This window comes from Pseudovibrio sp. W74 (assembly GCF_001623085.1).
Lineage (GTDB): Bacteria > Pseudomonadota > Alphaproteobacteria > Rhizobiales > Stappiaceae > Pseudovibrio.
The window spans coordinates 1-115,343 of the sequence record NZ_LMCJ01000001.1; the positions used below are offsets into that span (position 1 = coordinate 1).

The window sequence follows — 115,343 nt, forward strand, 5'->3', positions numbered from 1 at the left end:
TTCGGATAAAGATACGCAAAAACAAAGACTAAAGCAGTTCAGGTGTTTCAGCTTAAATGCGAACTGCTTTAGGGAATTAGATGAGTTGATGGACAGCCTGATTGGCGTTGTCCTGAAAACTGTGATTGTTGAGAGCAGAAAAGAGAGTGGCCTGATCAGTCAGCTTGCCGATAGCACCTTCGCCAGCACTGGCGTAGAAAACGCCGCTCTTGAACTTCGGGTCCAGAATACCGTCCACATAGCGCTTCGCACCAACTTCAACGCCATGCATCATGCCCAGCAAAGGCATCAGAACGCCGCCCACATGCTTGAAGAAAAGCCTCTTAACGAAGGGCATATCATCAAACCCGTTGGTGCCAGTGGTACCGCCCGGGCTCATGGTCACAAAGCGAATATGCGGGTGCTGACGAGCCATGGAAGACATCCACAGAGCGCCAATAAGCTTCACGCTCGCATAAGCATCCATTGGATCACTCTTTTTAGTAAACGTGCGCCCATCCGCCATAGCGCGGAACTCGTCCACGGACGCTTCTTTCAGCACTGGGCGGGCAACACCCATCTTAGGAATGCCACGCGCAGCTTCAGAACCAGCGTAAAGCACGGTAGAGGTGATCAACTGACGCTCAAGCATCTCGTCCACCAACACCACATGACCCAGCAGGTTCACGGCATAAATGTTGGTCACGCCATGTGCAGTCATGCCATTGGGCGACCGGCCACCCACGCCGCCTGCATTGAGAATGAGAGCATCCACCGGTGCCGCCATCTGGCTGATGGCCTGACGCACAGACTCCGGATCCATCGCGTCCATCAGGATAATTTTAAAAATTGCGCGTTTGGCCTCAGCTTCAAGAGCAGCTTTTGCTGCCAAAGCTTTGGCTTCATTGCGACAAGCGAGGTAAATCCTCTCAATACTGCTGGTCTTCGCAAGTTGTCGTGCCGCCTCACGGCCTAACCCTGCATTCGCACCGGTAATCAAAACAGATCTGATCGGAGACATTGCTGCGTTTCCTGTTGAAGTATGTTCGATGAAGGAAACGTACGCTGGTTGAATTTTGAAGTGTAGATAGGTAAAAATGGACGTTATGTTCCAAATTTGAACCACTGGGTATAGGCCTGATCATGCAAGAAAACTACGCTCTGAACTGGGATGATCTAAAGTACTTTCTGGCCGTGGCCCGCAGCGGAACACTGAGAGGCGGCGCAAACCTGATCCGGGTCAACCACACAACTCTTGCCCGACGACTGGAAGTTCTGGAAGAACGTGTTGGCAGCCGCTTGTTTGACCGCTCCAAGACAGGACTTGTTTTAACAGAACTGGGCGAAGCGCTCCTTCCCTACGCAGAGCGAGTGGAAGACGAGATGACAGCGGCCTCGCGCATCATTGTTGGACGAGATGCAGAGCCGCAAGGCACCATATACGTAACCATGCCCCACGGTCTGGCCATGACGTCAATCATGGATGATCTGGTCTTGTTTGCTGATAAGTATCCGGAAATCGAACTGAATCTGAACTTCACAAACAATGTCGCAGATCTGACCAGACGAGAAGCAGACGTTGGCTTTCGAATTGCCGATGAAGTGACACAAGACGTTGTGGGCCGAAAGCTTGTGCAGATGTCACAAGCAGCGTATTGCACGCGGGAATACGCTGAAAAGATCAAAGATAACAGGGGCGAAGGCCTGAGCTTCATCGGCTGGCACGAGGCGGAAGGCGAAACAACCGCTCCGTGGATTGAAAGTGGCTGCTACCCAAAAGCGCTCTTAAAGCACAGGGTTTCAGAACTGGTGCCGCTTATTTCTCTGGCCGCCGCAGGTTTGGGCATGGCCTATATTGCATGCAATTTAGGCGACAGGCATCCCTTGCTCATGCGTGCACCCTTCCAAAAGCCCATGCCATACCGCAGCATCTGGCTCCTCCTCCACCGCGACCTCCGCAACACCGCCCGCGTCCGCCTCTTCGTTGACTTCATAGCCCAACGCATCACCACCCGCCGCAACGAATTCTGAGTCGCTGGAACGACATCTGACAGCTAGAGCGCGTTCCGTTTGATTGGATTCAATCAAACGAGAAGAATTCGCTCCACCAAAGATGTCAGAGCACGATGCGTGAATGCTAATGAACGCGACGTGCTCTAATGTTTGGAAAGGTAAGAGTGCTTGCCAAAGCAAGAAACTCACTCTTGCCTACTATTCACAATCACTTTCCGTAAGTTCCCTTCTCCGGAAAGTGCTTCACACCGTCGGCTGCCAGTTGGAAGCCGGTCATGTAAGGGTCGCGATCGTCAAGGAAGAGGGTGTTGTAGCCGGTTTTGCGGGCCCAGCCTTCAATGGTTGGGATGATGCCGTCATGGCCGCCCACTTTGGCCGCTTCCTTCACACCACCCACAAACACAGACCCAATGATGGATTCATGGCGCATGGTGTCGCCAACCTTTAGCTCGCCCTTGGCGTAAAGGTGCGCAAGGCGGGCAGATGTACCGGTCCCACACGGGCTACGGTCCAGTGCTTTGTCGCCATAAAACACGGCATTGCGCCGATCAGCAGCATCAGAGGTTGGCTTGCCAGTCCATTGAATGTGACTGATACCGTGAATGCGCTCATCTTCGGCATGCGTCACGCAGTACTTCTCATTCAAAGCAGCCCGCAACCGTGGGCTCCAGTCGAGCAGCTGTGAGACACCTACATTCTCAAGACCCGGAAAGTTTTCCTGCTCTTCAACAATGGCGTAGAAGTTGCCGCCATACGCCACATCAACGCTGATCTCACCCACACCCGGCAGGTCAACGCTCAAACCAGTCTCTGCCAGATAGCTTGGCACATTGGTCAGGCGAACACTCTCAACATATCCGTCTTTTTCAAAATACTCGGCAACCACAAGACCAGCAGGCGTATCCAAATACACCTTGCCCGGCTCACGAGGCTCAATGAGCCCCTCTTCCAGCGCCATAGTGATCGTACCGATGGTGCCGTGCCCACACATGGGCAAACAGCCGGATGTCTCAATAAACAGCACCGCCACATCACAGTCAGGCCGTGTTGGAGGAAACAGCATGGAGCCGGACATCATGTCGTGCCCGCGCGGCTCAAACATCAGTCCGGTTCTGATCCAGTCATAGCGCTTGAGAAAATCCGCCCGCCGCTCCAGCATATCATTGCCGCGCAAGGCTGGCGTGCCGCCCGCAACCAGTCGCACGGGGTTACCGCAGGTATGCCCATCAACACAGAAAAAACTCTTGGAGACCAAGCTCCCCTCCCCTTATTCCATGGCATCAATGCAGGATGCCGGCGGTCAACCGATGGAGCCCTCTCTCTCCTCCGGCAGAACCGCGCTTAAAATCGTTGAGCACTGTAAAGTGCGCAATCTAATTTTGGTGTTTCACCGCAAATCAGGTCACTAACCAGCTCAGCCGTAATGGCTGCCTGTGTGAGCCCATGATGACCATGCCCAAACGCATAAGTCACGCGGTCGCTTTGTTTAGAATGCCCGATCACCGGCAAGGTATCCGGCATAGAAGGCCGATGTCCCATCCAGCGAATGCCGTTTTCACGGTTCAGGCCGGGTAACAAACGAGACGCCTTCTCGGCCATCGCGTCAGCCCGTTTCCAGTTGGCTTCCATCTCCAGCCCGCCAAACTCAACAGCACCGCCAACCCGCAATCCATGAGAAAGCTGCGTCACAGCAAAGCCAAGTCCTGGCACCATAACAGCATGCTTCAAAGCAACATTCGGCTCGGAAAACGTGGTGTTGTATCCGCGCTCCGTTTCCAGCGGCACCTTGTCTCCCAACTGAGCCGCCAGCGTCTTGGACCACGCACCACAAGCAATCACCGCATGATCGCTGAGGATTTGCTCTTCAGCTTCCAGATGCAGAACAATGTGATCGCCCTGCGGCTGAACATGGGAAACCGATTTCTTGAGGATCTTGCCACCGTTGCGCTCAAAAGCCTCTGCAAGGCTCAGGCACAGGGCATGCGGATCATCAACACTCATCCATCCCGGCACCAGTGCTCCGCCAACAACATTCTCAGAAAAATCAGGTTCTAACTCACGGATCTGGTTGCCATTGAGCTCTTCAACCTCGATGCCATGCTCACGTTGCTCCTGCCAGCCCTTGCGAACACCCTCAATCTGACTGTGCTCGGTATAAACCTCAAGACAGCCCTTCATAAACACATGATGCCGCGTGCCTGAGGATTGCCACAGCCGTTCCCATGCAGGCAGCGAAGCCTTGTTGATCGCAGCTTTGCCAAGAACACTGTGTTTCAGTTTGTCAGGAAGCGATGCCCGCGAGAACCGCAGCATCCATGGCAGGATCTTGAGTGCATAAGCAGGGCGCACAGAAAGTGGCCCCAGCGGGTCTAACAGCCAACCGGGTATTTTCCGCCAAATGCCCTTGGATGCCAAAGGCGCAACGTCGGTCCATGCAATGCCAGCCGCGTTCCCACGGCTGGCCATTTCACCCGGACCATTGCGGTCAATCAGAGCAACCTTATGGCCTTCTTGCTGAAGGCGCAGGGCTGTTGCCAATCCAACAACCCCGGCTCCGATTACATGGATGTGTCGCATAGCTCTTTAAGCTCCGGCAGTTCCGGGCGGCATGCAACTGCATCTTCCACCACCTTGATGACACGCGCACGCTCCGCACCGGACAAAGCCAGACGTGGCGCACGAACACGGTCATTAGAGCCGATAGCGACCATCTCTGCCAACTTGATATTTTGGACTAGATTGGTGGAGACATCCAGATCCAGCAGCGGACGGAACCAGCGGTAAATCTCAAGCGCTTCCTGATAGCGGCCAGCTTTTGCCAGTTTGTAGATTGCCACAGTTTCGCGTGGGAAAGCTACAACAAGGCCAGCAACCCAACCATCAACGCCCATCATCAGGCTCTCAAGCGCAAGGTTGTCAACGCCGGTCAGCACCTTGAAACGATCGCCAAAGCGGTTGATCACTTCTGTTGCGCGGCGAATGTCATCGGTGGACTCTTTCATCGCAACAATAAGCGGCTCGTCTGCCAGCTCAGCGAACATATCCAACGTCACATCAACGCCGTAAGCAACCGGGTTGTTGTAGACCATCACCGGAACACCTCCAGCTTTGGTAACAGCCTTGATGTGCGCCACAGTCTCATGCGGTGCAGAGCGGTAGGGAACGCCCGGCAGAACCATCAGACCATTTGCACCAGCTGCCGCTGCATCTGCCGCTGCTTTCATCGCGCGGCGTGTGGAGCTTTCGCACACAGTCATGATAACGTGTTTGGACCCACAAACCTTTTTGGCAAGCTTGAGAATTTCGATTTTCTCTTCTGGCTCCAGCGCCATCGCTTCACCAAGAGAACCGCAAACAATGATGCCATCGCAGCCAACGTCCATCTGCAGCTGGAAGCAACGCTCCATCTCTGCAAAATCAAGCTCATCGTTCTCTGTAAACTTTGTTGTGACAGCCGGGTAAACACCAGTCCACATTTTGATTATCCTCACCTGTGATATATTACAGGCAATATGACCTTCAATCCTCCAAAGGTCAATACTGTGATATATCTGAAAACAAATAAATCCAGGACCACAGTGGAAAAGCAATAAATTCAGCAAGTTAATAACGCTGCGGAAAGTGTGTAACCGGCAATCCGACACCTCCCGCAGCTTAATACTATATAGCTCAGGAGGCCTGAGAACGGGTCCGGGAAACCGCGTCATGCCAACCAGAGAGTCGCTTCTCACGCTCGGTCGCGTCCATGTTCGGCTCAAAACGACGGTCCAGATGCCAGCGCTTGGAGAATTCTTCCATGCTCGGCCACACACCCGCCTTCATACCAGCAAGCCACGCAACACCAAGCGCCGTGGTTTCCTGAACAACAGGGCGATCCACCGGACGGCCAAGAATGTCCGCAAGAAACTGCATGGTCCAGTCAGAAGCAACCATACCGCCATCAACGCGCAGCACGGTATCGCCGTTGAGTGGAGAGCCCATATCGGACGATTTGGAGTTGATCAGATCAACAGTCTGGTAGCCGACACTTTCCAGTGCCGCCCGCGCAATCTCATCCTGACCAGTGGAACGGGTCATACCAAAAATCGCAGCCCGTGCTTCTGGGTCCCAGTAAGGAGCACCCAAACCAACAAACGCCGGAACCAGATAGACATGGCTTTCCGGATCCGCATTTTCCGCCATCAACTGCGTCTGTGCAGCAGTTTCGATAATCTTCAGCCCATCACGCAGCCACTGCACAGCAGCACCCGCAATAAAGATGGAGCCTTCCAGCGCATAGGTCGTTTTACCGTTGAGGCGATACGCAATGGTAGAGAGCAAACGGTTCTTGGAATAAACCAGCTCTTCACCTGTGTTCAGCAATGCAAAGCAGCCGGTGCCATAAGTGGACTTCACCATGCCCTGCTTAAAGCAAGCCTGCCCAACCGTTGCCGCCTGCTGGTCGCCAGCCACACCATAAATCGGCAACTCGGCACCAAACAGATCAGCTGTGATTGTGCCGAAGTCATCCGCACAGTCTTTCACGTCCGGCAGCAGGCTCTTCGGGATGTTCAGCAGAGTCAGCAGCTCGTCATCCCAGCGGTTCTCGCCAATGTTATAAAGAAGAGTACGCGAAGCGTTTGTCGCATCTGTCACGTGAGAGGTGCCACTAGTCAAACGCCAGATCAGCCAGGTATCCACTGTGCCAAACGCCAGTTCTCCAGCTTCCGCCCGCTCACGCACGCCCTCAACATTGTCTAAAATCCAGGCAACCTTAGTGCCGGAGAAATAAGGATCGAGCAGCAAACCTGTCTTGCTGGTGAACAGCTCCTCATGACCAGCCGCTTTCAGCGTGCTGCAGAAGGCGGAGGTTCGGCGGTCCTGCCAGACAATCGCATTGTAAACCGGCTCACCGGTCTTGCGGTCCCAGATCAGCGTTGTCTCACGCTGGTTGGTAATGCCCACGCCGATAATCTGCCCGGCAGCAAGGTCAGCGCCGGACAAAGCCTCACGGCATGTCTCAACAGTCGTCGACCAGAGGTCTTCAGGATCGTGCTCTACCCAGCCTTCATGCGGAAAGTGCTGCGGAAACTCCCGTTGCCCGACACCCACACTTTCAAAACTGTCATTGAAAACGATCGCACGCGTTGACGTCGTCCCCTGATCAATGGAGAGCACCCACCCTGTCATTTATTCCTCCCGGAAGAGGGTTTCCCTCTTCGAAAATCCAAATTGGCACCAGCTATTTTTCTGAGGCGCCGAAACAATCTACAGCGCGTTCCGCTTGATTACTCACAATCAAGCGATAAGAATTCGCTTAAGCAAACAAATTAGAGCACGGCACGTAAGTGAGAATGCACGTGATGTGCTCTAATGATGAACGTAGAATGTCACGTACCAAAATACAAAGGTCAACCTTTGTGTATACCATCCCATACAAGGCGCCATGACATAAAACAGGCTCTGCCTTTCACCAGGAAAAACAGAGCCTGAAACTTAACCAGCCATGCGGCTCGCTTCAAAGTAGCTGGCAAGGTAATGCTCAAGCACACCTGCAGCTTCCTTCGGCAGATGCAATCCCAGCTTGGAACGCCGCCACAAAATATCATCAGCCGTGACCGCCCATTCCTGCTCAACCAGCCAGTTCACTTCGCAGGCATAAAGATCACCGCCAATATGCGCGCCCATCTCAGCACTGGTTTTCGCATACCCGAGGATCTTCATGGCATCAGAACCATAAGAGCGCACCAGACGATAAGCATGGTCATGCTCAAGGAACGGATAAGCTGATTTCAAAGAAGCAACCTTCGCACCAAAATCACCCGGCTCAAAGTCACCACCCGGCAAAACGCTATCTTTGGTCCAGCTGTTCTTCTTGGCAGCTTGAGGCAGATAATCCGCCAGCTTCTCCAACGCATGCTCCGCCAGACGGCGGTATGTGGTGATCTTGCCACCAAACACGCTCAATAATGGAGCCTTGCTCTCACCCTCATCCATCTCAAGAACATAATCACGCGTCGCCGCACGCGCTTCGCTCGCACCATCATCATAAAGAGGACGCACACCGGAATAGGTTCGCACAACCATGTCCGGGGTCACTTCTTTAGAGAAGTACTCACTCACCGCGCTGCAAAGATAGGCAACCTCATCCTCAGAACAGGAAACCCCTGCCGGATCATCCTGATAATCAACATCTGTGGTGCCGATCAGCGTGAAATCATCCTCATAAGGGATCGCGAAGACAATACGGCCATCCGCATTCTGGAAAATGAAGCTGCGATCATGGCCAAACATCTTCGGTACAATGATATGGCTGCCCTTCACCAGACGCACATTCGCCTGACTGTTGAGCCCAATGGCGCCTTTCAGAACGTTAGACACCCAGGGCCCAGCCGCATTCACCAGCGCTTTGGCCTGCACCAGCTCGCTCTTGCCGCTCACGCTATCGCGGATTTCAATCTCCCAACCACCAGCGGTGCGGGAGGCGCGGACAACTTCAGTGTTACGGCGAATTTCAGCACCACGTGCAGCAGCATCACGCGCGTTCAGCACAACCAGACGTGCATCATTCACCCAGCAATCGGAGTATTCAAAACCGCGCGTGAAAAGAGACTTCAAGCCATCATTGAACGGAGCGCTGTCCAGCGGCACAGTCTTTGTTGCCGGCAACAGTTTACGACCACCCAGATGGTCATACATGAACAGACCAAGACGCAGGAACCACGCCGGACGCAAGCCTTTATGGTGCGGAAGAATAAAGCGAAGCGGCCAGATGATATGCGGCGCCATGTTCAAAAGAACTTCGCGTTCCTTCAAAGCTTCACGAACAAGACGGAACTCATAATATTCCAGATACCGCAATCCGCCATGGATCAGCTTGGTCGAGGCCGAAGAAGTCGCGCTTGCAAAATCAGTCTTTTCCGCCAAAAAAACTGAAAGTCCGCGACCAGAGGCATCACGAGCAATGCCGCAGCCGTTGATCCCGCCCCCTATGACAAATAGATCATAGCTCTTACTCATGGTCTTGCTCATGACTGGCCCCTCAATGTCACGGTTCTCGCCAGTGAATCCGTGATAGCACGCATATTCATTACGTCGAACCTATTCGAATATTTTCGAAAGTCAACGAAACCTATTATCATATATATGTATTAAAACGAAACTCCCATAAGCAAGCAAAAAAATCGTCTGTTTGGCTTATTTCTCTCGTCAATTTGTTTAACACTGGGCAACAACAAAAAGGCGCGTTCGTGATCAAAACGAACGCGCCTTTTTCATATGAAACCGAAACTGCGTGGTTTCGGTATCTGATTCAATTCAGATTACATCAGTTCTGACCATCCTCTTCCGAGGTATTGTCACCTTCACTGCCCGCAGCCTTGGACCCACGCCCTTTCGCTAGCGCAGCTTTCTGCTCAACCTGAGGAACCTCCTCTGGCTTGCTGTCGCCTGCCACATGGTAGGTCACTTGCGGGAATGGAATATCGATGCCGCGCTCGTCAAACACGACCTTCAGATACTCATTATAAGCCCGCCCGATTGCCCACTGGCTGCCCGGCAAGGTTTTGATGCGGGCCCGGATGTTGATGGCAGAGTCACCAAACGCCGTAACACCATGCATTTCCAACTCACCAAGGATCGCAACATTGTGCGGTGTCTCTTCCAATCGGCGGAAGGCTTCCTGCATGGCCTCTTTGGCCACCTCAATATCCGTGTCATATCCAACACCCATAACCGAAACCGCATAAGCAAAGTCACGGGTAGAGTTAGAAACACTCGTCACGGAAGAGAACGGAATGATGTGTGACGTACCATTGAGATCACGCAGTCTGACACTGCGAATGCTTAAGCGCTCAACGGTGCCACTAATACCGCCAACCTCAACAAAGTCCCCTTCATTCATTGCATTCTCAAGCTGAATGAAGGCCCCTGTAATCACATCTTGCACCAGCTTTTGCGAGCCAAATGAGACCGCCAGACCAACAACACCAGCACCTGCAATCAGTGGCGCGATCTGAATGCCAAGCTCTGACAGTGCCAGAAGCGTGAACATCACGATCATCAGGATTGAGAGTGCATTGCTGAACAGCTGGAACAGCGTCTTGGTGCGGCTGGACACTGTCTTGCCTTCCCGCTCCAGAATGCGAAGGTCGATCCAGGACATGATCGTCAACCACAGAGCAAAGCCGATCAGAATAACAATAACCGCAGACATCAGGGAATTCGCAAAGGAGATCCCGTCACCCGCCCAGATCCACTGCCAGAAATTGCCAACACCCCAGACTTCCAGAACACCAATGATCACACAAAGACCCACGATAACTCGCAGCACCATGCAAACAGTCGGCAGGAAGGAGTTCAGGCGTTTTTCAAACGTCGGCAACACATGGTCCAGCGCATCGTGAAGGTCGACACCCTTACGAATAACGCGTGTCAGCAACATCATAATGCCCAGCCCGATGAAGATCACAAGCAAGGACATTGCGCTGGTTCTGGCAATATAGTTGATGGCATCAAGCGGCGTACGCAGCCACGCGACCATGATCGCAAACACATACAGCAGAGCCAACAGATGCCAGACAAAGCCCAGCCCCTTGAAGAGCTGAACAGAGAAGTTGGCTCCGGTAAAGCTCTCAGCATACTTGCGAATGGCATGGCGCACCCGCAACCGTGACCGGAGAATAATCGCAACAAGATAGATAAGACAGACCAGCACAACGGTGACACGCACACTGCCTGCCAACTGCGAAGAAAAGTTCACCCCAACCATAGGCACGGCCAGACGAACACCAAACCCAAGGATGCCGACAATCAGGATCAGATGTCGGGCCCAAAAAACAGCCTCCGGATCTGAGAATGGCAGCAGACGGAAGGAAGGCCTGTGCGGTGCAAACACAAACCGGATCACAACACGCGACATTTCAATCAGGAAGAAGGCATTGATGGCAAACAGCTCAACATTGTTGATGCTCTGCACCGTCGGATCTGTCGAGAAAATATAGGCCGATAAATAACCGACACCAGACGCAATACCGACAAAGGCAGCATCAAAGACAGACGTCACCGCCAGCAACCCAACACGGAAGAAAAGGGAATGAGCCTCTGGCCCTTTCTCATGCCGCCGCATGTAGGCTGTTGATGCCTTATGTAAGATAATCAAGATGAGGTAAGCAGGTAGCAGCACGCGAATAATGCTGAAAATACCATCCCACAATCGCGAATGGTCCACCTTTGACTGGCCGTCCAGCAAGTCCTCATAACCGGATAATCCGGAGATGATGAGTGTGCCAAAGTCATAAAAACTCGAAACACCATCCTGCACATAAGTCCCGATCTGCGCCGCAATCGTTGCTTTGGCAGCCGGGTTTGCTGTGGCCGTGGATGCCCCGGAACCAGACGAGCCATTGGCCTGCTGCTCCTGCAAAATTTTGACAAGTGCCTCACGCCCTTTCGGGTCTTCAAGCACCTTGATCAGGGCTTGCTTGGCTTGCTGCACATCAGCCCCGCCCTCAGCAGAAGTGGACGAGTTTTGAGCCTGCGCAGAACTGGCAAAACTGAGAAAGACCGCAGCAAACGCTGCGATTAGAAACCGGAAAAGCATGGATCACCCAGAATGGTAACGAGCAAAAATCAAGCGAACACTATCGCTTTACACCATAAACGAGAAGATCCAGTGAAGACAAACCGACAAAATAACCCTGCGCAATCAGAGTTTTTGACAGATGAAAGCATGCATGGGTTATCTGGCAACCCGTCCAACCATGAATGCAGCAGTCGCCGTTGAAAGGGTCGCAGCAGCATAAAACCACAATCCCGGCAAAACCTGAGCACTGGCAAGCCCGCTTGTCTTGGCTGCAAAAATCACCAAGGCCACCAGCATCACATCCATCATAGACCACTTCCCAAGATAGCTGAGCGCCCGAAGCCACTTGCTGGATGACCGATGCAATGCGGAAATACCGAGTACGAGAATCTTCAGAGCAGGTAGAAAGACAGAAAACACAAAGACAAGCCCGGCAATTGAAACCTCACCTTCGTCATAGAGCCCACCAATCACCTGCAACAGGCTTGGCGTATCCTCCAAAAAATAAAGGCGCTCCATACTCAAGAGTGGCAATGTCAGCCCCAGACCGAACGAAAACGCGGCAAGTGGAATTAAAAACCCAAGTAAAACAGGCATAAAGGCTCCTGAAGCGTATTCCCGAAAAGTGGACACTGCTCAGTTCTCAGCGCGAGACCTGGACGCAACAACCTATAAATAAACATTGGTGAAATGAAAGCAACCACGCGGTATCGCACCGCGAACAGGCGCAGTGCGATCAATAAAGGATTATGAAGAGGTTAAGACCAGTTCGGGTTATCAGAGTATCAGGTCATTCCGACTAAGAACGAGAGACACCCTCAACCTCGGGAAGAATTAGCGACGCGCCATCCGCCCCGCAATGTCGTCCATTCCGTCTTGTTCAATCGCATCCATGGCAGCACGTTGACGCATTTGGTCACGCTCATCCATCAACTCGATCTTTTTCAACTCGGAAACAGCGTCAGTCAGCTCGTCCTGCGCTTTCTCAAGCTGAGACTTCAATTCCTCAGTCGAGTGCTTTAGGTTATCTCGGCGCTGTGCAGCCGCGCGAGCGAAAGTCGGATACGCAAAATGGCTGATATCATCAATACCAACACGCTTTTGCTCCTGAACAATCTGGTTCTCCAGATCTTCAGCCATTCGATCAAAATCACTCAACATCGTTTCAATCTGAGTCACCTGACGGCGCTTCTCATCAACATTGAACTTCTTAAGCTTCAAAAGGCCTTCACGATTCTTCATACGCAATACTCCCTTTACCGGAGAGTGAGCTTACGCCTGAGTCATTTCCAAAAGATGAGCAAGCTGGAAATATCCCTCTTCAATTGTAGTTTTTTCCCCCTTCATTTGCCCCAAATACGCTTCAAGGGCGTCATTTTTGGCAATTGCCTCATCAACAAGGGGGTCTGCACCTTCTTTATAGGCACCCAGACGGATCAGTTCTTCCATGTCCGCATAAGCAGACATCAGCTGCTTGGCACGCCGAAGAATCGGTAGGGCTTCTTCAGGCACACAACGTGGCATGGTTCGACTGACGGATTTTAGCACGTTAATAGCCGGGTAGCGACCACGCTCTGCAATCCCACGCTCCATAACAATATGCCCATCCAGAATACCGCGAACAGCATCGGCCACAGGCTCATTATGGTTGTCGCCTTCCACCAGCACAGTAAAGAGAGCTGTCACTGCGCCTTTGCCAACAGCACCTGGTCCAGCACGCTCCAGCAATTTCGGCAATTCAGTAAAGACGGTCGGCGTATACCCTTTAGAGGTCGGCGGCTCACCAACAGAAAGACCAATCTCACGCTGCGCCATGGCAAAGCGCGTAACAGAGTCCATCATACAAAGAACATTCTTGCCTTCATCACGGAAATATTCAGAGAGAGTAAGAGTAAGATAAGCCGCTTCCCGACGCATCAAAACGCTTTCGTCAGACGTTGCGACAACAACAACAGATTTCGCCAGCCCCTCTTCACCCAGATCATCCTCGATGAACTCCTGAACCTCACGTCCACGTTCACCAATAAGACCAATGACAGACACTTCTGTTTCCGCGTTACGTGCAAGCATGGACATAAGGACCGATTTACCCACGCCAGACCCGGCAAAAATACCGAGGCGCTGCCCCTGACAACACGTTACAAAACTATTAAGGGATCTCACACCCAGGTCGATCGGGCTCCCAACGCGGGCTCGTTCTGCAGCCGGAGGTGGTGAATCACGTAATTTTCTCGGGATCGAACCGAATGGAAGAGGTCCTTTTCCATCGATCGGCTCGCCTAAAGCGTTAACAACACGCCCTAGCCAGGCACTCGATGGATGGACAATACTCTCGCGTGAAATCAGCTTCGCCTTACTACCATGACGCACACCATCCAGCTCGCCAAATGGCATACAAAGCGCTCTTCCGTCTCGAAACCCGACGACTTCAGCTTGAATTGACGCTGCGTTCTCCCCTATTTCTATTAGTAGACGCGCGCCGACGCTCATGGCGTAAACAGGCCCTGCAACTTCAATCAGAAGTCCCTTAACTGCTTCTACTCTCCCGTAAATTTCGGTTGGGAGGCATGATTCGATTTCTGCAAAAAGCGAGTCCAAAACAGATTCCCTATTAATCATTTTCGTCGTTGGTAACCGATCGTTTACGCTTCTGCTTAATGTTATTGGGGAGACTTTGAATGGCGTATAGCCCTTTCAAGGAAACGAAGCGTCTAAACATGGCTTTCAGTAGCACTTGATTCGATTGAAAGCCAACCGGTCTCAAATTGGTGAACAGGAAAGGTTACACCCTTGAATTCTAGGTTGTACCCAGAGAACTGTTCTACGTGAGAGTAAAACGCTTGCGGTAGCGATTCGAGTTCTGTTAACCATAAACTCATTCAATTGAGTCGGGTTTATAGTATTCCTTCGCAACGGTTTGTGTTTTTGGGCCGGCGCGACTGCCCAGGAAAGGCAACACGAGGGGATTAACATGCGTGTATTGTTGATCGAGGACGATAGTGCTACTGCACAAAGCATTGAACTGATGCTCAAATCCGAGAACTTTAATGTCTACACGACAGATCTCGGCGAAGAAGGCATCGACCTCGGCAAACTGTATGATTATGATATTATCATGCTGGATCTGAACCTGCCGGACATGTCCGGTTATGAGGTACTGCGCACACTGCGAGTATCCAAGGTGAAGACACCTATTCTTATTCTGTCCGGTTTGGCTGGCATTGAAGACAAGGTCCGTGGCCTTGGGTTCGGCGCTGACGATTATATGACAAAGCCATTCCACAAGGACGAGCTGATTGCACGTATTCATGCAATTGTGCGTCGTTCTAAAGGTCATGCCCAGTCTGTTATTGTTACCGGCGACCTCACTGTAAACCTCGACACCAAAACTGTCGAAGTTGCAGGTCAGCGCGTACATCTGACTGGTAAAGAATATCAGATGCTAGAGCTTCTTTCCCTTCGTAAGGGCACAACCCTCACTAAGGAAATGTTCCTCAACCACCTCTACGGTGGCATGGACGAACCAGAGCTCAAAATTATCGATGTGTTTATTTGTAAGCTGCGCAAGAAGCTCGCTTCCGCAACAGCTGGCAAAAACTACATCGAAACAGTATGGGGCCGCGGATACGTTCTGCGCGAACCAGAAGAGAAAGCAGCTTAATAGCTTTATCAGCTGACTTTCAAAGAGTTTCAGTAGAAGCCCTGCTTGGTAATCACCATGCAGGGCTTTTCTGATTCCCTATCTAACTTATTGTCTATAAAAGCACTTCCTCCTCAAATCGGCCAAAGCTTGCACTTTCATGAAAGTAAGCGGAGGGTAGGTTCATCAAGCTTGATGACTTCCGAAACACATATGAGGATACGAAGATGCAATCTCTTGCAGACCTGAGATCTATCGGGATCATCACAGCAACCAACGGGCAGTCCCAACTCAACATCCACCCAGAGTATACGCGCGCCCTCCTGCACCTGTCAGACTTTAGCCACGCACTCATCCTGTGGTGGGCAGATCAGGCAGCAACAGCACATGACCGGAGCACTCTGCAGTTCCCGGCTCCATATGCCAAAGCAAGTCATGAGATCGGCACGTTTGCCTCAAGGTCCCCTGCCCGTCCGAACCCAATCGGCCTCTCTTTGGTTTCGCTTCTAAACGTGGATGAGCAAAATGGTCTCATCACCGTCCCTTACATTGATGCAGAACCCGGCACACCGCTGCTGGACATAAAGCCCTACTTCCCTGCCTCAGACAGAGTAGAAACCAGTCATGGACCAAACTGGTGCAAACACTGGCCGCAATCCTATGAGGCATCAGCCGATTTCGACTGGGCAGCTAAGTTCACATAACAACGCCAACTGTTAGCCTCTGCAGTCTTCGTGGAGGCTAACAGGTAAAACACCTTCAATAACGCCTAAGTGTATTGCCCATCATGGGTCTTTGTTGCCATGGTGCGGCCATGAGGCTTTTTATTCTTACATCTATTGTCATGGTCGCATTTGCCGCCAACTCAGTTCTGAATCGTCTGGCATTGGCAGACGGAGAGATTGGTCCATCTGCATTTGCCAGTATTCGCATTGTCGCTGGCGCACTCATGCTTCTGGCACTCATCTTCTTTCGAGGCGGCAACAAGCTGTCATTCTCAAAGCCCAACGTCACAGCAGTCCTTGCGCTGTGTGCCTACATTCTTGGCTTCTCGCATGCTTACATCTCACTTGATGCTGGCTTCGGTGCGCTTTTGCTCTTCGGCGCTGTACAAATCACCATGTTCATCGGTGCATTCATTCAGCGCGAAAACCTGACACTCCAGAAGTGGATCGGCGCAGCACTCGCATTCTCTGGCCTCATTTACCTTCTCTCCCCTTCAAACGCAGGCATAGATCCGCTTGGAGCAGGATTGATGACAATTGCCGCCATAGGCTGGGGAATTTACTCCATCATCGGCAGAGGCGCAGCAAACCCGCTCAAAGAAACAGGAATGAACTTTCTCTACGGTGTGCCAATCATCTCATTGGCACTGTTTCTGTTTCCGGACACAACCACCATCACAGCTTCAGGCGTTCTCCTCGCCATCATCTCCGGTGCCATAACCTCCGGCCTTGGCTACGCTCTCTGGTACGCAATCATTCCGCAATTACAGACAAGCACGGCAGCAGTTGCTCAGCTCACCGTACCGATCATCGCAACAGCCGGTGGAATTGTTTTCCTTGCAGAAGCCATCGACAGCCGCTTTATCATCGCCACCACATTGGTGCTCTGCGGTGTTGGGATTTCCGCCTACCGGAGAAAACCCAACACACCCTGACAATTACTCAGGCCTGTTCTGCTCATCCTCAAGGCCAAGCTGCAGCTGATATGTTGCGGGAACAAATCGGAAGCCCTCTCCCTCGGCTTCAACAAAGCCCATGGCAGGGAACGGCATGTGGTAGCCAATAAACGGAATGCGTTCTTCCGCAATCATCCCAAAGATACGACGACGCGTTTCCGCCGCACGCGCTTTATCGATGTCAAACACGACACGCCAATCAGGATAGGCCAGTGACCATACAAAGTGGTTGGCTGTATCAGCGGTGAGCATCAGCTTGCGTCCATTGGCTTCAACCAAATACGCCATATGCCCGGGTGTATGGCCATACGCCTCAACGGCAGTGATACCGGGAACGACTTCTCTGCCCGGATCAATAAAATCGAATTTATCTTTGAGAGGCAGCACATTTTCAGCAAAAACGCGAGCGCTTCCATTGGCGGCTGGACCGAGCTTTTCCCAGTAGTTGAACTCAATCGGACTCGTGACATACTTCGCATTCGCAAAAGTCGGGACACCGTTTTGCATCAACCCACCCGTATGGTCCGCATGCATATGCGTCAGCACAACCACATCAATATCAGCTGGCCGGATGCCTGCTGTCGCAAGCGCCTTCAGTAAATTCCCACTTTGCGGCTGAGAAAGAACGCCTCGTCCAGTATCAAACAAAACGAGTTTATCGCCTGTATTCACCAGAACCGGTGTGAAGAAGCCTCGAAACTTGTTGGAGGAGATGAAGTGATCCTGACTCGCTTTTTCAAACACCTCACTCGTCTGCTCCATACCAAACGTATCCTGCGGGTGCTCAGCAATAAAGGTACCATCGAGCAAAGCGTAGACCTTGAACTCACCAAGCTGAAATTCAGTTGCGGGCGCACGCTGATTGGAGCTTTCAATCGGAGTTTCTGCAGCTGCCTCCAAACTCCGCATCCCTGTGGCAAGCAATCCACCGGCACCCAGAGCAAGGGCACCTCGTCGGCTTAATTTCAAGAAATCACGAGAACTCATCACTCACACTCCATTAGCCCGGCACACCACAAACAAAGGTGGTCAACAGTCACAAACTATCGGGAAACTCTAAGTATCGTTTGGAGAAATTTACTCGCATTGAACTTGAATTGCGACTGACGACAACCAGCCAAATAGTAAATCTTCGTTCAATAAAATGAGAGAGTCAGCTCGTACTTCCAAAAAACGGCTCCGGTTTTCGGATTAGAATACGCATAAAATAAAAAGTGAGAGTTTGGGGTTTGAATGTATATGAACGCAACAAAGCCTAAAGAAAAGGCCAGCAAATCTGCTGGCCTGTTTCATTTTGTATCCCTAAAACCGGGAACCACTTGCTAAGGCCTGAATGGTAGGCCGCGTTTTGGAAGATGTGGTCGAAGGCTTTGCTGCAGAGCGTGAGAAGCTGGAGGAACCAGCCGGACGGCTTGCAGCCTGCTTTTTGCGGTATACACCACGCAGATTTGGATAGGGCTCAAAGCCATCCGTCAAACCAACCACAGTTTCCGCAGCACCAAGCACGAGGAAACCATCATCCGGCAACTGCCGATAGATGCGGTTGAGCACATCAATCTTCGTTTGCTGATCGAAGTAGATCAGCACGTTACGGCAGAAGACAACGTCAAACTCACCAAGGTGGCTGAAGTTTTCCAGCAAGTTCAGCTTACGCCACTGCACCATAGCCCGGATTTCCGGAGCCATCTGCCACAGTTCGCCCTGCTGCGAGAAGTACTTCAACAGCATCTGAATAGGCAGACCACGCTGAACCTCGAACTGGCTGTAGATACCGGTACGAGCTTTTTCCAGCACTTCAGTGGAAATGTCAGTTCCCAGAATCTCGAAACGGAATGTACCGATCTTGGCCTTGTCTTCTTTCAGATACATGCTGAGAGAATAAGGTTCCTGACCTGTAGACGCCGCCGCACACCAGATGCGCGCACTCCGGCGTGTTTTGCGTGCCTCAAGCAAATGAGGAAGCATCACATTCCGGAAGTTCTCGAAAGGGCTCTTGTCACGGAAGAAGAATGACTCATTGGTTGTCATAGCTTCAACCACATCATTCTGCATAGACATGGAGCCCGGCTTGCTGATCGCAAGAATAAGCTCACTCAGTCCATTCAGGTTGTGACGTCGAGCAACTGGCATCAGTCGGCTTTCGACCAGATACTGCTTTTCATCGGAAAGAACGAGGCCGCTACGGGATTTCAGAAATTTCTTCAAGAAATCATATTCAGAAGTCATCATCGCGCGGCTCCTTTTAAGATACGCTTGACATGTGCACCAATCTGATCGAGAGGCACGATACCGCTGCAGTTCCCTGTACGGGCAGCAGCACCTGGCATTCCCCAGACAACACTGGAGGCCTCATCCTGCGCGATGACGCTACCGCCTTTACCAGCAATGACATTGACGCCACTTGCGCCATCACTGCCCATGCCGGTTAAAACGAGTGCCAAACACGCGGTACCGAAAACTTCGGCTGCACTTTCAAAAAGTGGATCCACAGATGGCTTACAGAAGTTGACGGGAGCTCCGTCTTCGAGCAACGAAACCGCCTGCCCGTTCTGCTTGCCGATTTTCAAATGAATTCCGCCTGGAGCGATATAAACGTGCCCAGGTTTCAATACATCCATGTGCTCAGCTTCTTTTGAAGGAAGCTGAAGTTGTTTATGTAAATGCTCTGCCAGAATTGTCGTGAACGTCCGCGGCATATGCTGCGTAATCACAACAGGTACCCTCAGCAAACCATCGCGCGCATCAGTCAACACACGTTGGAGTGCTTGTGGCCCACCGGTAGAGCTGCCAATCACAAGAGCTCGCGGCACGACCGAAGAATAAGGCCTGAGTGTGATCTCTTGCTTTCCAGCAGTGTGTAACCCTGTTCCGCGAGGACGTCGCAACGCTGCACGCGCCTCAGTCCGCTCAGCGAGGGCATCAGTCCGTTTTTTGTGTGGATCGTTGACGATCTCAGCACGCATTCTGCGAACAGGCTCTGCTGTTATTCTGGTCCGCTTAATGCGTTTCCCACCACGCCCGAGCAACCGCAGTTTTTCCAGCAATTCTCTCTGAAATTCAGTCGCACCAGCTGTTTGGCCAGTCGTTTCAGGCTTGGCGACATAATCGGTGGCACCAAGGGAAAGAGCCTTCAAACTCACTTCAGCATTCCGCCGCGTCAGCGTAGAAGCCATCACTATGATAAGATCGCGTTTTTTCTCAAGAAGTTTAGGAAGAGCTGTCAGGCCATCCATCACAGGCATCTCAACATCCAGCACGACCACATCAGGATTGCTGCGCTCAATGTCTTTTACGGCCAGTTCACCATTACGATGGGTTGCAGCAACTTCAAGCTCTGGATCTGCTTCAATCCATCTGCTGAACAGCCCACGAATAACAACGGAATCGTCCACGACCATGACCCGGATAGGTGCCATCTGACCAGATCTCTCTGACTTCGGCTCCTCAACTTTTGCATACATGCCCAGCCGGCCCATATCCATTACTTAGACCAATCCAACTTCCTGAAATTTTGCTGAGAGTATCTCCCGATCAAAAGGTTTCATGATGTATTCGTTCGCGCCGGCCCGGATAGCCTTGGTGATGTGAGCAACATCATTCTCAGTGGTACAGAAAACAACAATCGGCTCTTCTCCGCCATCCTCTTCACGGAGTTTGGCTAAAAACTCCAGTCCGTCCATGACAGGCATATTCCAGTCCAACAGAACCGCATCCGGCATTGACGCTTTACAAGCATCAAGTGCCTTCTGTCCGTCCTCAGCCTCGGTGATTTCAAATCCAATGTCCTCCAGAATGCGGCGGGCCACTTTGCGGATTACGCTGGAATCGTCAACAACCAGACACTTTTTCATTAATTCAGCTCTCTCGCTTTAAAGGTATGCTTTACGCAGCTTTAGGTTCAATCAGGGAGCTGAGCAGACGGTCCACGTCAAGAACCACCATCAATCGCCCGTCCAGACGATGAACTCCGCCGGAAATTTCGGCCCAACGGAAATCAAGGTTGGAGGGATTCGCTTCCATCTCACTTCTTGGCAAGTTGAGTACCTCTCCTACGGCATCAATGACAAGACCATAGGACTCCCCTTTATACTCAATACCAACAGCCATCATGCCTTGGTCGGCATCATTTGGCTTGAGATGAAGCTTACGACGCATATTAATCGCAGTCACAATGCGTCCGCGCAGGTTCAACACGCCTTCCACTTCAGGTAACGCCAAAGGAACTTGTGTCACTTTTTCAGGGACAAAAACATCATGAACCTGCGAAATTGGCAAACCAAACAGCTGACTGCCAATCACAACAGTTACATACTGGATGTGGTCAGCACTGCCTTGACGATTGTCTTCACTGTCGATTGAGGTGAGCTTGTGGGTGGTCATGCTGCAACTCCGAATTCATTGGTCAAGACATCTTTGAGCGCGGCCAACAGACCCGGACGATCAAACTTGGCCACATAGTCATCAAACCCGGCCTGACGACCTTTCTCGATAGAAGCCGGTGTCACAACAGCAGAAAGCGCAATGATAGGCATATGACGGAAGCGGGTATCGCGGCGCAGGCTCTCACAGAACTCATAACCACTGATGTCCGGCATCTCGATATCGGTCACAATCGCAGCAAAATCAGTCCCTTTTTCCATCAACTCGTAGCCACTTTGAGCACTGGAGCAAACGGTGACATCGTAACCAGCAGCTTTCAGCACCGGTGTCAGCATATTGCGGAAGAATGCACTGTCATCCAGGAAGAGAAGTTTTCTCACCTTCGTTGCCATGTCAATTTCCTTGCGCATGAACCAGTCATCAAAGGCCAATGGCAGGTAGTGGCCAAGGTCAATAACTTCAGTTGCACGCTCGCGAATGATTGCAGAACCAAGCACGCCCTGACGCTCAGAAACCACTTCAATTGTCATCCGATCTTCGACAATGTCAACGATCTGATCAACAACCAGCCCCATCGAACGGCCATTGTCGGAGAAGACCAGCATCGGCTGAGTACCCTCAGACTTATGCCGATCCCCCTCATTCACGTAGACCAGAGGCATCAGTGAGCCACGGTATTGCACCAGGTCACGACCATTGGAGCGTTCGATCTTGTTGACATCAAACTCTTCAAGGCGTGTGACCAGCGACAGCGGAACGGCTTTCGGTTCTTCAGAACCAGCACGGAACAGCAGCAATGAAATTGGCGCGTCAGCGTCGATCACATGAGCTTCCGCGTTCTCGTACTCATCTTCAGCTGTATCGGTCAGAGTACCAGAAGCATGGCTTGCCATTGCACTTGCAACACCGTTCGGATCAATGATCATGATCACAGAACCATCACCGAGAATGGTGTTACCGGAGAACATGTTGATGTTGCGGAGCATGGAAGACATAGGCTTCACAACGATCTCTTCGGTGTGGAACACACCATCAACAACAACACCGAAGGACTGGCTACCAACCTGCATCACAACGATAAAGCCGTTGTCTTCATCAAGGTCAGCCTCTTCAGTCTGACCAAGCAGTTCCGACATATGCACCAGTGGCAACAGCTTACTGCGCAAGCGCAGGACAGGCCGATCTTTAAGCCGCTCGATGCGATGTTCAGAGTTGGACTGAACACGAACCAGTTCAACAACGGACAGCTGTGGGATCGCATAACGGTCACCACCAGCTTCCACGATCAACGTGGAGACAATGGCAAGTGTCAGCGGGATCTTGATGATGAAGCTGGAACCGCGACCTGGTGTCGAGCGCAGATCAATAGAGCCACCAATCAGCTCAACGTTGTTGCGCACAACATCCATACCAACGCCACGACCAGACACACTGGTCACGTTAGTCGCGGTAGAAAAGCCAGCAGCAAAGATGAACTTGTAGATCTGATGATCTACCATCTTTTCAAGTTCAGCTTCGGTGGTCACACCATTCTTAAGCGCTTTTTCCTTGATCTTCTCAAGGTTTAGACCACGACCATCATCCTTCACTTCGATGATGATATGTCCGCCTTCATGATAAGCAGAAAGGGTGATGTTACCCTTCTCAGGCTTACCAGCAGCCACACGATCTGCAGGATCTTCCAGACCGTGGTCGGCAGAGTTACGGATCATATGTGTCAGCGGATCTTTGATGAGTTCCAGAACCTGACGATCAAGCTCTGTTTCCGCACCAATCATCTCAAGACCGATAGGCTTATCAAGTTCCTGAGAGAGATCGCGGACAATACGCGGAAGCTTCTGCCATGCATTCCCAATTGGCTGCATGCGGGTCTTCATGACCCCTTCCTGCAACTCACCGGTAACGTTGGACAGACGCTGAAGTGGAACTTTGAATTCGCTGTCTTCATGACGACGAACAATTTCCAGAAGCTGGTTGCGTGTCAGCACCAGTTCAGAAACCATCGTCATCAGGTGTTCCAAAGTCTCAACATTCACACGAATGGACTGGTTGGAAACACCCTGACTGGATGCCTTACCCTTAGCGCTTGGATTCTTCGGCTTGGCAACTTCTTTCTGAGAAGTCTTCGCTTCCGAAAAATTAGGAGCAGCAGCGCCAACTGGCTCGCCATCTTCCTCAGTTTCTTCTTCAACTGCAGGCAGCTCAATCTCAACTTCAGCTTCCTGGAAAGCACGTTCAAGATCATCAAGAGAAACTTCACCAGGACGCAGAGGCCGCTCCAGCACCTGATAGATGTCGGTACCGACTTCTTCCTCAGCAGCTTTTTCTTCCGCCATTGCTGCCGCCATTTCGTCAGTCATGTCGTCATTGTCAGCGCTTAAGGAAAGGCGTTCCAGCTCATCAATCAAATCACGGTCCGTGCCATCAGGCTCAGCACCGTTAGCAGCCTCAAGATCCGCAAGAATATCTTTAATGCGATCAATAGAAGCGAGGACAAGTGTTACCGCTTCGTGTGTCACAGGAACACCGTCGCGGAACTTGCCCATCAGGGTTTCAGCAGCATGAGCAATCGCTTCCAGACGCGGCAGGCCCAAGAACCCACAGGTGCCTTTGATTGTATGCACTAACCTGAAAATGTTATTTAGAATGGTGGCGTTATTCGGCTCTTGCTCGAACTTCACCAACTCAACATCTACAACATCCAGGCTTTCATTGGTCTCAGTGAGAAACTCTCTGAGAAGATCGTCCATGGCCCGCACCCACTCAATGCTTAGGGGAGCCTCAAAAACCGAGACTCCTAAATTTCACTAAGGTTGAGTGTTAAGCGAAACGGTTAACATAGGTTGAAAGATTGTAAGATTCATCCAACCTACAATAACTGGTTGTTTTTGACAGAGGATCAGACAGACTCTGAAACTTGAGTATTTGCCTTGCATATGACGGCGTCACCGTCTTTCAGGAGCTCGATATTTAAACCCGCTTCACCTGCCAACAAAACCGCATAGATCGGTTGAACAGTGTGGGCATCAATGCGTTCTGGCTCCTGACCGGAAAGAATCTCACTTACAACCTGAGGGATTCGCGCATTCGTTCCTTCAGCTTTAAGGAGAAAGTTCGGAGCGCCCTCATCCCCTTCCATACTGATGGTAATGGTACCACCCCGTGGAACACACTGATTCATGAGCAGCAGCAGGTTCAAAATCAGTTTGACCTGATTCTTAGGCAGAAGCAGGCGTGGCATGGTCCACTCCAGATTCGCCTTTTCATTGCTCATGTATCCAGTCGCTACTTCTTGCGCATCGCCCAGATCGATTGAAGCACCGGCAGATCCGGCAGCACCAAAAGCAAGACGGGCAAACTGAAGTTTTGCAGAAGCCTGACGCGCTGACTTGCGGATGAGATCCATCGCAAAGTCTGCCATGTCCTCATTGCCTTCTTCATCCAGCACTTCCAGACCGTTCGTGATCGCCCCGACTGGTGAAATGATGTCGTGGCACACACGGCTTGCGACGAGTGCGGCAAGATCAAGAGATGACAAATCTTTAAATACTGACATAACCGCTCCAGAACTTTGGCCAATAGGCCCTATGATTGATTCGAGATGTGGCGAAAAAGGTACAATCCTGCTGGTTTAATTCCAAGCTGGACATCATTGATATGGACCGCATTTTACATCGCGTGCACGACTTTGTGCCTTCGCGAGCAAACTCTCTGGTGCTGTCAGAAACAAAGCCCGGTGTTCACGGCTCTGAAACAGCAATAATCGCTGGTTATAAACAAGGTAGATTTTCGCCAATCCCTCAGCTCGGTAGCCTTGCGCAAGTGAGAGAGCATCGCATCCCTGAAATAATGGGGCATAGACCTCCGGAGCATGCCGAAAAGCGTCTCGGTTGCCCTCATTGGAAAATGCCCAAACCCGTCCACCCCAGGACAGCGTCAGGTCTTCACGCCCCTTTTCAGGAGTTTCCGAGACCTGATAGGTCACGGGATCACACATGGAGAGCGTGTAGGTGAACCGCTCTTGCGCACCTGCAAAAACTGAGGTGGCACACAAAAAAACGATAGAACTCCATAGAATTTTGCCCGTTTGCGCAAATTTTCTGTAGAAAACCTCAGAAATCATGGGAATGTCCATCCAGAGTCCGAATCACCTGCATTAACTAAACGAGCAAGTTCGACAACTGATACAAAATTCATGACTGCAGGCCAACGGGATGTGCATCATTTACCCAGCTATACCATGATTAACCACTAGGTAGATGTAAGACACTATAACTTGTTGTACCTAAAAGTTGCACTATGCCCTTAACATTTGAATTGCTCTGAACAATCCAAATTCTCGGGTTTCTTAGAAGGAGACGTTGGCATGATGACGAGCCTGTTCGCCAATCTGCGCAACAAAGCTGCAATCGTCCTTTGCGCCAGTTTCGCACTGCTGGCGCTCAACACACATTCATTTGCGCAATCATCCGTTGATCAGTCGCGATACCACCAAAAAGATATCATCACGGCAGGTGGCGAATTTTTCGGTTCCATCTCCACCGGCCTCGCAAAGGTTGTTGAGCGCGCAGTTCAGCAGTACGGCGAACCAAACGGTTATATCCTGGGGCAGGAAGGCTCAGCAGCGTTCTTCGCAGGCGCTGCTTATGGCGAAGGTACACTGTACACCCGCAACGCTGGCAACCATCAGATCTTCTGGCAAGGTCCATCCCTGGGCTTTGATGTTGGCGGTGACGGCGCCCGCGTTATGATGCTGGTCTACGATCTGCCAAGTGTCGATGCCATCTATCGCCGCTATGTTGGCGCTAAGGGCTCAGCCTACCTCGTTGGAGGCTTCGGCATGCAGGTTCTGTCCAACAACGATATCTTCGTTGTGCCTGTTCGCGCAGGCGTTGGTGCTCGCCTTGGCCTCAACATGGGCTATTTGAAATTTACTAGGAAGCCAACATGGAATCCTTTCTGATATAACTAACCCTGCGTTAGTTATATTTTGGCAAGTTAGTGTGTGAGAGAATGCGCTTAAGTCTGCAGCAGTCCCTCACACCGTTCAACAGATCAGGCATAGTTTGTGATTGAAATTGCACTATACATTGCACTGGGTTTCTTCCTCGCGAGCATTCTAGCGCTCGTCGCCCTCCCCTTTATCTGGGGCCGTGCTGTACGCCTCACGCGGAAAGCGATTGAGACGTCTAACCCCATAAGCTATGCCCGTGCCACAATGGCAAAAGACGCGTTACGCGCTCAACATGCCATTGCGATCCGTCAGATGGAGGTGCGCCTCGAAGGGATGACGGAAAAACTCGCTGAGAACGCATCTGCCCGTTCAGCAGCTGAAGCCCAACTTGCCGAGCTCAAAGAAGAGCTCAGCGTTGTTCAGCTCAAATCAGCCCGCGAGCGGAAGAACATGGCTCAGAAAGCAACACGCTTCCTCCGCCGTAGAAACCCATCCGAGCCGATCCCGTTTTCTGCAGATGATCGCATCACGACAGAACCGGAAGCAGAAGTTCAGGATGAAGCTGCCGCACAAACTGCAGATCAGGCCACGTCCGCTGAGATCATCCAACTCAGCAAACAGGCTGCTGCGGATAAAACACGTGAGCTGGATGCAGAGCTGAAAGAAGAAGAAGTTGCAACCAAACCGATAGGTCCAATCGATACCTCGGACCTACAGGACATGGACAACCCTCTGGCAGAACTGGCAACGCAGATCTCCCAGCAAGTTTCGGAAATGACTGCTGAGTCTGAAACCAAACATCAGCCAACATCTCCAGCAGAAGCCGCCGAACTGGCCTCGCGGTCTTTCACAAAATTGAAGAGCCGTTATGGTTCGCTGGAACGAGAGCGCGATAACCTAAAGCACGCGCTTCAACTCGAAAAAGCGGCAAATGAAAAAACTGCCAAGCGCAGCACCAGGAATCCGAACATTAAAACGCCCGAGCCTATGAAAAGCCTAGAAAACGATCTGGACGAAGCAAAGAAAACCATCGAGCAGCTGACAAAGCAGCTTGAGGAAAGAGCAAACAGTTCCTCAAAGATCGAAGAAGCCGTCGATCTGCGCAATGAACTGAAAGATCTGGCGGCTCAGATTACAGCGAAGGCAATCTCGGAGAACCCACCACTCTCTGAAAAGTACGACGAAGTCCTGAACGATCTCAGCACGATCGCCGCAGGTACTCCAAAGGCAGACGCACCAAAGCCGAAACCGACACGCGCCAAGCGCGCACCGGCAAAGCCGCGCACCCGTAAGCCAGCTGCTGCAAGTAAAACAGCCGCGTCAAAAAGCACTCCGGCTGCAAAGGCGGATGATGCAGCACCCGCGCCTCAGTCCGATAAAAATCTGGCGGAGCGTATCGCAGACGCTAGAAAAACCGGAAGCTCAAGCGGTTAAACCCAAACAACTTGATCCAAAGACAAAGGCGCCTTTTGTTGTTTTCTTTCAGATCAATCCCGTTTTACGGATAAGAATACGAGGACAATATAGAGTTGGAGCTTGATGTGTGAATGCGCATGAACTCGACGTGCTCTATACAGCTCCAAGCAGAGGCTTAAGCCTCCGTTGTACTTCGTGAGCCATTGCCCGGCTCACTCTGAACCTTACCAGCCACTTCTACCAATCGCACCTCATTTTCAGCCAACAGCTGCCGATAGTCCTGCGAAACCAAAGTGTCTGTCACAAACGTATCCACCTGAGCAATATGGCCGATGCGGACAGGCGCCGAACGCTCGAACTTTGTCTGATCAGCCACCAGAATAACGTGCCGCGCGTTCTCAATGATCGCCTGTGCCACACGCACCTCACGATAATCATAATCCAGAAGCGCTCCGTCACGATCCAGAGCAGATACACCGATCACAGCATAATCAACCTTAAACTGGCGAATAAAATCTGCTGCAGCCTCACCAACAATACCGCCGTCAGTCGCACGCACCAGTCCACCAGAAATGATGACCTCATTTTCTGAGAACGGGCGCAGCGTACTCGCTACATTAAGGTTATTGGTAATGATCATCAGGCCACTGCGCTGGATAAGTGCCCGCGCAACCGCCTCTGTGGTCGTTCCGATATTCACAAACAAAGAAGCTCGATCCGGGATCAGGTCCGCTGCCGCCTGCCCGATAATCTCTTTTTCTTTGCCTGCCAGATCTTTACGAGCAGAGTAGCCAAGGTTTTCAACGCCAAATGCCAAAAGTGCGCCACCATGCACACGGGTCAGCAATCCTTGGTCACTCAACTCTTTCAGGTCTTTACGTATTGTCTGAGGAGACACAGAAAACCGTGTGGCAAGTTCATCAACTTCCACCTTCCCGGTCTCTCGGGCAATATCAAGAATAGAGTTGTGGCGCGAAACCAGCATCATGAATCAAGTCCGATAATTTTTTTGTACATTGCCATCAGTCTATAATCTGCGATGTTTCACAGTACTATAGCCAAAAGCACAGAAGCATCCAGACGACTATTAGATGAGTTCAAAACAAAAGTCCTCTTGCCTCTGCTCCCCTACTCTTAGTACTAATACGTCACAAAAAGGGGACAAGCTGCAACTTTTTCCATCTTTGTCATGATACCGCCCAAAGAAGCCCGTTAAAGCTCACGCGGATCAATACACTGTCTTATCAAAGTTCAGCTAAAAAAGCGAAGAGGGACAAACTGTGACTCGCGTAATGGAACGGCCACACAGTGCCAATAGGTTTGCTGGCAAGAAACCGGCTGCACTGAAAAGCAAACTCCAGACTGCTGAGGCTCGCATCGAAGTTCTTGATGACATCGATGCCCTGAAAGAAATGAATGCTCAACTCAGCGAAAGTCTGGCAAAAACCGTTAGCAATGAATCTCAGACAGACGAAAAACTCTGGGCTGAGGTCGACGGGGATAAAGAAGACCATCACCTGGGTGCAGGACTAAACGGCCGCTGGTTCTAAATCACGTCCCAGGACTGCTTGCTGCAAAACACCAATTCGCAATATCTCGAAGTACTGCATCCCCCCATCCAGGGGAACCAAGCCCACATCTTCTTCTTTGCAAAATCGCGGATCATATAGCTCAGACACAACGCATACGTCGTGAGAAAAACTCTGCACGCAGATTTATCAAAGATGTATTGGGGAGATAAGAAGTGGTACGCCCAAGGGGAATCGAACCCCTGTTTCCGCCGTGAAAGGGCGGCGTCCTAACCGCTAGACGATGGGCGCTCACAAAGTGAGAGAACTCTTTCAAGCTCTGTCTTCGAGCAGATAACCACTCGGTATTGAGAAGACAACTATGGTACGCCCAAGGGGAATCGAACCCCTGTTTCCGCCGTGAAAGGGCGGCGTCCTAACCGCTAGACGATGGGCGCCTAGGCTTCGCTTTCGCGATGGACGGGGGTATATTGGCTAATCCCCCGCTTGGCAAGCCCCCTCCTTGAAAGAAAAGGGGGTTTATCCACCTATCTCGCAACAAAATCCGTACGTGCGATTTTTCGTCCGGTGACAGGATCAACATAGACAAGAGCCTGCGTCGGACCTTCTTTGATCAGCATCACCAGATTTCCGTCCATCTGAGTAACAGATATAACCTGTGCTTCAGGGCCAATCGCAATTGTTGCAGCAATACTATCTGCGCTAACATTGGAATTGCCGACGTTAATCTTATAGAAGATAGCCGCAAAGACAGCTAATAAGCCAAGCACCATGACAAGGCTTGATCCCATCAGGAGGCGACGTAACTTCCCTTGAAGCCTCAAAGCTGCTGGATCAAGTTCGTTCTGTACAGTCTCATCGCTGTCAGTATTAGGATCACGCATGAACGATAAATCTCCTGAGGGCACCCAGCCACTCACAAACTCTGTAATTGCCGACGAGCAGCAACCAACAGTCATCACCCCGGAGCCGGAAGATACCGGTCGCCGCTTGGATGCTGTGCTTGCTGCGCATATAGATGACTTCAGTCGCAACCGACTTCAAGCCTTGATCCGGGCTGGTCAGGTTCAAATTGGCCAGCGCACGGTGTTGGAGCCTAAATATAGAGTCTGTGCCGGAGATACAATCACTCTTATTGTTCCAGAGCCGGAAGACGCAGAACCGCAGCCAGAGGACATCCCGCTCAATATCGTTTTTGAGGATGACGACCTGATCGTCATCGACAAACCCGCCGGCCTTGTTGTGCATCCAGGTGCCGGAAACCCAACGGGCACACTGGTCAACGCCTTGATTCACCACTGCGGTTCATCTTTGTCTGGTATTGGCGGTGTCAAGCGCCCTGGCATCGTTCACCGCATCGATAAAGACACAACAGGTCTGCTCGTTGTTGCTAAAAACGACATGGCCCATCAGGGCCTCGCAGCTCAGTTTGCCGACCATGGCAAAACCGGCCCACTGGAACGCGCCTATAAAGCTCTTGTCTGGGGTGCCCCAACAGCACCAAAGGGCACAGTAGACGCCAACCTTGCCCGCTCAACTGCAAACCGGCAAAAAATCTCGGTGCTGAAAACCGGCGGTCGCCACGCCATCACTCACTGGCAGGTGCAAGAACGGTTTGGTCCTCAAGACGCAGCACCCGTTGCAAGCTTGATCGAGTGCCGTCTGGAAACAGGCAGAACCCACCAGATCCGCGTACACATGTCCCACATCGGAAATCCGCTAATAGGTGATATGGATTACGGTTCCGGGTTCAGAACCAAATACAATAAATTCCAAGAACCACTGAAAACCCAGTTGGCGGATTTCAAACGACAGGCCCTGCATGCAGGACTTTTGGCGTTTGCGCACCCAAGAACGCAGGAATTCATGAAGTTTGAATCGGAGTTACCTGCTGATTTTGCTGGTATTCTTCAATCATTACGAAAAATTTAGGCCAAAAAGATTGCCGATCTGGTAGCGTTTTGGCCACAATGTTCCCATATAGACACTTCAGGTGCGCTTCATCTGAAGGCACCAATGTGTGTTTGCCGAAAAGCCTGATCCTTCGATCAGGCGGGAACACCAAGCAAGGAGGGTGCTTTATGGCCCGTAACCTACCAGCCCTCACGGGCGGCGAAGGCGGCTTAAGCCGCTATTTAGATGAAATCAGAAAATTCCCGATGCTTCAGCCGCAGGAAGAGTACATGCTCGCCAAGCGCTTCCGGGAACATGACGAACCTAAAGCTGCCGAAAGACTTGTAAATTCTCACCTGCGCCTCGTTGCAAAAATTGCAATGGGCTACCGTGGCTATGGCTTACCTCTGGGCGAAGTTATCTCAGAAGGCAATGTCGGCCTGATGCAGGCGGTAAAACGCTTTGAGCCGGACAAAGGCTTCCGCCTGGCAACCTACGCTATGTGGTGGATCAAAGCCTCCATTCAGGAATACATCCTGCGTACATGGTCACTCGTTAAAATGGGCACCACGGCAAACCAGAAGCGCCTGTTCTTCAACCTGCGTCGCGTCAAAGGCAAAATTCAGGCGTTTGAAGATGGCGATCTGCGTCCGGATCAGGTCCAGCACATTGCGACAACTCTCGGTGTAACCGAGAAAGAAGTTGTTTCCATGAACCGCCGTCTTGGTGGTGACTCTTCCCTGAACGCGCCACTGCGCTCCAGCGAAGGTGAATCCAGCGAGTGGCAGGATTGGCTCGTGGATGATGCCGAAAGTCAGGAAGCTGTACTGGCTGAGCAGGAAGAATACGATGTACGCCGCGATATGCTGAAAAACGCAATGGGCGTGCTGAACGAACGCGAGACCCGCATTTTTGAAGCTCGTCGACTTTCTGAAAGCCCGATCACTCTGGAAGAACTCTCGACCGAGTTTGGCGTAAGCCGCGAGCGTGTACGCCAGATTGAAGTGCGTGCTTTTGAGAAGGTTCAAAAGGCCGTTCAGGAAAGCGCCATGGCAATGGCAGGTCATGAGGCAGGTGCATAAAGTGTGCTCCCCTCACGGGGCAACCGATTTCTCAGGTAAGGCTAAAACTTAAAGCAGCTCGCGCAGTCAACATGGCTGCAAAGTGCTTTAAGATGCCCAGCTGCATAAAAGTTGAGTTGAATTAACTTAAAATACAAATCAACTGTAGGAACACCCTTTTAAATAAACAGCTAAGCTTGTCGTCCCCTCAGAGCTTTCCTAAGGTTAATGATGAGGGGAATTTATGTGAGTTAGGTCACTTCCCCTTTTGGGGGGAATTACATGTTCGGCTCAAGCTGGCTGTCACAAACCAACCGTGCACTTGCGGCGGTTGTATCCTGTCTATTCATTGCAATAGCAATACTGGTCCGCACCCTATACCCGCAGGTACTGGATAACGTCGGATATCTCAGCCAAAACGCGCTGCAGTTGGCATGGCCAAACACAACTTCTACGCCGCCAGTTTACACGATCCATCTTACGCCAGAATCAATCCAGCAAACGCAGGAGCCGATATATCAGCGTCTGGAGCTTGCACAAATCCTTCAAAAACTGGGGGAGTATAATCCCAAGCTTCTGATTATAGATGCAGACTTCAGAAAAGCCGATCCGACCTCCCCCACCTTAAGAAGCCGAATCTACGACGATCTGCAGCCCTCCTTGCGGGCGACTTATCCAAATCACGACCTGCTCTTACAAACCATCATCTCTCATTACCCAGTCCTGCTCAGCAGACCGTTGAGCGAAGCCGTAGCTGAAAAACCTCCTCTTTCCAACTACATAAGGTTCTCGCAGGCCACAGGATATCAAAGCGACACCCAATACGCACACGGTTCAAATGCGCTGTTCTATCCACTTCAACTCCAAAGCGACACAGCGCAGTTGCCATCCCTCGCAGTAGCGGCATGGAGCATGTCCAATCAGACAAACACCCTCCCGTTCCAAGTCACGCAATCAGAAAATGGCTATCAGCTGAAAAGCACTGATCTGCAGATTCCTGTCACTGCAGAGACAGAAATGCTGGTGTTCAAAACAAGCAATGCCAGCAATTTCATCCTTGCGGCGAGCGATGTCTTAAAGAAGAGAGTATCCTCCAAACTCTGGCCTCCAACTTCTGGGAGTCAGTTCGTCATAGGCACTCAGGACAGAAGTTCAGAACGACATGCACAGGCACTGCAAACACTTCAGTCTGGCAACTTCCTCAATGTCCCTACATGGGCGCAATACGCTGAAATCCTGGCACTAATCGGATTTGGCATCGCCATTGCGATCATATCCGCCACGCAAGGTTTCTGGTTAAGTCTGTCACTTACAGGCGTCGCTGTCTTGGTTATCAACGGAGTTGCATTCCACCAATTCGCTCTGCAAAACACCGTCCTTGAGCCATTCTTCCCATCCTTCGTTATCCTGCTGATATTCGCTTTCTCCTGCACAATCCGGCGTGTGACATTCAAGAGTCACAGAAACCAAACAACTGAACGCTTTGCAGGAATTCTCTCTCCCAAACAGATGCAAAAGGTACTGGCGAAGTCAGAGCAACTCCCTCTTGAGGGGCAGCAACGTGAAATCACGAGCCTCTCGACACGTTTGAGGTACTTTCACCGATATTATGAGGGTTTGTCTCCTCAGGACCTAGCAGGCTTCTCCAACGGCTTCCAAACAGCTCATCTCGATGAAGTGCATATCCACGATGGTACACTGAACACGCTGAGTACATCCGGCCTGAATGCTTACTGGAACGCACCACTCGATGATCCATTCCACGCTGCTCATGCCTGTCGAACAGCGATTGAAATGCAGAAGCAAATGAAGCGCTTCAATCTCAAGGACCGGTTCAACTTCAACCAGAAAAATATGAAGGACCACGCGGTCACAATCGATATCGGCATCTCAACCGGCCTGGCAACGCTTGGCGAAACAGGTACACGGCGTCATTTCAGGTACGCCCCACTCGGTAAATGCGTTGATTTAGCAGAAGATTTAGCCCGTCATTGCAAAGAAGCCGGTCACAGCGTTCTTATGTGTGAAACGACACGCGGCCAGATGCCTGAACTGGCAGCATTGGAGACAATCCCAGTCAAAACCAGCCGTTACCAGATGCGTTCCTTTGCGTTGCTAGGTGATCCATCACTTGCCTTCTCAGAAAACTTCCTCAAGCTCAAAAACATCCACTGCAACATGGTCTTTGCGCTCTTTGAGGAGAATGACAAGAAGAAAGCCCTGACGCTGGTAGATGAATGTAAATCACTCTCTGAGGGTGAGTACAACACCATCTATGCTGCTTTTGAGAAATACATCCTCAGCGATCTGGCTCAACACGAAGCGGTCAAGGATGCAGCGCAATAACGGCATTTGGCCTACAAATAAAAAGAGCCCCCGAAACTCGGAGGCTCAAATTTTAGTTTAGACCTATACCGGTTAGCGCAGTTCAACCGCGTAGGTTTCAACTGGAGGCGCTGTTTTAATGAGCCCCTGCTCAATCAGAAAACTTGCAAACCGTTCATAACGGCCATTGTCCAAAGCAGCTGGACGGCTGGCAAAACGCGGCAGAGTATCCGCCCAGGCACGCTTGTTCAGCTCATCATCCAGATTTGGATAGACCTCAAGGAAGCTCTTCCAGGAGTCCTGCGGATTATTAAGTAGATAAACAGTAGCCGCCTCAATCGCATTGATGAACTTCTTCAAACGCGGATCATCCAGCTTGTCTTTGTGAGCCACATAAATCAGCTCATCATAGACAGGCACACCGTTCTCTTCAGGATAAAACGCGCGGCCTTTCGCACCTTCAATCTCCATCTGGTTCAGCTCGAAGTTACGGTAACCACCAATCACCGCGTCAACCTGCCCAGCCATCAAAGATGGTGAGAGCGAAAAGTTCACGTTGATCAGCTCCACATCGTCAGAACTTAGACCTGCATTGGAAAGCATCTTCCCAAGCATGGCGTTCTCAAACCCGGATGTGGAATAACCAATACGCTTGCCTTTCAGGTCTGCAATCTCCTTGATCGGTCCGTCTTCCAAAACAATTAGCGTGTTAAGAGGTGTAGAGACCAGCGTCCCGATCCGCATCAACGGCATGCCCTCATCAATTTGCGGGTGCAACGTCTGCTGATAGGAAACCGCAATATCACCCTGCCCTGCTGCAACAAGCTTTGGTGGCATGGAAGGATCAGCAGGCTCAATCAGCTCAACTTCAAGGCCCTCTTTTTCAAAGAAACCCCGCGCCTTGGCAACCACGATTGGTGCATGGTCCGGATTCGCAAACCAATCCAGCAACACAGTCAGCTTGTCCGCTGCTTGCACCTGAAGCGTGCTCGCAAGCATTGCCGCACCAAACAGCATACCTAGTTTTTTCATAAGGTTACGTCCTCATACTCTGAGACCTAGATCTCTTTCTGCCAATAGATCATCCGAGAAGTGGCGAACTCAACAACTGCCCTCAGGCTCAACACCATCACCGCAAGCAAAATCAACGCCGCAAACATCGTCGCTGTTTGCATGCGTGCATTGGATTGCAACATGATGAAAGCCAGACCGCCTTTTGCACCAACCCACTCTCCAACCACCGCCCCAATAGGAGCGAACACCGCTGCAATGCGCATACCAGAGGCCAGAGACGGCAAGGCGGCTGGAATGCGAATGTAGCGAAGTGTTTGCCAGCGGTTCAGACCGTGCAGCTTGCCAAGGTCGAGCAGTGATTGATCAGTCCTGCGCAAACCATCGAAGAAAGTCGAGGTCACAGAAAAGAAGATCACAATCACGGCCATCACAACCTTGGAGGCGAGCCCAAAGCCGAACCACAGCACCAGAAGCGGTGCAATTGCAAACACAGGAAGAGATTGGGTCGCCGCAATCGGAGGCAGCAGAAACAGGCGTATCCGAGGAGACGCTGCCAACAAAACAGCCAGCGAAGCTCCAGCACTCACGCCAAAGAGAAAGCCGAGAACAGTCTCCCAAGCGGTAATGCCTGCATGATGCAGCAGGAAAACACCTTGATTGAGAAAAGCGGAAAAAACCGCCGCCGGACCTGGCAACAGAAACGGAGGAAACTCTCCAATCTGAACCACACTCTCCCAAATGGCGATAAAAAGCAAAATCCCGAAAAGACTTCGGAGAATTCGTTTCAAAGCTCGCTTCAGCATGCAGACTCCCAACAATGGTATTGGGCATCACAAACAGGCGGAAGAACGGAGCTACATTAGCTCTCTGGGATGTTTTCAGCACAGGATCTCCCGTTACAGCAAAATGCAAACATGGAGATCCGGGAAGAATGGCTCAGGTCCCGTCCCTTCGCCGGCATTACCCGGATCAGGTTCAAAGGGTTTAGCTCATCGCAATCTCAGCTTTTCGAAAGAAAAGCACCCCTCGGAATAGCAAGGAACATGCGCGTTTCTGCTGAAGGATGCAAGCAGATTTTGCTCTGACAGACGACAGCATAATGAAAAAGGCCTCAGCTCTGAGAGAGCCAAGGCCTTTGAAATCTAATCTAAATATCTGAAACTAGATTACTTCCAGCTCTTGATTGCCTGTGCGATGACTTTGTTGCCGGTTGTGCCTTTTTCAAAGGTCAACATTGCACGGCGACCGCTGTTGTACAGCAGTGGAACATCAATCCACTCACGCTCAGCAAGACGCTTCAGGTTCTTCGCTTTTTCTTCATCACTGTCAGACAGCGCAATCCAGAAGAGAGTGTCAGAAACCTTCACGGCAGCACCATCAAGCGGATCACCTGCTTCGGACTCTGTCTTCTTCAGGATCAGGCCAGGCACCTTCTCAACGCCCTTGCCATCAAACCCTTCTGGGAAGATGAAGTTCAGCTCAAGCAAGTGACTTGCTGGCAAAGACTGATCGCTATTCGGCTTCAACGTCATCTCAACAGAGAAGTTACGAGATGGTAGCGTAGCAACAGCCTTGATGACAGAATCGCCATTAGCTTCATCCAATGACCAAACAACGTTCCCGCGTGATGCAGAACCTGCAGCACCCGGTGTCAAAGCCTCTTCGTAAAGTATGCTCTGTTGTGCAACAGGAGAAACCGTAGCTTCCGTTCCAATGGTTTCAGCTGGCGGAACAGAATTGGTCTCAACTGCAGTACTTTGCTGAGCAGGTTCCGTCACCGGCAAAACCTGCGCAGAAGATGTGTCTTCTACCGGTGCTGCTGGAGCTTCGACCACACGCACGACTGGAGGCTCAGTTACTGCCTCGGTTGGCGCTGCGCTGGAAGAATTCCGGGTAATCCGGGTCGTCTGCACCCGTGTCGCATCCGGCGAAACCTTTGCCCCTTCATCAGATGGCAACAAGCGGTCAGTGTTCTTCTTTGGCGTGCGTTCCGGCTGAACCCGAAGCGGCTCATCTTCATTCGAAGGTGCGCTCTCTGGCGCAACAGTCTCACCGGTTTCAACTGGAAGCACTAAAGAGAGAATAACATCACGCAGACTATAGACACCTGCGGTAACGCCCAAGATTATCAGTATGACCACAATTATACCGACAATACCCGATGTATTGGAAGGCTTCAGCCCTTCTTCCTGCTCAATCGCATCGCCAACGCGTTGCGCAACCGCTGGTTTGCGGGAGGAAGCAGGTTTACGGCTCGTCTTTGGCTTAACCTTGGCCGGCTCATCGATCTCAGGACGCGACTTACCTTTTGTTTCCAGCTTAGTGCGACGTGCCTCACCCGGCACCCAGGAGCGCTCTTCTGCGCTCGTCTCAACAGCACCTTTGGTTGGCAGAGACGCAGCAGGTTCACCCGTCTCTTTGTCATCCATGGAGCCAAGGTCAGGCTCTTTGCGCTCGCTGGAAGCTTCAGGCAGCTGATCACGCGCCATCTGATTGGCTTGATGTGCGGCGTTGCCGAGATCCTGAGCAGCACGAACCGCCTCTTTAAACACATCTGCTTTAGCAGCAGGTGCTTTCGGCTCATCGCGCGCTGGAGTATCGGCCTTTGCACCTGCCTTAGGCGTATCGCCAGCAGGCGGTGATGCAGCAGAGATTTCTGGAACTGCAGGTTTTGGAGCACTTGGAGCTGGGGTGGTTTTAGACCGCCCCAACCCGAGAGACTCACGAGCAGCTTCCGCTTCGACCTTACGAATGGCCTCTTCAAGCTTCAGCTGCTCCTCAGTGATCTGGGAGGGAGACAGAGGTGGGTCGTAACTTTTAAGTTGCTTTACAATTGCATTCCGCGCGCGTTGATAAACTGCCCGCCGTGCAGAACCTGTGTTCTCTTGTAAACCAGCTACCGCTTTTTTTAGAACGGAATTGTAGTCCGCCATTTAACTGCCCATTGCCCCCAGAGCTTCATTTCAAGACTTAATCCTGGAATGGATTCTGAACCAGGATTGTGTCATCACGTTCAGGGCTTGTTGATAACAGAGCAACCGGAGCACCAATCAGCTCTTCAACATGCCGAACGTATTTCACAGCTTGTGCTGGCAATTCTGCCCAAGTCCGTGCGCCTTTGGTCGTTTCCTTCCAACCAGGCAGGGTCTCATAAATAGGAACAACCCGCGCCTGAGCACCTTGAGATGCCGGAAGGTAATCGATTCGCTCACCATCTAGCTCATAACCAACACAAATCTTAATTTCATCCAGTCCGTCCAAAACGTCAAGCTTTGTCAATGCAATCCCATTGATTCCGCTGGTGCAAACGGTTTGACGGACAATCACTGCATCAAACCAGCCACACCGACGACGACGACCAGTGTTCGTTCCAAACTCGTGCCCGCGGGTACCAAGGAACTCACCAACTTCATTCTGCTGTTCGGTTGGGAACGGACCTTCACCCACACGAGTGGTGTAAGCTTTGGTGATACCCAGAACGTAATCGATGGAGTTTGGACCCAGACCACTACCAGCAGCAGCCTGACCTGCAACTGTATTGGAGGAGGTTACAAACGGATAAGTGCCGTGGTCGTTGTCGAGCAGCGCGCCCTGCGCACCTTCAAACAACAAACGCTTACCTTCACGACGCGCTTTGTCCAGCATGTACCAGGCTTTATCCATGTACGGCAGGATTTTATCAGCTACGTCTTCCAGCTCTTTGTAGATGGTCTCAGCAGAGATCTCATCGCGACCCAGACCGCGCAGAATAGCGTTGTGGTGGGTCAGCAGACGATCAATCTTGGCTGGCAGCGTGCTCATGTTTGCCAGGTCCATCACGCGAATTGCACGACGACCGACTTTATCTTCATAAGCAGGGCCGATACCGCGTTTGGTGGTACCGATTTTGGTGCCTGCCGGGCTTGCATCTTCACGCAAAGCATCAAGCTCGCGGTGCAGGCTCAAAATAAGAGTAGCATTGTCAGCAACACGCAGGATTTCCGGGGAGATTTTAACGCCCTGCTCTTCAAGACGTGCAATCTCAGCAACCAGTGCATGAGGGTCAATCACAACGCCATTGCCAATGACAGAAAGTTTCCCACGAACAACACCAGATGGCAGCAATGCCAGCTTGTAGCTCGTTCCGTCAATTACAAGCGTATGACCTGCATTGTGTCCGCCTTGGAAGCGTACAACGACGTCGGCTTGCTCAGAGAGCCAATCGACAAGTTTACCCTTACCTTCGTCACCCCATTGTGACCCAACTACGACAACGTTGGCCATGATTCTTCAGCCCTCCTGCGGCTGCCAGCGTATTCCTAAAATACGCCGTCATACGATTTGCTATTTCTGTATAAAGTGGCTTGCCAGCTCAGAATGCAAATCGTGAGAGACAACATAAGAAACCCCGGCGTAAGAGCCGGGGCGCAGTTACAGCGCCTTATAATCTGTCAATCTCTTAAATACGAGCCCTTTTCCTTCAAAATTAGGCCAAGACTGTAATTTTTGCGATCAGAGTGAACCTCTGTTGATTGTTTTACTCGCAAATCGGGTGGTACAGGCACAACAGCAAGTGATATTACTAGCGTAAGTTCCAATTTCTCATTTTTTGCAATTCCTGCAAGAAATTTCACTAAGTTGAATACGCTTTATGAACGCACAAAAACTTGACTGGCTGGGCTGGTCTATTCTTCTATTGCTGGGCACCCTGTGGGGCAGCTCATTCTTTTTTGCCAAAGTCGCACTAACAGAAATTGGCCCCATCACTCTGGTCTTCCTCCGAGTAGGAATTGCTGCGGTGGGCATGTGGGGCTTCCTGTTCATCACAAAACAAACCATCCCGCTTTCTGCAAAATGGATTGGCAGCTTCCTCCTCCTCGGGTTCATAAATAATGTCGTCCCCTTCTCGCTCATCTTCTGGGGTCAGCAATACATCGCAGCCGGACTGGCATCCGTTCTCAATGCCTTCACCCCAATCTTCACAATGCTTGTCATGCAGGTGTTGAGTAACGAAGAAAAGTTGACCGCGACCAAGCTCGTTGCCGCCATGATTGGAATTATCGGAGTGGCAATCATGGTTGGCAGTGATACCCTGAGTGGAGCCAGCGGTCAGATCCTGCCACAGCTCGCAGTTTTAGGGGCAGCTTTATGTTATGCCTTCGGTGCTGTTATCATTATGCGCCTGCGTAAACTGCCACCTGCTGCACTGGCAACGGGCCAGCTCACAGCCTCCACAATCCTGCTGATACCCGCAGTCCTCTATTCGGCACCAGCCGAGCAACTGATGCAGGCCTCAGCGATGACCTGGGCAAGTGTCCTCATCCTCGCGCTGGCATGCACTGGGTTCGCCTTCATTTTGTACATTCAGCTGTTCAAACTCGCCGGAGCCACGAACGCGGCCTCCGTAACACTGGTTATCCCGGTCAGCGCGATTCTGCTGGGTGCGATCTTCCTCAATGAACGGCTGGAAACCAATCACTGGATCGGTATGGCCGCTATCTTCACCGCCTTGCTGCTCATTGATGGCCGGCTCACCCGCAGATTGACAGGAAAAGCACAGGCACCCGCCTAACAAAAAGCCTCCAGCCCTATCGTAGGTAGGATCTGGAGGCTTCTTATTAAGCAACAGCCTGCGGTGTCAGCAGCGCTTCAGATAAGCAGCCAGAATATCGCGTGCAGCAAGAAGATCACTCTTATCAATCATCTCGGTAACTGTGTGCACATAACGAGTGCCAACCATGATACCGACTGCTTTAGCACCAGCAGCCGCCTGCTGAGCAGCAGCCCCATCCTGTCCGCCACCCTTCAACATGGTGCGCTGGTACGGAATCTCTTCCTCAATAGCCAGATTTTCGATTTCTTTTACAAGCTCCAGATCGGCAATGAACCAGCCGTCCTTCACGTGAAGCCCAAAACCTTTACCTTGCTCAGTCGTTTGATCTTGCTCTGGCACCCCAGGCGTATCGCAAGCAAGCGTGATATCAACACCGAGGCCGATATCTGGTTTAATGGCATAGGCCGCAGTCTTCGCTCCGCGTAGCCCAACCTCTTCCTGGCAGGTAAACGCGACATAGATTTCGCAGGTATGATCCGCATCCCCCAGCGCACGCATAGCTTCAATACCAAGCCAGCATGCGACCCGATTATCCATCGCTTTGGAGACAACTTTTTCGCCCATCTCAATCAGCGGCTCATCAAGAGTGACCATGTCACCTACTTTGACCACCTCCTTGGTCTTCTTACCAAGGCCAAGATCGATGATGAACTCAGTGACTTCAGGGATCTTTTTGCGCTCTTCAGGCGGAGCAGTGTGAACTGGTCGCCCAGCCGGATTCATCACCGCCTTCAGATCACCCTCATCTGTGGAGACCAACACACGACGGGAGAAGAGATTGCGTGCATCAAAACCGCCAACCGGCTGTACATAGACAAAGCCTTTCTCGGTGATATGCGAAACAAGGAAGCCAATCTCATCCATATGGCAGAGCAGCATAACCTTTTTTGGCTTCTCACCATTTTCAGGCGCGTTGCGTGCATCACGGCGGCAGATAAGAGACCCCATGGCATCCGTTTGAACATCATCAAACAGGCCTTCAATCTCTTTCAGAATAATCTCGCGTACTCGATGCTCATGTCCAGGAACGCCAGGGGTTTCGCAGAGGCGGCGCAGCAGATCAATATTCATAATAGCTTTCTACTTCGAAATGGAACCAGTCTGCATCATGGCGCCAAGTGCAAAGATAAGCAATTTCCACTAGTCACATGACCACCGGAAAAAGAAAAGGCGGCCCGAAGGCCGCCTTTTCCTAATCTATTCCCAAAAATAGCTTAGCCCTGTTGAGGGAAATGCAGAAGTTTCGCCTGGTTCACCTGCGCAATCGCAGCGATTTCATCCACGGTCGTCTCAGCAATTTCGCCATCAATCTCAACAAGACAGATCGCTTCTTCACCTTCAACCTTACGGCCAAGGTTAAACGTCGCAATGTTGATCTTCGCATCACCAAGAATGGAGCCCAGCTGACCAATAAAGCCCGGCTTATCCTGGTTGGTCACATAAAGCATGTTCTCGCCAAGTTCTGCTTCCATGTTGATGCCTTTGATCTGAATGATACGCGGCTTCTGATCACCAAACACCGTACCAGCAACAGAACGTTCCTGACGCTCGGTGATAACAGTTAGGCGAATGTAGTTCTCATAAGCACCATGCTGTTCACGGCGAACATCTTCAATCACAATGCCGCGCTCTTTAGCAACTTCAGGAGCAGAAACCATATTCACAGTCTGCAGCAGAGGACGCAGAACACCTGTAAGTGCAGCGGCGGTCAAAGCCTTGACGTTCATTTCTGCAACATCGCCTTCGTATTCAATACGAACAGCTTTGATGCCTGTCTCTGTCGCCTGACCAGCAAAGGAACCAAGCTGCTCCGCCAGTTTCACAAATGGAGCAAGGCGTGGCGCTTCTTCCGCAGTAATAGACGGCATATTCAGAGCATTAGAAACAGCGCCATTGACCAGATAGTCAGACATCTGCTCAGCTACCTGCAGCGCAACGTTTTCCTGAGCTTCAGAAGTGGAGGCACCAAGGTGAGGCGTACATACGAGGTTTGGAGCACCAAACAGAACGTTCTCTTTAGCTGGTTCTACAGTAAACACGTCAACCGCAGCACCCGCAACCTTGCCACTGTCCAGCGCAGCACGCAGAGCATCTTCATCAACCAAACCACCACGGGCACAGTTGATGAGGTAGACACCATCTTTCATGGTCTCGATTGCATCCGCATCAATAATGTTACGGGTACGATCAGTCAGCGGAGTATGCAGTGTAATAAAGTCAGCGCGCTTAAAGAGGTCTTCCAGTTCAACCTTCTCAACACCAAGGTCGATAGCACGTTCATGAGACAGGAACGGATCGAACGCAATCACCTTCATTTTCAAACCGATAGCGCGATCCGCAACGATAGAACCAATGTTACCGCAGCCAACCAGACCCAATGTTTTTGAGGTGACTTCGTTACCCATAAAGCGGGATTTTTCCCACTTGCCAGCCTGCGTGGAAACATCAGCAGCCGGGATCTGACGGGTCACTGCAAACATCATCGCAATCGCATGTTCAGCAGTCGTGATGGCATTACCAAACGGCGTGTTCATCACAACGATACCCTTGGCAGTCGCTGCCGGAATATCAACGTTATCGACACCAATACCAGCGCGACCGATAACCTTCAGGTTAGTCGCCGCTTTGATGATTTTCTCTGTTGCTTTGGTTGCGGAACGGATCGCCAAACCATCATATTTACCAATGATTTCAGCGAGTTTTTCTTTATCCTTGCCAACGTCTGGCAGGAAGTCGACATCGCAACCGCGTTCTTTGAAAATCTGAACTGCTTTATCAGAGAGCTTGTCGGAAATAAGAACTTTAGGAGCCATCGGGCTAACCTTTCAAGTCAACGAAGGTACCCTCCCATTCATGTGTTGCGGGAGCCAGATACACTTCTTGCGTCAGGTTAACCGGTCACACAGGGCGACCGGAACTTTTTCGTTCAAAAAAAAGGAATTTTAAGCAGAAACCAGCTTTGCTTTTTCTGCAGCAAAAGCATAATCCAACCAGGGAATAAGCGCTTCTACATTGGCAGTTTCAACCGTCGCACCACACCAGATCCGAAGACCAGACGGCGCATCGCGGTATGCTCCAATATCGAATGCCACTTCTTCTTTGTCGAGCAGGTTCACGATCGCTTTGGCAAATGCAGCTTGCGCTTTGTCATCAAGCTTCGTGATTTCCGGATCAACAATCTTCAGACAAACAGAAGTATTGGAACGGGTTGCCGGGTCTACTGCCAGGAAGTCAACCCAATCAGTTTTCTCAGCCCAAGTGGTGATTGCAGCGGTATTTGCATCAGCACGAGCGATCAGTGCTTTCAGACCACCCAGTTCTTTGGCCCAACCCAAAGCATCCAGATAATCTTCAACGCAAAGCATACTCGGCGTGTTGATGGTAGCGCCCTCAAATACACCATCGATCAGCTTGCCACCTTTAGTAAGGCGGAAGATCTTTGGCATCGGCCATGCAGGCGTATAGCTCTCAAGGCGCTCAACAGCACGAGGCGACAGGATCAGAATGCCGTGAGCAGCTTCACCACCCAGCACTTTCTGCCAGGAGTAAGTTACAACATCCAGCTTATCGAATTCCAGCTCCTGCGCAAAAGCAGCAGAAGTCGCATCGCAGATGGTCAGGCCTTTACGGTCTGCCGGAATAAAATCACCATTCGGCACTCGCACACCAGAGGTGGTACCGTTCCAGGTGAAGACCACATCGTGGTCGAAATTTATAGAGTTGAGGTCTGGCAACTCGCCATAGCCAGCTTCAATCTTGCGTGCATCCGCAAGCTTGAGCTGCTTCATGACATCGCTAACCCAACCGGACCCAAAGCTTTCCCAGGCAACCATATCAACTGGGCGCGCACCAAGCAGCGACCAAAGTGCCATTTCTACGGCACCTGTATCAGAAGCAGGAACAATTCCGATTTTATAATCAGCAGGCACTTCGAGGACTTCACGCGTCAACTCGATAGCTTCTTTCAGCTTCGCCTTACCAATCTTTGCACGGTGAGATCTGCCAATAGGCGCATCTGCAAGGATTGCAGGTGTCCAGCCCGGACGCTTGGCACATGGACCCGAAGAAAAGTTCGGGTTTACCGGTTTTGTGGCCGGCATTGTCGTATTCGTCATAATGACTACCCTTTCAGATAGGTGCCCCTCGTTGGGGAGGGGTGTCCCACCGACGGGTCTATGCGAAACGACTTATCTCGTCAACAAATGTTTTTTTGTAGAGCAATATTCAATCAATTAAACGCTGCGTACGATTAGATATATTTTGCATATCCACCCAGTGGATAACCAATCTTTCAATTCCGCATATCCTCTAGTTTTGCTCAAAAAAAGAGCCTGTCGCAGGACAGGCTCTTGAAAGTTTTGCTCAGAAGTTAAACTGGAGACGCACCAGTCTGTGACCTAATATTTTGTGACGATCGGCTGGTCATAACCACCATTGGAAGACCCACCAAATTCATAACGCAATCCAACACGCACTTCATGCGCAGCAAGATTGTCATACTTGATACCGGAGGTCTTACCATTGCTGGAGAACGACTTTGTCTTCACCGCACCAATGTTCAGATAGCGGTAACCTGCATCAATTTTCCAGTTATCATCGATCTCATAGGACGTACCTGCCATAAGAGCCCATGAGAAATTCCACCAATGTCCTTTTGGATATTTGACTCTGGTACCATCTGGATTGATCGCACGGACATTCTTTGCGTTCACGTAAGATGCGCCAACACCGGCTCCAACATATGGAGTGAAGCCATTGTAATACCCTAGGTCAGCATAGACATTCCAAAGAACAGTCCAGACATCGAGTGTCGCAAACTCATCTGAGGTGCCGGAGGTACTACAAGTACCAATACACTCAGCTTTTGCTGTAAAGTCAGCATCCCATTCATAGTCCAGTGTCACATCTGTGCGAATGAAATCATTCACACGATAACCAACACCAACACCAACAATTCCCGTTGGCTCTAATTCTTCATCATTGAATTTGATATGGGAGAATTTCGCTTTTGGATTCTGATAGACTTTGTAGCCGATATCACCACGTAGATACCACCCACCACCGATTTCCACTTGTGGGAGCTCTGGCTCTTCTACGAATACAGGTGCTGGGAGGTCGGCTGCATAAGCAAAACCAGACGAAACCAGCGCAGCTGCGCTCAATGTCAGCACCTTACTAAAATACTTCATGCTTATGTCCCCTCAAACGGCACCTGTCACGCGAGATGATTGCCCTTGATTAAAACCTAAGCACTTTCTACAGAGAAAGAATTACCTATAAATTAACCAGTATTCTTAACCCTAATATTTATTATTAACAAACAACTAACAGACACAAGCCAAGCAAATGCTAGAAAGTTAATTTACATTTACTTATGCACCCCTCAGATTTCAAATCAAAGAAAGCGGACATCCCAAGATACCCGCTCTCAAAACTCGATAAATTAAATAGTTTCAGCTAGCTAGCTGCAGCCTTTTTAACTGCGTCAACAATGCTATCAACCACCTTGTTCAGAAGATTTGCATCATCAGCCTCACCCATCACACGAATGAGCGGCTCGGTACCAGAAGCGCGAATAACAAGGCGACCCTGTTTACCAAGCTTCTCTTCTCCAACCTTAATAACCGCTTTTACAGCCTTATCATCGAGAGGTTTACCACTCGCATAGCGCACATTCTTAAGGACCTGAGGCACTGGCACGAATCGGTTACAAACCTCTGAGACCGGCTTCTTCGTCTTCTTCACGCAAGCAAGAATCTGTAATGCAGCGACGAGGCCATCACCAGTCGTACCAAAGTCAGACATCACAATATGGCCGGACTGCTCTCCGCCAACATTGAAGCCACCTTCACGCATCCGCTCAACAACATAGCGGTCACCAACTTTGGTACGTTCAAGAGAAAGGCCAAGCCCTTTCAGGAAACGCTCCAAACCTAGATTCGACATCACGGTCGCAACGATGCCTGGCGCCGAGAGACGGCCATCTGCTTTCCAGGATTCAGCAATCACGGCCATCAGCTGATCTCCATCAACCACCTTGCTGTTTTCATCCACGATGATCACACGGTCTGCATCACCGTCCAGCGCGATCCCGATGTCCGCCCGAACTTCATGAACCTTCTTTGCAAGTGCATCTGGAGCAGTGGAACCGCAGTCCTTATTGATATTGAAGCCATCCGGATCAACACCCAATGGGAACACTTCTGCACCCAACTCCCAAAGGATCTCTGGAGCAACCTTGTAGGCAGCACCGTTTGCACAATCGATCACGATACGCATGCCATTCAAGTTCAGATCACGCGGCAAGGTGCGCTTTGCAAACTCAATGTAGCGATCCTTCATGCTATAAATATGCGTGGCGCGTCCCAAAGTGTCCGGTGCTGGCAAGCTTTGGTTCATATCACTGTCCATGAGACGCTCAATCTGAAGTTCGACCTCATCAGACAACTTGAACCCGTCAGGACCAAAGAACTTGATCCCGTTGTCTTCGAATGGATTATGGCTGGCAGAAATCATCACACCAATGTCAGCACGTAACGAACGTGTCAGCATTGCAACCGCTGGCGTTGGCATCGGGCCAAGCACAAAGACATCCATACCCATCGCAGTAAAGCCAGCGACGAGCGCGTTTTCAAACATATAACCAGAAAGGCGCGTATCTTTGCCGATAACCACGCGGTGCCGGTATTTACCACGACGGAACACCACACCAGCAGCCATTCCAACCTTCAGCGCAACTTCCGCGGTCATTGGCCACTTGTTTGCAGTACCGCGCATCCCATCGGTGCCAAAGTATTTTCGCGACATTTAATGTTTTCCTGAACTCTCAAATGCGGAGCGTATCGCTCACGATAAATCTAATTGAAATGGTGATACACGTTTGCCCTTGCCTGGTCCTGTCAAATGATGTGTCCAAATATTACGGTTCACCCGCAATTTGCCGCAGCAGCAAAGCCGATTTTTCATCAATGCAAAAAAGCCAAACAGTTGAGCCCGATAGCAAATGCCCGACTGAACAGCCGGGCATTTTATTCTTTAAAGCGCCATCAAGAAGACTGGCTGTTAGCTCTGAGGCTGTGGGTTAAGCCCATCAGAAGCTTCACCGCCGTGCTTCTTTCCGCCTGCGGTGGGCACGCCAGTAGAGCGCGGAGTAGATGGACTATCATCACCGGTATCACGCACAGGCTGCTCACCATCAAGCATCTTGCGGATTTCATCACCGGAGAGCGTTTCATACTCCAACAAGCCCTGAGCGATCAGATGCAACTGATCTTCATGCTCTTTCAGAACCTTATTCGCGGTCTCATAGCCCTGATTGACGAAGCTTTTTATTTCTGCATCAACCATTTTCTGGGTTTCATCAGAAACATTCTGACTCTTCGCAACAGAGTGACCAAGGAAGACTTCTTCCTGGTTTTCGCCGTAAAGCAACGGGCCGAGCTTATCGGACATACCAAACTGCGTCGCCATAGCCTTTGCAAGCTTGGTTGCCATCTGGATATCGCCGGAAGCGCCAGAAGTAACTTTCTCATAACCGAAAATCATTTCTTCAGCCACACGGCCACCCATAGCAACAGCAAGGTCAGCTTTACACTTCGCACGGGTCAGAGAAACCTGATCTTTCTCAGGCAACCGCATCACCATACCCAGTGCACGACCACGCGGAATAATCGTTGCTTTGTGTACTGGATCAGACGCAGGCATATGCATCGCAACCAGTGCGTGACCAGCTTCGTGATAAGCCGTCAGCTTCTTCTCTTCTTCGGTCATGACAAGCGTACGGCGTTCCGCACCCATCATCACCTTGTCTTTAGCATCTTCAAACTCGGCCATGGTGACCAGACGCTTGGAGCGGCGCGCTGCAAGAAGCGCAGCCTCGTTCACAAGGTTCATCAAGTCAGCACCAGAGAAACCAGGCGTACCGCGAGCAAGTGTATGCACGTTTACATCTGGAGCCAATGGCACTTTACGCATGTGAACTTTGAGGATCTTTTCACGGCCAGTGACATCTGGATTTGGCACAACAATCTGACGGTCAAAACGACCTGGACGCAGAAGCGCAGGATCAAGCACGTCAGGACGGTTAGTCGCTGCGATGATGATCACACCTTCATTCGCTTCAAAACCATCCATCTCAACAAGGAGCTGGTTGAGGGTCTGTTCGCGTTCATCGTTACCACCGCCAAGGCCTGCACCACGGTGACGGCCAACAGCATCGATCTCATCGATGAAGATGATGCATGGGGAGTTCTTCTTCGCCTGTTCGAACATGTCACGAACACGAGAAGCACCAACACCAACAAACATTTCAACGAAGTCAGAACCGGAAATGGTGAAGAACGGCACGTTTGCTTCACCTGCCACTGCACGAGCGGTCAAGGTTTTACCAGTACCAGGAGGGCCAACGAGCAGCACACCGCGAGGAATACGACCACCAAGACGCTGGAATTTCTGCGGGTCACGCAGGAACTCAACAATCTCCTGAAGATCTTCCTTCGCTTCATCAATGCCTGCGACGTCTTCAAACGTCACACGGCCAGACGATTCGGTCAGCAGTTTCGCTTTAGACTTACCAAAGCCCATAGCTTTGCCACCACCACCTTGCATCTGACGCATCACAAAGATCCAGATACCAAGGATCAACAGCATCGGTAGCCATGAAATCAAGGCTCCAAAGAGAGAGAAGCTCTCGGAAGGTGGCTTTGCGTTAATCAAAACGCCTTTGGTTTGCAGCACATCAACATATTTGGCATCACTAGGCGCATAGGTCTGGAAAGTACCGCCATTGCTGTATTTGCCGGTAATCTGTTGTTGTTGAATCGTGACCTCACGCACATCACCCTGCTCAGCTTGATTGATAAACTGAGAATAAGCGATTTCATTTGTATTGCTTCGTGAGGTCGGATTCTGAAAGAGCTGGAACAGCGCTATCAGCAACAGACCGATAATCACCCAGAGGGCAAAATTCCGGAAATTGGTGTTCATTTCGATCCCTTTACCGCAAGGTGGCGGCGATCCTCGCACGTGTCTCTGTCAAGATCATAGCGAGCCCTAATGGGCTTTCTACGTTTTCCTGAGAATGACACAGATTCTTTCTCAGTTTTCTTAAGGCCAACGGAATTTTGCCGGTTACCCCTGAAAATTCAGGATTGATGCTCCGTTAATTCCGACTTTACCAGCCCAGACGTTCAAGTTGCATTCCTCTAAAGCATAAATGCATAGATTTAACAGAACGCCAGCAAAACCAAGATTTATTCAAAATGTTCTGCTCACTGGGACCATCGAAATCCCGTAGGTCCTCGATCTTACATCAGCATCAGCTGTTGTTCGACCAATCTTCTTCCAAGGCATGTAGGATACCCCACCAGCAAAAACAATAAGCGGAGCTGTCAGAAATGCTGTTTTCAGCCAGTTAGCAGGAATTTCTAGCTCAAAATCTCCACAAAGCTCTTTCTGAACATAAGTGATTTTGAAGCTTTCTGCAGAATACGCCGCTTTATAACGCCAGCGATCATCCCATATTCCCTCATCTCCCGGCTTAACTTCAATCTCAGGCAAGCCAGCCCTACCGGCCTCTCGAAAGCAAAACCAGGTAGATTCGTCATGCGGTTTCGCCAGCGCAAACCTGACCCCACCTAGGGTAGCTGCCCTGCTCCCATCTTCTGCTTTCAGAGTCTCATAAAGTCCCTCAAGCTTGGCAAGGCGCGGCATATAAGGAGCACCGGAAATGTAGCGGACGAGCCGCCCAACCAGCCTCAAGCCAATTTCATCGGGAATGTACTCCAGACACGAACTGTCGAAACGGACGGGTCCGGCACTATGAAACGTGCAGGATTTCTCAGCAACTTCATCCACCCAAACATCAATCGCATCAGCAGCACGGGCCATGCGTCGCGCCGTGTCGGAAAGCTTCGCCGCAGTCAACCCAAGTTCGTCGAGCTCTTGCTGCGCTTGTCGAAATTTTACACGCGTAAACTGCTCATCTTCATTAGAAGGATCTTCAAACCATGGCACCTGGGCAGAATGCAAAAGCGATTTGAGCCGAACCTTGCTGATTTCGAGCAGTGGACGGCAAATCTGAAATCCATCCAACTCGCGGTCCTTACGAATACACGCAAGACCATAAACCCCACTGCCCCGCGCCAGACGCGTCAAAAACGTTTCTGCCTGATCTTCCAGATGATGGCCTAGAAAAAGTCCCTCACATCCGTGGTCCTCAGCAGCCTGTCGCAAAAGAGCATGGCGCGCATCCCGGGCTTCCGATTGAATGTTTGAAGACGGTTTCTCACCAATCCAATGTAAGGTCTCATGTGGCACGTCAATGCGCCGGCAATACTGCGCAACGCCTGCAGCTTCGCTGGCAGCCTCAGCACGCAAACCATGATCGACTGTGAAAGCATAAAGTTCAGGAGCAGAAAGCCCCAGTTCCTGCGCCCACTGCTTCAAAAGATAAAGCAGGGCCATAGAATCAGCACCGCCGGACACACCAACGGCGATCCGGCGGAAAGACTTATACTCTCCGAAAAGCTCATTCAGCTCGTCGGAAGAAAAGAGAGCAACTTGATTAGAGGCAGTTGTCACGTTTTTGTTGAACCTTGGCCTGCTCCAGCACAGCAGGGGCTGCAAACTGGAAATTGGCGAGAAGCTGCTCATAAGTCTCACAAGCAGCGGGCGCATTCCCCATACCTGTAAGGGCAGTCCCCAATTTCAGCAAGCTTTCAGGAGCCAGTTCACTCTCAGGAAAATCAGTATAGCTTTTTAGAAAAGCTTGTGCAGCGTTCTCATACTGACGCTGAGCCAGCAGGCTTTCGCCAAGCCAGTGCTGCGCATTCGCAGTCAGCTCATGATCAGGATACATGCCAAGAAAAGTATCAAAACCCTCGGTCGCGGCAGGGTAGTTACCACCTACCATCAGACCATAAACAGCATTGTAGTCCGACTGAGGGTCACCGCTCAGCAGTTCATTCACGCTGCCAGAAAACTGAAGAGAGCCAGAACTTGGTGCAGGCGTGGAACCGGTAGGCGCAGCGTTGTTGCCGCGTGCAATCTGAGAAAGATCCAACGGACCGCTGTTCGTACCCTGTGCAGGCGTATTCAACGTAGAAAGTTGCTGAGACCGATTTGTCGGAGCCGTCGTGCTCGGCTGCTGAACAACAGGAGGCTGGACAACGCGAGGTGTCTGACCCGGATTTTCCAACTGCTGCAGGCGGTACTCAACGTCCTCCTGAGAGCGCCGCAGCGCATCTTCAGTCAGGCGTAGTTTGTGATTGAGCTCTTCAACCTTGCCTGTCAGCAAGCGAACCTGCTCTTCAAGTTGACCAAGGCGAGCAGTGTTCTGTGCGGTTTCATCATTTTTAGATGAACCGAAAAGCTGCGCAGATGCTGGTAAACTTGTAGAGGTTACAAGCGCAAGAACAACAAAGCTTGTTGCAATACGTCGGTAAAGAGCCATCAATTATCTCCTGAGACACCCTACAGGGGCCGGGTCGGAATTTCTCATCTCTTGGCAAGAGGAAAAGACGAAAATAGGGCACACACTCAGTGTTTCTCTCCTATTTGCGGCTTCTCCCCGACCAATTTCCGTTCTCCTACAAGTTTGCAGGAGTTTCAACAAAAAAGGCTCCCCCAATTTAGAGAAGCCTTTTCCATATTTCAGCGAGTCAAACTCAATTACTGACCGTTCAGAACTGTCACAGCACGACGGTTCTGACTCCAGCAGGAAGCCGCATTACAAACCGCAACCGGACGTTCTTTACCGTAGGAAAGAGTCTTGATGCGGGTTGGGCTAATGCCTTTTGCAACAAGGTATTCCCGAACTGCAGCTGCACGTCGCGCACCCAGTGCAATGTTGTACTGGCGGGTGCCGCGCTCATCAGCGTGACCTTCAATAGTAATTGAGTAATTTTTATAGTGCTGCAGCCACTGAGCCTGCTTGTCCAGCACTGCGCGAGCAGAACCATCAATGGAGCTCTGGTTATTGAGGAAGAATACACGATCCCCAACATTCACAACGAAGTCCTGTCCAGAGCCAGCTGCAACAGAACTATTGCCACTGGTTAGTTCAGGGCGTGTCTGCGAACAAGCTGCTGCGACGAGACACACAGCCACCACAGCGGCGAAACGCGCTCCGCGCGCGAACAGCGTCTTTGACATTTATAGAATCTCCTGTCCCTCAAACCCCGAGGGTTAAAAAAGCCCTAGACCAACTTGGTTAAGGGTAACTTGAATTTATTGGTTAATGAAGTGCTAATGCCCCCAAATTCCCGCAAGAAATTAGGGGCTCAGCTTTTTGATTAGTCGAGCAACGGAGACCACGCTGGATCTGAAGCAAAGTTTGGCGTTTGAACCAGCTGTTCATTATAGCCGGTCAGGTCAACCGTCCAGACCTGAGGACCGCCCTGCTCGCCCACGGTATCCCGGAAGAAAGTCAACACACGTCCATTCGGAGACCAGGCAGGTCCCTCGTTGTGATAGCCCTCGGTGAGAATACGCTCTCCCTTGCCATCCGGACGAATAACACCAATCATGAAGCGCCCCTGATGCACCTTGGTAAAGGCAATCAAATCACCGCGCGGCGACCACACAGGCGTTGAATACTGCCCTGGACCAAAGGAAATGCGCGTTGCTCCATTTCCATTAGAATTCATCACATAAAGCTGCTGAGAACCGCCACGGTCACTTTCAAACACCACCTGACTTCCATCTGGTGAGAAGGAAGGACTGGTGTCAATGGCAGCTGTGTTGGTCAGACGCGTTGTCCGGCGAGTACGCAAATCCATGAGATAAAGGTTGGCGTTGCTGCCCTGCTGCAAGCTCATGATGACCTTTTGACCATCAGGCGAGAAGCGCGGCGCAAACGTCATACCCGGGAAGTTACCAAGAACCTCACGCTGTCCAGTTTCAATGTTGAACAGGTAAACCTGCGGATTACCGCCCACATAAGACATGTAGGTCACTTCCTGTGAGACAGGAGAGAACCGAGGTGTCAGCACAAGATCATCACCACGGGTCAAGTAGCGCACATTAGCCCCATCCTGATCCATGATCGCAAGACGCTTACGGCGCGCATCCTTCGGACCGCTTTCGTCAATAAAGACCACACGGGTATCGAAGTAGCCTTTCTCACCAGTCAAACGCTGGTAAACCGCATCGGAAATGATGTGTGCCAGACGGCGCCAGTTTTCCGGTGTGGTGAAGAACTGCTGGCCAATCAACTGCTGACCGGCAAACACATCCCACAAACGAAATTCTGCCCGGATCTGTCCGTTTGCCTGCTGCGCGATAGAACCAGTCACCAAAGCCTGAGAACCAATGGTTCTCCAATCGCCAAAGCGCGGCATGGTGCCTACATTCATTCCCTGCTGAATATGCGCTGTCGGATCAATCGGACGGAACAAGCCCGAGCGCTGCAAATCCGCTGCAACAACTTGAGAAATCTGCCCTGCCACATCTTCCTGCAAGCCGGAACCTGCAAAGGGAGAAATTGCAATCGGCATAGGTTCAACGTTGCCCTGAGTAATATCGAGTTCAATCAGGGCATATGCAGGTTGAGAGATCGCAGCAACAGCAACAGCAGCAGCCACAAGACGACACGCATGACGCCACAGCTGCTTAATTCCTGTTGTACGCATTGGGTTAAGCCCCATCACAAAGGACATAGACCTAAGCTCCTTTCAATCTCAATACCTAGTATCCAAGCATATCGCGAGGATCAAAATTCAAGATGACGGTTTTCCATGCATCATATTTAGCTGCTGGCAGAGAATACGGACCGCAGCGATAGACCGCACGTTCTGCACTGCTTGCAGCAGCTCTGAATGTCGGGTTACTGCTGGAATTCAGAACCTTTATCTGCCCTTCAACTTCACCGGTACGGCTCAAGTTAAACTCTAGGCGAACGTTAAGATCTTCAGCACCAGCGGCACCCACAGGTGGGTTCCAGCACCGGGCAACCTGTCCGCGAAGCGCATCCAGTTCAGACTGGCTCATCTTCACGTTGGTCTGACCCAATTCGGATCCAAGAGAAGCCGGTTTTGCGGACTTTGCAGTCCCGCTCGACTTCGCATTCGTTTTGTTCAGCAAAGCCGCCATCTTCGAGTTAAAGTCTTCCTTCTTCTTCGGCTCTTCCTTCTTCAGCGCTTTAGGGCGCGCTGGAGGCTTTGGCTTAGAACGTGGACGGACTTTAACGACCTGCTTCGGCTTTTCTGTTTTTTCTATTTCAGGACCAAGTTCTGCAGTCTCCGCAGGAGCCTTCTCTTTTGGCACTTCCTTTGGGGCTGGTTCTGGCTCAGCTGGTTCTGGTGGCGGCGGCGGTGTTTCAGCCTGCTGCACTTCCTTTTTCGCTTCCTGAACCTTCTTCACCTCTTTCTTAGCTTCACCGGTCTTTTTCTCCGGCTCTGGCTTTTCTGCAGGCTTCTTGGTCGGCTGCAACGCAGCCTCTTTGATTTCCTTCACTTCTTTTGTGCCTAGCTGCAGCTTTGTCAGCTCGCTCACAGGCACAAGATCCACGGGCAGTGAATCCACCGGGGCAGTGGTCAGCTCTTTACCGAAGTTAAGCGAAACCGCTCCGGCAACAAGCACGACCACGTGAACAACTAGCGATGCGATAAGGCCTGCACGCATTCCCGGTTAACCCTGCTCCTCTAGAGTGACGAGCCCGATGCGCTTGTATCCAGCAGCATTGATGCGACCCATAACTTTCATGATGATTCCATAATCGGCATCCTGATCACCACGCACGTAGATACGCTCGTTGTAACCATTCTCGGCAATCGCACCGAGTTTCGCGATCAACTCATCAATAGGGATTTCGGTATCCTGAATGAACACGCCCCCATCAGACTTCACCGAAATCGCTATCGGCTCAGTGTCACCTTCCATCGCTTTTGCGCGAGTTTCAGGCAGGTCAATCGGCACGCCGACAGTCAGCAAGGGAGCTGCCACCATAAAGATGATCAGCAGTACCAGCATCACGTCCACCATCGGCGTTACGTTGATCTCGCTCATCGGTGCGTGAGAATGCCTGCGGCGACCACGTCTGCCACCTGCACGACCACCACCACCAGCTGCTCCAGTGCTCATACCCATGGGTTATCCTCGCTCATCAATGCGGCGGGACAAAATAGCGGAAAACTCATCTGCAAAGCCTTCCATACGCGCGGCAAGCTTGCCGGAATCACTCTGCAGTTTGTTGTAAGCAATAACCGCCGGAATAGCTGCAATCAGGCCCAGACCGGTCGCAAACAGCGCCTCGGCGATACCTGGAGCCACAACGGCAAGGTTTGTGTTTTTGGAAGCTGCAATGGAGGTAAATGCATTCATGATGCCCCAAACCGTACCAAACAGACCAACAAATGGAGCCGCACTGCCAATCGTTGCAAGGAACAACAGACGCTTTTCAAGCCTCTCAACTTCACGGGAGATGGTCAAATCCATCACGCGGTCGATACGCTGCTGCAGGCTGGCAATCGCAGGCTTATCCCCTTCATGAGAGCGCTTCCACTCACGCATCGCAGCCACAAACAATGCGGACATGCCGTTATTCGCGCGGGAGGATAAAGACTTGTAAAGCTCTTCGAGAGATTGGCCGGACCAGAACACATTCTCAAAACGGTTCATCTGGCGACGAGAGCGACCATACAGAACAATCTTGTCAAAGATAATCGCCCAGCTCCAGACAGAAGCAGCGATCAGACCGATCATTACAATCTTGACGACGATGTCTGCTTCCAGAAACAACGAAATGTAGGACAAGCCCGAACCCGGAGCTGCACTCAGCTCAACAGATTGCACGTCCTGAGCCGTTGCAGCCAATGGCGTCAACAAAGCCGCCGCTGTGCTCATGGCCACAACGAGTTTCATCACCTTAGAGTTCATGTAATAAGGACCTCTTGCCCTGATAACCCAAAGACCTGTCCACGGTAGAACCCCTGCCATGGACACAACCAGTCTATTAAACATTTAGCAGCCTTCCTGCCTGTCGAATTTGGCGAAACTTCGACTACAGCCAGCATTGAAGGCATAAATGAAAAGACCTGTTTAAGGTTACTGAAGGATTAAAAGGTTTCCAGTCCCGTTTACTTTGAATGAATATTGGTGATTTTTCGCGATGATTATCGCGCTTATTCGCCGTTCATTTGGGCGACTAGATCCTTGGGCAATCTGCGTGGTTTCCCGTCCGCAGAAATGGCCACAGCAGTCACACACGCCTTGATCAAAACTTCGTCACCACGCATAACTCTCTGGCTTATAAACATCCGAACACCCTTCACTTCACTGATATCCGTATGAACTTCAAGCACATCATCGATTCGTGCAGGCTTGAGAAAATCAATGTCCATATGGCGAACAGCAAACGCCAGACGCTCCCCATGCATGCCTGAATCCAGTTCATGATGATGCACACCGCGCAGACGCAGCAGCTCAGTGCGGCCACGCTCCATGAACTTCAGATAAGCCGCGTGATAGACGACGCCGGAAAAGTCGGTGTCCTCGTAATACACACGCACAGGCAAAATATGTTCGTTACCGTCAATTCGCCCCGTCAGATCGGGCCAATTTGCCTCAGTTTTTTTAGTGTTCATATCTGCAGGTCAGTCTTCATCGTGTTGAAAAAGAGCCATCTGAGGTGCATTCGGGTTGTCCGGCACCGCCAAACCAAGGTGCTTGAAAGCGATTGGCGTCAAAATTCGGCCACGCGGTGTCCGTTGTAGATAGCCATTCTGGATAAGATACGGCTCAACAATCTCTTCAATCGCATCCCGCGGCTCAGAAAGAGCAGCTGCAATCGTCTCAATCCCAACAGGGCCACCACCAAAGTTCAGTGCAATCTGCTTCAAATAGCGCCGATCGAGGCTGTCAAAGCCAGCGCTGTCCACTTCCAGCTGCCGCAAAGCCCGGTCAGCAAGCCCACTATCAATCTCAGCGTCCCCGGCAACAATCGCAAAGTCCCGCACACGGCGTAACAAACGTCCTGCAATACGCGGTGTCCCGCGGGAGCGCTTGGCAATCTCTCGTGCACCCGCATCACTCATACCGATTCCCAGGAGTCGCGCACCGCGCTTCACAATCAGCTCCAGCTCTTCCGGAGTATAAAACTCAAGCCGAACAGGAATGCCAAAGCGGTCACGCAACGGTGTCGTCAGCAAGCCAATACGGGTCGTTGCGGCCACCAAAGTAAACTTGGCAAGGTCAATCTTCACAGATCGCGCAGCTGGCCCTTCACCAATGATGAGGTCGAGCTGGTAATCCTCCATTGCCGGATACAACACCTCTTCAACCGCAGGGTTGAGACGGTGGATCTCATCAATGAACAAAACATCCCGATCTTCCAGATTGGTCAGCAGCGCAGCCAGATCACCCGCTTTTGCAATCACGGGGCCGGAAGTTGCCCGGAAGTTCACACCAAGCTCACGCGCCATAATCTGCGCCAGCGTTGTCTTACCAAGGCCCGGAGGCCCGACAAACAACACATGATCCAGCGCTTCACTCCGTGCTTTCGCCGCTCCAATGAAAACCTTCAGGTTTTCACGAGCCTGCGCCTGCCCGGTAAAGTCATCCAGCGTTTGCGGACGCGTTCCGCTGTCAATCTCGTCGCCCCGAATTTCAGGAGTAACAAGGCGATCCTCACCCTCATTCATTACGCAAGTTCCTTAAGGCCGAGGCGAATAAGTTTTTCAGCGCTCGCATCTTCACCTGCTGTTTTTACAGCAGCCGCCACAGCGGCTGAAGCCTGAGCAGGCTGATAACCGAGATTGGAAAGAGCCGAGACAGCATCTGCCACAGGCCGGGACGCCACATTTTCCGCAACGCTTTGGGAAACAGCAATGGTGTCATCTTCAACAGAGGCAAAGGCAGGCGCTTTGTCTTTCAGCTCTGTCACGATACGCTCAGCAACGCGCTTGCCAACACCCGGCGCCCGTGTGATCGCAGTCTTATCGCCCAGCGCAATCGCGTTCGCCACTTCAGTCGCCCGCATGATGCCTAAAATGCCCAGCGCAACCTTTGCACCAACACCCTGAACGGTCATGAGAATGCGGAACCATTCACGCTCATTGTCCTCGGAAAAACCGAAGAGCTTGATCATATCCTCACGGACCATGGTCTCAATGGCCAGCACAGCAGCTTCGCCGACACGCGGCAATTGTTGCAACACGCGAGAAGGGCAATGCACCTGATAACAAACACCCTGCACATCCAGCAGTACAAAATCATCGCCGTAACTGTCGACGACACCCTTGAGTTTCCCGATCATTTCAAACGCGCCTCCGCTGCGGCCAGACGGCCCGTTACACTACCCCGGTGATGACTATGGCAGATCGCAATCGCCAGTGCATCCGCCGCGTCGTCCGAATTAAACGTCGCCTTCGGCATCAACACCTTCACCATCATACGGATTTGCTCTTTTTCCGCATGCCCGGTTCCCACCACGGTCTTTTTCACCAGGTTCGGAGCATATTCTGAAACCACGAGATTGTGCAGAGATGGCACAAGCAGAGCGATCCCCCTCGCTTGCCCCAGCTTAAGCGTAGCTCCGGCATCCTTGTTCACAAACGTATTCTCAACCGCAGCCTCGGAAGGATCATAGCGTTCAATCACTTCTTGCAAGCCAGTGTACAACTGCTTGAGCCGTTCTGCGAGGGAGTACTTGCTGTTGGATTGTATCGTGCCGCTTCCAATGAAGCTGACGCGATTACCTCTGGCATCAATAATGCCCCAACCAGTGTTCCTGAGGCCAGGGTCAACACCCATGATTCGAATTGAATGATCCATAGAACAAACCGGTAACGAAAAATCTCCGAAGACGCTAGCCGGTAACCTCAACCAATCGCTTAATCCGTTAAAATTCAGGAGTAATCCACGCGTTCCTGCAAATCCTGCAGGTAAGGACCCGGTATGATTGAAGCATTGTCTGCACACTCCGCCTTGCAGTTGTGTCTGGTGGCTGGAGCCATCCTTTTGGCAGGTTTGATGCGTGGATTTGCCGGGTTTGGTTCAGGTATGGTCTGGATCCCCCTCGCTGCACTGGTCATTGGCCCAAAACTCGCAGCAGCTGCCCTACTCATCCTCGACACCATAGTCGCGCTGCCACTCATTTTCCCGGCAACCAAGCTGTGCCGATGGAAAAGCGTCGTGCCTGCCGCCATTGGAGCGATCCTTGCCGTCTCTTTCGGCGCATGGATCCTCGCCAACGCACCACCCTTTATTCTGCACTGGGGCATATCCATCGTAGTGCTCGCGCTGCTGGCCGTCCTCATGTCCAACTGGACTTATTCAGAGGAACCCAGCCGTAATCAAAATCTCGGTGTCGGTGCACTCTCCGGCCTGCTTGGTGGCTTCAGCCAGATGCCATCCATCCCCATCTACACACTTTGGGCCACCGGCCCCCATCCACAAAACATAATCCGCGCCAACATGATCGTGTTTATCGCGATAGCCGACGTCTCCGCATATGCCTCTTACGCTTACAACGGCCTTTTCACAAAAGAACTCATCCCGGTCCTGATCATCGCAGGTCCAATCTATCTGGGTTGTCTTATGTTTGGTGCGAAAGCCTTCAAAAGCGCACCACCTACGTATTTCAAATGGGCTGCAAAAGGCATCATCTTCCTCGCTGCGGTCGTTTCCCTGCCATTCTTCCACGACCTCTAGCCATACCTGCCTCACTCAATTTCCCGCAGTTTCACAAGGCTAAAGGGCAAATTGCGATGTTCTCCAGAGGGTAATTGAGAAATTCTCGACAATTCCTCCAATTGTCCCGATTGGAGGAAGGCACCTTCGTAACTTATAGTCCGCACAACTAGGAAGCCTAAAACCGACCTTCTCAGCAGAGGCATATATGCTCCCAGACGTCGCAGGACTCGAATCCCCGGCCTTCTTGATGGTGTGCGCAACTATAGCGCTCGCCGGGTTGACCCGTGGGTTTGCCGGCTTCGGAGCCGCGATGATCTACATGCCCATCGCCTCCGCCATTATGGAACCAAAGCTGGCCGCTGCCTCCCTTCTCATGGTCGATGCAACAATCTCACTTCCCATGGTGGTCTCAGCCACCAAAATCTGCGACTGGAGAACGGTTCTCCCCGCAGCAGGTGGGGCAGTGATCACTGTATCTATCGGAGCATGGGTACTCACGAATGCCGATCCCTACGTTTTGCGCTGGGTTCTGTCCGGTGTGGTACTCCTCCTGCTAATCATTTTGATTTCGGGCTGGCGCTACACCAAGGCACCCAACAAGCGCACCTCCTTTGGGGTTGGCGCAGTTTCCGGCCTGCTCGGCGGCATGACACAACTGGCTGGCCCTCCGGTCATCACCTACTGGATGTCTGGCCCCTTGCCCGTCAGCGTTATTCGCGCCAACTTGATCACCTACTTCTTCTTCACCAGTTTCGGCTCATTTGCAGCGTTCTGGTGGAATGGCCTGATCACACAGGAGCTGCTGCTCCTTTCACTCCTGGTCTGCCCGGCATACGGCCTGAGCATCTATTTGGGAGCCAAAGGCTTCTCACTATCAAGCGGTCGCTCGTACCGCGCACTCGCTTATTCACTCATCTTGGGAGCCGCCATCACAAGCATGCCAATTTTGGATGGAATTCTCAGATGACCTAAGACCATACACACACGTTGATAACGGCCACAAGAAGCCAAGAACAACCGACACATCTTGCGAAACAAAGAAAAACAACTTAGTTTCCGCAATAATATCCCTATAAACAGACGAAAAAACCAGATTTATGCCAAAATCATCGCTCGACAAGATTGACCTAGAAATCCTGAAGAATCTTCAGGAGGACGGTCGCCTAACCAACGTAGAGTTGGCAGGTAAAGTTGCCCTATCCCCATCTCCATGCCTGCGCCGCGTCAAAAACCTCGAGGACAGCGGCGTGATCAACGGCTATCAGGCATCCGTGAATCGCAAGACTGTTGGTCTTGGCATGACGGTCTTTGTTGAAATGCGCGTAGGCAAACAAAGCAAAGCGCAGATCATGTCGATCATCGAGCGCGTCACCTCTCAGCCAGAGGTCGTGTCTTGTCATCTGGTCTCAGGTCAGTCTGATATCCTTGCTGAGATCGTTGTCCCAACGCTGGAAGCCTACGACGTCTTCCTCTCTGACTTCCTGATGTCACTGGACGGGGTCGAGGATGTGCGCTCCAACTTTGCAATCCGCACACTCAAAGCAAACGGCGCATTGCCACTACAGCATTTGGAATCCATCATCGACGATGATTAATCAATCAGGAGGCGTCCTCGTTCTTACCTGAGCCGGTAACGATCTGCGCCATACTGACAAGCTCGGAAATTCTGTCCTGAAGGAAGTTGCTGTTTTGAGCGATGAGCAGCATCTGCCTTTGATAAAGGCAGAACAGATACGCACCGACACAAAGCCCCAATCCGATAAAGGAGAGGGGCTGCCCGAGCAAAGCAAGGCCGATGTAGAGCAAAGGTGGGAACACAGTCACAATGACTGAACACAGGGATACCCACCACTCTCCCTTATGAAAACCATTGATCGGCATGGTTAGAATAGCAGCTGTCGCAATCAGACAGCGCTCTTTCATTGTCTGGGCAATGTTCACCGCCTGCCGCAGATAAAGCGCCGTCAACAAGCCAGTTATTGTCAGCACATACGGTGCACTGAGCACACAAAAGCCATAGACCCGCGCCACCAACGGTGCCCTCTCCTCCCAGACACCGGAAGGCGTTTCCAGTACGGCACCAAGAACCAGCAGCGCCGCGTAGGCAATAGCCAGTAAATGTAACCGCCACGCCGAGCCTATGGCATGCTCAATCACGCGAACCTTGTCGTTTTCCTCACTCACGAACCTGCCTCAACCCTGATCATGGTCGCAAAAAGGTTTCACAGAGCCCGAACGAAGCCAACTCCATTGAAATCAGGGGCACCCTCACAAAACAAGCACACAACAAAAAAGGCGGCACGCAAAACGCACCGCCTTTAAAACTTAATCAGAAAACAGGCTTAGCCGAGCTTTGCCATGATTTCCTCTGAGATATCGAAGTTAGAGAAGACGTTCTGCACGTCATCATCATCTTCCAGCGCATCCATCAGCTTCATGATGGTGCCAGCTTTCTCTTCGTTCACTTCTACAAGATTCTGCGGCTTCCAGATGATCTTTACAGACTCAGCTTCGCACAGCGCTTCTTCCAGCGCCTTGGAAACGTCGGAGAGATCCTCGAAGGCACAGATAATGGTGTGGCCGTCTTCATCGCTCTCAACGTCATCAGCACCGGCTTCAATGCCAGCTTCCATGACGGTGTCCGCATCACCAGCTTCAGGCTTGTAAACAAGCTCGCCAACACGATCGAACATGAAAGAAACAGAACCGGTTTCTCCCATGGATCCACCGTATTTGGTGAAGTAGGAACGCACATTTGCAGCAGAGCGGTTTTTGTTGTCAGTCAGGACTTCAACAATAATCGCGGTGCCACCCGGGCCATAACCCTCATAGCGAATCTCAGTATAATCAGCACCTTCACCAGCCTGAGACTTTGCAATCGCGCGGGCAATGTTGTCCTTCGGCATGGACTGGGCCTTCGCGTTCTGCACAGCAAGGCGCAGGCGAGGGTTTTTGTCCGGGTCAGGATCACCCATCTTCGCAGCAACGGTAATCTCTTTGGAAAAGCGAGAGAACAGTTTGGAACGTACAGCATCCTGACGCCCCTTGCGGTGCATGATATTTTTGAATTTTGAATGTCCGGCCATAGGTCTTCCCGGCTTGTGTTTGCAAATAAAACTTATAGCTCAAAGGAGCGCTCACCAAGCCGCTGATAGCTTGGACAGCGCTCTCCCCGACACGCATGTCGCCAAAACGTCGAGCAAATTTGATGAAAGCTTATAAGACGCTTACACGACAAAATCCAGAGCAAGAAACCGCGAGAGAGCTCCCAACCTTCCTCTTCCCTACCAATCAGCGTGTAAGCATGACGTTTATTCAGGCTCAGCCGTTTGCTGCACTTGGCCAGAATGGTGGGATAATCTGCGACAAACGCCCGCCAATCCGTACCGGAGAGACATGCTTGGCCAGACCAGTGCGGTCATCCGTCTCAACAGCAACACCACAAACCGTTGCTTCACCCAATGCAGGTGTAAAACGGCTGCCATTCACTTTGCGCAGGAAGCGGTTGACCGGTTCTTCCTTATCCATACCCAAAACAGAATCGTAATCGCCACACATGCCCGCATCGGACATATAGGCCGTGCCGCCCACCAGAACCTGATGATCAGCAGTCGGAACATGCGTATGGGTGCCAACAACCAGAGATGCACGGCCATCACAGAAATGCCCCATCGCCTGCTTTTCACTGGTCGCTTCGGCGTGCATATCAATAATGATCGCATCAGCCATAGCGCCCAGCGGGCAGTCAGCCAGAATTTTGTCGATAGCAGCAAACGGACAATCCAGCGCATCCATGTAAACGCGGCCCATCACATTCACCACCAGCACATCAGCACCATTCCTGGTACGGTAAAGGTTAGCCCCCTTACCCGGCGTACCTGATGGATAGTTTGCAGGGCGCAGCAAGCGGTTCTGACGCTCAATATAAACAAGCGTATCGCGCTGATCCCAAATGTGGTTGCCAGTGGTAACAACGTCAGCACCAGCATCCAGCACATTTTCAAGAATTTCTTCGGTGATACCAAAGCCTGCTGCGGAGTTTTCGCCGTTCACAACGACAAAATCCAATTGGTTGTCTTCAACAAGTTGAGGCAGTTCATCAGTCGCAGCGTTGCGACCAGCGCGCCCAACAAGATCCCCAAGAAACAGCAGCTGCATTTATACACCCTTTCAGACGTATCCCCGAAATGCCCGCTCGGCTTTCTATCAGGACACGCACAAAACAAACCGTAGAACATGACGCGTAACTGCATTTAAACGCGAGACATGCCCTGCCACGTATTCCAGACCTAAGGCTTTATAATGAAAGAATACGCGCACATCATTTGGACCAAAGCAGACCCGCCAGCTCTCGAGCATTTCATGCAAATCGCAGAAGGCCCAGTGCCTGACAAATCACTCTAATCACCAGCTTTCAGAAGCCCACGATCTGTCAGGATTCCATCCAATTGACGATCATGCGGTTCCATCGGAACCTCTTCTACCTCTTGAACCGCAAATGCAACCCCAATCGCAGTGAGATCGGTAAGTTTTTCCAGATCACTCAATGCACGGTCGTAAAAACCTTTGCCATATCCGATCCGGTTGCAGTCCCCATCAAAGGCAGAGAGGGGCACCAGCACCACGTTGGGGTGCACAACCTCTGCCTCAGGCCCCGGTGCCATACTACCAAAACCCGCCGGTTCCAGCGGCCCGCCCTTATCCAGACGGCGAAACTCAAGATCATCACCAAGGACAACAGGAAGGCACAAAGAACAGCCGGTCTTCGCCAGCGCATCCATCAACGGACGTGGATCAACCTCATCCCGAATAGGCCAGAACCCGGCAACAACCGATCCCGGTTCCACCCCAAGCTCACCAATATACCCAACAAGATCAAGCGACCGCTCAATCCGCTCTACTGGCGATAGAGCCGCCCGCGCAGCAAGTCCTGCTTTGCGGACTTCACGCTTGGCCAGCTTGCACTCATCATTCTCGATGTCTTGGGATGTCAACACGCACCTCATTATTGCATAATCCAGCATAGTATGATGCAGCCTGCGAAAAATCGCAAAGCAAGAGAACATCACTGAAATGAGAGAGGAAAACAAAAAGATAAGAGCGCGCCACAACAGCCGTTGGAGAGTGTGCAATCCCGGAGAACCTACTATGTAGGTGGGCGCCGTGTCCCCAAGCCCACGAGCGAGGGAAGGAACAGCTCCCAAAGGAATGCGTAAGGCCCCGGGGATATGTGTCTCCTGACGAACCGCGCAGCAACGCAATGGGTGATATAGGCCAGAGCGAATAAAATTACCAGCCCCTCGGATCCAACCTTCACATTAAATCAAGCGTAACCCACTGTCATAAACAAGTATCGCCATCCCGTATGCGGGTAATTTTTCAAGACAATTAACTCGATTACCGAGAACCCTTCATAACGCGGGGCATGTTCGGCAGCTTCTTCATAGTTTCCGCGTAAATAAGGGCACTTGAAGAGGAAGACGGACTTAAAGGCCCTTGGGACTTATCGAGAGGAAGGAAAGTTGAATGTCAAACAATGCATTTGCAGGCGTTCAGAAGCTCGGGCAATCCTTGATGCTGCCAATTGCAGTGCTGCCGGTCGCAGCGATCCTCCTGCGCATTGGACAAGCCGACCTTCTTAATCTTCCCTTCGTTGCCTCTGCAGGGAGTGCAATTTTCGCCAATTTGGGCATGCTGTTTGCAGTAGGTATCGCAGTCGGCTTTGCCAAGGAGAACCACGGCGCAGCAGCTCTGGCGGGTTTGGTCGGCTTCCTCGTTGCACAACAAGGCGCTGTTGAACTGGCAAGGCTCAGTCCAGAACAAGCTCTCAAGATGGAAGGTCGTATTGCAGTCCCCGTCGGGATCATCATGGGTATTACGGCAGGCCTGCTCTACAACAAGTTCCGGGATATCAAACTTCCCGACTACCTCGCCTTTTTCGGAGGCCGCCGCTTTGTACCCATAGTGACCGGCGTCGCCGCGCTGCTCGTTGCCGCTCTCTTTGGGTATGGCTGGCTCTGGTTCGACAGGGCTTTAATCTCCCTCACAAACACAATTACGCATATGGGTGATGTGGGCTTGTTCCTCTATGGCGCTTTAAACCGGCTGCTGATCATCACAGGCCTTCATCACATCCTGAACAACATCGCCTGGTTCATTCTGGGCGACTATATCACCGCCTCAGGAGATGTGGTTACCGGCGATTTGAACCGCTTTTTCGCAGGAGATCCAACCGCCGGAGCTTACATGGCCGGCTTTTTCCCGGTCATGATGTTTGGACTGCCCGCCGCATGCCTTGCCATGTACCATTGCTCAAAGCCAGAAAATCGCAAAGCCGTAGGAGGCATACTGCTCTCCATGGCACTCACGTCATTTCTGACCGGCATAACTGAGCCGATCGAATTTGCCTTTATGTTCCTGGCTCCTGCACTTTACGTGATCCACGCAATCCTCACAGGCGTCTCGATGGTTGTCATGAACGTGCTGGGTGTGAAGCTGGGCTTTGGTTTCTCGGCGGGTTTGTTTGACTACCTGATCAACTACGGCATTTCCACAAAACCACTCCTGTTAATCCCGGTTGGAGCAGCATTCTTCGCCGTCTACTATTTTCTATTCGTGGCAACCATTAAGCTTTTTGATCTGAAGACCATGGGTCGTGAAACTGAAAAAGCGGCTAAGACAGCGGACAACCTAACCGAAACAAACAGCAAAGCGCATGCTTATCTTGAAGCCTTGGGTGGCTCAGCCAACCTTTTGGAGATAGATGCCTGCGCAACCCGGTTGCGCCTGAAAGTGGTAGATAGTGATGCCATCAATGAAGCGGTTTTGAAGCAACTCGGCGTTCACGGTGTCATCAAACCTGCCGCTGGCTCGGTCCAGGTGGTTGTTGGCCCGATAGCAGACCAACTTGCAGGCGAGATAAAAGAAGAAACAAAAAAGTCTTAAGCCGCGCTTTCGTCTTCGCGCAGCTCGCTGTCCATATCAGTGCTCAGCTGCTCAATCTTGTCTGCGCTTTCCAGCAGGCGCGCAACAATTCTGGCTTCTTTCTCACGATGCTCTTTTTCGAGCTCTTCAATGCGGCTCAGATAACGCTGCTCTTGCGCAGCCAGGCGCTCTTCAACAGAAGCCTCAGCTTTCCCGAGTTCTTCGATACGCCCCTCAGCGGCACGCAATTTCCGCTCAACTTCGGCAAGGTGATCCGTCACCATGATGCCTGCCATCACGGTTAAGCGCTGATCGCCAATCTCACCAAAGTTCTCTCTCAGGCTACTGATGCTGTCGTCAAAACGCTGAGCAAGACCGAGAAGCCGTTCTTCCTCACCATCATCACACGCCATGCGAAAGCTGCGATCATTGATTGTAACTGTAATCTGCGCCATTGATCTTAGCTCTCCTGTCCGTCGAGAACAGTACGAATGGATTCCATGGCAGCAACAAGGCGGCGGGAAACATCTTTGTTGACATCTTCAAGTCGCGAACCACGCGCCTCGGCCTGATCAAGCTTTGATGCCAGCTGTGTTCGATCCTCACCAATTCTCTGCAAGTCGTTTTCTAACGCATCAAGGGTCTTGTCACGGGACGTCCTGCGATGAATCGCCCCCTCAAGCTTCGTGATGGAGGCAGTAATACGATCCAGCGCATGATCCAGATCTTGCCCACTATCCATCTTCACCTCTGACATCTACCTGTATCCGTACTCACCAAAACATCAGTTACCATTGGGAGATGGCAACCCGACTTATTCCCGTCTAGGGAAGCGGAAGACAATTATCCATTAGCTGGAGGGAATCGTCGAGCTTTATTCACATCATATCTTAGGAATATGCGAGAACCATCTCATTTATCAGTGATTACAGAACTTACAAAGGCCTTCGACTCGGAAAATTACCCGACGCAACATTCGTGAACAAAATACAAGCTTCGCCACCATAAAAATCTAATGAACACGCATTTTACGCTAAGCAAATTCACTCATTAAAGAGACCTTGGCAACATAACTTATGTTGACAAATGCTATTCAAATTTCAAAAGCGCTCAACTTACGCAATAAACGGCACCAGAAGAGCTCAGTTTCATTGACTCAACTTTCTGACCTGCTATGTCTCCTTCCGTTATTCGTTCGTGGACAACTGCCAATTCGCATTAGTCTGGGGCAAAGACTATGGCAACTGTCATCGAATTTACACTAGCTATTAGTAAAGAACCGGCTGCCCTGCCGGGTCGACAGCGGGAATAAGATGACCGATCTCGAAAAGCACTCTCGCATGGCGAATGCGATACGCTTTCTTTCAATGGATGCCGTTGAAAAAGCAAAATCTGGCCACCCTGGACTTCCAATGGGTGCAGCTGACATCGCAACGGTCCTGTTTTCCAAGTTTCTGAAGTTTGATCCGAACTCCCCGAAATGGGCAGACCGCGATCGCTTTGTGCTCTCCGCAGGGCACGGATCCATGCTGCTGTATTCCACACTCTATCTGCTGGGATACGAAGACTTCTCCATTGAACAGCTTCAGCAGTTCCGCCAGCTTGGCGCACGGACATGCGGCCACCCGGAATACGGTCATGGCGCAGGCATCGAGACCACCACTGGTCCTCTCGGCCAGGGCCTTGGCAACGCAGTCGGCATGGCAATCGCTGAGCGTCTGCAGGAAGAGCGTTTCGGCAAAGATCTCGTAAACCACTACACCTACGTTCTCGCAGGTGACGGTTGCTTGATGGAAGGTATCTCTCAGGAATCTATTTCTCTGGCAGGTCACCTCAAGCTGAACAAACTGATCCTCATCTGGGACGACAACGGCATCACCATTGATGGTTCCGTAGATCTGTCAGACAGCACCGATCAGATTGCACGCTTCAAGGCATCTGGCTGGAACACCATCTCAATCGATGGTCATGATCCAGAAGAAATCGAAGCAGCGCTGACCGAAGCTCGCAAGAGTGACAAGCCAACAATGATTGCGGCGAAAACCACAATCGGCTTCGGGTCTCCAAACAAGTCCGGCACCAACAAAGTGCACGGTGCTCCTCTGGGCGCTGAAGAAATTGCAGCAACCCGCGAAGCTCTTGGCTGGTCTGCTGAGCCGTTTGAAGTACCAAGCGACGTTCTCGATGCATGGCGCATCTCAGGTCTGCGTTCCGCAAACGCTCGTAAAGAGTGGGAACAGCGCTTCAACGAAGCAAACCCTGAGCAGCGTGGCGAGTTTGAACGCCGTTGCCGTGGCGACCTGCCATCCGGCTTCGACGCAGCAATCGACGCCTACAAGAAAGAGCTTGCAGACACCCAGCCAAAAATGGCGACCCGTAAGGCGTCCCAGGCTGTTCTGAAAGTGATCACAGGTGCTGTGCCTGAAACCATCGGTGGCTCTGCTGACCTGACTGGTTCCAACAACACCAACACCGAACATACACCACCAGTCACTCCGGACGATTTCTCCGGCCGCTTCATTCACTGGGGCATCCGTGAGCACGGCATGGCTGCAGCAATGAACGGTATGGCCCTGCACGGCGGAGTTATCCCCTACTCTGGTGGCTTCCTGATCTTCTCCGATTACTGCCGTCCGTCTCTGCGCCTGGCAGCCCTGATGAAGCAGCGCGTCATTCACGTAATGACCCACGACTCCATCGGTTTGGGTGAAGATGGCCCAACACACCAGCCTGTGGAGCACTTCGCGGCTCTACGTTGTATCCCAGATCTGCAGTTCTTCCGCCCAGCGGACATCACTGAGACCCTGGAATGCTGGCAGTTGGCAATGAAAGCCGCTGATAATCCAAGCGTTTTGGCTCTGACCCGTCAGAACCTGCCGTCCCTTCGTCCTCACTACGAAAGCGAAAACCTGTGTGCCAAAGGCGCATACATCATCGCTGATTGTGAAGAAGAAGCGACCGTTACTCTGTTCGCAACTGGCTCCGAAGTTGAGATCGCAGTCGACGCGAAAAAAGAGCTCGACGGCAAGGGAATTGCGACCCGTGTGGTCTCCGTCCCTAGCTTCGAACTCTTCGAGCAACAATCTGACGCATATAAGAATGCCATCATTGGTGGTAGTCCGGTGAAGATCGCTGTGGAAGCGGGCGTTCGTATGGGTTGGGATCGCTTTGTCGGTTCTGATGGTGGTTTCGTAGGCATGTCAGGATTTGGTGCCTCCGCCCCTTACCAGGAGCTCTATGAGCATTTCGGGATTACTGCAGATGCAGTGGTCCAAGAGGCAGAAAAGCGCCTTGGCGATAGCGATAACGCCTAAAGCTGACTAAATGAAGCTTCTGGCTCCTCTCAGCCAGAGGCCTCTCAGAAGACGGCCGGCAAGAGCTGGCGAATATATAAAACGAGGGCGTTTTTTAAGGCGCCGTACCGAAAGAGGTTCTTAAATGGCAGTCAAGGTAGCCATCAATGGCTTTGGTCGCATTGGTCGTAATGTTCTCCGTGCAATCATTGAATCCGGTCGTACCGACATTGAAGTCGTAGCAATTAACGACCTCGGCCCGGTTGAAACGAACGCACACCTGCTGCAGTTTGACTCCGTACACGGCAAGTTCCCTGCAAAAGTGACCGTAGACGGCGACACAATCGATTGTGGTCGTGGTCCAATCAAAGTAACCGCTATCCGTGATCCTAAAGAATTGCCTTGGGGTGAAATGGGTATCGACGTTGCGTTGGAGTGCACCGGCATCTTCACCGCAAAAGAAAAAGCTTCCCTGCATCTGGAAGCTGGTGCAAAGCGCGTTCTGGTTTCTGCTCCGGCAGCAGGCGCTGACAAAACAATCGTTTACGGCGTAAACCACGACACCCTGACTTCTGAAGATCTGGTTGTTTCCAACGCATCTTGCACCACCAACTGTCTGTCTCCGGTAGCTTACGTTCTAGACAAACTGGTTGGCATCGAAAAAGGCTTCATGACCACCGTTCACTCTTACACCGGTGATCAGCCTACTCTCGACACAATGCACAAGGATCTGTACCGCGGCCGCGCAGCAGCTCTTTCCATGATCCCAACCTCCACAGGTGCTGCTAAGGCTGTTGGCCTGGTTCTGCCTGAGCTGGCTGGTAAACTGGACGGCGTTGCAATCCGCGTACCTACTCCAAACGTTTCTGTTGTTGACCTGACCTTTATCGCGAAGAAAGAAACTTCCGTAGAAGAAATCAACGCAGCAATCAAAGCAGCGGCTGAAGGCGAACTGAAGGGCGTTCTTGGTTACACCGAAGTGCCAAACGTTTCTTGCGACTTCAACCACGACCCACACTCTTCCATCTTCCACATGGACCAGACCAAGGTCATGGAAGGCACAATGGTTCGTATCCTTACCTGGTACGACAACGAGTGGGGCTTCTCCAACCGCATGGCGGACACCGCTGTTGCGATGGCAAAGCTCATCTAATCAGAAAGGGGCCGCTTTTAAGCGGCCCTTTTTTCTCACATATACCAGTGCGGAGTGATCCAATCCCTGAGCCGCACCATTCAGTGCGATGTCTCCCATAGATTTGATCACGAACTCCGCAAAGTCTTTCTGTAAGTAAGTCGACCAGTATAAGGTCACAGACAGAAATTCCGGAGATTTTTATGTCTTTCAAAACTCTTAGCGATGCCGAGCTTTCCGGCAAACGTGTTCTCGTCCGCGTAGACCTCAACGTCCCGATGAAGGATGGCATCGTTACCGATGCCACACGCATCGAACGCGTCCTGCCAACCATCCGCGAAATCTCCGAGGCTGGCGGCAAAGTCATCCTTCTCGCACACTTTGGCCGTCCAAAAGGCCAGGTCGTTGCAGAGATGAGCCTCGCGCCTGTTGCTGGCCCTGTTGCTGACCTGCTTGGCAAACCAGTTGCTTTCGCTACAGACTGCACCGGTGACGTAGCCAAAGCTGCCGTTGATGCAATGGCTGACGGCGACGTTCTGCTCTTGGAAAACACCCGTTTCTATGCTGGTGAAGAAAAGAACGATCCAGAATTTGCAAAAGCACTGGCTGCAAACGGCGATCTGTATGTAAACGATGCATTCTCAGCAGCACACCGCGCGCACGGTTCCACCGAAGGCATTGCAAAGCTGCTCCCTGCATTCGCAGGCCGCACCATGCAGGCAGAGCTGGAAGCGCTCGGTTCCGCACTTTCCACGCCTGAGCGTCCGGTTCTGGCAGTTGTTGGCGGCGCAAAGGTTTCCTCCAAGATCGACCTGCTCGAAAACCTCGTGTCTAAAGTAGACATCCTGGTCATCGGCGGCGGCATGGCGAACACCTTCCTCGCGGCAAAAGGCGTGAACGTCGGTAAATCCCTGTGCGAGCACGATCTGGCTGACACAGCAATCCGCATCATGGCGGCAGCTGAAAAAGCAAATTGCGAAATCGTTCTGCCAACAGATGCTGTTGTTGCATGGGAATTTGCAGCAAACACCAAGAACGAAACTGTTGCTCTCGATGCAATCCCTGCAGACGCAATGATGCTCGACGTTGGCGCAGCTTCTATCGAAGTTGTGAAAGCAAAAATCGACACCGCGAAGACCCTCGTTTGGAACGGTCCTCTCGGCGCATTCGAAATCGCACCATTCGACAAAGCAACTGTTGCAGCAGCACAGCATGCAGCAGCACGCACCAAAGAAGGCAAGCTGAAAACTGTTGCTGGTGGCGGTGACACCGTTGCAGCCCTCAACCACGCAAAAGCAAGTGAAGATTTCTCTTACATCTCCACTGCTGGCGGCGCGTTCCTTGAGTGGCTGGAAGGCAAAGCACTACCTGGCGTTGTTGCTTTGGAAGCATAAGACAGTTAGTTCTTACATTATTATGGATTGAGGGGCCTTTTTGGTCCCTCTTTTCGTTTTATTCTCGCTTTTGCCTAGAATTTGACACAGCCTCTTGAAAAAGAGAGCAAGACGCTGTTTAGAACTTATCCCAATGAATGGGCCAGAGGCTTGACGTAGGTTACACTACCGCCATGATCTCTTTTTACTGGAATTTTATCAGGAGCAACCTCAGTGCATCCGCGTCTGTATCTTGTCACACCGCCAACCTTTGACCTCAACGAATTCGAAGGACAACTCAATCAAGCTTTGGAAGGTGGCGACATTGCGAGCCTGCTGATCTCCATGCCGGACGCAAACGAAAGCGACCTGCAGGCGGCTGCAAAGCGTCTGGTGCCACTGGCACAGGCCAAAGAAGTTGCTGTTCTGATTGAAAACAACACCCAGATCATGGGTCGCTCCGGCGCAGATGGCCTGCACGTTTCCGGTTCTGATAAAGATCTGGAAGAAGCCATGCAGTCCTTCTCGGAAGACCGCATAATCGGCCACGCTGGCATCAAAACACGCCACGAAGCAATGACTGTTGCTTCTATGGGCGTCGATTACATGTTCTTCGGCCTGCTTTCACTCAATCAGGAAGAAGAACCACATCGCAAATCACTGGACTACGGTCACTGGTGGTCTGAAGTGTTCGAAACGCCATGTGTCATCCTGGCGGGCACCTCAGTTTCCTCAGTTGACACCGCAGCCCAAACTGGCGCTGAATTCGTAGCAGTACGTGAAGCTGTCTGGAATCACCCTGAAGGGCCAAAAGCAGCTGTTGAGCAGGCCAATGCAATCCTCTCAACACACACACTGGCGGAAGCTGAGGACTGATATCTTGAAGTTGTCTGGTTCTATCAAACTCGTAACTGTCGCAGCTGTGACCGGTCTGCTCGGCTTACAGGGCATGGCTGTTGCACAAACAACTCCGAGCGGTGGAACCACACCTCAAGGCGCAAGAACAGTTGATCCGTATAATCCAAACGGATCAATCCTGCTGCCCTCTCCTCTTTCAAAAGCACCATTCATTCCGCGGGTTTCTCCAACGCCGGAGACCATAAAAGGCGATCCGGCCTATGGCGCATTCCAGCGTGGGTGGTATCTGACAGCTCTGGCACTGGCAACCCGTCAGGCAGAAGCTGGCATCACCAGCTCCAAGACGCTGCTCGGTGTGCTTTACGAATCCGGCAGAGGAGTCCCTCAGGATCTGCCATTGGCCGCAAGCTGGTATGAACTCGCCTCCAATGATGGCGACCCACAAGCAGCATTGCGCCTCGGCCTGCTCTATCTGGCAGGTGCCGGCACAACAGCTGACAAGGACAAGGCAGCCCAGCAACTGGAAAAAGCTGCTGCTGTCAACATCCCCGAAGCACTCTACAATCTCGCCCTCCTTCATCAGGAAGGCAAAGTCCGCCCCAATGATCCCAAGCAAATCAAAGACCTGCTGGAACGCGCATCAGAAACTGGTGATGCCGACGCTATGCTGGAACTTGGCATCTACCTGAAGGATGGCCCGGAGGAAATCCGCGATCCACTGCGCGCGGCCTTCTGGATGGGCCGAGCCGCCCGCCGCGGACTGGTCCCTGCGCAGATTTACTACGCAACCCTGCTGTTCAAAGGCGAAGGTCTTGTCCCGAATGAAACCGAGGCCGCAGACTGGTTCGAGCGTGCAGCAACCAAAGGCAACCCAATCGCCATGAACCGCCTCGCCCGCATCTACGCCAATGGCCGTGGGCGACCGGTTGATCTGATTGAAGCCTCTGCCTGGCAGTTCCACGCAGGCCGTCAGGGCATTCTGGACAGTGAGTTGGAAGCGATTTCCAATTCGCTTTCTCTGGAACAGCAAGAGCAAGCCAGCAAACGCGCGGCAGAAATTGGAATAAAAATCGGCGCCTCTCCAGTTCTCCAGCCAGCTCGCTAACGCTTAACCGCAATCCTCTTGATGAAAAACCGATGAGTTTTTATGTAAAATTATCTCCAATCAAAGTATAGAAGGACAAGTAGACTCCAACACGTACCAGAATCAACTTACCAACACCCAGCTTCGCGCAACGTCAGGCGATTAAAATACTCTGGTACTTTAATCGCAAAAGAAAACCCATGAAGCAAATAAGTATATTCATCAGTCGCTTGGCGCTAGCCTTAGGAATTGGTGTAATTTCATTTCTGACATTTGGTGAAATGGTCAGAACTGGCTTACTTGATATTGGCGCTACCACCGCAATAGCTGGGCTGGGCAAGGTGGCGACTTTCGTTCTCAGCGTCGTCTTTGTTGAACAGATTACCAAGCGCAGAAGCGATAAAAAGCCCTAAGGTTGTCCGCACTAACCTTGTGGATATGCACCGGAATGTAGGTTCACGGTGAGCATCCGCTCTTTTTCCTTGAAAATCGCGCGAAATTATGTTGCACAGACCTCCAGACAGGCTGCGATCCTAGGCCCAGCGCCAATCCGTGCCAGCCTTTGCTAAAGCATATCCCTGACAAGGACCAACCGGACCTCAGATCAGGATACGCATGAAAACAAAAGTTAAGAATGTGGCGCGTCAATACAAGTGAACGCGACATACTCTGAACTTATCAAACTGATTGGTAGTTCTATGAAACTCAATGGCAACGAAATTAAGCCGGGCCACGTGCTTATGCACCAGGACACACTTTGGGCTGCGGTTAAAGTTCAGCACGTGAAGCCAGGCAAAGGCGGCGCATTCGCTCAGGTCGAAATGAAAAACCTGCTCGACGGTCGCAAACTGAACGAACGCTTCCGCGCAACTGAGTCCGTTGAGCGTGTTCGCCTTGAGCAGAAAGACTTCCAGTTCCTCTATGAAGAAGGCGACATGCTGGTATTCATGGATAACGAAACATATGAGCAGCTCGAACTCCAGAAGGAATTCGTTGGTGAGCGCGCAGCATTCCTGCAGGACGGCATGACCGTCACTGTTGAACTGCACGAAGAAAAGCCAATCGGCATTTCTCTCCCAACCCATGTCACTCTGGAAATCGTAGAAGCTGACGCAGTTGTAAAAGGCCAGACCCAGTCTTCCTCTTACAAACCAGCAGTTCTGGAAAACGGCGTACGTTGTATGGTGCCTCCATTCATCACCTCCGGTGAGAAGATCATTGTAGACACCGACTCCGTTGAATACGTTCGTCGCGCAGAGAAATAATCTTAAAGCAATAAAGATGAGGCAGCATACGGTTGCCTCATTACCCATTCAGGAACGGTGAATAAAAAATGGCACGTACGGCCCTTCTAAACGTAATGGTTCAGGCTGCGACAAAAGCTGGTCGCTCTCTGGCACGGGACTTCGGCGAAATTGAAAACCTGCAAGTATCCCGCAAGGGCCCAGGTGACTTTGTCTCCCAGGCAGATCACAAAGCAGAAAAAATCGTTCGTGAAGACCTTCAAAAAGCACGCCCGACCTACGGCCTGCTGATGGAAGAATCCGGCGAGATCGAAGGCACAGACGGTCAGCACCGCTGGATCGTTGACCCGCTCGACGGCACAACAAACTTCCTCCATGGCATTCCGATCTTTGGTGTTTCCATCGCTCTGGAACGCGCAGGTCAGATCGTAGCAGCCGTGATCTACAACCCGATCATGGATGAGCTCTACACTGCAGAAAAAGGCGCTGGCGCATTCTGTAATGACCGCCGCCTCCGCGTTGCTGCACGTAAAGACATGACTGACTGCCTGATCGGCACCGGCATTCCATTCATCGGCGTTGGCGACCATGGCCGCGCCCTGAAGGAAATCCGCCACGTGATGGGTGAAGTTGCAGGCATCCGCCGCGCTGGTGCAGCTGCACTGGATCTGGCATGGGTAGCCTCCGGTCGCCTCGATGCATTCTGGGAAAACGGCCTGCATCCTTGGGACATGGCAGCAGGTGTTCTGCTTGTGCGTGAAGCTGGTGGCTTCGTGTCCGATGCCAACGGCAAAGACGACATGTTCGAAACCCGCTCCATCATCGCAGGCAACGAATTCACACACCTCCAGATGCGTGAACTGCTGGCAAAAGCCAAGGCCTAATAGCTAGGTCGCTTAGCCAATACAAATTCCAAAAGGCAGCTTGCTCCGGACCACTCCGGCAAGCTGCCTTTTTTGTTCTCAAAATCCTACATCCGCACCTGAAATTTCTTCGCAAGCACCTTCACTGCGGCATCCTCACTCAAACCTGCGATAGCTTGAATTTGCGCGGGTTCGTCAAAGAAACACTTCATTACGGCAATAGCGGGTGATTGATCCCAGTGTGCCCTGTCCACCTGCGAAATCTCCTGAGTGAGCCGCTGGTGGAACCGGTGCAGAGCAAACTTCGTGCTGTGCTTGGTCAGCGTATCAATGGCATGTCTCTTAATCTCCGCAACAACGGTACTTCGCCGCGCAGACCCACCCTGCCCAGTCGTAATATTGTGCTTACGGGCATATTTCTGCATGGCTTGCTGATCACCCGCGATCACCTTCTGAAGCTGCTTGCTCTGGTAATGGTGCACACCCCATCTGATCAACCGCGTGGCAACAAAGGCCACTGAGCCCAAAACAAACGCCCCGCCAATTGCAGCCCCAACGGGTCCAGCCGCAGCTGCAACGCCAGCAGCCGCAACACCGCCAGTGGCCGTCGCAACGACACCCGCAACGCCGCCTACAGTCAGCGCAGCAAATCCAAGCCCGTCAACCGCAGACAAAACAGCCTTACCAATCTTGGTGTTTCGCGCCTTGGACTGATTGTCCGCGATGGTCTTTGTAATCATCGCCAGCTCCGCGTCCCGCGGTTGTGAAACCTTCCGCGATCCGTCCAGTCCTGAAACTGGCACTTCCTGTCGTTCCGCGAACAAACGATGTAGAGCCTGCGCTTTCTTCCCGGTCTGATGATGCTTAAAAGCACGAATAGCCGTGACACTGGCATCATAGGCCGACAGACCAACAGCGAGCACACCAACGCCTGCACCAACAGTGCCAGCGGCATAGCCTAACCCGGTCGTGACCAGAGAAATCCCCTCAACATTAGAGGAAAGCGCTCTTTCCGCTATCGCCATACCATCAGCGACCATGGCAAGTCCCCACACTTCAGCAGAGAAAATATTCACATGCATCTGTTTGTGGTAGTCATCCCGCATGGCCTTCGCCAACTCAGCATTCTTGCCGTAATTGGCAACAAGCCCGGTCAACGCTTTGTGGGCCCGATCAGCCTCTCGCATCTTCATCTTAAGCGTGCCCTCAAGATGATCCAGACCAGCTTTCAAATGCGCGCTGTCACTGGTGGAACTCTCACCGTAATGCAGCGCCACTTCATTGCGCAAAGCGGTCAGACATTCAGTCTCTCCAGCAGTCCCCGTCTCAGCTTTGACGTAAGCCTCCAAAGCAGCAGTCGCACGCGGCGATAAATCCGGAAACACGCCGCGCAGGGCAACCCCAAGTCCATTCTGAGAAACCTTGCCTGCTTTGACCGCCTGGGCCAACGTATCCAATAATGTCAGAGGAGAACCACCGCCCTTCTGCACATCCTTGACCATGCGGGACAACGCAGCCACTTCAGCAATGTCCTTTTGCGCCTCAATAAACTGAGACCCTTCAGAGTGAAAGGTATCCAGCGCTGCATCTGCGGCTTTCATGCTGGTGTAAGCAGAGCGTGCAGAGATCAGACTCTGGATCGCCCCCAAAGCATAATAGAAGCTGGTAAACCCAAAGCGGCCATAGGCAACGCCGTCCGTAATCGGGATTTCACCACGAAAAATCTCTGCTCGGCCATTCACAGCACCGTTGATCAGCGGCGTGACATTGTGAGGGAACTTGCCCAGAACGTTCCTCACAAGCCCCTCTGTCTGTACGCCCTCAACAGCAGCTCCTCGTGCAGTCACACGGGAGGGATGGTACCCGGCGTCCTTGTCCTGCCCACCCGCAATCTCAGAAAGCTGCTTGGTCCGGACTTCATTCCATTCGCTCTGGCTGGCACGCAGCTGCGACTGCGCCCTGCCACCACCAAGCGCACGATCAAGCGCGGGTTGTCTGTCCTCAATATGGCACTGCAAATCTTCAACAACTGGACGCAGAACACGCACAGTTTGCCGGTTCGGCGTCGCGCCTCGTGCAACCCTTTTGAAGTGATCGACCAGAGTTTGTTTGGTCTCAGCCTGTTCAGGGTCAGAGAACGACACAGCCCCCAACTGCTTATGCAGCTCTGCAGCCCGCTCTTTCGTCAGCAAGCTCGGGTCTTTCGCAAAGGCCTGCAGCTCCTGTAGCATCCGGTTCTCAGCACCGACAACAGCAACCTTGTCACTAAACCGGGCCGCCTGGCCCAGATAGTCACGTTGAACAGGCTGAAGTTTAAGGCGAGCATCCAGCAGCGCTCGCTCCATGGAGGAGATACCTTGCCCTGCTTCTGACCGTGCATTTTGCCCGGACACGCCAGAAGCAGGAACACGCCGGGGCTGAAAACTTGCCAGAGAAACCCTGCCCTGCTGTTGAGGCGCCCGCCGCTCATGCCCACCAGCAACAGGCACTGCACAAAGCCGGTAAGGCATCCGAGCAGACTGAGTATTGGACCGCGCCCTTTCCGGCCTAACCCCTGTTTGCTCGGAAGCCTGACTAACATTTGAACTGGCCGTGCTGACCTGCGTTGATATTCCGGTATTCCTCATCGTGGTGTCCCTCCCAAACCACTCAGACCAAAATATGCTCTGAGGACCACTGGCTTTCTGCATCTCCGGCGTTGACCAGCGAATGGCGCAGCTGCAATGCCTCACCAATAAAGCTCTTCAAAGCCTCCATCAGGTGTTCAACCGGGTCAGTCATTTGCAAAAGAAGGTGTTGCCGCACAGCGTATCGCTGCTGAGCATCGAGTATCAGGCCACAGGACGTTAGTTGGCCCACACGAGCCAACAGAGTTTTCAGTTGAGGCATCTCCAGATCATTTTCTGGAAAGACATCAGCTTCCAGCTGCACCTCATAGCGCCGTTCCTGAAACCGCGCCGAAATCAATGTCGTAAGATGATGCTCCTCAGAGTGAAGGGCAACTTGCCCCGCAGTATTCGGCGCCAGAGCAGGCAATTGAAGCCCCGCCGCCAAACCATCAAATAGGTCTTGCAATTCCGTTTCCTGACATCGCTCCAAAATGCTCTCCCAAACAACTGCATGAAGCAAAAGCGAACAGAACAAGCGTAAAGAAGCACCTAAGCGCCAAGTGTATCGAAGAGCACAACCAAACGACGAAATTGATATTTTATTTCCCTAAAATTGGAATCATTGAAATAAAATAACCTAAACTCGAAAGCTCTGGATCAGCTTGAACCTCAATCCTTCCTGTAAGCTGATCCAGACGGCCTGCCAGTTAGTTTGGAAACGGCAGTTCTTTGCTGACCTCAAAGACTTTCGCCGTCATGCCTTTTGATTTTAACGAGCTAAGTTCTGCCTGAAACGCCGCCATATGTGGCGTTTGGAAGTGCGGAATAAGAGCATCCATACTCTCCCACATTTCATAGATTCTCAGGATGTTCGGATTGGTCGCATCCAGAGAAGACTTGTAGGAAATACATCCAGCTTCTTCAGCAGTAGCCGCATCCATCTGCTGAACAGCAGCAAGTTTTTGTTGGATCTGGTTGTCTTCAAACTCAACTTCAACAGTGACAATAATCATAGCTCTATCCTTCTGTTCCAATTTCTGTACGGCTGCGAAAACATGACCTGGCACCATGCCAGTCACGATGCTTGCAGCCAGTGCCTGCAATACGGCGCATCTTTCCATTCTCGATGTCCTCTTCAGCTCCAAAGCTTTGCATGTCCATGTAGGAAGCGTTCTTCCACAAATTACAAAATGACATTTTTCGTATTTTTGTAATTCTTGACAAAATGACATTTTTTGTCAAGATGCCAATATGGAAAATTTGCGAGAGAAGATTCTGGAAGCCGCTGTGCGGGCCTTCATGCGCTTTGGCGTAAACCGCACCCGCATGCACGACATCGCGTCAGAGGCAGGCGTTGCGCGCCAGACAGTCTATTCAAACTACAAGAACAAAAACGAAATCCTGTGCGTCTCCATCAGGCACTTTTCTGACCAGTCTCTGGTTGCCGTGCAAAAAGAATGGTCCGCTCTGGAAACTCTGGAGGACAAACTAAGCGCCTATTACAAGCACTCCATCATCCCATCCTTCAAGGTCATCACCGCATCTCCTGATGCAAGAGACATGATCGGTGGGTTCAATGCAGAAGGCAAAGCGGCCACACTGGAAGCGCAAGCAACCAACATCACCGCCTGTGCCGAAATGCTGGCGCACTATAGCTTTCAGGGACACAGCGCTGAGCAACTCGCAGAATATCTGGTGCTTTCCTCACTTGGAATTCGCGATCACGCACGGGATGAGACCCAACTTCTCACTCTCCTGAACACCCAAAAATTAGGTCTACTAGCACTATTAACCTGAGAAATATTATCCATCAAAATCTAGAGAATTCTCTTGACCTCAAGTCGACTTGAAGTGACACGGTGCCGCCAACTCCCTATCAGGAAAGGTAAAATCGTGCACACAACAAGCCTTTTGATCAATGCTGCCCTACTTGGCATTGGCGCAACAATTTTCATGGATCTGGTCGCCTGGGTCCGGCTTCGGTTTTTCGCTATTCCCGCCCTGGATTACCGGCTGGTTGGCCGTTGGATGCTAAGCATGTTGCGCGGGCGTTTCCAGCATCAGAACATCATGCAGAGCCCTCCACAGCCGTTTGAACGCTCCATCGGTTGGATCGCTCATTACGTCATCGGTGCTGTATTTGCGCTCGTTTTGCTTGCTCTGACCGGACCAAACTGGCTGCAAAATCCAACCATCCTGATGCCGTTCTTAATTGGCCTGCTTTCAGTGGGGTTCCCCTTCTTCTTCATGCAGCCAGCATTCGGTTTTGGAGTTGCCGCCTCCAAAACACCAGCCCCGACAATCGCAAGAATAAGAAGTCTTATCGCCCTTCTTTCATTTGGGTTGGGCCTATACCTCACCGGGCTTTGCCTCAGCCTGTTGCTGGTAACAGGAGCAACATCTTAGAATGCATTTCTGAAAAGCAACTCCGGTTCTAGGATAAGAATACGCAAAAACAGAGAGTTAGAGCTTGGTGCGTGACTACATATAAACGCAACACGCTCTAAGGCACGAAGAGCAGCAACACCTGCTGCTACTTCTCCTCATCCCGCAGCTGGTCAATCACCGCACGAAATTCACTTATGCCCGGCAAGAAGGCAGAGACCTGCTCAGGTGGAAACCGCTCGGCCAGCTTTTGAAACAGTGGCTCCAGCTGCTGCACAGCATCATCACGAAACTGCCGCCCCTCTGGTGTCAGCCACACCCGCTTGGAGCGCCCGTCATCCGGGTTGGGGCGCAGTTCCACAAAGCCATGCTTTTCCAACCCGCCCAGCGTATGCGTCATGGTTGTTTTCGCAACCTGAAACGAGCGGGCCAGTTCCAGCGGAGTGGCCCCATCAAATCCACGGCTCAAATGACTGGTCACCCCGAAATGCGAAACCAGAAGGCCCTTTGGCAGCCGCGCTTCCAAAAACGCAGAGCCGATCTGGTTTATAATCCCCACCTCAACGAACATAGAAAAGTAGGGCGTCAGATCTTGGGAGGGGGTATCGTCAGACATTCGGTACTCGTGTTTCCAAAGGCCAGCGTGGGCTGGGATCAATTTTGGGACCATACCCCAATCGTGCAAGCATTTGAACAGTCTCACCCGGACCGGCCAGCATTTCGTGCACCGCAGAATAATGCTCTGCCATTTCAGGAAACTCCTGCAGTGCCTGACTAACCGGCTGCATGGAAAGGCCCAATCCAGTAGCTACCAGTTGCAACCTGATCCAGTCATACCCTGCTTTAATCTGATCGACCCGCGAATTGTCCGGACTGGTGACCACCGCATACGCCTGTGTCGCGTTCATCGCATCCCGGATCATATCCCGTCCCTGCTGAAAGCTTGAGCTAGTCTGATCTGCCTGATCTTCGCGGCTTAACATCCCAGCCAGCATCAGGCTCTCCAAAAACGGACCACTCAGCGCAATGCCATCCGGGTTCGCTTCAATCTCGGCTTTACCAAACCGCATCAGATCAACGCTTTCCATCATCACACGTTGCGTTGTCAGTTCAACATCCATCGCGTCCCACGTCAGCTTCCGCAAGGCCGCAACCTCCGCCTTGTCGCTTTTGATCGTGGCATAGTCAGCCAGCGCCGCTTGCGCATTTGTTGAAACGGACACATTCTCATATGCATTACGGTTGGTATGCCGCTCAAAAACATGCGCAAACAGCGGATCAGGCGTGCCCCCCTTGGCAAAGTAAGCCGTTGCGACGGGCCCATCTTCTCCCAGTGGAAACAGCTCCATCTGCAAATCATACCCATCTTCCGCCGCAGCCATGCGCAACAATTCCAGAAAACACCCCATGCCAACGGTCAACTGGCGGTCAAGCGGATCAGTCTCTGGCAGGTTCAACCTCTTGTCGCGGTAAATGGCCAGCATGTTACTTCCGCGCAGCTCAGCCACCCACGGCTGACGGTTATGAGGGTTGGGCGCAAGCAAAGCGTAGGACAGCGCCTTCATCCGCGGCTCAGTGTAAGCGCCCGCAGTCTCCCAGGGAGCCAGCGCCCGCGTTGGACGACGGGTCGCCAGAAATGCACCAGCCGAGGCAGTCGCTGCCACAACCACACCACCACCCATAAGGCCAATCATCTTGCGTCTGGAAAGGTTCATCGTTCAACTCCGTTTAGTGCGATATCGAACTATAAACATAACACCACACACAAAACAAGTGCGATATCGAACTATTTTCATTGAACCAATTTTCAACACCCATCAACTTGGCCACTTCCCACAGCCCCAAAGCCAACAAATTGAGGCTGTGGGTTTGCTCCTCATTCGTTTTCTTAAAGTAGATTGGACCACCAGTGACCGCGACACAGACAAGCATTTGGAACGGGACGACCATGCAAAACACCCATCCAACTCTTCCGGAAGGGACACGCGTTTATGCGACGGGAGACATTCACGGCAGGCTCGACCTGCTGGAAGTCATGGGCAAAGCCATTGAGAGCGACCTGAAAAACCGCCCGATCACTGACCCGGTCTCCATCTTTCTTGGCGATTACATCGACCGCGGCCCGGACAGTCAGGGCGTCATCGATTTCCTTGTCGATCACCACCACCGCACCCCGCGCCAGGTCTGTCTGAAAGGCAATCACGAAGCCTCGCTTCTGGAGTTTCTGCAAGACGCAGGCACGCTTTACCATTGGGAAGATCTGGGCGGCACAGAAACCCTGCTCTCCTACGGCCTCTCCATTCACGATCTCATGGGCTCGGCAGGTGCGGAAAGCGTGCAGACCATCTTTAAGGAAAACCTCTCCAAGCTACACGAAACGTTCTTCGAATCTCTGCCACTCCACTACCAATGCGGAGACTACCTGTTCGTCCACGCAGGCATTCGCCCTGGCGTTCCACTGGAAGACCAACGCGCTGAGGAGCTGATGTGGATCCGCGGCCCTTTCCTCGACTTTCAAGAGGACTTCGGCGTCTTCGTCGTCCACGGCCACACCCCGGTCGAACACATCGACCGCCGCTCCAACCGGCTTGACGTAGACACCGAAGCCTACGCCTCAGGCCGCCTCACCTGTGCGGTGCTGGAAGGCGCCAACATGAAGTTCATCACCGCCACCACCGACGGCTGGGACCTATTCGACTTCATCCCCACCCACAAGTAGCCCTCACCCACAACAAAGCACTGGCCTGCAGAAGGATGACAGCTCCGCAGACCAGCAGGGCACCCATTTCGGGCTGAGCATCAATCAGTCAGCCTCGCGCGAGGAAATGCAATTAGCCACCTCACTACAATGATGTAGTAATCATGCAACTATCAGAGATTTTATATCCGTATATATTTCTATTATGAGTTGCATATTGTATGCATCAATCATGTTTTCTCATCATTTCATGTGAGTTTTAAAATGAAAAAGAATCTCTTGATCGCTCTTGCAGCTGCTGCAATTTCTACAGTCGCCATGACATCTGCAAATGCAACCGAATGGTACGTTCAGGGCACCGGCGGTTTATCCTTAGGCAGCATCACAGCACACATTGATGGTGGTAACGATGTGACACTCTGGGACGAAGGCTTTAACGGCCGTATTGGCGCTGGTGCATACCTTTCCAACAATGTTCGCGTCGGTCTGGAAAGCGGCTACGCTGCATTCTCCGAAGATGATACAGATATTGATGTTTGGGATATTTTGGCAGTCGCATACTACGACTTCAAAAACGAAACCGCCTTTACGCCATATATCGGCTTGGGTGCTGGTTTCTCGCAGATAAAAGTCGACTTTGACGATGGCATCGATTCTGGCAAAGAAACAACCAACCATTTCTCTACGAAGTTGGGTGCAGGTGTTGGCTACGAAATCTCTGAAAATCTTGAGCTGCTCGCTGAATACTCATTCCAATACAATTTCAAGGCAGAGGCATTCGACGATGTCGATTACTCCGCTCACCAGAACCAGTTCAACGTAGGTTTGCGCTACTCTTTCTAAGAGATAGCACTGATCCTCAGTTAAAAAGCGGGTTGCCTCAGGCAATCCGCTTTTTTCTTTGCAGAAAGTCAGTTCACCACCAGCAGCATTCCCATTGTCATCCCACACTCACGAAGTGCGACACAGGAACCAGAGCAGCACAATAAACCACCGACAGTATCCCACGGTGTCTTCCCGGGCGAAGCGCAGGGTAGACCCGGGATCCATACCCACAAACCTGTCGTCTAATGATTGAACCGCAAGTACAAATCATCCCACTTCGGGTTCAGACCCTCAATCGCATCAATCTTCCAAATCCGGCGCCACCGCTTCACTTGCTTCTCCCGGCGGATCGCGTCACTCACATCCATGAACTGCTCAATATAGACCAGCTTCGAAACATCAAATTTCGCAGTAAAACAACACCCAACCTTGCTCTTATGCTCATAAACCCGCCGCGCAAGATCATTCGTCACACCAGTATAAAGCGTCCCCCGCGGCTTACTCGCCAATATCTACATGAAGTAAGACATGGAAGCAGTTTGACGAGAACAACAAGTCCCCACAATCACCCAAACACACCATCATCATTTGAGGGACCACCTCATAGATCCCGGCTCAATGGTCGGGAAGACACTGGTGCTTGCCGCTGCTGGTAGAGGTCAACCAACCCAGCCTACATTGATGACCTGTATGGCGCGACCGGCAGCACTACCCTTTCGATGCCATCTCAGCGAAGCAAAGATCCAGAATCAAGTACATAATCATCACAAACTGCGGTTACCCCCTTGGAGGTGGATCAATAGGTTTTGAAAAATGTACGCGTTGAACTGGTATAAACCGCAAAATCACAGCCTTGAACTTCAAACTATTCCGCAAATGGTCATGCATTAACTTTAGCTCATAAAGAGCCATCAACGGAATGTTTTCTGGCGCAGGTGCTTCATGGCGACGATCGTATAAAAACCAGAGGCAAATATCGTACTTTGCGCCATTGTGTGATGCTATATCGCTATCTATATAACTTAGATACTGATCACTAAATGGGTGATCTGACTCGCTAATGTATTCCCGAATATCATTCAAGAAAACAGGATCCTGCACAAATGCCGAACTATATAAAAATGCTTGAGAAAAGAGCGAACTAGCAGCAGTGCTATCTTTATATTTCTTACAATGAATTATTCTAACTGTTCTATCATCTTTAAAATCAAGAACATCACAAAATTCTTTATTTGCTCTTCCCGCCCCAATTTTCAACTGGGCTTTGTCGAAAAGAATGGCTTCTGGACGAATCTCACAAACCTTCTGATTGAAGATATCTTCGCGGTTCTGTCGTCTATCCACGTCACTGATATCGATTCCAGCGAATGCTGGCTCGCAAGGTTCAATACATAGGTCAGATTGAGCAAACTCCATAATTGATTGGTAGAAATCACGTTCAACTTCGAGCCAACGCCCATCTGTTAGAACGAAGTACTTCCCATCCAGCTCCAACTCATATGTTAAGCAATTAAATATTCGCCAATTTTTGTATGAGAGTACTCGATCTTCATCAGCCGAAAACAAGTAGACCCTACGAGATCGGAGTTTAGATATATTCACATCTTCAATATTGAATATTTCGAAAAGATGGCAGATATCAAGATAAGAGTATACGATATTTTCACGGCGTGGGTAGTTGGTGTAAGTAAAACTAAAAGTGTCTTCAGCAACAAACTCAGGTATACCCAGCTGCATTTTCTCACACCTGCTCTCTTGTAAAGCGAGGATAAGTTTGTCATTGAGGGCTTCGATCTCTCTCTTAGACGCTTCACGTAGGTTCCTGTAGTTTGGGAATAGTTCTAAATAATCTTCTCCGTTGTAAGCCTCATAAAAAAGGTTACAACGATTGACTAAGTCCTCCCAATTAAACTTGCTTCCGCCATTTACTTTTACAGTAAGATTACTTCGTCCTTGCAAAGTAACCTTTTCTTCTCCCTTGATATGTGCGGAGATGTAACGTAGGTCTTCTGCCTCACTTAATCCAAACACAAAAGTATCCGAAGGCCTTCCAACTTGCCTGTCGATCTGAGTAGGGATTACGGTATTGCTTTGACTCCTTGTTTGACGAATTTCTTCGTTACCGCACATATTCATAGCGGTCTTAATACCAAAATCAGCTTCAAATGCTTCATCATCTAAGTAAGATACAGCGCTACGCCCAAACGTAGCGGCAAAAATATGATTATTTACAGAAATAAGTAACAAGCCATTTGGGCTACGCGTAGTTCCTTCAAATACAATTTGCTCATCTGGTTTAATTTTTTCATTGATGAAATCTAGCCATTTCGGATTTGTCTTAGGTGTAATAGTCTCAAAATAGAAAAATTGCACAGCAGCGTCTTCAACATCAAATTCAAATAACTTTAAGTCCGGACGGTCATAGATATCTTTCTCATCAGACAAAACAGTATCTAGCGTTTGATCAGGCTTTGCTAGGTAAAATGAGATTTGGGCAATTTCGGCTACATCACCACTCATAGCGGCACCTCAATTGTTATATATTAAACCTTAGATTGTATTAATCATAAATACCTGTCAATTTAGAAAACCCACCATGACCACATCCCGCCCAAAACACGGCAGCACGCGCACAAAAATGCGACTTATTTAAAAACTTACGCTTTTCTTGCCCAATCGCAGCGATTTGCGGTTTCCTATTAACCGGAAATCGCGTTATCTAAAGACATCATTAACTTTAAAGCGGGTTCTGCTTGATTGGTCTGACCAGACAAAGAGAAGCCGCTTTGCTTTAGATGTACGCAGGATAATGGCACGCGACTACGATCCCTACAGTCTGTCGAGCCCACAGGTTTATCTGTGGCGCATGATTATTTTTCTGGTTCTGGCAGGCTTCATCGCCTTTGTCCTGATCGGGCAAATCACCGCAGCCTTCATGGCAAACCCCGCATTGAACGGCCTGATCGTAGGCGTCGCAGCACTGGGTATACTTCTGTCTTTCAGGCAGGTCCTGCGAATTTTCCCGGAAGTATCATGGGTTAACGGCTTTCGCCTCGGCGATCCGCGCCTAGAGGTCCGCCGCCCGCCGATCCTTCTGGCGCCAATGGCAACTCTGCTTGGCAACAAAGCAGGCGATATGACCATCTCGCCAACCACCATGCGCTCCATGCTCGATTCTATCGGCATGCGCCTGGATGAATCCCGCGAGATCTCACGTTACCTCACCCGCTTGCTCATCTTCCTCGGTCTGGTCGGTACCTTCTGGGGTCTGATGCAAACCGTGAGCGCCGTAGCAACCACCGTCAGCACGCTGAACGCGGCAGGCGGCGATGCCAACGTGCTGTTTGAAGATCTGGTCTCCGGCATCACCGCACAGATGACCGGCCTCGGCATCGCGTTCTCCTCCTCCTTGCTTGGTCTGACCGGTTCCCTCGTTCTGGGCTTCCTCGACCTGCAGGCAGGACAGGCCCAAAACCGCTTCTATCAGGAGCTGGAAGACTGGCTCTCCACCCTGACGGATATCGATCCGGACGAACTGGGCAACGGCACATCTGCCGATATGGCTGCGGACCTGCGCATCACGCTCGACAAACTGCGCAAGTCTATGGAAACAAAAGGCGCTGAGCCGGATGAAAATTCCAACGCCGCCATGAGCAAACTGGCAGAAGGCATTCAGGGCCTCGTCCAGCACGTGCGTTCCGAACAGAAGATGATGCGCGAATGGGCCGAGGCCCAGTCCATGCAACAGCGCCGGATTGAACGCTTCCTGAAAACGCTCACCGCAGAGGTAGAGCGGGAGAAGGAATAAAGCATGGCTGGTGTACGCACACGCAGGTCTCAAAACAACTCAGAGGATTACTGGCCGGGTTTCGTGGACGCCATGTCCGCGCTCCTGCTGGTGTTCATCTTCCTGCTCTCCATCTTCATGATTGCGCAGTTCTTCCTCAGCCAGCAGCTGTCTGGCCGGGATAAGGTGCTCAACCGCCTCAACCAGCAAATCGCAGAGCTCACAGAGCTGTTGGCGCTGGAAAAGGCGAGCGTTGGAGATCTGGAATCCACCATCTCCTCCCTCCAACTGGGTCTGGACCAGACTGCTGAAGAACGGGATCGTCTTCAGGGCCTGCTCAACGAGCGCTCCGGCCAGATTGACGAGGCAGGTGGCGCGCTGGCATCCCTGCGCGCAAAGCTGGAAGGCGAACAGCAGATCAGCGATAAGGCTCTGGCACAGGTAGAACTGCTCAACCAGCAGATCAGCGCCCTGCGTCGCCAGATCGCCGTACTGGAAGACGCACTGGACGCCTCAGAAACACGCGACAGAGAAAGCCAGACCCGCATTGCGGACCTTGGCAAACGGCTCAACGTCGCCCTCGCCCAACGGGTGCAGGAGCTGTCACGCTACCGCTCAGACTTCTTTGGCCGCCTGCGCGAAATCCTCGCCCAGCGTTCTGATATTGAAGTTGTTGGCGACCGCTTTGTGTTCCAGTCCGAGGTGCTGTTCTCCTCCGGTGATGACGAGGTCAACCCGCAAGGCAAAAACCAGCTGGATATCCTCGCAAGCGCCATTTTGGAACTTGAGGGACAAATCCCATCAGAGATCAAGTGGGTCCTGCGCGTGGACGGCCACACAGATGCCCGCCCACTCTCCGGCACCGGTCGCCTGCGCGACAACTGGGAACTCTCAGCCGCTCGGGCTATCTCGGTGGTCAAATACCTCATTGCCAGAGGCGTGGAACCAGACCGCCTGGTCGCCGCCGGCTTCGGCGAGTTCCAACCCCTCGAAGAAGGCACCACCAATGAGGCCAACGCCAAAAACCGCCGCATCGAGCTAAAGCTGACACAGCGGTAGAGGTTGATAAAACCAGACACCAAAACAGGCGCTTGTGCATCCCTCAAGTGCCTGTTTTTTTTGCTCAATGAAATTGATTTAATTGATGTAAAACTACCACCCCTCAGGGCTACAGAACAACCGATGTACGAATATAGCCGACAGTCGCTGCATCCTAAAAGTTCTGCTAAGCAAGTTGAAGCAGGCCCACTCTAAGGCTTCTACACTCACCCTCATGCGTGATCTGGAATTACCCAGCTGACCAAAAACGACTTGTTACACCCGCTAAGACCGGTGGTATTGCGTATGGCCACTAAGCCATTTTGGTTGGAATTACATTATCCTCAATCCTGGACTAAGGAACTGACGGCACCCCTCTTGTGGAGAGATGCCGTAAAGAGAATGTACTAAACTAGATTTCGGCACGGGCAGAAAAGTAAGCATTCGCTGTCTCTAGATCAGCCAGAGGCGTGAACATTTCAAAATCAAACGGACGCCGTGCTTCGTTCTTTTGCACTTTCACAGGCCAATTCTGCGTAACAAGCGCGTCTTTACCAATCGCCACAAAATCACACTCATCTTGCAGGATCATTTTTTGTGCGATTGCAGGATCACCTAGGCCGCCATTCGCTATGACAGGTAAACCTGTAAGATTTTTTGCATGTGCAGCTAAAGACGGTCCATGTTGAAATGCCGAGGCCTGAGCAGCAAATTCTGTAGTGTGCACGTAATCAGCACCACTCGCTTCAACCGCCTCGAAGATGACCTTAGCGTCGTCTTCTTGTCCTGCCCATTTGTGCTCGAAGTCGTTGACCTTGCTCTGTGATAGACGTATGCCAACCGTAAAGTCACCCCCGACAGCATCACGAACAGCTTCTAAAACCTCGCATGTCAGTCGTGCGCGTTCAAATATGCCTTGGCCGTATTGGTCACCACGCTGGTTTGCGTAATCGGTTAGGAACTGATCCAAAAGATAGCCGTTGGCACTGTGAATCTCGACCCCATCTGCACCAGCTTCCTGAGCACGTTTAGCCGAGTCTGCAAAACCGCAAATTGCAGTCTTAATCTCAGAAACCGTCATTTCAGAAGGGGTAGGATACATACCAGAACCCCGATAAAACTCCATTTGATGACCTTTAGGCTGTACTGGGGAAGGGCCACGTGTCTCATTAGAGAAACGATTAAATTGAGACAGGGCACCAGCATGCATTAATTGCATAATTATTTTTGCGCCTGTTGCCTTCACGCCTTTGATTAACTCAGCCCAACTTGCAGCTTGCGTTTTATCAGTGATCCCCGGCTGGAACTCGTATCCCTGACTAAAGTGTTGGTCAGTGTAGACACCCTCGGTAATGATTGCTCCAAAGCCACCCTTGCCAAATCTCTCATAATACGGCTGCATAAGAGGGCCAACGCAGCCTGAAGCACTTGCACTGACGCGCGTCATTGGAGCGACAAGAGTTCGGTTGCGTAGCTCTAGCTTCCCAAGTTTTGCGCTTTCGAATAACTGAGAGTAGGTCATGGTATCTCCGTTTGCTGGTAGTCAATCGGGTATACCTCCTCCTGCTAGTATGTTAATTGGATGCAATGACTAATCACCTTTTCCAATTCGCCATATAATGACAAGCGAGAACCTATCAGATCTACTCGGTATTTTTCGGGTTGTTGTTGATTCTGGAAGCTTTTCAGCTGCCGGACGCATTCTCAATATCTCACCTGCCTGGGTTGCCAAGCAGGTTACCCGGTTAGAGGCTGTTTTAGGCGCTAGCTTATTGATCCGTTCAACCCGTGCTTTGCGTCTTACAGACGCCGGGCAGGAATGCTACCGAACCGCAAGTATTGTTGCTGATGAGCTGACATGGTTGAAGGACAAGCTTTGTGCAGACTCGAAGGCCATTACGGGCGTTGTACGGCTCAATGTGCCCTCAATAATTGCTCAAGATGTTATAGCTGAGCACATTTCTGAGTTTCAGATGAAATATCCGAGCATAAAACTGGACATAGTTGTATCTGATAGCTTTTCTGATGTCTTGAATGAGGATGTAGATATCATTTTTAGGGTCTCCAGAGCCCTTGAAGACAGCACAGCTGTTACACAGCAAGTTTCGTTTGTGCCACGAGTACTTTGCGCCTCAAAAGACTACCTTTCCCGTACTCCAAAAATTGAAACAAGCCATGACGTGAAAGGCCATAAAGCTCTTGTGTTCGATAGCCCGCAGAGTTCTTCTGAGTGGTTTTTGCGCTGTCGCGAGGGGCAGGAGTGGATTGCGCCAAACGTCGTGCTGCGTGCCAATAATAGTTTTGTTTTAAAACGAGCAGCGATCAGCGGCGCAGGTATCGCTTTTCTGCCTAAAGTGATTGTAGAAAGTGAACTAAGAACTGGTCAGCTGATCCATTTAGACCAAATAGAAGATGCTGACCCCTTTAAATTGTTCTTACTGCGCGCGCCCAGAAAACATCTTCCCAAGCGTGTTCAAATTGCATGGCGCTTTTTTGCCCAAGCTTGCAAAGACAAAACATAATGGGTGTAGCGCAGCAGTTGTGATGGAATGGCTGCCTCACCTGCAACAGTCTCAGGTCAAATTGACTTATTTATCCCTTAAGTACTGACGTCACACACTCATTGATCGTTTTTGTACTAGCACCATAAGCACGACAATGCTTTATGTTAGCTTCAACACAATGATAAGGTAGACTAAATCAATGGCAGATCGTTTTGAACGCCACCGCCAAGCGTGGACCCCTGAGGAAATTCGGAAGCTGCATTTGCTGGCGACAAAGGGGATGAGTTTAAAGGCCATAGCCAAAGCTCTCACGCGTTCTGAAGAATCAACCAAGAATAGAGCGAAGCAAGAAAAACTGAAGATCTCAAAAGCCCGCTGATTTCTTACGTTCAGACTTTCACAAAAGATACTTTCTTGCCAGCCTCCGCCCAATTGATACTCAAAGCCCACCTCACCCTACTCACGGACACTTTCTACCCTCAATCCGGCTATCACACACCTTCACACCGGACAGATAACGCGACCACTTCACAATCTCTGCCTTACCCACCTTTGAGCGCCAGGATTTGATGACAAAGTAGGTGCTGTCATTACCCAGAATAGCCTTGGTCAGCACTGTCTCACTTTTGGAAGCTGGTGTGGTGGTGCAGCTGGTAAGAAAGAGGCCAAACTCGTAGCCATTCTCACGCCCCTTTCTCACGAGGCGCCCATCTTGCTGCTTGCAGATAGGACTCTTCACCTGCGTATATTGCTTCTCCAGTACCTTCATCGGTACTCGCCGGGAAAAGTGAATCTGAACGGTCACCATATCCTTCCAGGTCTTCAGAGATTGTCCGCGAGGGATCATCTCAGAAACCAGCAGACCATTCTTGTTTTGTGAAAAGGCAACCTTGTAGCCCTCAGGCATTCCCACCAGAAGGTTTTCGTTCTTCAGGTCAGAGGCAAACGACAAACCGCTCGCAATAAGCAATGAAAATACAGCACCAAGCAATCTACGCATAAGAACAACTATCCAAGCAATCAGGAAATGAAGTGATGCTACATCATAGCCTCAAACCTCAACAAGGGGAGTAACTTCCCTGATGGAGGAGGCCAGCGTTCAGCCAACGAATGTAGGCCATCCCGACCTGTATAGCGCAATCAACACAGCAACGCGGCCAGAACGTAAAAAACGCAAAATAACGCAAAGGTCCACATAGCAACGCAAACACGAAAAAAGCCGCTCCCCAACAGGCAGCGGCTTTTCATGTTATCCAACAAAGGCAGGACAAGCTCTTTTAGAGTTATGCCCCTTCCAAGCGCGTTCCATTTGATTGAGTTCAATCAAATGATAAGAATTCGCTCTAAAGACGCTCTTAGCGCTCGTCTTCGTCCTCATCGCTATCACCAGTGGATTTGAAGTTCGCGAACACAGCATCTGCATCCACGGCTTCTTCAACTTCACGGGTCTTCGGCGCAGGTGTCGCAAACGCAGCAGCCATTGCTTCTTCGCTTGTTGTTTCATCAACAGGCAGAAGGGATTGCGGCTCTTCACCTTCAATCGGTTTCGGAGCGTTCTTCGCAGCTTTCTCAACTTCGATGTCCAGCTCAATCTGAGAACTCAAACCCAGAGTGACCGGATCCATCGGATCAAGATGCGCAGAGTTCCAATGCGTTCTCGTACGAATTGCTTCAATCGTCGGCTTGGTTGTGCCAACAAGACGCATGATCTGAGCATCAAGCAGCTCAGGATGGTAACGTACAAGCCACAAAATTGCGTTCGGACGATCCTGACGACGAGAAACAGGGGTGTAACGAGGACCTTTGCGCTTGTTCTCTGGAACACGCACTTTGGACTCGAAAATCTGCATACGGTAGCGCGGATCGTTTGACGCTTTTTCAATTTCGTCACGGGTCAGCTGGCCTGCCAGAACAGGGTCCATACCCTTGATGCCCTGAGCAGCTTCACCATCAGCGATCGCCTTCACTTCAAGCGGATGCAGCTTACAAAACGCAGCAATCTGATCAAAGCCAAGAGCGGTGTTATCTACCAACCATACGGCTGTTGCCTTTGGCATAAGCGGCGCGTTGGACATTGTATAAATCCCTCCTGAGTGCTCCACAGCCTAATCAAAGGTGGCGAAGCCGAATTCCATAAGAGTTTTTGGGAAACTTGAGCGCACTATACGCTCACATTTTCCCAAAAGCAAACCAGATCAACACGGGCCTCCACCATCTTTAGGAAACCTGTGAGAATTCAAAACCGGCCTATGCACTTTCCCTAAGCAACCTTGAGGATGATCTTTCCGATATGGCCGGAACCTTCCATCCTGTCATGCGCAGCCTTTACATCGCTGATATCAAAGACCTTATCCAAAACCACCTTGACGCGGCTGGTTTCCAGCAATGGCCAGACCTTCTCACGAAGAGCCTCAGCGATCTGACCTTTATACGCGTTGGTCCGTGGCCGCAGTGTTGAACCGGTGTGCGTCAGCCGCTTCATCATTAATCGGCTAAAGTTGACATTTTCCGAAGGCCCATGAAGCGTCGCAATCTGGCAGATACGCCCGTCAACTGCTGCAACAATCCAGTTCTTCTCAACGTAATCACCGCCAACCATATCAAGGATCACTTCAACCCCCTGCTTAGCTGTGATGTTACCAATCTCTTTCACAAAATCGGTCGTCCGGTAGTTGATCACATAGTCCGCCCCAAGCTCGCGAACCGCCTGTGCCTTCTCATCAGATCCGACCGTCGTAAACACCTCAGCGCCGAAGGCCTTTGCCAACTGAATAGCTGTTGTCCCGATCCCGGAAGACCCGCCATGAACAAGGAACTTCTCACCAGACTGAAGCCCCAAACGGTCAAACACATTGGACCACACCGTAAAGAAAGTCTCCGGAATGCCGGCAGCTTCCTCCATAGATATCCCCGCAGGCACATGCAGAACATGCGCAGCAGGCGCAACACAATACTGCGCATACCCACCACCCGGCGTCAGCGCACAAACCCGCTCCCCAAAGCTGTGAGAAGCAACCCCTTCTCCCAACTCCACAATTTCACCGGAAACTTCCAATCCCAGCAAAGGAGAAGCCCCGGGAGGTGGCGGATATGCTCCCGTCCGCTGAATGACATCCGGACGATTTACCCCCGCCGCATGAACCTTAATCAGCACCTCGCCGACACCAGGTCTGGGGACTTCAACCTCTGCAATTTCAAGGACTTCCGAACCTCCGACACCGTTCATTACAACGGCTTTCATTTGTGCTGAACGATCATCTACTGTCATAAGCTGCCTCGATTTTTGCAAATAGCGAAACTGCTGCTTGCTCACCTTCTCAATTAGGTAAAGAATAGTAGCCAACAAGTGCCCGTCTACCCCACCAAAGGTGAATTCTCGCTTTTTTGATATCGAGAATTCACCAAGGCAAACACAAGGAGTACATAACGCTATGGGTTTATTCGATGATGATGACACACCTCGCCCAGCAACCTCCGGGGTAATGGTGGGAGAGCCCCTCACGAACCTCTCAATCCACGAATTAAATGAGCGTCTTGAGCAGCTTAAGGCAGAGATCGTGCGCGTTGAGAATGAGATCGAAACAAAATCAAGCGCCAACTCATCAGCCGAAAGCTTCTTTAAGTAATCAAACAAAGTTTAAAACAAAAACTTACTCAAATTCATATAAATGCAAGCTACAAATTGCAAATAAATGAATTGGATACTTATAGTTTACGTATCGTTAACCATTTTAAATTAGAACTTAGTTATTCCAGTTGATCTGGAACCAGAGTGAACATTCACTCTGCTTGACGCCTCCCTGTTAAAACACCTCAGAGCCGCACCGATGCGGCTCTTTTTTTCTGCTCAAGCAACACCCAATCCCGGTTTAATCACTCTATTCACAACCATGAGTTGGCACGGGCTTTGCTCCGCTCAGATTGAAGTAAGATCTCTTGCTCCATTTCGAGACAGTTTTATTCTTTCCAAAAGGCTCACTTCAATTTTCGAGCCGTAATTGTTTCAGACTGGGATTTTAAAGGACGCGAGTGAGAGAAACCTAACGCAGTTATTGAAGGGATTTTTAAGATGGGTGAATTCAAAACTGAAACAGGGCCAGAGAACACCTTCAACTTCGCTCAACGGCTCATGTCCTCCCAAAACTTCACGGAGCTTTTCCGCGAAGGAATGGGCCTTATTGAAGACACTGCATCCTATCTTGATGGTCCGGGAAGGAAACAGAGCAAAGCTCTTGGCTCCGCCGCGTCTCTCGCCTACGCAACCGAGTCCATGCGCCTCACCACACGCCTCATGCAGATGGCCTCCTGGCTTCTGCTGCAACGGGCAGTCAATGATGGTGAGATTGTACAAGCAGAAGCTCAGAATGAGAAAAACAAGATCCGCGTCGATAATGCGACCAAGGAAATGCAGAACCCGGCCTGGCCAGACCTGCCTGAAACACTTCGCACCCTGATCGAGACCTCACTCCACCTGCAAAGACGCATCAAGCACGTCGATAGCATGCTCAAGGAGGAGCTCCTGCGCGAGCAAGCGGCAAACACCTCCAATCCAGTGGGTGATCAGCTCTCTCAAATCACAGCGGCTTTTAAATAGCCTGAGAAGTTTCGCTAGCGTCAAACTCCGCTAGCAACCCTGCGCACTCCTCAAACGCGCACAAAAAAACCCGAAGCAAACGCTTCGGGTTTTTTAATTTCGCAAACTTCAGAGCAATTATTTACCCAGGAAGCCACCAAACTTGTTGGTGAAGCGGGACACGCGACCGCCACGGTCCATGAGCTGACGGTCACCACCAGTCCATGCTGGGTGGGAGCTCGGATCGATGTCGAGCTGCAGGGTGTCACCTTCTTTACCGTAAGTAGAACGGGTGGTGAATTCGGAACCATCAACGAGCTTTACAGTGATGGTGTGGTAATCTGGATGAATGTCCTGTTTCATGACTAAACTGTCCTGTCAGCAACGGCTGAGCCGCCTCAATCAAAAGATGGGCTTAGGGCTGGCCTGAAGCATCGGTAGAAAGAAGCCGCACTTTTCCAAGAACGGCACAATTGTGAAGGCGTCTATACCCCATCCAAACCGAGGAAACAAGAGGGTACAGCCCGCAGAAAACCAGAGAAAGCGCTTGCAATTAAAACTATCGGGACACATCTACTGCATCATACGATAAACTTAAATGATTTCGCAGATATCCGGGGGTGGCATGAGCCAGCGGGACTCAAACAATCGGGAAAAGACCTTGCGTCCACTCGCAACACTTTTCCCTTATCTTTTAAGGCACAAAGCCCGTCTGGTTCTGGCAACCTTTGCTCTGCTGGCGGCAGCTGGCCTTACTTTGGTTCTGCCAATAGCCGTCCGCTACATGGTTGACTACGGTTTTACCGGCGACAACCCCAACTTGATTGACGATTATTTCATTGTCATTATTTTTGTAATCGCGCTACTCGCCCTCACCAGCTCTCTTCGTTACTATATGGTCATGATGATTGGTGAGCGAGTCGTAGCGGACTTACGCTCTGACGTGTTCCGTCACCTCACTTATTTATCCCCCTCATTCTACGACAAAACAAAGTCCGGTGAGATCATTTCGCGCCTGACAGCCGATACGACCCTCATTCAGTCAGCATTCGGAGCCAGCGCATCTATTGCCTTGCGACACCTGTTGATGTTCGCTGGTTCGACAACCCTGATGGTCATCACCAGCCCGCGCCTCTCCTTGTTTGTGCTGCTTGCGATCCCGCTCATTGTTCTACCACTGCTTGGCTTTGGCCGTGCGGTTCGTAACAGAACCAGCCATGCACAATCCACTCTGGCAAATGCAATTGCTTATGCAACAGAAGCACTTGGTTCCATTCGCACACTGCAGGCTTTCACCAATGAAAAGAGCGTTTCAGACAGGTTTGCAGGAGATATCGAGACAACCTATGAAGTTGCTCTCATTGCCACCCGCGCTCGCGCATTCCTGATTGCGACAATCATCCTGATCATCGCCTCAAGCATTGTGGCAGTACTCTGGGTTGGCGCACTGGACGTGATTGATGGCCGTATGAGTGGCGGTCAGCTCACACAGTTCCTCATCTATTCCATCATTGCTGCTGGAGCTATGAGCGAGCTCTCTCAGGTATGGGGCGAACTGGCAAAAGCCGCTGGCGCAGCAGACCGCATTACAGGACTGTTGCATGTCCCATCCGAAATCAATGCACCAGCCAATCCAGTCACTCTCCCCTCTCCTGCCATTGGCGAGCTTGAGTTTGATGATGTCGACTTCCATTACCCAACAGCAAAAGAAGCTGGCGTTCTGGAAGGTTTGAACCTCTCCGTCAAAAAGGGCGAAACAGTTGCGATTGTCGGCCCAAGTGGCGCAGGCAAGTCCACTCTGTTCCAGCTCTTGATGCGATATTACGATCCGGTTGCAGGTAAGGTCACACTCGACGGCATCGAACTGAACTCTGCTGATCCACGAGACTTACGCGAGCACATCGCTCTGGTCCCTCAGGACACCGCTATTTTCGGCAGCTCAATTGCAGAAAACATCGCATTTGGCAAAGAGGTCGCGTCCAGAGAGCAAATTGTTGAAGCTGCAAAGTTCGCGTTGGCTGATGACTTCATCAACAACATGAGGAACGGTTATGACACACTCATTGGCGAGCGCGGAGTAACTCTCTCAGGAGGACAACGACAGCGCATCGCGATCGCTCGTGCCATTCTGAAAGACGCCCCTGTTTTGCTGCTGGACGAAGCCACCAGCGCACTGGATGCCGAAAGCGAGACCATTGTCCAAAAAGCCCTCGATAAGCTTATGGAAGGCCGGACCACACTGATTATCGCACATCGTCTGGCAACGGTCCTCAAAGCAGATCGTATCGTTGTGATGGACAGTGGGAAGATCGTGGAAGAAGGCACCCACGACACACTGGTCGCTCAAAACGGCCTTTATGCAAAACTCGCCAGAATGCAGTTTGAGATTGGAGCAGAAGCGCTCAACTCTCAGGAAAAAGCAAGCTAGAGCGCACTCCAGAAAGCGTATCTGGCTTTCAGACAAAACACTCATAAAAAAAGCCGCGCTTGCATCAAGCGCGGCTTTTTCAATTCTATCTGCGAAGCTTACTCAGGCTCACTCACATCCACTGTATAGTTCAGCGGCATGCGCGCACCATCAGCAAAAATGGTCTGCCCGGAAACATAACTTGCATCTTCTGAAGCGAGGAACGCAGCAATGCTGGCCACTTCAGCAGGTTGCCCCAAACGGCCAAGCGGCGTCCGGGAAAGAACCGTTTCCATCTTGCTCGCATCCTGCACAACGCTCTTGAGCATCTGTGTCTCAATGGAACCAGGCCCAATACCATTCACACGAATGCCGTGCTTTGCCAACGCCACAGCCGAAACGTGCGTCAGCTGGTTCAAGCCACCCTTGGAGATGGTGTAAGGAACCTGATCAGGGATCGCTAAAACACTGTTTACGGAGCTGATATTGATGATTGAGCCAGCAGAACCGCCCTCTTCAACTTTCTCGACCATATGCCGTGCAACAGCTTGAGAGCACAGGAATGCACCCTTCAAGTTGACACGTAAAACCCGGTCAAAATCATCTTCAGAAAGTTGAAGAAAATCACCAGCTGCTGTAATGCCAGCGTTATTAACCAGCACATCAATGTCGCCAAACTCATCCAGAGTGTTTGCAACCATATTGCGTACATCAAGGCGAACGCTGACGTCGCAATGGCAAAACGCCACATGCCCAAACTCGGAAAGAGCTTCCTGAGCCGCTTCACCGGCCCGCTCATCGGAGTCGGAGATCATGACTTTGGCGCCATCTTGCAAAAAACGCTGCGCAATAGCGTAACCGATGCCTTGAGCGCCACCGGTTACAATCGCAACTTTCTTCTCTAGTTTCACTTTGAAGATACCTCTGGCAATGCCGAAATTTCGCCGACCATAATCTCAAAGCCTAAACATGTCGATGCACTTCTCCAGTAAAACTGCTTAGTTTCTCTGAATTTAGCTAACAGATGCCACTCCACGAACAGAGATCGCTTCAGCAATTTCCTCGAGAATAGCAGGGTCATCAATTGTCGCTGGCATCTTGAACTCTTCACCATCTGCAATCTTCCGCATGGTCGCTCGAAGGATCTTGCCAGACCGTGTTTTGGGAAGGCGCTCAACGGTAATCGCCAGCTTAAAGGCAGCAACAGGACCAACCTTTTCACGCACCAGAGCAACCAGCTCTTTCTCAATCACAGCAGTTTGTTTTTCAACGCCACTCTTCAAAACGACAAAACCACATGGCAACTGGCCCTTGAGATTGTCGGCAATCCCGATCACGGCACACTCAGCCACATCCGGGTGTTCAGAAAGAACTTCCTCCATGCCACCGGTAGACAAGCGGTGCCCAGCCACGTTGATGATGTCATCGGTACGAGCCATGATGAAGAGATAGCCGTCATCATCCATAAGACCAGCATCTGCCGTCTTGTAATAGCCGGGGAACTCTGTGAGATACGCTTCCTTGAACCGATCATCAGCATTCCAAAGCGTTGGCAGCGATCCCGGTGGCATCGGTAGCTTCACAACAATGTTGCCAAGTTCACCCGCTCCAAGCGCATTCCCCTCATCATCAAGCACGCGCATATCATATCCCGGCATTGGGACAGTGGAACTGCCCAACTTGATAGGCAGCTTACCCAGGCCAAGAGGGTTACCAGCGATGCACCAGCCAGTCTCTGTCTGCCACCAATGATCGATGACAGGTACGCCGAGCAGGTTTTCTGCCCATAAAATTGTATCCGGATCAGCTCGCTCTCCTGCAAGGAATAGCGACCGCAGGCCAGCATTGCTGTACTTCGCCAGCTCTTTACCTTCCGGATCTTCTTTCTTGATCGCCCGGAAAGCCGTCGGCGCGGTAAACAACGAAACCACGGAATGCTCTGAGATCACCCGCCAGAATGCACCAGCATCGGGTGTTCCAACCGGCTTACCTTCATAAAGAATAGTCGCGGCCCCATGAAGCAGCGGCGCATAAACGATGTAAGAGTGACCAACCACCCAGCCCACATCAGACGCAGCCCAGAACACTTCGCCCGGATCAATACCGTAGAGGTTTTCCATGGACCACTTGAGGGCAACCATATGCCCGCCATTGTCACGCACCACGCCTTTCGGCTGTCCGGTCGTACCGGAAGTGTAGAGCACGTAAAGTGGATCAGTCGCAGCAACAGGAACACATTCGGTGGTCATCTTCTCGGCCACCGCAGTTTCCATCAGCGCGCCCAGATCAAAGTCACGGCCTTCAATGAGGCCAGCAACCTTTTGCTCGCGTTGCTGAACAAAACAGAAATCAGGTTTATGGGAGGACAGTTCAATGGCACGGTCCAGCAGCGGCTTATACTCAACCACACGCCCCGGCTCGATGCCACAGGACGCGCTGATGATAGCCTGAGGTTTGCAATCCTCGATACGAACAGCAAGCTCTTGAGCCGCAAAACCGCCAAATACAACAGAGTGGATCGCACCAAGCCGTGCGCAGGCGAGCATCGCAAACGTCGCTTCAGGGATCATGGGCATATAGATCAGCACCATAGAGCCTTTTTCAACGCCCTTCTCACGCAGCAGCGCTGCCATAGCTCCCACTTGCTCTTGCACATCAAGATACGTATAGGTGCGCTTCTCACCAGTAACAGCACTGTCGTAAATGATCGCTGGCTGTCCCGGACGGCCATGCTCTACGTGGCGATCAACACAGTTGTAGCAGGTGTTGCACTCACCGCCGACAAACCATCGTCCATATGTGCCTTGCGAAGCATCGAATGTCTTGGTGTAGGGCGAGAACCAGTCAATGCCCTTAGCAGCTTCATCCCAGAAGGCTTCTTTGTTTTCTTTCCATCCATTGTAGATGTCGTGGTATCGGCTTGTCATAGCTGCTCTCCTCCCATGCACCCCTGCATAGTACCTGTCCACAGGTTCGGCTAAGACTGAGCCCTGAATGCCCTAAAGGCAAGTTTTGCTATATTATAAAATCGGCTTATAACTAAAGATAACCATATAGTTTTCAACCCGCCTATTTCTTAGTTTCCTCTTAAATAAAAAGGACTTGCCTGCACCCTTGCGGGAAACAAATCATGCTGCCAATTACCGATCCCTTCTTCTACCTCTGTGCAATACCTGCTGTTTTCATCGTTGGCATGGCCAAAGGAGGATTCGGAGGCGGCCTCGCCCTTGTCGGTGTGCCGCTTATGTCATTGGCAATTCCACCTGTGCAGGCAGCAGGAATACTCCTCCCGATCCTGCTGGTCATGGACGCAGTCGGTCTTTTCTCCTACCGGGCAATCTTTTGCAGGAAAACACTGGCCATTCTTATACCAGCTGGCCTGACAGGAACTCTGATCGGCTATTTCGCGGCAGCCTACATCTCTGAAACCCACATCAGATTGGTCACTGGCGCAATCGCTTTGGTCTTTGTGCTCGATTATTGGTTCAACAACAAAGCCAACAAACCACCAAAGCCGCAGAATGTGCTTTTAGGAGGGTTCTGGGGCACAGTTTCTGGTGTCACCAGTTTCATCGCCCATGCAGGCGGAGCCCCATTTCAAATGTATGTCTTGCCACTCAGACTGGCACCACCAGTCATGGCAGGTACCGCAGTCATCTTCTTTTCGGTCGTAAATTTCTCAAAAATGCTGCCTTACTTCGCCCTTGGACAGTTTGACGCCAAAAACATCGCGACATCTCTTGTATTGCTACCGCTCGCCCCTCTGGCGACACTGGCGGGAATCAAGATCGTAAAACACATCAACAAAGAGCTGTTCTACAAGATCACGTATGCAGCCCTGTTTGTTATCGCACTCAAACTGATTTGGGATGGCGCATCAGGCTTTTAAGGCGTGTTATACGGTGGAGAGAAAGGATGTAGCATAAGCCATCAACTACGTGAGTATCAGTCGCGCTCACCCAAGCCGTGGTAAAGCACACTCTTGATCATGTCGATTGGCCCGTCGACCTCAAAAGCAGCATCCGGCATTGTCTTCCAGGTCACTCGGTTATGAAAGAAACCAGAGGGATCAGTCAGATCCAGATCTCCACGCGCGGGCGAAACAATCCGATACCGAACTTGCTTTGCATTATAGGCATCTGATGGATTGCCTGCATATTCTGAGCTTGGCGGCTGCCCTTCGACCCACGAGAAGAAATAAGTCCGCAGCTGATCTGCCATACTGCCTGTCGAATTGAGCTGACCGAAGTTGAGTTGGAGCCCGACAACCAGACAAACAGCTGTCGATATGGCCCAAAGATACCAATGATCCCGGAAGTGATTCAAAATGACTGCACGATTGAGATACAGCTGGATCAGAACAGGGAACGCCACCAACAAAACAAACCACTGCGCATCCTGTGATCGCTGTGGTCCGAGGGTGAAAATATAACCCGTCAGAGCCACGGTAATCGCGCAGAAAACCACGCCAAAGAATAAGGCGATTTTCCCCTGTCGATTTGGTGTCACTACGGTCATGCGAGCCCTGCTTGTTCATCACTCGCCGTATCAAACGGGTCGCGATTTATTCTTTTATCAGACAGGTCTACATTACAAATCGAAAGGCAAACGGGGAAGACTTCTGAGGTGTTGCAAATTGTCGCGAGCGTTTGTCTTGCCCAAAAACGCAACAAGATTTCACCTTTGCCGTTAAGTTAAGACACCAGTTGCAACCACCGCATTTAAATTCGCCGAATATATCGACACCAATCCACAAAACATCTCAAAAATACTTATAGATGAAAGTCTAATAACAAGAAGACCCTCAGACTAACATCTAAGTCACCTGAACTACCCCCTGCGTCTATACTCAGATATATCAAAATATGCGACACTCTTAATTCCAAGCTCTTCATCGGAGCCAATAACTATCTTGGGAAAGCTGATAGCCAGCTCAACGGATCTTCGCAGTTCTCTTGAGCGGAAGTTGAATGCCTGGGGAATTTCATGAAAAACAATAGTCCAAACACATCATATTTCGACAAAGACCTCCCAAAAACTGAAGCAAATTACACGCCATTAAGCCCACTCAGTTTTTTGGAGAGAGCTGCAAAAGTTTTTCCAAGCCACACAGCCATCATTCACGGCAAGATTCGCAGGTCCTACAAGGAGTTCTATGAGCGCTCTATTAAACTCGCGAGCGCCCTGGAAAAGCGTGGTATCGGCAAGAATGACTGCGTGTCTGTCATGCTGCCCAACACACCACCCATGCTTGAAGCTCATTACGGCGTACCAATGGCTGGAGCCGTTCTCCACGCACTCAACACCCGCCTTGATGCCGCTATCATCGCATTCCAGCTAGACCATGCAGAGAGCAAGCTCGTAATCGTTGATCGTGAGTTCTCGAAGGTCATGACCGAAGCATTGGAACTGGTAGCGGTGAAGCCGGAAGTGGTGCTTTACGACGACAAAGAATTCCCTCAATCAGCCTCCGCAATTGGAGAGTTGGAGTACGAGGAGCTGATCGCCAGCGGTTCCGCTGATTTTGACTGGCAACTTCCCGCGGATGAATGGGATGCAATCACGCTCAACTACACTTCGGGTACAACAGGAAACCCGAAAGGCGTCGTTTATCATCATCGTGGTGCCTACCTTCTCGCACAGGCAAACATCATCACCGCAGCCATGGGCAAAAAACCGGTCTATCTCTGGACACTGCCAATGTTCCACTGCAATGGCTGGTGTTTCCCATGGGCTTTGTCCCTCGTTGCCGGAACGCATGTCTGTCTCCGTCAAGTACGACAAGCCCCTATCTGGAATGCCTTGGCAGATGAGAAAGTCACACACCTCTGCGGTGCTCCAATCGTGATGTCCACATTGCTCAACACCTCTGAGGATCAGAAGCGCAAACTCACCCATGATGTCGAGTTTTTCACCGCCGCAGCGCCGCCACCTGAAGCTGTTCTTGCAGCTATGGCAGAGGAAGGCTTCAATGTTACTCATCTCTATGGGCTGACAGAAGTCTATGGCCCAGCCGTCGTCAACGAATGGCATGATCATTGGAATGAACTTCCGGCATCAGAACAAGCTGCATTGAAAGCCAGACAAGGCGTCAATTACGTCGCTTTGCAGGATCTCGCTGTTCTCGACCCCGAAACCATGAAGCCAGTCCCTGCTGATGGAGAAACCATTGGCGAAGTCATGTTCAAAGGCAATGTTGTGATGAAGGGGTATCTGAAGAACCCCTCCGCAACACAGGAAGCCTTCAACGGCGGTTGGTTCCACTCTGGTGACTTGGGCGTTCAGCATGAAGATGGATACGTCCAACTCAAAGACCGCTCCAAAGACATCATCATCTCAGGAGGTGAAAACATCTCATCCATTGAGATCGAGGAAGTCCTCTACAAACACCCGGAAATCTCATCAGCAGCAGTGGTTGCCCGTCCCGATGACAAGTGGGGGGAAACTCCCTGTGCATTTGTGGAGCTGAAAGAGAACAGCAGTGTGACGGAAGACGATATCGTAACCTACTGCAAACAGCATCTGGCCAGCTTCAAATCACCAAGAACTGTTGTCTTCACAGACCTGCCGAAAACCTCAACAGGCAAGATCCAGAAGTTCGTACTGCGCGAAGAAGCAAAAAAGATCGGCTGACCCCAAACAAAAAATGCGCCGCTAAAAGCGACGCATTCTCTATTCGGTTAAGAAAAAGGAAGCTACCCTGTCACTCGTATTCGCGAGATCTCATCCTTAAGCTTCAACTTTTGCCTTTTTAGATTGCCTAGTTCGATCTCATCCATCGAAGGATGGTGCTTGGCTGTTTCCAGCTCCCTCTCAATGGTAGCATGGCGGCGTTCCAGCTCAGTCAAATGCTCACGGATGGACATAGGTTTTGATCCTCCTACATTGTCTCTGTTACAGGAGGATGATGGCACCATTTTATTGAGTTGTCGAACTATGATTAGCTGTTTTTTTGGGGCCTCTACAACGCGAGATCGCTAATTCATGAAAAACTTAGGGAACTTATAAATGACCCAGTAAATTTAATGGGTTTCATATTCCACTCAAAAGAGAACTTCACTAAGTATTCAACCCTATATATACGCTGCGTAAATCCGTCATGAGACAACACTTCCTGTAAAAATCGAGAGACTCTTGTTCATCACCGCTGCACATTCGGTATACTGTTGCCGAGCGGTGAATTGCGACAACGCGCCCCACCAGATTTGATCAATGATGGGTCTCGTTGCACACAGACCGATATGTGTCATGTGAGGACAAAACGATGACGGAAGATACTCTCGATCAGGATAGCAAGCGTTCCGAGCTCGCTGAGTTGCGACAGGAGCATCGGGATCTTGATCATTCCATCGAAGCGCTCATTGAAACGGGACGGGCAGATGTTCTCCAGCTGCAACGCTTAAAGAAGAAAAAACTGATGCTAAGAGACCAGATTCAGGTACTGGAAACACAGCTCTTACCTGACATTATTGCCTAAATTAGAGGCAGAGCTCTAACCTTCGTATACTATTGGCATTTCTTGTTGTAATTGGCTTGAAACACGCCGTGTTATTTCTATAATCCGCGCTTTCTTCCCAGACGCTCAGAGGGTGCCCGTTTTATGAACCGCACAGACCAGCCAGAAGTCGCTATCATCATGGGAAGCCAATCCGATTGGCCAACCATGAAAAATGCTGCAGATACGCTAGAAGCACTGGGAGTTTCCTATGATGCTCGCATCGTCTCAGCTCACCGCACCCCGGACCGTCTGGTAGAGTTTTCCAAAACAGCAAAAGAGAACGGCTTCAAGGTTGTTATCGCTGGCGCTGGCGGAGCAGCCCACCTTCCGGGCATGGCTGCATCCATGACACCGCTGCCAGTGTTTGGTGTTCCAATTGAGTCGCGCGCCCTTAAGGGACAGGACAGTCTCCTTTCCATCGTTCAAATGCCAGCAGGCATTCCGGTCGGCACTCTTGCCATTGGTCGTGCAGGTGCTGTCAACGCAGCATTAATGGCAGCTGCTGTTTTGGCACTCAACAATCCGGAGATCGCTGCCAACCTGGATGATTGGCGCGAAAAGCAAAGTCAGGCTGTGGCCGAGAAGCCAGTCAACCCGGAAGAGTAAGAGTTTCAGAGGCGCCCACTTGCAGGCGCCTCATTTGTATCAAGCCGCCCCTAACATCTGGCCCCTAACATCTGGAAAGTTTTCGAAATGGGTTCCACACTACGTCCTGGCGACACGATTGGTATTTTGGGTGGAGGCCAGCTTGGCCGCATGATCGCGCAAGCCGCCAGCAGGATGGGCCTGAAGTGCCATATCTATTGCCCGGATGAAAACAGCCCCGCTTTTGAGGTCTCAGAAAAGAAGACCGTTGCGGCCTACGAAGACGAACAAGCACTCACCCAGTTTGCGAAAAGCGTTTCAGTCGTCACTTATGAGTTCGAAAATATCCCCGGCGAGACAGCCCGCATTCTGGAGCAGTTTGTTCCAGTTCGCCCCGGCCCACATGCACTGAAAGTTTCCCAGGATCGCCTGGCAGAAAAGACATTCCTTTCAGAAGAAGCGGTGACGCAGGTCGCTCCCTTCATAAAAGTCGACACGCAGGCAGAACTGGAAGCTGCGCTCATGGAGTTGGGCGGTCAGGGTGTACTGAAAACGCGCCGTTTTGGATATGATGGCAAAGGCCAGATCATGATCCGTACACCTGAGGATATCGAAGGCGCCATGAGCAAGCTTGGCGATCAGCCAGCCATCCTTGAAGGCATCGTCCCGTTTGAAAAAGAGATCTCCATCATCGTCGCGCGTGGCGTGGATGGAACAGTCAAATGCTACGACCCTGCGGACAACTACCACAAGAACCACATTCTGAAGACCTCTAGCGTACCAGCAGACATCCCGGCAGAAACCGCTCAGGAAGCCATCGATATGGCAACCCGCATCGCTGTTGCGCTCGATTATATCGGAGTGATGGGTGTAGAACTGTTTGTCGTCAGAGACGGCGAGGCTACAGAGTTGAAGGTCAACGAAATAGCGCCACGCGTTCACAACTCAGGTCACTGGACAGAAGACGCTTGTCCGGTTTCTCAGTTTGAACAGCATGTTCGCGCTGTTGCTGGCTGGCCACTTGGCAGGCCAACCCGAGCACACAACGTCATCATGGAAAACCTGATTGGTGATGATGTCAACTCATGGGAATCAGCACTTCTGGAGCCAAACGCTCGTCTGACGCTCTACGGTAAAGCAGAGACACGGGAAGGCCGCAAGATGGGCCACATCAACCGCCTCTCCCCAAAATCCTGATCGCGTTATCCTACAAAGAAAAAGCCCCCGAAGATCTGATCATCTTCGGGGGCTTTCATTTAATTGAACCAGACTATCCTAGCCTAACCAGACCAAGTTGATCGCGTTTTTGGAACCGGATCAGCAACAGGATGCCGGTGATAAAGAGACCACTGGCCAAACCAACCCAGATCCCTTCTGGGCCCCAGTTAAAGGTGAACGCCATCACGTAGGAAAGCGGCACCCCAATAATCCAGTAACCAATCACCGCAATCACCATTGGTATTCGCGTATCGGAAAGACCGCGCAGAACACCGCCAGCGACCACCTGAATACCATCAACAACCATGTACACCGCTGCAATAAAGACCAGCGGCACGCCGAGGCGGATCACATCAGCTGCGTCTGGATTGCTGGTGTCCAGATAGAAGGAAATCAGCGTGTCAGGGATCGCAACAAACAACACCGCACCAAGCAGGCCAATCACAATGGACCAGATCAGTGCGACCCAACCGGCCCGCGTAATAGCATCAGCATCACTACGGCCAGATGCGATACCAACACGCACCACAGCAGCGTTTGCAAAGCCAAGCGGAATCATAAACGCAATACCAGAGAGCTGAACCGCAATACCGTGAGCAGCAAGCTCCAGTGTCCCGATCCACCCCATCATCAAAGCGGCAGCTGCAAACAGTCCCACTTCAGCAACCAACATGAGGGAAATCGGCCAGCCGAGACGCAGGATTTCGAAGAACGCAGGCCAGTCAGCACGCCAAAAGCGAACAAACACCTCATATTTGCGAGACTTCTCTTCCCAAAACACATAGGCAATCAAAATCACACAGGATGCCAACGCAGTCACTACAGACGCAATCCCGGCACCTAGAATGCCAAGTTGAGGAAAGCCGTAATAGCCAAAGATCAGCACATAATCGAGAAGTGCATTGACCACAGCACTCACCACAGTCGCCCACAAAACAATCTGCGAACGTTCAATACTGGTAAGGAAGCTACGCAGCGCCGCCACAAAAAGAGATGGATACATCGACCACTGCACAATGCGCAGATAATCCGCAGCAATGGCAGAAACTTCTGCGTCCTGCCCAAGAGCCAGCAAGAGACTCTCACCGTTCCACAGCACGACCATCGCAAAAGTCGTATAAATGAGCGAAATCCAAAGGCCCATGCGCGAAGCACGCCGCACATTACGCACGTCGCCTTTACCTTCGGCTCTGGATGCCAATGGCATAACGGCTTGCAAGAACCCAAGTCCTGCCAGCCATGTCAGAAAGAACAACTGCAAAGCCAGCACGGATGCTGCCAGCTCTGTTGCGCCAAGCCAACCGATCATCAATGCATCGGTGGCATTAATTGCCATCTGCGCAAGTTGCGCACCGATCAAAGGCAATCCCAAAATAAGCGTTGCATTGGACTCCCCCCACCATGCAGACATGGATGTGGGTTTGGCAACGCTGGTGCTTTCAACCCGCGTCATCATAAGCTCCTGAAGAAAAGGGCATGGAGCCCCTCCAGAACTTGAGCCTCTCAAGAACATAAACAAGGCTGGCTCCTGCAATTGACCGCAATGCCTCGCTGGGAGGAAACTTCCTATCATAGAAACAGACCGACAAAGTCCCAGTGGCTTCTTGCCTAAGCAATACCGCTAGTGAAAATGTCGATTACGCTACTTTGCAAAACTCTTCAGGAATGTCCAGAGGAATAAAGCAAGGCGCATTATCACCGCCATAGACCATGATGTGTCCGCAAGGCACTTCATACCAACCTTGCCCGCCCTTTTCCAAAGGCTCAGAGACAACACTCAAGTTGCTGTTATGTAAGCGGTAATACAGGCTTGGAACAATCTTATCACTAGAGCAACGCACAGCATAAAGGCGCTCACCATCAGTCAAGGCCATCGCTACACGCAATGGAGCAATGACATCATTGCAACGCATAATCTCAAGTGTTTTCGTGAACACCTGTTGCACGGCCCCCACAGGATCAACATCCAGACCATGACTTAACATGGCAAGAAACAGCGCTTCACTGTCCGTTGTACCCTGCCGGTAACGATAAAAGTCGTCGCTGATCAAACTCTCAATCTGGCGGCGGATATCATCATACCCTCCAATCTGTCCGTTATGCATGAACATCCATTTGCCGACAGCAAACGGATGGCAGTTTGAACGAGAGGTCGCAGTGCCCGTAGATGCGCGCACATGAGCAAAGAACAAAGAGGACTTGAGGTGCTTGGTAATACTCAGAAGGTTCTCATCACCCCACGCAGGTTGCGTATCACGATAAAGTCCCGGCTCTGATTTGTGACCGTACCAACCAATCCCAAAGCCGTCACCATTAGTGTTTACCTTGGCTTCCGCACAATGCAAGCTCTGCGCAATCAAAGAATGATTGGGCATTGAAATCAGCTCTTCCATGAAAATGGGAGCTCCACGGTACGCAAGCCAGCGGCACATTACATTATTCTTTCTTCTGGTCGATTACCCAAATGAGGTCACTAGAGTATGCATGATCCATCACCACGTATAAACCCCTTCCCTATAACTAGAGCAACGAGTTTTCTCAGGGATCGTTCCGTGGATCTAAAGAGAGCCCTCCACTCACAGCTCTCGCGAGTAGGATGGCCTCTCTCGACTCAGTTTCGAAGTCGGACATGACGAACGACGTTTGAAGCAAATTCCATTCAAATTTCCACCTCGATTTCCACTGTTCAGAAAAGCTCCTGTGACTTTTTTCAGCGGCAAAAGAGGGACTCAACCATACGCAATCAAGGGTTGTATTTTTTCAAAATAATTTTACAGATGAAGTTACGATGCATTTTGAAAGCATTTTTTACTTATCTTTTACTTCACACACGAGCGTGCCAATGCGCCATTTTGAAGAAAATGAGCAAACGCTGCTGAGATTGCCTTGTCCCACAAGAGGTATTCCCCCCTTTCCCATCTATAAATTAACATAGATTCTCAAGTAAGGAGGTAGACAGCCCCCACGCAGTCTGTTAGTTACCCCGTCAAGAAGCGACGCATCAGCGGCGACGGAGTTCTTGTGACCCGTGCATATGCGCTAAGTGTTGCTATCAATCATTTCATCTATGTCGTTCTGGATACGTAATCCAGAATGCTCGAAGGTAAGGATAAACGCGTGCAGGTTCTCGTTCGCGATAATAACGTCGATCAGGCGCTTAAAGCGCTTAAGAAAAAGATGCAGCGTGAAGGCATCTTCCGTGAAATGAAGCTTCGTGGCCACTACGAAAAGCCATCTGAAAAGAAGGCTCGCGAAAAGGCAGAAGCAATCCGCCGCACTCGCAAACTGGCTCGCAAGCGCGCTCAGCGTGAAGGCCTGTTGGTCGGCAAAGGTCGTCGTTAATCCGGCGGCACTCGGGACATCACACAGCTAAGGCTCAACTATGTTTGACGAAAAGCGTGTGAGCGGACCGAAGCTAGAATTCAGAACGGACTAACCGGTAAACCGGTTGGTCCGTTTGTTGTTTTTGCTGGTTCATTTGACCTTTTTTTGCCACACTAAAGTGTAGGCTACCGTGTCATTGCAAGGACTCTTTAAGAATGGGGCACATTCTCGTGAACAATAAACTGGCTAAAGGCATCTGTGTGTGTCTGCTCGCACTTGGCGTTGCAGCATGCCAATCCAACTCATCTGGCCTTGTTTATCAGAATGTGCCCATCGACAAAGCTGTTGGCTCTTCCTCCAACATCGATAGTCTGAGTGCCGTTGTTGACGCAAATCCAACCGATGCCGACGCCTACAACAAGCGCGGCATTGCATACGCAAAAGCTGGGCGCCTTGATCAAGCTATTGAGGACTTCAACAAATCTCTTCAGCTGAGACCCAACTCTTATCAGGCCTACGCAAACCGAGCTTTAGTAGAACGCCGCAAGGGCAACACGTCTCAGGCAGTTCAGGATTACAGCTCAGCACTTTCTATCAAACCAGATTACGTGAAGGCCCTGAACGGACGCGGCAATACCTACCGCTCTATCGGTCAGAATACAGCAGCGCTTCGTGATTACAACGAAGTCATTCGTTTGAACTCCGGCGATGCGCAGGCCTATCACAACCGCGGCCTCATCTATCAGGCACAAGGTCTGCAAGAAGCAGCTCTTAATGACTTTTCATCGGCTGTTGGTTTGAACTCTCGCGCATACTCACCTCTGATCGCGCGCGGTGTAACGTACCTTTCTCTGAGCGATCCAAAATCTGCACTCAAAGACTTCAATGCCGCAATTGCGCTTAACGGCAAGTCCGCATCTGCTTGGGCGAACCGTGGCCGCGCCGAAGAAGCGCTGGGTCAGATTACAGAAGCACGCCAGTCCTACAGCAGAGCACTGCAGATTTCTTCGACAAACCAGATTGCGAAGGAAGGCTCTCAGCGCCTGTCAGCATCTTCAGGCGTTCCGCAAGCTTAAGCTCGCAAACATATCACTTCTAAAGGCCGGGCTCTCCGGCCTTTTTTATTGCCTTGTTGCCGAAGATATCGACAGCATCCAGTTAATCTCATCACGCCAGTCAATCATGCGAATGGGCGTCCCGTGAGAACCCGTTTCGAATAGCCGAAAACGCACCGGATACCGCTGGGTTTTGCCAATGGCTGCCTTAAACAACTGATATTGCTTCTCCCAGCTGTAAACCCTGTCAGCACTACCGTGGCCAAACACAATCGGCACGCCTGCCTTATAGGCTTCACTCGTCAACAATCGTCGATCCGTCGCTCCGCCCAATAAAATGAGGCCGGACAGCGGCCCAGCAACACCAGCCTGATCCGCAAGTCCATAACAAACCTGCGAACCCATGGAGCCACAGGCCACAATCACCTTGGCCTGCGGTGCTTCTTTCCGGTATCGCGCAATCAGCTCGCGAATTTCCTGAGTGCCTCTGGGGCTTTCAATCTTCACATCAGGAGACAAATAAACGCCATTGTTCCGCACCATCAGGTTTTTCAGGCGATTGAAGTTACCGCCAAACGTCCAATCAGCATTCCCCTGCTTTCGGTTGCCCCCCTTACCATGCAGATAAAGCAGCAACAGCTTGGTGTCGGCGTCAGGTTTCCCAACTCGGATATGCTTACGCTTGTTACCCGCAAGCACAACTGAGCGCTCCCGCACATACCAGGTAGGCCTGCTGGAAACATATCTCCCTTCAACCCGTCGCTCTGGTATTTCATCCCGATCCCGCAAATCACGCTGGATCTGATAGTCAAGCCGCAGGAACGCCCCGTCCATCGCCTGATCCAGAACCCGCGGATAAGCAAACAGCTCGTCTTTATAAGGCTTCAACTCAAATCCGGTGGCCTGCGAGACCAGCAGAGCTGACATGAATAAGCTGCCAATCAAATACCCAAGGATCCTAAAGTTGCCTCGCATGCAGCACCTCCGAAATAGCGCATCACTTAAGGCTTCAGGTAATCATACATAACCCGGCCATAAGGTAGCGTGAGGTCCGTAATAAAATGAACACCGCCGAGTGATTTAAGCATTGGCAGTTCGGCCACTGGCGCATTGGCATGATGGAATAATTGCAAGCTCGCCGGACCAGACCACGCGCCCTTCACCGTCACATCAGACGCCTCATAAGCGACCAGCTGAGCGATGGCCAAAGAACCGTCAACGTCTGGAATAAGTTTCAGATTCACCTGAGTTTTCTGAAGCTTCTTGAGGATCGCATCGGGGTGACACTGCGTGCCATGCTCAACATCATAAAGTAAGTGCTGGTACTTGTACCCCATGGTCGCAATAGCAATCGTCACATCGTCAAAAACCAAATGGCCGGTCAATGTTGCTCC

The 115,343-nt window shown here is 51.3% G+C and carries 108 protein-coding genes, 2 tRNA genes, 1 other RNA gene and 1 riboswitch (1 of these 112 running past the window's edge); of the genes, 41 read left to right on the forward strand and 70 right to left on the reverse strand.

What is annotated here, in order from left to right:
- Positions 1 to 76: 76 nt before the first annotated feature.
- Positions 77 to 1,000: an SDR family NAD(P)-dependent oxidoreductase gene (locus tag PsW74_RS00005; RefSeq protein WP_063290186.1), complete on the reverse strand. Its 924-nt coding sequence runs from the start codon at positions 998 to 1,000 to the stop codon at positions 77 to 79.
- Positions 1,001 to 1,122: 122 nt separating this feature from the next.
- Between PsW74_RS00005 and PsW74_RS00010 the strand changes: the two genes are divergently transcribed.
- Entirely contained in the window at positions 1,123 to 2,010 is an 888-nt protein-coding gene (locus PsW74_RS00010) for a LysR family transcriptional regulator (protein WP_063290187.1), read from the forward strand.
- Positions 2,011 to 2,200: 190 nt separating this feature from the next.
- Here PsW74_RS00010 and PsW74_RS00015 read toward each other — a convergent pair whose 3' ends face one another.
- From PsW74_RS00015 to fliI, 9 genes are all read right to left on the reverse strand, one after another.
- Positions 2,201 to 3,247: a 4-hydroxyproline epimerase gene (locus PsW74_RS00015; RefSeq protein WP_063290188.1), complete on the reverse strand. Its 1,047-nt coding sequence runs from the start codon at positions 3,245 to 3,247 to the stop codon at positions 2,201 to 2,203.
- Between the two features lie 86 nt (positions 3,248 to 3,333).
- On the reverse strand, positions 3,334 to 4,569 hold the full coding sequence (locus tag PsW74_RS00020; RefSeq protein ID WP_063290189.1) for an FAD-dependent oxidoreductase: 1,236 nt from the start codon (positions 4,567 to 4,569) through the stop codon (positions 3,334 to 3,336).
- Positions 4,551 to 5,468 (reverse strand): dihydrodipicolinate synthase family protein, encoded by a 918-nt coding sequence (locus PsW74_RS00025; RefSeq protein WP_063290190.1) that lies wholly within the window; start codon positions 5,466 to 5,468, stop codon positions 4,551 to 4,553. Before PsW74_RS00025 ends, PsW74_RS00020 begins: the two co-directional genes overlap by 19 nt.
- 193 nt (positions 5,469 to 5,661) lie before the next feature.
- Positions 5,662 to 7,161, reverse strand: coding sequence for a glycerol kinase GlpK (gene glpK, locus PsW74_RS00030; protein WP_063290191.1), 1,500 nt, complete (start codon positions 7,159 to 7,161; stop codon positions 5,662 to 5,664).
- A gap of 306 nt (positions 7,162 to 7,467) precedes the next feature.
- Positions 7,468 to 8,991, reverse strand: a complete 1,524-nt coding sequence (gene glpD / locus PsW74_RS00035; RefSeq protein WP_063290410.1) for a glycerol-3-phosphate dehydrogenase — start codon at positions 8,989 to 8,991, stop codon at positions 7,468 to 7,470.
- A gap of 307 nt (positions 8,992 to 9,298) precedes the next feature.
- Positions 9,299 to 11,572, reverse strand: a complete 2,274-nt coding sequence (locus tag PsW74_RS00040) for a mechanosensitive ion channel domain-containing protein (protein ID WP_063290192.1) — start codon at positions 11,570 to 11,572, stop codon at positions 9,299 to 9,301.
- 138 nt (positions 11,573 to 11,710) lie between these two features.
- On the reverse strand, positions 11,711 to 12,151 hold the full coding sequence (locus tag PsW74_RS00045; protein ID WP_057461949.1) for a paraquat-inducible protein A: 441 nt from the start codon (positions 12,149 to 12,151) through the stop codon (positions 11,711 to 11,713).
- A 237-nt stretch (positions 12,152 to 12,388) separates the two neighbouring features.
- A complete protein-coding gene (gene fliJ, locus PsW74_RS00050) occupies positions 12,389 to 12,796 on the reverse strand; it encodes a flagellar export protein FliJ (RefSeq protein ID WP_057461950.1) in 408 nt (135 codons plus the stop codon).
- Positions 12,797 to 12,826: 30 nt separating this feature from the next.
- Positions 12,827 to 14,152 carry a flagellar protein export ATPase FliI gene (gene fliI, locus PsW74_RS00055; protein ID WP_063290411.1) on the reverse strand — a complete coding sequence of 442 codons (1,326 nt, stop codon included), beginning with the start codon at positions 14,150 to 14,152 and terminating at the stop codon, positions 12,827 to 12,829.
- 373 nt (positions 14,153 to 14,525) lie between these two features.
- Between fliI and PsW74_RS00060 the strand changes: the two genes are divergently transcribed.
- From PsW74_RS00060 to PsW74_RS00070, 3 genes are all read left to right on the forward strand, one after another.
- Positions 14,526 to 15,215, forward strand: a complete 690-nt coding sequence (locus PsW74_RS00060; protein WP_008551652.1) for a response regulator transcription factor — start codon at positions 14,526 to 14,528, stop codon at positions 15,213 to 15,215.
- Between the two features lie 206 nt (positions 15,216 to 15,421).
- A complete protein-coding gene (locus PsW74_RS00065) occupies positions 15,422 to 15,898 on the forward strand; it encodes a TrmO family methyltransferase (protein ID WP_063290193.1) in 477 nt (158 codons plus the stop codon).
- 110 nt (positions 15,899 to 16,008) lie between these two features.
- A complete protein-coding gene (locus PsW74_RS00070; protein ID WP_082830434.1) occupies positions 16,009 to 16,854 on the forward strand; it encodes a DMT family transporter in 846 nt (281 codons plus the stop codon).
- A 3-nt stretch (positions 16,855 to 16,857) separates the two neighbouring features.
- On the opposite strand, the gene PsW74_RS00075 is transcribed toward PsW74_RS00070, so the two are convergent.
- The 8 genes from PsW74_RS00075 to PsW74_RS00110 all read right to left on the reverse strand — a co-directional run bounded on the left by PsW74_RS00075 (position 16,858) and on the right by PsW74_RS00110 (position 25,378).
- Positions 16,858 to 17,862: an MBL fold metallo-hydrolase gene (locus PsW74_RS00075; protein WP_063290195.1), complete on the reverse strand. Its 1,005-nt coding sequence runs from the start codon at positions 17,860 to 17,862 to the stop codon at positions 16,858 to 16,860.
- A gap of 315 nt (positions 17,863 to 18,177) precedes the next feature.
- Positions 18,178 to 19,104: a protein-glutamate O-methyltransferase CheR gene (locus PsW74_RS00080; RefSeq protein ID WP_063290196.1), complete on the reverse strand. Its 927-nt coding sequence runs from the start codon at positions 19,102 to 19,104 to the stop codon at positions 18,178 to 18,180.
- On the reverse strand, positions 19,101 to 20,336 hold the full coding sequence (locus PsW74_RS00085; protein WP_193775999.1) for a chemotaxis response regulator protein-glutamate methylesterase: 1,236 nt from the start codon (positions 20,334 to 20,336) through the stop codon (positions 19,101 to 19,103). Before PsW74_RS00085 ends, PsW74_RS00080 begins: the two co-directional genes overlap by 4 nt.
- Before the next feature lie 24 nt (positions 20,337 to 20,360).
- A complete protein-coding gene (locus PsW74_RS00090) occupies positions 20,361 to 20,726 on the reverse strand; it encodes a response regulator (RefSeq protein WP_063290198.1) in 366 nt (121 codons plus the stop codon).
- Between the two features lie 31 nt (positions 20,727 to 20,757).
- Positions 20,758 to 21,255, reverse strand: a complete 498-nt coding sequence (locus tag PsW74_RS00095) for a chemotaxis protein CheW (RefSeq protein ID WP_063290199.1) — start codon at positions 21,253 to 21,255, stop codon at positions 20,758 to 20,760.
- Positions 21,252 to 24,005, reverse strand: a complete 2,754-nt coding sequence (locus tag PsW74_RS00100) for a hybrid sensor histidine kinase/response regulator (protein WP_063290200.1) — start codon at positions 24,003 to 24,005, stop codon at positions 21,252 to 21,254. Before PsW74_RS00100 ends, PsW74_RS00095 begins: the two co-directional genes overlap by 4 nt.
- Before the next feature lie 149 nt (positions 24,006 to 24,154).
- A complete protein-coding gene (locus tag PsW74_RS00105; RefSeq protein WP_057461958.1) occupies positions 24,155 to 24,811 on the reverse strand; it encodes a histidine phosphotransferase family protein in 657 nt (218 codons plus the stop codon).
- A 93-nt stretch (positions 24,812 to 24,904) separates the two neighbouring features.
- Positions 24,905 to 25,378 (reverse strand): hypothetical protein, encoded by a 474-nt coding sequence (locus PsW74_RS00110; RefSeq protein WP_208987756.1) that lies wholly within the window; start codon positions 25,376 to 25,378, stop codon positions 24,905 to 24,907.
- 243 nt (positions 25,379 to 25,621) lie between these two features.
- Here PsW74_RS00110 and PsW74_RS00115 point away from each other — a divergent pair, with 243 nt between their 5' ends.
- Both PsW74_RS00115 and PsW74_RS00120 read left to right on the forward strand, forming a co-directional pair.
- Positions 25,622 to 26,218, forward strand: coding sequence for a DUF1134 domain-containing protein (locus PsW74_RS00115; protein ID WP_108819076.1), 597 nt, complete (start codon positions 25,622 to 25,624; stop codon positions 26,216 to 26,218).
- A gap of 105 nt (positions 26,219 to 26,323) precedes the next feature.
- Complete coding sequence (locus tag PsW74_RS00120; protein ID WP_063290201.1) at positions 26,324 to 27,643, forward strand: hypothetical protein; 1,320 nt, start codon at positions 26,324 to 26,326, stop codon at positions 27,641 to 27,643.
- Positions 27,644 to 27,800: 157 nt separating this feature from the next.
- On the opposite strand, the gene PsW74_RS00125 is transcribed toward PsW74_RS00120, so the two are convergent.
- Positions 27,801 to 28,613 (reverse strand): DeoR/GlpR family DNA-binding transcription regulator, encoded by an 813-nt coding sequence (locus PsW74_RS00125; protein ID WP_063290202.1) that lies wholly within the window; start codon positions 28,611 to 28,613, stop codon positions 27,801 to 27,803.
- A gap of 304 nt (positions 28,614 to 28,917) precedes the next feature.
- On the opposite strand from PsW74_RS00125, the gene PsW74_RS00130 reads away from it, so the two are divergent.
- The gene (locus PsW74_RS00130; RefSeq protein ID WP_063290203.1) at positions 28,918 to 29,175 is read left to right on the forward strand and encodes a hypothetical protein; all 258 of its coding nucleotides are present in this window, start codon (positions 28,918 to 28,920) and stop codon (positions 29,173 to 29,175) included.
- 195 nt (positions 29,176 to 29,370) lie between these two features.
- On the opposite strand, the gene PsW74_RS00135 is transcribed toward PsW74_RS00130, so the two are convergent.
- From PsW74_RS00135 to PsW74_RS00145, 3 genes are all read right to left on the reverse strand, one after another.
- Positions 29,371 to 29,445 (reverse strand) — tRNA-Glu (locus tag PsW74_RS00135).
- Positions 29,446 to 29,516: 71 nt separating this feature from the next.
- Positions 29,517 to 29,591 (reverse strand) — tRNA-Glu (locus PsW74_RS00140).
- Between the two features lie 90 nt (positions 29,592 to 29,681).
- Positions 29,682 to 30,038 (reverse strand): hypothetical protein, encoded by a 357-nt coding sequence (locus PsW74_RS00145; RefSeq protein WP_063290204.1) that lies wholly within the window; start codon positions 30,036 to 30,038, stop codon positions 29,682 to 29,684.
- Here PsW74_RS00145 and PsW74_RS00150 point away from each other — a divergent pair.
- The 3 genes from PsW74_RS00150 (at position 30,037) to PsW74_RS00160 (ending at position 34,454) form a co-directional block, all read left to right on the forward strand.
- Positions 30,037 to 31,086 (forward strand): RluA family pseudouridine synthase, encoded by a 1,050-nt coding sequence (locus PsW74_RS00150; RefSeq protein ID WP_057461964.1) that lies wholly within the window; start codon positions 30,037 to 30,039, stop codon positions 31,084 to 31,086. The genes PsW74_RS00145 and PsW74_RS00150 overlap by 2 nt on opposite strands.
- 149 nt (positions 31,087 to 31,235) lie before the next feature.
- Positions 31,236 to 32,129, forward strand: coding sequence for an RNA polymerase sigma factor RpoH (gene rpoH / locus PsW74_RS00155; RefSeq protein WP_063290205.1), 894 nt, complete (start codon positions 31,236 to 31,238; stop codon positions 32,127 to 32,129).
- Between the two features lie 261 nt (positions 32,130 to 32,390).
- The gene (locus PsW74_RS00160; protein WP_063290206.1) at positions 32,391 to 34,454 is read left to right on the forward strand and encodes a CHASE2 domain-containing protein; all 2,064 of its coding nucleotides are present in this window, start codon (positions 32,391 to 32,393) and stop codon (positions 34,452 to 34,454) included.
- 72 nt (positions 34,455 to 34,526) lie between these two features.
- Here PsW74_RS00160 and PsW74_RS00165 read toward each other — a convergent pair whose 3' ends face one another.
- From PsW74_RS00165 to PsW74_RS00180, 4 genes are all read right to left on the reverse strand, one after another.
- A complete protein-coding gene (locus PsW74_RS00165; RefSeq protein ID WP_063290207.1) occupies positions 34,527 to 35,465 on the reverse strand; it encodes an ABC transporter substrate-binding protein in 939 nt (312 codons plus the stop codon).
- A 26-nt stretch (positions 35,466 to 35,491) separates the two neighbouring features.
- Positions 35,492 to 36,250 carry an ABC transporter permease gene (locus PsW74_RS00170; RefSeq protein WP_208987757.1) on the reverse strand — a complete coding sequence of 253 codons (759 nt, stop codon included), beginning with the start codon at positions 36,248 to 36,250 and terminating at the stop codon, positions 35,492 to 35,494.
- Between the two features lie 126 nt (positions 36,251 to 36,376).
- Positions 36,377 to 36,484: riboswitch (TPP riboswitch) on the reverse strand.
- Positions 36,485 to 36,613: 129 nt separating this feature from the next.
- Positions 36,614 to 38,380, reverse strand: coding sequence for a hypothetical protein (locus PsW74_RS00175; RefSeq protein ID WP_063290208.1), 1,767 nt, complete (start codon positions 38,378 to 38,380; stop codon positions 36,614 to 36,616).
- Positions 38,381 to 38,417: 37 nt separating this feature from the next.
- Positions 38,418 to 39,710: an adenylosuccinate synthase gene (locus PsW74_RS00180; RefSeq protein ID WP_063290209.1), complete on the reverse strand. Its 1,293-nt coding sequence runs from the start codon at positions 39,708 to 39,710 to the stop codon at positions 38,418 to 38,420.
- Between the two features lie 367 nt (positions 39,711 to 40,077).
- On the opposite strand from PsW74_RS00180, the gene PsW74_RS00185 reads away from it, so the two are divergent.
- Positions 40,078 to 40,998 carry a DMT family transporter gene (locus PsW74_RS00185; protein WP_082596611.1) on the forward strand — a complete coding sequence of 307 codons (921 nt, stop codon included), beginning with the start codon at positions 40,078 to 40,080 and terminating at the stop codon, positions 40,996 to 40,998.
- Between the two features lie 66 nt (positions 40,999 to 41,064).
- On the opposite strand, the gene PsW74_RS00190 is transcribed toward PsW74_RS00185, so the two are convergent.
- From PsW74_RS00190 to ruvC, 17 genes are all read right to left on the reverse strand, one after another.
- Positions 41,065 to 42,111, reverse strand: a complete 1,047-nt coding sequence (locus PsW74_RS00190) for a M20/M25/M40 family metallo-hydrolase (RefSeq protein WP_063290210.1) — start codon at positions 42,109 to 42,111, stop codon at positions 41,065 to 41,067.
- Positions 42,112 to 42,254: 143 nt separating this feature from the next.
- Positions 42,255 to 43,853, reverse strand: a complete 1,599-nt coding sequence (serA, locus tag PsW74_RS00195; RefSeq protein ID WP_063290211.1) for a phosphoglycerate dehydrogenase — start codon at positions 43,851 to 43,853, stop codon at positions 42,255 to 42,257.
- Positions 43,854 to 43,982: 129 nt separating this feature from the next.
- On the reverse strand, positions 43,983 to 45,155 hold the full coding sequence (locus PsW74_RS00200) for a phosphoserine transaminase (RefSeq protein ID WP_063290212.1): 1,173 nt from the start codon (positions 45,153 to 45,155) through the stop codon (positions 43,983 to 43,985).
- A gap of 282 nt (positions 45,156 to 45,437) precedes the next feature.
- A complete protein-coding gene (locus PsW74_RS00205) occupies positions 45,438 to 46,229 on the reverse strand; it encodes an outer membrane protein (RefSeq protein WP_057461973.1) in 792 nt (263 codons plus the stop codon).
- A gap of 268 nt (positions 46,230 to 46,497) precedes the next feature.
- Positions 46,498 to 47,847 carry a phosphoglucosamine mutase gene (glmM, locus tag PsW74_RS00210; RefSeq protein WP_057461974.1) on the reverse strand — a complete coding sequence of 450 codons (1,350 nt, stop codon included), beginning with the start codon at positions 47,845 to 47,847 and terminating at the stop codon, positions 46,498 to 46,500.
- Positions 47,848 to 48,102: 255 nt separating this feature from the next.
- Positions 48,103 to 50,025: an ATP-dependent zinc metalloprotease FtsH gene (ftsH, locus tag PsW74_RS00215; RefSeq protein WP_063290213.1), complete on the reverse strand. Its 1,923-nt coding sequence runs from the start codon at positions 50,023 to 50,025 to the stop codon at positions 48,103 to 48,105.
- Positions 50,026 to 50,295: 270 nt separating this feature from the next.
- The gene (tilS, locus tag PsW74_RS00220) at positions 50,296 to 51,621 is read right to left on the reverse strand and encodes a tRNA lysidine(34) synthetase TilS (protein ID WP_063290214.1); all 1,326 of its coding nucleotides are present in this window, start codon (positions 51,619 to 51,621) and stop codon (positions 50,296 to 50,298) included.
- Positions 51,605 to 52,492, reverse strand: a complete 888-nt coding sequence (gene ybgF, locus PsW74_RS00225) for a tol-pal system protein YbgF (RefSeq protein ID WP_063290215.1) — start codon at positions 52,490 to 52,492, stop codon at positions 51,605 to 51,607. The genes tilS and ybgF overlap by 17 nt, the downstream gene beginning before the upstream one ends.
- 218 nt (positions 52,493 to 52,710) lie before the next feature.
- Positions 52,711 to 53,193, reverse strand: a complete 483-nt coding sequence (gene pal / locus PsW74_RS00230; protein ID WP_063290216.1) for a peptidoglycan-associated lipoprotein Pal — start codon at positions 53,191 to 53,193, stop codon at positions 52,711 to 52,713.
- A 140-nt stretch (positions 53,194 to 53,333) separates the two neighbouring features.
- Positions 53,334 to 54,698 carry a Tol-Pal system beta propeller repeat protein TolB gene (gene tolB, locus PsW74_RS00235; protein ID WP_063290217.1) on the reverse strand — a complete coding sequence of 455 codons (1,365 nt, stop codon included), beginning with the start codon at positions 54,696 to 54,698 and terminating at the stop codon, positions 53,334 to 53,336.
- A 28-nt stretch (positions 54,699 to 54,726) separates the two neighbouring features.
- Positions 54,727 to 55,662 (reverse strand): hypothetical protein, encoded by a 936-nt coding sequence (locus PsW74_RS00240; RefSeq protein WP_063290218.1) that lies wholly within the window; start codon positions 55,660 to 55,662, stop codon positions 54,727 to 54,729.
- 6 nt (positions 55,663 to 55,668) lie between these two features.
- Entirely contained in the window at positions 55,669 to 56,127 is a 459-nt protein-coding gene (gene tolR, locus PsW74_RS00245) for a protein TolR (protein WP_057461980.1), read from the reverse strand.
- Positions 56,128 to 56,130: 3 nt separating this feature from the next.
- Positions 56,131 to 56,916, reverse strand: coding sequence for a protein TolQ (gene tolQ, locus PsW74_RS00250; protein ID WP_063290219.1), 786 nt, complete (start codon positions 56,914 to 56,916; stop codon positions 56,131 to 56,133).
- Positions 56,917 to 57,161: 245 nt separating this feature from the next.
- Positions 57,162 to 57,623, reverse strand: a complete 462-nt coding sequence (ybgC, locus tag PsW74_RS00255; protein WP_063290220.1) for a tol-pal system-associated acyl-CoA thioesterase — start codon at positions 57,621 to 57,623, stop codon at positions 57,162 to 57,164.
- Positions 57,624 to 57,632: 9 nt separating this feature from the next.
- Positions 57,633 to 58,679 carry a Holliday junction branch migration DNA helicase RuvB gene (ruvB, locus tag PsW74_RS00260; protein WP_063290221.1) on the reverse strand — a complete coding sequence of 349 codons (1,047 nt, stop codon included), beginning with the start codon at positions 58,677 to 58,679 and terminating at the stop codon, positions 57,633 to 57,635.
- The gene (ruvA, locus tag PsW74_RS00265) at positions 58,679 to 59,293 is read right to left on the reverse strand and encodes a Holliday junction branch migration protein RuvA (RefSeq protein WP_057461983.1); all 615 of its coding nucleotides are present in this window, start codon (positions 59,291 to 59,293) and stop codon (positions 58,679 to 58,681) included. Before ruvA ends, ruvB begins: the two co-directional genes overlap by 1 nt.
- Positions 59,290 to 59,811, reverse strand: a complete 522-nt coding sequence (ruvC, locus tag PsW74_RS00270) for a crossover junction endodeoxyribonuclease RuvC (RefSeq protein ID WP_082596616.1) — start codon at positions 59,809 to 59,811, stop codon at positions 59,290 to 59,292. The genes ruvA and ruvC overlap by 4 nt, the downstream gene beginning before the upstream one ends.
- A 123-nt stretch (positions 59,812 to 59,934) precedes the next feature.
- Here ruvC and PsW74_RS00275 point away from each other — a divergent pair, with 123 nt between their 5' ends.
- From PsW74_RS00275 to PsW74_RS00285, 3 genes are all read left to right on the forward strand, one after another.
- Positions 59,935 to 60,690, forward strand: a complete 756-nt coding sequence (locus tag PsW74_RS00275) for a sulfite exporter TauE/SafE family protein (protein ID WP_063290222.1) — start codon at positions 59,935 to 59,937, stop codon at positions 60,688 to 60,690.
- Between the two features lie 187 nt (positions 60,691 to 60,877).
- Positions 60,878 to 61,639 (forward strand): sulfite exporter TauE/SafE family protein, encoded by a 762-nt coding sequence (locus PsW74_RS00280; protein ID WP_208987758.1) that lies wholly within the window; start codon positions 60,878 to 60,880, stop codon positions 61,637 to 61,639.
- Positions 61,640 to 61,769: 130 nt separating this feature from the next.
- On the forward strand, positions 61,770 to 62,267 hold the full coding sequence (locus tag PsW74_RS00285) for an Lrp/AsnC family transcriptional regulator (RefSeq protein WP_057461985.1): 498 nt from the start codon (positions 61,770 to 61,772) through the stop codon (positions 62,265 to 62,267).
- Between the two features lie 4 nt (positions 62,268 to 62,271).
- On the opposite strand, the gene PsW74_RS00290 is transcribed toward PsW74_RS00285, so the two are convergent.
- The 5 genes from PsW74_RS00290 to ssrS all read right to left on the reverse strand — a co-directional run bounded on the left by PsW74_RS00290 (position 62,272) and on the right by ssrS (position 65,931).
- On the reverse strand, positions 62,272 to 62,856 hold the full coding sequence (locus PsW74_RS00290) for a hypothetical protein (RefSeq protein WP_063290223.1): 585 nt from the start codon (positions 62,854 to 62,856) through the stop codon (positions 62,272 to 62,274).
- Positions 62,857 to 63,014: 158 nt separating this feature from the next.
- Positions 63,015 to 63,758, reverse strand: a complete 744-nt coding sequence (locus PsW74_RS00295) for a YebC/PmpR family DNA-binding transcriptional regulator (RefSeq protein WP_057461987.1) — start codon at positions 63,756 to 63,758, stop codon at positions 63,015 to 63,017.
- Between the two features lie 235 nt (positions 63,759 to 63,993).
- Complete coding sequence (locus PsW74_RS00300; protein ID WP_063290224.1) at positions 63,994 to 64,830, reverse strand: TIGR00282 family metallophosphoesterase; 837 nt, start codon at positions 64,828 to 64,830, stop codon at positions 63,994 to 63,996.
- A 242-nt stretch (positions 64,831 to 65,072) separates the two neighbouring features.
- Positions 65,073 to 65,666, reverse strand: coding sequence for a 5-formyltetrahydrofolate cyclo-ligase (locus PsW74_RS00305; RefSeq protein ID WP_063290414.1), 594 nt, complete (start codon positions 65,664 to 65,666; stop codon positions 65,073 to 65,075).
- 105 nt (positions 65,667 to 65,771) lie between these two features.
- A non-coding RNA gene (gene ssrS, locus PsW74_RS00310) (6S RNA) lies at positions 65,772 to 65,931 on the reverse strand.
- Between the two features lie 267 nt (positions 65,932 to 66,198).
- On the opposite strand from ssrS, the gene nagE reads away from it, so the two are divergent.
- Complete coding sequence (gene nagE, locus PsW74_RS00315; protein WP_063290225.1) at positions 66,199 to 67,617, forward strand: N-acetylglucosamine-specific PTS transporter subunit IIBC; 1,419 nt, start codon at positions 66,199 to 66,201, stop codon at positions 67,615 to 67,617.
- Here the strand turns inward: nagE and PsW74_RS00320 are convergent.
- Positions 67,614 to 68,051 (reverse strand): cell division protein ZapA, encoded by a 438-nt coding sequence (locus tag PsW74_RS00320; RefSeq protein WP_063290226.1) that lies wholly within the window; start codon positions 68,049 to 68,051, stop codon positions 67,614 to 67,616. The two genes, nagE and PsW74_RS00320, sit on opposite strands and share 4 nt — an antisense overlap.
- A gap of 5 nt (positions 68,052 to 68,056) precedes the next feature.
- Entirely contained in the window at positions 68,057 to 68,353 is a 297-nt protein-coding gene (locus PsW74_RS00325; RefSeq protein WP_057461991.1) for a DUF4164 domain-containing protein, read from the reverse strand.
- 556 nt (positions 68,354 to 68,909) lie between these two features.
- Here PsW74_RS00325 and tkt point away from each other — a divergent pair.
- The 8 genes from tkt (at position 68,910) to PsW74_RS00365 (ending at position 77,464) form a co-directional block, all read left to right on the forward strand.
- On the forward strand, positions 68,910 to 70,910 hold the full coding sequence (tkt, locus tag PsW74_RS00330; protein WP_063290227.1) for a transketolase: 2,001 nt from the start codon (positions 68,910 to 68,912) through the stop codon (positions 70,908 to 70,910).
- 124 nt (positions 70,911 to 71,034) lie between these two features.
- Entirely contained in the window at positions 71,035 to 72,042 is a 1,008-nt protein-coding gene (gene gap / locus PsW74_RS00335) for a type I glyceraldehyde-3-phosphate dehydrogenase (protein WP_057461993.1), read from the forward strand.
- Positions 72,043 to 72,224: 182 nt separating this feature from the next.
- Positions 72,225 to 73,415, forward strand: a complete 1,191-nt coding sequence (locus PsW74_RS00340; protein WP_063290228.1) for a phosphoglycerate kinase — start codon at positions 72,225 to 72,227, stop codon at positions 73,413 to 73,415.
- 213 nt (positions 73,416 to 73,628) lie between these two features.
- Positions 73,629 to 74,270: a thiamine phosphate synthase gene (locus tag PsW74_RS00345; RefSeq protein WP_063290229.1), complete on the forward strand. Its 642-nt coding sequence runs from the start codon at positions 73,629 to 73,631 to the stop codon at positions 74,268 to 74,270.
- Between the two features lie 4 nt (positions 74,271 to 74,274).
- The gene (locus PsW74_RS00350; RefSeq protein ID WP_208987760.1) at positions 74,275 to 75,357 is read left to right on the forward strand and encodes a tetratricopeptide repeat protein; all 1,083 of its coding nucleotides are present in this window, start codon (positions 74,275 to 74,277) and stop codon (positions 75,355 to 75,357) included.
- 179 nt (positions 75,358 to 75,536) lie between these two features.
- Entirely contained in the window at positions 75,537 to 75,749 is a 213-nt protein-coding gene (locus tag PsW74_RS29195) for a hypothetical protein (protein ID WP_208980557.1), read from the forward strand.
- Positions 75,750 to 76,034: 285 nt separating this feature from the next.
- A complete protein-coding gene (gene efp / locus PsW74_RS00360; RefSeq protein WP_057462058.1) occupies positions 76,035 to 76,601 on the forward strand; it encodes an elongation factor P in 567 nt (188 codons plus the stop codon).
- Between the two features lie 68 nt (positions 76,602 to 76,669).
- Positions 76,670 to 77,464 (forward strand): inositol monophosphatase family protein, encoded by a 795-nt coding sequence (locus PsW74_RS00365; protein ID WP_057461997.1) that lies wholly within the window; start codon positions 76,670 to 76,672, stop codon positions 77,462 to 77,464.
- 86 nt (positions 77,465 to 77,550) lie between these two features.
- Here PsW74_RS00365 and PsW74_RS00370 read toward each other — a convergent pair whose 3' ends face one another.
- The 3 genes from PsW74_RS00370 to PsW74_RS00380 form a co-directional block, all read right to left on the reverse strand.
- Complete coding sequence (locus PsW74_RS00370; protein ID WP_208987761.1) at positions 77,551 to 80,070, reverse strand: hypothetical protein; 2,520 nt, start codon at positions 80,068 to 80,070, stop codon at positions 77,551 to 77,553.
- A 22-nt stretch (positions 80,071 to 80,092) separates the two neighbouring features.
- Positions 80,093 to 80,518, reverse strand: coding sequence for a hypothetical protein (locus PsW74_RS00375; protein WP_208987762.1), 426 nt, complete (start codon positions 80,516 to 80,518; stop codon positions 80,093 to 80,095).
- Between the two features lie 241 nt (positions 80,519 to 80,759).
- Entirely contained in the window at positions 80,760 to 81,173 is a 414-nt protein-coding gene (locus PsW74_RS00380; protein WP_063290231.1) for a putative quinol monooxygenase, read from the reverse strand.
- Positions 81,174 to 81,303: 130 nt separating this feature from the next.
- Between PsW74_RS00380 and PsW74_RS00385 the strand changes: the two genes are divergently transcribed.
- Positions 81,304 to 81,849, forward strand: a complete 546-nt coding sequence (locus tag PsW74_RS00385) for a TetR family transcriptional regulator (RefSeq protein WP_063290232.1) — start codon at positions 81,304 to 81,306, stop codon at positions 81,847 to 81,849.
- 96 nt (positions 81,850 to 81,945) lie between these two features.
- Complete coding sequence (locus PsW74_RS00390; RefSeq protein WP_063290233.1) at positions 81,946 to 82,458, forward strand: DUF2938 domain-containing protein; 513 nt, start codon at positions 81,946 to 81,948, stop codon at positions 82,456 to 82,458.
- Positions 82,459 to 82,585: 127 nt separating this feature from the next.
- Here the strand turns inward: PsW74_RS00390 and PsW74_RS00395 are convergent, their stop codons facing one another.
- Together PsW74_RS00395 and PsW74_RS00400 are read right to left on the reverse strand one after the other, a co-directional pair.
- A complete protein-coding gene (locus PsW74_RS00395) occupies positions 82,586 to 83,053 on the reverse strand; it encodes a MarR family transcriptional regulator (protein ID WP_063290234.1) in 468 nt (155 codons plus the stop codon).
- Positions 83,046 to 84,152 (reverse strand): hypothetical protein, encoded by a 1,107-nt coding sequence (locus PsW74_RS00400; RefSeq protein ID WP_063290235.1) that lies wholly within the window; start codon positions 84,150 to 84,152, stop codon positions 83,046 to 83,048. Before PsW74_RS00400 ends, PsW74_RS00395 begins: the two co-directional genes overlap by 8 nt.
- Before the next feature lie 194 nt (positions 84,153 to 84,346).
- On the opposite strand from PsW74_RS00400, the gene PsW74_RS00410 reads away from it, so the two are divergent.
- Complete coding sequence (locus PsW74_RS00410) at positions 84,347 to 85,156, forward strand: metallophosphoesterase family protein (protein ID WP_244271789.1); 810 nt, start codon at positions 84,347 to 84,349, stop codon at positions 85,154 to 85,156.
- A gap of 243 nt (positions 85,157 to 85,399) precedes the next feature.
- Complete coding sequence (locus PsW74_RS00415) at positions 85,400 to 85,978, forward strand: outer membrane beta-barrel protein (protein ID WP_063290238.1); 579 nt, start codon at positions 85,400 to 85,402, stop codon at positions 85,976 to 85,978.
- 224 nt (positions 85,979 to 86,202) lie between these two features.
- Here PsW74_RS00415 and PsW74_RS00420 read toward each other — a convergent pair whose 3' ends face one another.
- Together PsW74_RS00420 and PsW74_RS00425 are read right to left on the reverse strand one after the other, a co-directional pair.
- On the reverse strand, positions 86,203 to 86,469 hold the full coding sequence (locus PsW74_RS00420; RefSeq protein ID WP_343286474.1) for a GIY-YIG nuclease family protein: 267 nt from the start codon (positions 86,467 to 86,469) through the stop codon (positions 86,203 to 86,205).
- 268 nt (positions 86,470 to 86,737) lie between these two features.
- On the reverse strand, positions 86,738 to 88,480 hold the full coding sequence (locus tag PsW74_RS00425; RefSeq protein WP_063290239.1) for a DUF6119 family protein: 1,743 nt from the start codon (positions 88,478 to 88,480) through the stop codon (positions 86,738 to 86,740).
- 289 nt (positions 88,481 to 88,769) lie between these two features.
- Here PsW74_RS00425 and PsW74_RS00430 point away from each other — a divergent pair, with 289 nt between their 5' ends.
- Positions 88,770 to 89,768: a hypothetical protein gene (locus PsW74_RS00430; protein WP_057462010.1), complete on the forward strand. Its 999-nt coding sequence runs from the start codon at positions 88,770 to 88,772 to the stop codon at positions 89,766 to 89,768.
- A gap of 3 nt (positions 89,769 to 89,771) precedes the next feature.
- Entirely contained in the window at positions 89,772 to 90,806 is a 1,035-nt protein-coding gene (locus PsW74_RS00435; RefSeq protein WP_063290240.1) for a peptidoglycan -binding protein, read from the forward strand.
- Between the two features lie 391 nt (positions 90,807 to 91,197).
- Here PsW74_RS00435 and PsW74_RS00440 read toward each other — a convergent pair whose 3' ends face one another.
- Positions 91,198 to 92,307: an NADH:flavin oxidoreductase gene (locus PsW74_RS00440; protein ID WP_063290241.1), complete on the reverse strand. Its 1,110-nt coding sequence runs from the start codon at positions 92,305 to 92,307 to the stop codon at positions 91,198 to 91,200.
- A 97-nt stretch (positions 92,308 to 92,404) separates the two neighbouring features.
- On the opposite strand from PsW74_RS00440, the gene PsW74_RS00445 reads away from it, so the two are divergent.
- Together PsW74_RS00445 and PsW74_RS00450 are read left to right on the forward strand one after the other, a co-directional pair.
- Entirely contained in the window at positions 92,405 to 93,307 is a 903-nt protein-coding gene (locus tag PsW74_RS00445; protein WP_057462013.1) for a LysR family transcriptional regulator, read from the forward strand.
- Between the two features lie 181 nt (positions 93,308 to 93,488).
- Positions 93,489 to 93,668: a hypothetical protein gene (locus tag PsW74_RS00450; protein ID WP_057462014.1), complete on the forward strand. Its 180-nt coding sequence runs from the start codon at positions 93,489 to 93,491 to the stop codon at positions 93,666 to 93,668.
- An 81-nt stretch (positions 93,669 to 93,749) separates the two neighbouring features.
- Here PsW74_RS00450 and PsW74_RS00455 read toward each other — a convergent pair whose 3' ends face one another.
- The 3 genes from PsW74_RS00455 to PsW74_RS00465 form a co-directional block, all read right to left on the reverse strand.
- Positions 93,750 to 94,289, reverse strand: a complete 540-nt coding sequence (locus PsW74_RS00455; RefSeq protein ID WP_063290242.1) for a hypothetical protein — start codon at positions 94,287 to 94,289, stop codon at positions 93,750 to 93,752.
- 355 nt (positions 94,290 to 94,644) lie between these two features.
- Positions 94,645 to 95,364, reverse strand: a complete 720-nt coding sequence (locus PsW74_RS00460) for a cell cycle transcriptional regulator TrcR (RefSeq protein WP_057462016.1) — start codon at positions 95,362 to 95,364, stop codon at positions 94,645 to 94,647.
- A gap of 185 nt (positions 95,365 to 95,549) precedes the next feature.
- On the reverse strand, positions 95,550 to 96,557 hold the full coding sequence (locus tag PsW74_RS00465) for an NAD(P)H-quinone oxidoreductase (protein WP_063290243.1): 1,008 nt from the start codon (positions 96,555 to 96,557) through the stop codon (positions 95,550 to 95,552).
- 163 nt (positions 96,558 to 96,720) lie between these two features.
- Here PsW74_RS00465 and PsW74_RS00470 point away from each other — a divergent pair, with 163 nt between their 5' ends.
- Complete coding sequence (locus tag PsW74_RS00470) at positions 96,721 to 96,915, forward strand: DUF1192 domain-containing protein (protein ID WP_057462018.1); 195 nt, start codon at positions 96,721 to 96,723, stop codon at positions 96,913 to 96,915.
- Positions 96,916 to 97,358: 443 nt separating this feature from the next.
- On the forward strand, positions 97,359 to 97,883 hold the full coding sequence (locus tag PsW74_RS00475) for a DUF1465 family protein (RefSeq protein WP_063290244.1): 525 nt from the start codon (positions 97,359 to 97,361) through the stop codon (positions 97,881 to 97,883).
- Positions 97,884 to 98,000: 117 nt separating this feature from the next.
- On the opposite strand, the gene rpmE is transcribed toward PsW74_RS00475, so the two are convergent.
- Positions 98,001 to 98,225, reverse strand: a complete 225-nt coding sequence (gene rpmE / locus PsW74_RS00480) for a 50S ribosomal protein L31 (protein ID WP_008551475.1) — start codon at positions 98,223 to 98,225, stop codon at positions 98,001 to 98,003.
- 262 nt (positions 98,226 to 98,487) lie between these two features.
- Here rpmE and PsW74_RS00485 point away from each other — a divergent pair, with 262 nt between their 5' ends.
- Entirely contained in the window at positions 98,488 to 100,290 is a 1,803-nt protein-coding gene (locus PsW74_RS00485; RefSeq protein WP_208987763.1) for an ABC transporter transmembrane domain-containing protein, read from the forward strand.
- Positions 100,291 to 100,388: 98 nt separating this feature from the next.
- Here PsW74_RS00485 and PsW74_RS00490 read toward each other — a convergent pair whose 3' ends face one another.
- Positions 100,389 to 101,180, reverse strand: coding sequence for an SDR family NAD(P)-dependent oxidoreductase (locus PsW74_RS00490; RefSeq protein WP_057462020.1), 792 nt, complete (start codon positions 101,178 to 101,180; stop codon positions 100,389 to 100,391).
- 102 nt (positions 101,181 to 101,282) lie between these two features.
- Complete coding sequence (locus tag PsW74_RS00495; protein ID WP_063290245.1) at positions 101,283 to 103,196, reverse strand: propionyl-CoA synthetase; 1,914 nt, start codon at positions 103,194 to 103,196, stop codon at positions 101,283 to 101,285.
- 203 nt (positions 103,197 to 103,399) lie between these two features.
- On the opposite strand from PsW74_RS00495, the gene PsW74_RS00500 reads away from it, so the two are divergent.
- The gene (locus PsW74_RS00500) at positions 103,400 to 104,158 is read left to right on the forward strand and encodes a sulfite exporter TauE/SafE family protein (RefSeq protein ID WP_063290246.1); all 759 of its coding nucleotides are present in this window, start codon (positions 103,400 to 103,402) and stop codon (positions 104,156 to 104,158) included.
- 56 nt (positions 104,159 to 104,214) lie between these two features.
- Here PsW74_RS00500 and PsW74_RS00505 read toward each other — a convergent pair whose 3' ends face one another.
- Positions 104,215 to 104,787, reverse strand: a complete 573-nt coding sequence (locus PsW74_RS00505) for a hypothetical protein (RefSeq protein WP_057462023.1) — start codon at positions 104,785 to 104,787, stop codon at positions 104,215 to 104,217.
- A 468-nt stretch (positions 104,788 to 105,255) separates the two neighbouring features.
- On the opposite strand from PsW74_RS00505, the gene PsW74_RS00510 reads away from it, so the two are divergent.
- Entirely contained in the window at positions 105,256 to 106,902 is a 1,647-nt protein-coding gene (locus tag PsW74_RS00510; protein ID WP_063290247.1) for an acyl-CoA synthetase, read from the forward strand.
- Between the two features lie 62 nt (positions 106,903 to 106,964).
- Here the strand turns inward: PsW74_RS00510 and PsW74_RS28260 are convergent, their stop codons facing one another.
- Positions 106,965 to 107,135: a DUF465 domain-containing protein gene (locus tag PsW74_RS28260; RefSeq protein ID WP_082596622.1), complete on the reverse strand. Its 171-nt coding sequence runs from the start codon at positions 107,133 to 107,135 to the stop codon at positions 106,965 to 106,967.
- Positions 107,136 to 107,533: 398 nt separating this feature from the next.
- Between PsW74_RS28260 and PsW74_RS00515 the strand changes: the two genes are divergently transcribed.
- The 3 genes from PsW74_RS00515 to PsW74_RS00525 all read left to right on the forward strand — a co-directional run bounded on the left by PsW74_RS00515 (position 107,534) and on the right by PsW74_RS00525 (position 109,549).
- Positions 107,534 to 107,746: a DUF465 domain-containing protein gene (locus PsW74_RS00515; protein ID WP_057462025.1), complete on the forward strand. Its 213-nt coding sequence runs from the start codon at positions 107,534 to 107,536 to the stop codon at positions 107,744 to 107,746.
- A gap of 123 nt (positions 107,747 to 107,869) precedes the next feature.
- Positions 107,870 to 108,373, forward strand: a complete 504-nt coding sequence (purE, locus tag PsW74_RS00520) for a 5-(carboxyamino)imidazole ribonucleotide mutase (RefSeq protein WP_008551529.1) — start codon at positions 107,870 to 107,872, stop codon at positions 108,371 to 108,373.
- 87 nt (positions 108,374 to 108,460) lie between these two features.
- On the forward strand, positions 108,461 to 109,549 hold the full coding sequence (locus tag PsW74_RS00525; protein WP_063290248.1) for a 5-(carboxyamino)imidazole ribonucleotide synthase: 1,089 nt from the start codon (positions 108,461 to 108,463) through the stop codon (positions 109,547 to 109,549).
- 73 nt (positions 109,550 to 109,622) lie between these two features.
- Here the strand turns inward: PsW74_RS00525 and PsW74_RS00530 are convergent, their stop codons facing one another.
- Together PsW74_RS00530 and PsW74_RS00535 are read right to left on the reverse strand one after the other, a co-directional pair.
- On the reverse strand, positions 109,623 to 111,023 hold the full coding sequence (locus tag PsW74_RS00530; RefSeq protein ID WP_208980561.1) for an MATE family efflux transporter: 1,401 nt from the start codon (positions 111,021 to 111,023) through the stop codon (positions 109,623 to 109,625).
- A 184-nt stretch (positions 111,024 to 111,207) separates the two neighbouring features.
- The gene (locus tag PsW74_RS00535; protein ID WP_057462061.1) at positions 111,208 to 111,963 is read right to left on the reverse strand and encodes a class II glutamine amidotransferase; all 756 of its coding nucleotides are present in this window, start codon (positions 111,961 to 111,963) and stop codon (positions 111,208 to 111,210) included.
- 724 nt (positions 111,964 to 112,687) lie between these two features.
- On the opposite strand from PsW74_RS00535, the gene rpsU reads away from it, so the two are divergent.
- Entirely contained in the window at positions 112,688 to 112,912 is a 225-nt protein-coding gene (gene rpsU / locus PsW74_RS00540) for a 30S ribosomal protein S21 (RefSeq protein WP_057462062.1), read from the forward strand.
- Between the two features lie 197 nt (positions 112,913 to 113,109).
- Positions 113,110 to 113,970, forward strand: coding sequence for a tetratricopeptide repeat protein (locus PsW74_RS00545; protein WP_063290249.1), 861 nt, complete (start codon positions 113,110 to 113,112; stop codon positions 113,968 to 113,970).
- 45 nt (positions 113,971 to 114,015) lie between these two features.
- Here the strand turns inward: PsW74_RS00545 and PsW74_RS00550 are convergent, their stop codons facing one another.
- On the reverse strand, positions 114,016 to 114,924 hold the full coding sequence (locus tag PsW74_RS00550) for an alpha/beta hydrolase (protein ID WP_063290250.1): 909 nt from the start codon (positions 114,922 to 114,924) through the stop codon (positions 114,016 to 114,018).
- Between the two features lie 26 nt (positions 114,925 to 114,950).
- Positions 114,951 to 115,343 carry the 3' portion of an acetoacetate decarboxylase gene (locus tag PsW74_RS00555; RefSeq protein WP_063290251.1) on the reverse strand. The gene runs 378 nt beyond the window's last position, so 393 of the gene's 771 nt are visible here — the last part of the coding sequence; its start codon lies off the right edge, out of view — the gene reads right to left on this strand; it ends in the stop codon at positions 114,951 to 114,953.

Bases quoted from the DNA above. Each gene is read 5' to 3' on its own strand.
- PsW74_RS00425 (WP_063290239.1), bottom strand. From the start codon at position 88,480: ATGAGTGGTGATGTAGCCGAAATTGCCCAAATCTCATTTTACCTAGCA.
- PsW74_RS00205 (WP_057461973.1), bottom strand. From the start codon at position 46,229: ATGAAGTATTTTAGTAAGGTGCTGACATTGAGCGCAGCTGCGCTGGTT.
- PsW74_RS00320 (WP_063290226.1), bottom strand. From the start codon at position 68,051: ATGGCGCAGATTACAGTTACAATCAATGATCGCAGCTTTCGCATGGCG.
- PsW74_RS00125 (WP_063290202.1), bottom strand. From the start codon at position 28,613: ATGATGCTGGTTTCGCGCCACAACTCTATTCTTGATATTGCCCGAGAG.
- PsW74_RS00525 (WP_063290248.1), top strand. From the start codon at position 108,461: ATGGGTTCCACACTACGTCCTGGCGACACGATTGGTATTTTGGGTGGA.
- PsW74_RS00460 (WP_057462016.1), bottom strand. From the start codon at position 95,364: ATGTCCAACGCGCCGCTTATGCCAAAGGCAACAGCCGTATGGTTGGTA.
- PsW74_RS00180 (WP_063290209.1), bottom strand. From the start codon at position 39,710: ATGGCCAACGTTGTCGTAGTTGGGTCACAATGGGGTGACGAAGGTAAG.
- PsW74_RS29195 (WP_208980557.1), top strand. From the start codon at position 75,537: ATGAAGCAAATAAGTATATTCATCAGTCGCTTGGCGCTAGCCTTAGGA.
- PsW74_RS00150 (WP_057461964.1), top strand. From the start codon at position 30,037: ATGAACGATAAATCTCCTGAGGGCACCCAGCCACTCACAAACTCTGTA.
- PsW74_RS00285 (WP_057461985.1), top strand. From the start codon at position 61,770: ATGCCAAAATCATCGCTCGACAAGATTGACCTAGAAATCCTGAAGAAT.
- PsW74_RS00100 (WP_063290200.1), bottom strand. From the start codon at position 24,005: ATGGACGATCTTCTCAGAGAGTTTCTCACTGAGACCAATGAAAGCCTG.
- PsW74_RS00535 (WP_057462061.1), bottom strand. From the start codon at position 111,963: ATGGAAGAGCTGATTTCAATGCCCAATCATTCTTTGATTGCGCAGAGC.
- PsW74_RS00170 (WP_208987757.1), bottom strand. From the start codon at position 36,250: ATGCTGAAGCGAGCTTTGAAACGAATTCTCCGAAGTCTTTTCGGGATT.
- PsW74_RS28260 (WP_082596622.1), bottom strand. From the start codon at position 107,135: ATGTCCATCCGTGAGCATTTGACTGAGCTGGAACGCCGCCATGCTACC.
- PsW74_RS00510 (WP_063290247.1), top strand. From the start codon at position 105,256: ATGAAAAACAATAGTCCAAACACATCATATTTCGACAAAGACCTCCCA.
- ruvA (WP_057461983.1), bottom strand. From the start codon at position 59,293: ATGATCGGGAAACTCAAGGGTGTCGTCGACAGTTACGGCGATGATTTT.
- PsW74_RS00190 (WP_063290210.1), bottom strand. From the start codon at position 42,111: ATGAATATTGATCTGCTGCGCCGCCTCTGCGAAACCCCTGGCGTTCCT.
- glpD (WP_063290410.1), bottom strand. From the start codon at position 8,991: ATGAGTAAGAGCTATGATCTATTTGTCATAGGGGGCGGGATCAACGGC.
- PsW74_RS00530 (WP_208980561.1), bottom strand. From the start codon at position 111,023: ATGACGCGGGTTGAAAGCACCAGCGTTGCCAAACCCACATCCATGTCT.
- tolB (WP_063290217.1), bottom strand. From the start codon at position 54,698: ATGTCCTTTGTGATGGGGCTTAACCCAATGCGTACAACAGGAATTAAG.
- PsW74_RS00500 (WP_063290246.1), top strand. From the start codon at position 103,400: ATGCTGCCAATTACCGATCCCTTCTTCTACCTCTGTGCAATACCTGCT.
- PsW74_RS00040 (WP_063290192.1), bottom strand. From the start codon at position 11,572: ATGCTTTTCCGGTTTCTAATCGCAGCGTTTGCTGCGGTCTTTCTCAGT.
- PsW74_RS00450 (WP_057462014.1), top strand. From the start codon at position 93,489: ATGGCAGATCGTTTTGAACGCCACCGCCAAGCGTGGACCCCTGAGGAA.
- ruvC (WP_082596616.1), bottom strand. From the start codon at position 59,811: ATGGATCATTCAATTCGAATCATGGGTGTTGACCCTGGCCTCAGGAAC.
- PsW74_RS00295 (WP_057461987.1), bottom strand. From the start codon at position 63,758: ATGGCCGGACATTCAAAATTCAAAAATATCATGCACCGCAAGGGGCGT.
- PsW74_RS00545 (WP_063290249.1), top strand. From the start codon at position 113,110: ATGGGGCACATTCTCGTGAACAATAAACTGGCTAAAGGCATCTGTGTG.
- tolQ (WP_063290219.1), bottom strand. From the start codon at position 56,916: ATGAACTCTAAGGTGATGAAACTCGTTGTGGCCATGAGCACAGCGGCG.
- PsW74_RS00280 (WP_208987758.1), top strand. From the start codon at position 60,878: ATGCTCCCAGACGTCGCAGGACTCGAATCCCCGGCCTTCTTGATGGTG.
- PsW74_RS00020 (WP_063290189.1), bottom strand. From the start codon at position 4,569: ATGCGACACATCCATGTAATCGGAGCCGGGGTTGTTGGATTGGCAACA.
- ybgF (WP_063290215.1), bottom strand. From the start codon at position 52,492: ATGGCTCTTTACCGACGTATTGCAACAAGCTTTGTTGTTCTTGCGCTT.
- PsW74_RS00085 (WP_193775999.1), bottom strand. From the start codon at position 20,336: ATGTATGCAAAAGTTGAGGAGCCGAAGTCAGAGAGATCTGGTCAGATG.
- PsW74_RS00505 (WP_057462023.1), bottom strand. From the start codon at position 104,787: ATGACCGTAGTGACACCAAATCGACAGGGGAAAATCGCCTTATTCTTT.
- PsW74_RS00090 (WP_063290198.1), bottom strand. From the start codon at position 20,726: ATGAAAAAGTGTCTGGTTGTTGACGATTCCAGCGTAATCCGCAAAGTG.
- PsW74_RS00010 (WP_063290187.1), top strand. From the start codon at position 1,123: ATGCAAGAAAACTACGCTCTGAACTGGGATGATCTAAAGTACTTTCTG.
- pal (WP_063290216.1), bottom strand. From the start codon at position 53,193: ATGTCAAAGACGCTGTTCGCGCGCGGAGCGCGTTTCGCCGCTGTGGTG.
- gap (WP_057461993.1), top strand. From the start codon at position 71,035: ATGGCAGTCAAGGTAGCCATCAATGGCTTTGGTCGCATTGGTCGTAAT.
- PsW74_RS00470 (WP_057462018.1), top strand. From the start codon at position 96,721: ATGGGTTTATTCGATGATGATGACACACCTCGCCCAGCAACCTCCGGG.
- PsW74_RS00115 (WP_108819076.1), top strand. From the start codon at position 25,622: ATGATGACGAGCCTGTTCGCCAATCTGCGCAACAAAGCTGCAATCGTC.
- PsW74_RS00435 (WP_063290240.1), top strand. From the start codon at position 89,772: ATGGCTGGTGTACGCACACGCAGGTCTCAAAACAACTCAGAGGATTAC.
- PsW74_RS00080 (WP_063290196.1), bottom strand. From the start codon at position 19,104: ATGATGACTTCTGAATATGATTTCTTGAAGAAATTTCTGAAATCCCGT.
- PsW74_RS00130 (WP_063290203.1), top strand. From the start codon at position 28,918: ATGGAACGGCCACACAGTGCCAATAGGTTTGCTGGCAAGAAACCGGCT.
- PsW74_RS00385 (WP_063290232.1), top strand. From the start codon at position 81,304: ATGGAAAATTTGCGAGAGAAGATTCTGGAAGCCGCTGTGCGGGCCTTC.
- PsW74_RS00105 (WP_057461958.1), bottom strand. From the start codon at position 24,811: ATGTCAGTATTTAAAGATTTGTCATCTCTTGATCTTGCCGCACTCGTC.
- tkt (WP_063290227.1), top strand. From the start codon at position 68,910: ATGACCGATCTCGAAAAGCACTCTCGCATGGCGAATGCGATACGCTTT.
- PsW74_RS00275 (WP_063290222.1), top strand. From the start codon at position 59,935: ATGATTGAAGCATTGTCTGCACACTCCGCCTTGCAGTTGTGTCTGGTG.
- PsW74_RS00440 (WP_063290241.1), bottom strand. From the start codon at position 92,307: ATGACCTACTCTCAGTTATTCGAAAGCGCAAAACTTGGGAAGCTAGAG.
- PsW74_RS00300 (WP_063290224.1), bottom strand. From the start codon at position 64,830: ATGCAGCTGCTGTTTCTTGGGGATCTTGTTGGGCGCGCTGGTCGCAAC.
- PsW74_RS00060 (WP_008551652.1), top strand. From the start codon at position 14,526: ATGCGTGTATTGTTGATCGAGGACGATAGTGCTACTGCACAAAGCATT.
- ruvB (WP_063290221.1), bottom strand. From the start codon at position 58,679: ATGAATGAGGGTGAGGATCGCCTTGTTACTCCTGAAATTCGGGGCGAC.
- serA (WP_063290211.1), bottom strand. From the start codon at position 43,853: ATGGCTCCTAAAGTTCTTATTTCCGACAAGCTCTCTGATAAAGCAGTT.
- PsW74_RS00070 (WP_082830434.1), top strand. From the start codon at position 16,009: ATGAGGCTTTTTATTCTTACATCTATTGTCATGGTCGCATTTGCCGCC.
- PsW74_RS00095 (WP_063290199.1), bottom strand. From the start codon at position 21,255: ATGACCACCCACAAGCTCACCTCAATCGACAGTGAAGACAATCGTCAA.
- PsW74_RS00160 (WP_063290206.1), top strand. From the start codon at position 32,391: ATGTTCGGCTCAAGCTGGCTGTCACAAACCAACCGTGCACTTGCGGCG.
- PsW74_RS00005 (WP_063290186.1), bottom strand. From the start codon at position 1,000: ATGTCTCCGATCAGATCTGTTTTGATTACCGGTGCGAATGCAGGGTTA.
- PsW74_RS00400 (WP_063290235.1), bottom strand. From the start codon at position 84,152: ATGAACCTTTCCAGACGCAAGATGATTGGCCTTATGGGTGGTGGTGTG.
- rpmE (WP_008551475.1), bottom strand. From the start codon at position 98,225: ATGAAACAGGACATTCATCCAGATTACCACACCATCACTGTAAAGCTC.
- glpK (WP_063290191.1), bottom strand. From the start codon at position 7,161: ATGACAGGGTGGGTGCTCTCCATTGATCAGGGGACGACGTCAACGCGT.
- PsW74_RS00025 (WP_063290190.1), bottom strand. From the start codon at position 5,468: ATGTGGACTGGTGTTTACCCGGCTGTCACAACAAAGTTTACAGAGAAC.
- PsW74_RS00550 (WP_063290250.1), bottom strand. From the start codon at position 114,924: ATGCGAGGCAACTTTAGGATCCTTGGGTATTTGATTGGCAGCTTATTC.
- nagE (WP_063290225.1), top strand. From the start codon at position 66,199: ATGTCAAACAATGCATTTGCAGGCGTTCAGAAGCTCGGGCAATCCTTG.
- PsW74_RS00065 (WP_063290193.1), top strand. From the start codon at position 15,422: ATGCAATCTCTTGCAGACCTGAGATCTATCGGGATCATCACAGCAACC.
- PsW74_RS00445 (WP_057462013.1), top strand. From the start codon at position 92,405: ATGACAAGCGAGAACCTATCAGATCTACTCGGTATTTTTCGGGTTGTT.
- PsW74_RS00365 (WP_057461997.1), top strand. From the start codon at position 76,670: ATGGCACGTACGGCCCTTCTAAACGTAATGGTTCAGGCTGCGACAAAA.
- PsW74_RS00175 (WP_063290208.1), bottom strand. From the start codon at position 38,380: ATGGCGGACTACAATTCCGTTCTAAAAAAAGCGGTAGCTGGTTTACAA.
- fliJ (WP_057461950.1), bottom strand. From the start codon at position 12,796: ATGAAGAATCGTGAAGGCCTTTTGAAGCTTAAGAAGTTCAATGTTGAT.
- PsW74_RS00430 (WP_057462010.1), top strand. From the start codon at position 88,770: ATGGCACGCGACTACGATCCCTACAGTCTGTCGAGCCCACAGGTTTAT.
- PsW74_RS00075 (WP_063290195.1), bottom strand. From the start codon at position 17,862: ATGAGTTCTCGTGATTTCTTGAAATTAAGCCGACGAGGTGCCCTTGCT.
- PsW74_RS00165 (WP_063290207.1), bottom strand. From the start codon at position 35,465: ATGAAAAAACTAGGTATGCTGTTTGGTGCGGCAATGCTTGCGAGCACG.
- PsW74_RS00185 (WP_082596611.1), top strand. From the start codon at position 40,078: ATGAACGCACAAAAACTTGACTGGCTGGGCTGGTCTATTCTTCTATTG.
- ybgC (WP_063290220.1), bottom strand. From the start codon at position 57,623: ATGAACACTAAAAAAACTGAGGCAAATTGGCCCGATCTGACGGGGCGA.
- PsW74_RS00340 (WP_063290228.1), top strand. From the start codon at position 72,225: ATGTCTTTCAAAACTCTTAGCGATGCCGAGCTTTCCGGCAAACGTGTT.
- efp (WP_057462058.1), top strand. From the start codon at position 76,035: ATGAAACTCAATGGCAACGAAATTAAGCCGGGCCACGTGCTTATGCAC.
- purE (WP_008551529.1), top strand. From the start codon at position 107,870: ATGAACCGCACAGACCAGCCAGAAGTCGCTATCATCATGGGAAGCCAA.
- rpoH (WP_063290205.1), top strand. From the start codon at position 31,236: ATGGCCCGTAACCTACCAGCCCTCACGGGCGGCGAAGGCGGCTTAAGC.
- PsW74_RS00475 (WP_063290244.1), top strand. From the start codon at position 97,359: ATGGGTGAATTCAAAACTGAAACAGGGCCAGAGAACACCTTCAACTTC.
- PsW74_RS00325 (WP_057461991.1), bottom strand. From the start codon at position 68,353: ATGTCAGAGGTGAAGATGGATAGTGGGCAAGATCTGGATCATGCGCTG.
- PsW74_RS00515 (WP_057462025.1), top strand. From the start codon at position 107,534: ATGACGGAAGATACTCTCGATCAGGATAGCAAGCGTTCCGAGCTCGCT.
- PsW74_RS00380 (WP_063290231.1), bottom strand. From the start codon at position 81,173: ATGGAAAGATGCGCCGTATTGCAGGCACTGGCTGCAAGCATCGTGACT.
- PsW74_RS00370 (WP_208987761.1), bottom strand. From the start codon at position 80,070: ATGAGGAATACCGGAATATCAACGCAGGTCAGCACGGCCAGTTCAAAT.
- PsW74_RS00485 (WP_208987763.1), top strand. From the start codon at position 98,488: ATGAGCCAGCGGGACTCAAACAATCGGGAAAAGACCTTGCGTCCACTC.
- PsW74_RS00110 (WP_208987756.1), bottom strand. From the start codon at position 25,378: ATGATTTCTGAGGTTTTCTACAGAAAATTTGCGCAAACGGGCAAAATT.
- PsW74_RS00145 (WP_063290204.1), bottom strand. From the start codon at position 30,038: ATGCGTGATCCTAATACTGACAGCGATGAGACTGTACAGAACGAACTT.
- glmM (WP_057461974.1), bottom strand. From the start codon at position 47,847: ATGTCGCGAAAATACTTTGGCACCGATGGGATGCGCGGTACTGCAAAC.
- PsW74_RS00495 (WP_063290245.1), bottom strand. From the start codon at position 103,196: ATGACAAGCCGATACCACGACATCTACAATGGATGGAAAGAAAACAAA.
- ftsH (WP_063290213.1), bottom strand. From the start codon at position 50,025: ATGAACACCAATTTCCGGAATTTTGCCCTCTGGGTGATTATCGGTCTG.
- PsW74_RS00240 (WP_063290218.1), bottom strand. From the start codon at position 55,662: ATGCGTGCAGGCCTTATCGCATCGCTAGTTGTTCACGTGGTCGTGCTT.
- PsW74_RS00455 (WP_063290242.1), bottom strand. From the start codon at position 94,289: ATGCGTAGATTGCTTGGTGCTGTATTTTCATTGCTTATTGCGAGCGGT.
- PsW74_RS00465 (WP_063290243.1), bottom strand. From the start codon at position 96,557: ATGACAGTAGATGATCGTTCAGCACAAATGAAAGCCGTTGTAATGAAC.
- PsW74_RS00415 (WP_063290238.1), top strand. From the start codon at position 85,400: ATGAAAAAGAATCTCTTGATCGCTCTTGCAGCTGCTGCAATTTCTACA.
- PsW74_RS00395 (WP_063290234.1), bottom strand. From the start codon at position 83,053: ATGTCTGACGATACCCCCTCCCAAGATCTGACGCCCTACTTTTCTATG.
- tolR (WP_057461980.1), bottom strand. From the start codon at position 56,127: ATGGGTATGAGCACTGGAGCAGCTGGTGGTGGTGGTCGTGCAGGTGGC.
- PsW74_RS00200 (WP_063290212.1), bottom strand. From the start codon at position 45,155: ATGACGAATACGACAATGCCGGCCACAAAACCGGTAAACCCGAACTTT.
- PsW74_RS00045 (WP_057461949.1), bottom strand. From the start codon at position 12,151: ATGCCTGTTTTACTTGGGTTTTTAATTCCACTTGCCGCGTTTTCGTTC.